At 57.4% G+C, this 115,343-nt stretch carries 99 protein-coding genes (1 of these 99 running past the window's edge); 67 read left to right on the plus strand and 32 right to left on the minus strand.

Going from position 1 to position 115,343, the window contains the following annotated elements:
- Positions 1-124: 124 nt before the first annotated feature.
- The gene (locus RTX96_RS14875) at positions 125-1,921 is read right to left on the minus strand and encodes a thiamine pyrophosphate-requiring protein (protein WP_312671463.1); all 1,797 of its coding nucleotides are present in this window, start codon (positions 1,919-1,921) and stop codon (positions 125-127) included.
- A 119-nt stretch (positions 1,922-2,040) separates the two neighbouring features.
- Between RTX96_RS14875 and RTX96_RS14880 the strand changes: the two genes are divergently transcribed.
- Entirely contained in the window at positions 2,041-2,493 is a 453-nt protein-coding gene (locus tag RTX96_RS14880; RefSeq protein ID WP_286140672.1) for a DUF4385 domain-containing protein, read from the plus strand.
- Here RTX96_RS14880 and RTX96_RS14885 read toward each other — a convergent pair.
- From RTX96_RS14885 to trxC, 5 genes are all read right to left on the minus strand, one after another.
- On the minus strand, positions 2,490-2,810 hold the full coding sequence (locus RTX96_RS14885; protein ID WP_312671464.1) for a YfiM family lipoprotein: 321 nt from the start codon (positions 2,808-2,810) through the stop codon (positions 2,490-2,492). The two genes, RTX96_RS14880 and RTX96_RS14885, sit on opposite strands and share 4 nt — an antisense overlap.
- A gap of 55 nt (positions 2,811-2,865) precedes the next feature.
- The gene (pssA, locus tag RTX96_RS14890; RefSeq protein ID WP_312671465.1) at positions 2,866-4,221 is read right to left on the minus strand and encodes a CDP-diacylglycerol--serine O-phosphatidyltransferase; all 1,356 of its coding nucleotides are present in this window, start codon (positions 4,219-4,221) and stop codon (positions 2,866-2,868) included.
- Positions 4,222-4,351: 130 nt separating this feature from the next.
- Positions 4,352-7,012 carry a GNAT family N-acetyltransferase gene (locus tag RTX96_RS14895; protein WP_312671466.1) on the minus strand — a complete coding sequence of 887 codons (2,661 nt, stop codon included), beginning with the start codon at positions 7,010-7,012 and terminating at the stop codon, positions 4,352-4,354.
- Between the two features lie 32 nt (positions 7,013-7,044).
- On the minus strand, positions 7,045-7,743 hold the full coding sequence (tapT, locus tag RTX96_RS14900; RefSeq protein ID WP_312269101.1) for a tRNA-uridine aminocarboxypropyltransferase: 699 nt from the start codon (positions 7,741-7,743) through the stop codon (positions 7,045-7,047).
- A gap of 73 nt (positions 7,744-7,816) precedes the next feature.
- Positions 7,817-8,236, minus strand: a complete 420-nt coding sequence (trxC, locus tag RTX96_RS14905; RefSeq protein WP_103818812.1) for a thioredoxin TrxC — start codon at positions 8,234-8,236, stop codon at positions 7,817-7,819.
- A gap of 192 nt (positions 8,237-8,428) precedes the next feature.
- On the opposite strand from trxC, the gene RTX96_RS14910 reads away from it, so the two are divergent.
- Positions 8,429-9,478, plus strand: coding sequence for a tRNA/rRNA methyltransferase (locus tag RTX96_RS14910; RefSeq protein WP_312269094.1), 1,050 nt, complete (start codon positions 8,429-8,431; stop codon positions 9,476-9,478).
- A 48-nt stretch (positions 9,479-9,526) separates the two neighbouring features.
- On the opposite strand, the gene ung is transcribed toward RTX96_RS14910, so the two are convergent.
- A complete protein-coding gene (gene ung / locus RTX96_RS14915; RefSeq protein WP_103818814.1) occupies positions 9,527-10,216 on the minus strand; it encodes a uracil-DNA glycosylase in 690 nt (229 codons plus the stop codon).
- Positions 10,217-10,531: 315 nt separating this feature from the next.
- Between ung and grcA the strand changes: the two genes are divergently transcribed.
- Positions 10,532-10,915, plus strand: coding sequence for an autonomous glycyl radical cofactor GrcA (gene grcA / locus RTX96_RS14920; protein WP_103818815.1), 384 nt, complete (start codon positions 10,532-10,534; stop codon positions 10,913-10,915).
- A 42-nt stretch (positions 10,916-10,957) separates the two neighbouring features.
- On the opposite strand, the gene srmB is transcribed toward grcA, so the two are convergent.
- On the minus strand, positions 10,958-12,280 hold the full coding sequence (gene srmB / locus RTX96_RS14925) for an ATP-dependent RNA helicase SrmB (protein ID WP_268107051.1): 1,323 nt from the start codon (positions 12,278-12,280) through the stop codon (positions 10,958-10,960).
- A 131-nt stretch (positions 12,281-12,411) separates the two neighbouring features.
- Here srmB and trmN point away from each other — a divergent pair, with 131 nt between their 5' ends.
- A complete protein-coding gene (gene trmN / locus RTX96_RS14930) occupies positions 12,412-13,149 on the plus strand; it encodes a tRNA(1)(Val) (adenine(37)-N(6))-methyltransferase TrmN (protein ID WP_312671467.1) in 738 nt (245 codons plus the stop codon).
- On the opposite strand, the gene nadB is transcribed toward trmN, so the two are convergent.
- Positions 13,142-14,767, minus strand: a complete 1,626-nt coding sequence (gene nadB / locus RTX96_RS14935) for an L-aspartate oxidase (RefSeq protein ID WP_312671468.1) — start codon at positions 14,765-14,767, stop codon at positions 13,142-13,144. The genes trmN and nadB overlap by 8 nt on opposite strands.
- Before the next feature lie 307 nt (positions 14,768-15,074).
- Here nadB and rseD point away from each other — a divergent pair, with 307 nt between their 5' ends.
- The 14 genes from rseD to acpS all read left to right on the plus strand — a co-directional run bounded on the left by rseD (position 15,075) and on the right by acpS (position 25,439).
- A complete protein-coding gene (rseD, locus tag RTX96_RS14940) occupies positions 15,075-15,155 on the plus strand; it encodes a rpoE leader peptide RseD (protein WP_243731523.1) in 81 nt (26 codons plus the stop codon).
- A complete protein-coding gene (rpoE, locus tag RTX96_RS14945; protein WP_042395496.1) occupies positions 15,152-15,727 on the plus strand; it encodes an RNA polymerase sigma factor RpoE in 576 nt (191 codons plus the stop codon). The genes rseD and rpoE overlap by 4 nt, the downstream gene beginning before the upstream one ends.
- A gap of 31 nt (positions 15,728-15,758) precedes the next feature.
- Positions 15,759-16,409, plus strand: coding sequence for an anti-sigma-E factor RseA (gene rseA, locus RTX96_RS14950; protein ID WP_103818819.1), 651 nt, complete (start codon positions 15,759-15,761; stop codon positions 16,407-16,409).
- On the plus strand, positions 16,409-17,362 hold the full coding sequence (gene rseB, locus RTX96_RS14955; protein WP_312671469.1) for a sigma-E factor regulatory protein RseB: 954 nt from the start codon (positions 16,409-16,411) through the stop codon (positions 17,360-17,362). The genes rseA and rseB overlap by 1 nt, the downstream gene beginning before the upstream one ends.
- Positions 17,359-17,847: a SoxR-reducing system protein RseC gene (rseC, locus tag RTX96_RS14960; protein WP_312269087.1), complete on the plus strand. Its 489-nt coding sequence runs from the start codon at positions 17,359-17,361 to the stop codon at positions 17,845-17,847. The genes rseB and rseC overlap by 4 nt, the downstream gene beginning before the upstream one ends.
- Before the next feature lie 109 nt (positions 17,848-17,956).
- Complete coding sequence (locus RTX96_RS14965) at positions 17,957-18,322, plus strand: DUF6516 family protein (protein WP_312671470.1); 366 nt, start codon at positions 17,957-17,959, stop codon at positions 18,320-18,322.
- 3 nt (positions 18,323-18,325) lie between these two features.
- Positions 18,326-18,709 (plus strand): MarR family transcriptional regulator, encoded by a 384-nt coding sequence (locus RTX96_RS14970; RefSeq protein ID WP_312671471.1) that lies wholly within the window; start codon positions 18,326-18,328, stop codon positions 18,707-18,709.
- Between the two features lie 209 nt (positions 18,710-18,918).
- Complete coding sequence (gene lepA, locus RTX96_RS14975; RefSeq protein WP_103818822.1) at positions 18,919-20,718, plus strand: translation elongation factor 4; 1,800 nt, start codon at positions 18,919-18,921, stop codon at positions 20,716-20,718.
- A gap of 17 nt (positions 20,719-20,735) precedes the next feature.
- Complete coding sequence (lepB, locus tag RTX96_RS14980) at positions 20,736-21,710, plus strand: signal peptidase I (protein WP_103818823.1); 975 nt, start codon at positions 20,736-20,738, stop codon at positions 21,708-21,710.
- 211 nt (positions 21,711-21,921) lie between these two features.
- Positions 21,922-22,602, plus strand: a complete 681-nt coding sequence (gene rnc / locus RTX96_RS14985) for a ribonuclease III (protein ID WP_103818824.1) — start codon at positions 21,922-21,924, stop codon at positions 22,600-22,602.
- Positions 22,599-23,507, plus strand: coding sequence for a GTPase Era (era, locus tag RTX96_RS14990; RefSeq protein ID WP_268107059.1), 909 nt, complete (start codon positions 22,599-22,601; stop codon positions 23,505-23,507). The genes rnc and era overlap by 4 nt, the downstream gene beginning before the upstream one ends.
- A 65-nt stretch (positions 23,508-23,572) precedes the next feature.
- Positions 23,573-24,298 carry a DNA repair protein RecO gene (gene recO, locus RTX96_RS14995; protein WP_103818826.1) on the plus strand — a complete coding sequence of 242 codons (726 nt, stop codon included), beginning with the start codon at positions 23,573-23,575 and terminating at the stop codon, positions 24,296-24,298.
- 29 nt (positions 24,299-24,327) lie between these two features.
- On the plus strand, positions 24,328-25,059 hold the full coding sequence (pdxJ, locus tag RTX96_RS15000; RefSeq protein WP_312269086.1) for a pyridoxine 5'-phosphate synthase: 732 nt from the start codon (positions 24,328-24,330) through the stop codon (positions 25,057-25,059).
- Positions 25,059-25,439, plus strand: coding sequence for a holo-ACP synthase (gene acpS / locus RTX96_RS15005; protein WP_103818828.1), 381 nt, complete (start codon positions 25,059-25,061; stop codon positions 25,437-25,439). The genes pdxJ and acpS overlap by 1 nt, the downstream gene beginning before the upstream one ends.
- Here the strand turns inward: acpS and RTX96_RS15010 are convergent.
- Together RTX96_RS15010 and RTX96_RS15015 are read right to left on the minus strand one after the other, a co-directional pair.
- Positions 25,436-25,696 carry a YfhL family 4Fe-4S dicluster ferredoxin gene (locus RTX96_RS15010; RefSeq protein WP_312671472.1) on the minus strand — a complete coding sequence of 87 codons (261 nt, stop codon included), beginning with the start codon at positions 25,694-25,696 and terminating at the stop codon, positions 25,436-25,438. The two genes, acpS and RTX96_RS15010, sit on opposite strands and share 4 nt — an antisense overlap.
- A gap of 55 nt (positions 25,697-25,751) precedes the next feature.
- Positions 25,752-26,600 (minus strand): MurR/RpiR family transcriptional regulator, encoded by an 849-nt coding sequence (locus tag RTX96_RS15015; protein WP_103818830.1) that lies wholly within the window; start codon positions 26,598-26,600, stop codon positions 25,752-25,754.
- Positions 26,601-26,716: 116 nt separating this feature from the next.
- Between RTX96_RS15015 and murQ the strand changes: the two genes are divergently transcribed.
- Genes murQ through tadA form a run of 4 tightly spaced genes read left to right on the plus strand, consistent with a single transcriptional unit; the run spans position 26,717 to position 30,178 of the window.
- Complete coding sequence (gene murQ / locus RTX96_RS15020; protein WP_286140682.1) at positions 26,717-27,613, plus strand: N-acetylmuramic acid 6-phosphate etherase; 897 nt, start codon at positions 26,717-26,719, stop codon at positions 27,611-27,613.
- Positions 27,614-27,622: 9 nt separating this feature from the next.
- Entirely contained in the window at positions 27,623-28,987 is a 1,365-nt protein-coding gene (locus RTX96_RS15025; protein ID WP_312671473.1) for a PTS transporter subunit EIIC, read from the plus strand.
- Between the two features lie 3 nt (positions 28,988-28,990).
- A complete protein-coding gene (yfhb, locus tag RTX96_RS15030) occupies positions 28,991-29,626 on the plus strand; it encodes a phosphatidylglycerophosphatase C (protein ID WP_103818833.1) in 636 nt (211 codons plus the stop codon).
- Positions 29,627-29,686: 60 nt separating this feature from the next.
- Entirely contained in the window at positions 29,687-30,178 is a 492-nt protein-coding gene (gene tadA, locus RTX96_RS15035) for a tRNA adenosine(34) deaminase TadA (protein WP_103818834.1), read from the plus strand.
- On the opposite strand, the gene mltF is transcribed toward tadA, so the two are convergent.
- The gene (gene mltF / locus RTX96_RS15040; RefSeq protein WP_103819457.1) at positions 30,175-31,749 is read right to left on the minus strand and encodes a membrane-bound lytic murein transglycosylase MltF; all 1,575 of its coding nucleotides are present in this window, start codon (positions 31,747-31,749) and stop codon (positions 30,175-30,177) included. The genes tadA and mltF overlap by 4 nt on opposite strands.
- Before the next feature lie 266 nt (positions 31,750-32,015).
- Here mltF and purL point away from each other — a divergent pair, with 266 nt between their 5' ends.
- The 5 genes from purL (at position 32,016) to glnB (ending at position 40,320) form a co-directional block, all read left to right on the plus strand.
- Positions 32,016-35,903: a phosphoribosylformylglycinamidine synthase gene (gene purL / locus RTX96_RS15045; protein ID WP_312671474.1), complete on the plus strand. Its 3,888-nt coding sequence runs from the start codon at positions 32,016-32,018 to the stop codon at positions 35,901-35,903.
- Positions 35,904-36,402: 499 nt separating this feature from the next.
- On the plus strand, positions 36,403-37,833 hold the full coding sequence (gene qseE, locus RTX96_RS15050) for a two component system sensor histidine kinase QseE/GlrK (RefSeq protein ID WP_312671475.1): 1,431 nt from the start codon (positions 36,403-36,405) through the stop codon (positions 37,831-37,833).
- Positions 37,834-38,568: a two-component system QseEF-associated lipoprotein QseG gene (gene qseG / locus RTX96_RS15055; protein ID WP_103818837.1), complete on the plus strand. Its 735-nt coding sequence runs from the start codon at positions 37,834-37,836 to the stop codon at positions 38,566-38,568. It abuts the gene before it with no gap.
- Positions 38,565-39,902, plus strand: coding sequence for a two-component system response regulator GlrR (gene glrR / locus RTX96_RS15060; RefSeq protein WP_103818838.1), 1,338 nt, complete (start codon positions 38,565-38,567; stop codon positions 39,900-39,902). The genes qseG and glrR overlap by 4 nt, the downstream gene beginning before the upstream one ends.
- Before the next feature lie 79 nt (positions 39,903-39,981).
- Positions 39,982-40,320 (plus strand): nitrogen regulatory protein P-II, encoded by a 339-nt coding sequence (gene glnB, locus RTX96_RS15065; RefSeq protein ID WP_002438074.1) that lies wholly within the window; start codon positions 39,982-39,984, stop codon positions 40,318-40,320.
- A 53-nt stretch (positions 40,321-40,373) separates the two neighbouring features.
- Here the strand turns inward: glnB and hmpA are convergent, their stop codons facing one another.
- A complete protein-coding gene (gene hmpA, locus RTX96_RS15070; protein ID WP_312671476.1) occupies positions 40,374-41,564 on the minus strand; it encodes an NO-inducible flavohemoprotein in 1,191 nt (396 codons plus the stop codon).
- Between the two features lie 313 nt (positions 41,565-41,877).
- On the opposite strand from hmpA, the gene glyA reads away from it, so the two are divergent.
- Complete coding sequence (gene glyA, locus RTX96_RS15075) at positions 41,878-43,131, plus strand: serine hydroxymethyltransferase (protein WP_312671477.1); 1,254 nt, start codon at positions 41,878-41,880, stop codon at positions 43,129-43,131.
- A gap of 151 nt (positions 43,132-43,282) precedes the next feature.
- Here the strand turns inward: glyA and RTX96_RS15080 are convergent, their stop codons facing one another.
- The 6 genes from RTX96_RS15080 to RTX96_RS15105 all read right to left on the minus strand — a co-directional run bounded on the left by RTX96_RS15080 (position 43,283) and on the right by RTX96_RS15105 (position 50,063).
- On the minus strand, positions 43,283-43,882 hold the full coding sequence (locus RTX96_RS15080) for an SIS domain-containing protein (RefSeq protein WP_312671478.1): 600 nt from the start codon (positions 43,880-43,882) through the stop codon (positions 43,283-43,285).
- A complete protein-coding gene (locus RTX96_RS15085) occupies positions 43,879-45,516 on the minus strand; it encodes an FGGY-family carbohydrate kinase (RefSeq protein ID WP_312671479.1) in 1,638 nt (545 codons plus the stop codon). Before RTX96_RS15085 ends, RTX96_RS15080 begins: the two co-directional genes overlap by 4 nt.
- Before the next feature lie 17 nt (positions 45,517-45,533).
- Positions 45,534-46,487: an ABC transporter permease gene (locus RTX96_RS15090; protein WP_103818843.1), complete on the minus strand. Its 954-nt coding sequence runs from the start codon at positions 46,485-46,487 to the stop codon at positions 45,534-45,536.
- 1 nt (position 46,488) lies between these two features.
- Complete coding sequence (locus RTX96_RS15095; RefSeq protein WP_103818844.1) at positions 46,489-47,475, minus strand: ABC transporter permease; 987 nt, start codon at positions 47,473-47,475, stop codon at positions 46,489-46,491.
- Entirely contained in the window at positions 47,468-48,976 is a 1,509-nt protein-coding gene (locus tag RTX96_RS15100) for a sugar ABC transporter ATP-binding protein (RefSeq protein WP_103818845.1), read from the minus strand. Before RTX96_RS15100 ends, RTX96_RS15095 begins: the two co-directional genes overlap by 8 nt.
- Positions 48,977-49,079: 103 nt before the next feature.
- Positions 49,080-50,063, minus strand: a complete 984-nt coding sequence (locus RTX96_RS15105) for an autoinducer 2 ABC transporter substrate-binding protein (RefSeq protein WP_042389020.1) — start codon at positions 50,061-50,063, stop codon at positions 49,080-49,082.
- Positions 50,064-50,439: 376 nt separating this feature from the next.
- Here RTX96_RS15105 and RTX96_RS15110 point away from each other — a divergent pair, with 376 nt between their 5' ends.
- Positions 50,440-51,579: a 3-phenylpropionate MFS transporter gene (locus RTX96_RS15110; RefSeq protein WP_312671480.1), complete on the plus strand. Its 1,140-nt coding sequence runs from the start codon at positions 50,440-50,442 to the stop codon at positions 51,577-51,579.
- On the opposite strand, the gene csiE is transcribed toward RTX96_RS15110, so the two are convergent.
- Positions 51,576-52,853, minus strand: coding sequence for a stationary phase inducible protein CsiE (gene csiE / locus RTX96_RS15115; protein WP_312671481.1), 1,278 nt, complete (start codon positions 52,851-52,853; stop codon positions 51,576-51,578). The genes RTX96_RS15110 and csiE overlap by 4 nt on opposite strands.
- Positions 52,854-52,977: 124 nt before the next feature.
- Here csiE and RTX96_RS15120 point away from each other — a divergent pair, with 124 nt between their 5' ends.
- Positions 52,978-53,619: a DUF1007 family protein gene (locus RTX96_RS15120; RefSeq protein WP_312671482.1), complete on the plus strand. Its 642-nt coding sequence runs from the start codon at positions 52,978-52,980 to the stop codon at positions 53,617-53,619.
- Positions 53,619-54,590 carry a nickel/cobalt transporter gene (locus RTX96_RS15125; protein WP_312671514.1) on the plus strand — a complete coding sequence of 324 codons (972 nt, stop codon included), beginning with the start codon at positions 53,619-53,621 and terminating at the stop codon, positions 54,588-54,590. The genes RTX96_RS15120 and RTX96_RS15125 overlap by 1 nt, the downstream gene beginning before the upstream one ends.
- An 85-nt stretch (positions 54,591-54,675) precedes the next feature.
- Here the strand turns inward: RTX96_RS15125 and suhB are convergent, their stop codons facing one another.
- A complete protein-coding gene (gene suhB / locus RTX96_RS15130) occupies positions 54,676-55,479 on the minus strand; it encodes an inositol-1-monophosphatase (protein WP_103818850.1) in 804 nt (267 codons plus the stop codon).
- A 118-nt stretch (positions 55,480-55,597) separates the two neighbouring features.
- Between suhB and trmJ the strand changes: the two genes are divergently transcribed.
- The 11 genes from trmJ (at position 55,598) to sseB (ending at position 64,433) form a co-directional block, all read left to right on the plus strand.
- Positions 55,598-56,329: a tRNA (cytosine(32)/uridine(32)-2'-O)-methyltransferase TrmJ gene (gene trmJ, locus RTX96_RS15135; RefSeq protein ID WP_103818851.1), complete on the plus strand. Its 732-nt coding sequence runs from the start codon at positions 55,598-55,600 to the stop codon at positions 56,327-56,329.
- 272 nt (positions 56,330-56,601) lie between these two features.
- Positions 56,602-57,093: a Fe-S cluster assembly transcriptional regulator IscR gene (gene iscR, locus RTX96_RS15140; protein ID WP_103818852.1), complete on the plus strand. Its 492-nt coding sequence runs from the start codon at positions 56,602-56,604 to the stop codon at positions 57,091-57,093.
- A 139-nt stretch (positions 57,094-57,232) separates the two neighbouring features.
- Complete coding sequence (gene iscS, locus RTX96_RS15145; protein ID WP_103818853.1) at positions 57,233-58,447, plus strand: cysteine desulfurase; 1,215 nt, start codon at positions 57,233-57,235, stop codon at positions 58,445-58,447.
- A gap of 27 nt (positions 58,448-58,474) precedes the next feature.
- Positions 58,475-58,861: a Fe-S cluster assembly scaffold IscU gene (gene iscU, locus RTX96_RS15150; RefSeq protein ID WP_042389043.1), complete on the plus strand. Its 387-nt coding sequence runs from the start codon at positions 58,475-58,477 to the stop codon at positions 58,859-58,861.
- A gap of 15 nt (positions 58,862-58,876) precedes the next feature.
- Positions 58,877-59,200: an iron-sulfur cluster assembly protein IscA gene (gene iscA, locus RTX96_RS15155; RefSeq protein WP_103818854.1), complete on the plus strand. Its 324-nt coding sequence runs from the start codon at positions 58,877-58,879 to the stop codon at positions 59,198-59,200.
- A 72-nt stretch (positions 59,201-59,272) separates the two neighbouring features.
- Entirely contained in the window at positions 59,273-59,788 is a 516-nt protein-coding gene (gene hscB / locus RTX96_RS15160) for a co-chaperone HscB (RefSeq protein WP_103818855.1), read from the plus strand.
- A 15-nt stretch (positions 59,789-59,803) separates the two neighbouring features.
- Positions 59,804-61,654 carry a Fe-S protein assembly chaperone HscA gene (gene hscA / locus RTX96_RS15165; protein ID WP_312671483.1) on the plus strand — a complete coding sequence of 617 codons (1,851 nt, stop codon included), beginning with the start codon at positions 59,804-59,806 and terminating at the stop codon, positions 61,652-61,654.
- 1 nt (position 61,655) lies between these two features.
- Positions 61,656-61,991, plus strand: coding sequence for an ISC system 2Fe-2S type ferredoxin (fdx, locus tag RTX96_RS15170; RefSeq protein WP_034459208.1), 336 nt, complete (start codon positions 61,656-61,658; stop codon positions 61,989-61,991).
- A 1-nt stretch (position 61,992) separates the two neighbouring features.
- Positions 61,993-62,193 carry a Fe-S cluster assembly protein IscX gene (gene iscX / locus RTX96_RS15175; RefSeq protein ID WP_042389051.1) on the plus strand — a complete coding sequence of 67 codons (201 nt, stop codon included), beginning with the start codon at positions 61,993-61,995 and terminating at the stop codon, positions 62,191-62,193.
- 65 nt (positions 62,194-62,258) lie between these two features.
- Complete coding sequence (pepB, locus tag RTX96_RS15180) at positions 62,259-63,548, plus strand: aminopeptidase PepB (RefSeq protein ID WP_312671484.1); 1,290 nt, start codon at positions 62,259-62,261, stop codon at positions 63,546-63,548.
- Positions 63,549-63,650: 102 nt separating this feature from the next.
- Positions 63,651-64,433: an enhanced serine sensitivity protein SseB gene (sseB, locus tag RTX96_RS15185; protein ID WP_312671485.1), complete on the plus strand. Its 783-nt coding sequence runs from the start codon at positions 63,651-63,653 to the stop codon at positions 64,431-64,433.
- A gap of 21 nt (positions 64,434-64,454) precedes the next feature.
- Here the strand turns inward: sseB and RTX96_RS15190 are convergent, their stop codons facing one another.
- The 4 genes from RTX96_RS15190 to RTX96_RS15205 form a co-directional block, all read right to left on the minus strand.
- Positions 64,455-65,225 carry a MurR/RpiR family transcriptional regulator gene (locus RTX96_RS15190; RefSeq protein ID WP_312671486.1) on the minus strand — a complete coding sequence of 257 codons (771 nt, stop codon included), beginning with the start codon at positions 65,223-65,225 and terminating at the stop codon, positions 64,455-64,457.
- 2 nt (positions 65,226-65,227) lie between these two features.
- Entirely contained in the window at positions 65,228-66,070 is an 843-nt protein-coding gene (gene sseA, locus RTX96_RS15195; RefSeq protein WP_103818860.1) for a 3-mercaptopyruvate sulfurtransferase, read from the minus strand.
- A 101-nt stretch (positions 66,071-66,171) separates the two neighbouring features.
- Entirely contained in the window at positions 66,172-67,533 is a 1,362-nt protein-coding gene (locus RTX96_RS15200; protein ID WP_103818861.1) for a 6-phospho-alpha-glucosidase, read from the minus strand.
- A gap of 11 nt (positions 67,534-67,544) precedes the next feature.
- Positions 67,545-69,089 (minus strand): PTS transporter subunit EIIC, encoded by a 1,545-nt coding sequence (locus RTX96_RS15205; RefSeq protein WP_103818862.1) that lies wholly within the window; start codon positions 69,087-69,089, stop codon positions 67,545-67,547.
- A 270-nt stretch (positions 69,090-69,359) separates the two neighbouring features.
- Here RTX96_RS15205 and RTX96_RS15210 point away from each other — a divergent pair, with 270 nt between their 5' ends.
- The 15 genes from RTX96_RS15210 (at position 69,360) to RTX96_RS15280 (ending at position 90,099) form a co-directional block, all read left to right on the plus strand.
- The gene (locus tag RTX96_RS15210) at positions 69,360-74,309 is read left to right on the plus strand and encodes an alpha-2-macroglobulin (RefSeq protein ID WP_312671487.1); all 4,950 of its coding nucleotides are present in this window, start codon (positions 69,360-69,362) and stop codon (positions 74,307-74,309) included.
- Between the two features lies 1 nt (position 74,310).
- Positions 74,311-76,635: a peptidoglycan glycosyltransferase PbpC gene (gene pbpC / locus RTX96_RS15215; protein ID WP_312671488.1), complete on the plus strand. Its 2,325-nt coding sequence runs from the start codon at positions 74,311-74,313 to the stop codon at positions 76,633-76,635.
- 149 nt (positions 76,636-76,784) lie between these two features.
- On the plus strand, positions 76,785-77,216 hold the full coding sequence (gene ndk / locus RTX96_RS15220) for a nucleoside-diphosphate kinase (protein WP_103818864.1): 432 nt from the start codon (positions 76,785-76,787) through the stop codon (positions 77,214-77,216).
- Between the two features lie 148 nt (positions 77,217-77,364).
- Positions 77,365-78,531, plus strand: coding sequence for a bifunctional tRNA (adenosine(37)-C2)-methyltransferase TrmG/ribosomal RNA large subunit methyltransferase RlmN (locus RTX96_RS15225; RefSeq protein ID WP_103818865.1), 1,167 nt, complete (start codon positions 77,365-77,367; stop codon positions 78,529-78,531).
- Between the two features lie 294 nt (positions 78,532-78,825).
- The gene (gene rodZ, locus RTX96_RS15230) at positions 78,826-79,860 is read left to right on the plus strand and encodes a cytoskeleton protein RodZ (protein ID WP_312671489.1); all 1,035 of its coding nucleotides are present in this window, start codon (positions 78,826-78,828) and stop codon (positions 79,858-79,860) included.
- 27 nt (positions 79,861-79,887) lie between these two features.
- Positions 79,888-81,006, plus strand: a complete 1,119-nt coding sequence (ispG, locus tag RTX96_RS15235) for a flavodoxin-dependent (E)-4-hydroxy-3-methylbut-2-enyl-diphosphate synthase (protein WP_103818867.1) — start codon at positions 79,888-79,890, stop codon at positions 81,004-81,006.
- Between the two features lie 105 nt (positions 81,007-81,111).
- Positions 81,112-82,386, plus strand: a complete 1,275-nt coding sequence (hisS, locus tag RTX96_RS15240; protein WP_103818868.1) for a histidine--tRNA ligase — start codon at positions 81,112-81,114, stop codon at positions 82,384-82,386.
- A 36-nt stretch (positions 82,387-82,422) separates the two neighbouring features.
- Positions 82,423-83,043, plus strand: coding sequence for a YfgM family protein (locus RTX96_RS15245; RefSeq protein ID WP_103818869.1), 621 nt, complete (start codon positions 82,423-82,425; stop codon positions 83,041-83,043).
- 10 nt (positions 83,044-83,053) lie between these two features.
- Entirely contained in the window at positions 83,054-84,232 is a 1,179-nt protein-coding gene (gene bamB, locus RTX96_RS15250; RefSeq protein ID WP_312671490.1) for an outer membrane protein assembly factor BamB, read from the plus strand.
- 130 nt (positions 84,233-84,362) lie between these two features.
- A complete protein-coding gene (gene der, locus RTX96_RS15255; RefSeq protein WP_312671491.1) occupies positions 84,363-85,847 on the plus strand; it encodes a ribosome biogenesis GTPase Der in 1,485 nt (494 codons plus the stop codon).
- Positions 85,848-86,146: 299 nt separating this feature from the next.
- Positions 86,147-87,691, plus strand: coding sequence for a peptide MFS transporter (locus RTX96_RS15260; protein WP_312671492.1), 1,545 nt, complete (start codon positions 86,147-86,149; stop codon positions 87,689-87,691).
- Positions 87,692-87,845: 154 nt separating this feature from the next.
- Positions 87,846-88,268: a hypothetical protein gene (locus RTX96_RS15265; protein WP_312671493.1), complete on the plus strand. Its 423-nt coding sequence runs from the start codon at positions 87,846-87,848 to the stop codon at positions 88,266-88,268.
- Positions 88,265-88,654, plus strand: coding sequence for a hypothetical protein (locus tag RTX96_RS15270; protein ID WP_103818874.1), 390 nt, complete (start codon positions 88,265-88,267; stop codon positions 88,652-88,654). Before RTX96_RS15265 ends, RTX96_RS15270 begins: the two co-directional genes overlap by 4 nt.
- Before the next feature lie 14 nt (positions 88,655-88,668).
- On the plus strand, positions 88,669-88,890 hold the full coding sequence (locus RTX96_RS15275) for a zinc ribbon domain-containing protein (RefSeq protein ID WP_103818875.1): 222 nt from the start codon (positions 88,669-88,671) through the stop codon (positions 88,888-88,890).
- Between the two features lie 66 nt (positions 88,891-88,956).
- Positions 88,957-90,099 (plus strand): MFS transporter, encoded by a 1,143-nt coding sequence (locus RTX96_RS15280; protein ID WP_312671494.1) that lies wholly within the window; start codon positions 88,957-88,959, stop codon positions 90,097-90,099.
- Between the two features lie 7 nt (positions 90,100-90,106).
- Here RTX96_RS15280 and xseA read toward each other — a convergent pair whose 3' ends face one another.
- The gene (gene xseA, locus RTX96_RS15285; protein ID WP_312671495.1) at positions 90,107-91,480 is read right to left on the minus strand and encodes an exodeoxyribonuclease VII large subunit; all 1,374 of its coding nucleotides are present in this window, start codon (positions 91,478-91,480) and stop codon (positions 90,107-90,109) included.
- A 157-nt stretch (positions 91,481-91,637) separates the two neighbouring features.
- Between xseA and guaB the strand changes: the two genes are divergently transcribed.
- The 6 genes from guaB (at position 91,638) to RTX96_RS15315 (ending at position 103,237) form a co-directional block, all read left to right on the plus strand.
- Entirely contained in the window at positions 91,638-93,104 is a 1,467-nt protein-coding gene (guaB, locus tag RTX96_RS15290; RefSeq protein ID WP_103818878.1) for an IMP dehydrogenase, read from the plus strand.
- 79 nt (positions 93,105-93,183) lie between these two features.
- Complete coding sequence (gene guaA / locus RTX96_RS15295; RefSeq protein WP_312671496.1) at positions 93,184-94,761, plus strand: glutamine-hydrolyzing GMP synthase; 1,578 nt, start codon at positions 93,184-93,186, stop codon at positions 94,759-94,761.
- A 243-nt stretch (positions 94,762-95,004) separates the two neighbouring features.
- A complete protein-coding gene (locus tag RTX96_RS15300; protein ID WP_312671497.1) occupies positions 95,005-95,883 on the plus strand; it encodes a transposase in 879 nt (292 codons plus the stop codon).
- A 265-nt stretch (positions 95,884-96,148) separates the two neighbouring features.
- Positions 96,149-97,051 carry a hypothetical protein gene (locus RTX96_RS15305; protein WP_312671498.1) on the plus strand — a complete coding sequence of 301 codons (903 nt, stop codon included), beginning with the start codon at positions 96,149-96,151 and terminating at the stop codon, positions 97,049-97,051.
- 916 nt (positions 97,052-97,967) lie between these two features.
- On the plus strand, positions 97,968-100,811 hold the full coding sequence (locus RTX96_RS15310) for an archaeal ATPase (protein ID WP_312671499.1): 2,844 nt from the start codon (positions 97,968-97,970) through the stop codon (positions 100,809-100,811).
- Between the two features lie 26 nt (positions 100,812-100,837).
- Positions 100,838-103,237 carry an adenosine deaminase gene (locus RTX96_RS15315; RefSeq protein WP_312671500.1) on the plus strand — a complete coding sequence of 800 codons (2,400 nt, stop codon included), beginning with the start codon at positions 100,838-100,840 and terminating at the stop codon, positions 103,235-103,237.
- Between the two features lie 671 nt (positions 103,238-103,908).
- Here the strand turns inward: RTX96_RS15315 and RTX96_RS15320 are convergent.
- Entirely contained in the window at positions 103,909-104,103 is a 195-nt protein-coding gene (locus RTX96_RS15320) for a YfgG family protein (RefSeq protein ID WP_103818881.1), read from the minus strand.
- Positions 104,104-104,453: 350 nt separating this feature from the next.
- Here RTX96_RS15320 and RTX96_RS15325 point away from each other — a divergent pair, with 350 nt between their 5' ends.
- Positions 104,454-106,793, plus strand: a complete 2,340-nt coding sequence (locus tag RTX96_RS15325; RefSeq protein WP_312671501.1) for an EAL domain-containing protein — start codon at positions 104,454-104,456, stop codon at positions 106,791-106,793.
- On the opposite strand, the gene ppx is transcribed toward RTX96_RS15325, so the two are convergent.
- The 4 genes from ppx to purM all read right to left on the minus strand — a co-directional run bounded on the left by ppx (position 106,724) and on the right by purM (position 112,167).
- Entirely contained in the window at positions 106,724-108,265 is a 1,542-nt protein-coding gene (ppx, locus tag RTX96_RS15330; RefSeq protein WP_312269042.1) for an exopolyphosphatase, read from the minus strand. The two genes, RTX96_RS15325 and ppx, sit on opposite strands and share 70 nt — an antisense overlap.
- 3 nt (positions 108,266-108,268) lie before the next feature.
- Positions 108,269-110,329 carry a polyphosphate kinase 1 gene (ppk1, locus tag RTX96_RS15335; protein WP_103818884.1) on the minus strand — a complete coding sequence of 687 codons (2,061 nt, stop codon included), beginning with the start codon at positions 110,327-110,329 and terminating at the stop codon, positions 108,269-108,271.
- Between the two features lie 165 nt (positions 110,330-110,494).
- Positions 110,495-111,133, minus strand: coding sequence for a phosphoribosylglycinamide formyltransferase (purN, locus tag RTX96_RS15340; RefSeq protein ID WP_312269041.1), 639 nt, complete (start codon positions 111,131-111,133; stop codon positions 110,495-110,497).
- On the minus strand, positions 111,130-112,167 hold the full coding sequence (purM, locus tag RTX96_RS15345) for a phosphoribosylformylglycinamidine cyclo-ligase (RefSeq protein WP_103818886.1): 1,038 nt from the start codon (positions 112,165-112,167) through the stop codon (positions 111,130-111,132). The genes purN and purM overlap by 4 nt, the downstream gene beginning before the upstream one ends.
- A gap of 226 nt (positions 112,168-112,393) precedes the next feature.
- Here purM and upp point away from each other — a divergent pair, with 226 nt between their 5' ends.
- From upp to RTX96_RS15360, 3 genes are all read left to right on the plus strand, one after another.
- A complete protein-coding gene (gene upp, locus RTX96_RS15350; RefSeq protein WP_103818887.1) occupies positions 112,394-113,020 on the plus strand; it encodes a uracil phosphoribosyltransferase in 627 nt (208 codons plus the stop codon).
- A gap of 97 nt (positions 113,021-113,117) precedes the next feature.
- Positions 113,118-114,419, plus strand: a complete 1,302-nt coding sequence (uraA, locus tag RTX96_RS15355) for a uracil permease (RefSeq protein ID WP_312671502.1) — start codon at positions 113,118-113,120, stop codon at positions 114,417-114,419.
- 99 nt (positions 114,420-114,518) lie between these two features.
- The gene (locus RTX96_RS15360; protein WP_103818889.1) at positions 114,519-115,220 is read left to right on the plus strand and encodes a DnaA inactivator Hda; all 702 of its coding nucleotides are present in this window, start codon (positions 114,519-114,521) and stop codon (positions 115,218-115,220) included.
- 39 nt (positions 115,221-115,259) lie between these two features.
- Here RTX96_RS15360 and arsC read toward each other — a convergent pair whose 3' ends face one another.
- Positions 115,260-115,343, minus strand: the 3' end of a protein-coding gene (arsC, locus tag RTX96_RS15365) for an arsenate reductase (glutaredoxin) (protein WP_312671503.1). Its footprint extends 273 nt past the window's final position; only the last 84 of its 357 coding nucleotides appear in the window; the start codon falls outside the window, past its right edge; the stop codon is at positions 115,260-115,262.

Here is a 115,343-nt window from a genome sequence, read left to right on the forward strand (position 1 = left end):
GCCTTTTTGCGTTGCGGCAGACCGGCGCCCGGTGGCGCTGCGCTTACCGGGCCTACAGACGGCACCTGTCCCCCGTAGGCCGGGCAAACAGCGTGCCGCCCGGCGTGGTAATGAGCCTGATGTCTTACGCTTTATGCCCCGGTAGAACCGTATTCATAATTTGACTTGCCGTATCGGCAATCACTTTACCTGCGGAACGGTCGCCTTTGGCCATCGATGACATAAACGCTTTTGCCTGCTCAAGCGTAATGTGCGGCGGCAGAGGCGCGACTTCCGGGTCAGTTTTAACCTCCAGCACTACCGGGCGATCCGCGCTCAACGCCTCGGTCCATGCGTCATGTAACTTATCCGGATCGTCAATGAAGATCCCTTTCAGTCCAATGGATTCTGCAAACTTAGCGTAAGGCACGTCTGGCACATCCTGAGTCGCCTCAAAGCGGGGATTTCCCTCCATGACGCGCTGCTCCCAGGTCACCTGATTAAGATCGCCATTGTTAAATACGCAAACAATGAGGCGTGGATCGGACCAGCCTTGCCAGTACTTCTGAATGGTAATTAACTCAGCCAGGTTATTCATCTGCATAGCACCATCGCCTACCAGCGCAACGACCGGTTTTTCCGGGAAGGCGAACTTAGCGGCAATGGCATAGGGTACCGCTGCGCCCATGCAGGCGAGACCGCCTGACAGGGAAGATCGCTGGCCCTGCTTAATGCGGAAATCACGTGCATACCAGTTTGCACAGGAGCCTGAATCAGACGTCACAATGGCGTTGTCCGGCAGTAGGGGGGACATCTCCCACACCACGCGCTGCGGGTTAACTGGATTGGCTTTCGCCATAGCCCGCTCCTCCATTTTCTCCCACCATGCCTGGACAGAGACCGCGATCTTCTCCTGCCATGCACGATCGTCCTTGTGCTTAAGCAGAGGCAGCAGTGCCTGAAGGGTGCTCACCGCGTCACCGTGCAGATTCACTTCTGTGGGATAACGTAACCCCAGCATAGAAGCATCGATATCGATCTGTACTGCACGTGCCTGACCCTCTTTGGGTAAAAACTCAGTCCACGGAAAACCGGTGCCGATCATCAGCAGCGTGTCACACTCCTGCATCAGATCCCAGGAGGGCTCAGTACCCAGCAAACCGATACAGCCTGTAACAAACGGCGCATCGTCAGGCAGGATATCTTTACCCAGTAGCGCCTTCGCTACCCCAGCGCCCAGCAGGTTAGCTGCCTGAACGACTTCCACTGCGGCATCCCGCGCGCCTGCGCCAATCAGGATCGCTACCTTTTTACCCTCGTTAAGAATGTCAGCGGCACGCTGGAGATCGTACTGGTAGGGAATGATCTGCGGGCGTTGATAGCCGGGGCCTGAGTGGGTAAAGCCGTGGGCATGCTGCGGATCCTGCCACTCTTCATCCTGAATGTCCTTCGGCAGGATCAGCACCGTGACGCCGTTATTGGCCTTGGCGATACGTACGCCGCGATCCACCAGATGACGGACCTGGGAAGGTGTTGCCGCCTCCTGCACAAAGTTTGCTACGTCGCTAAATACGCGATCGAGGTTAATCTCTTGCTGATAATTTGAACCGCGAGCCGTGGCCTCTGCCTGACCAGCAATGGCAATAACGGGCATATGGTCCATGCGGGCGTCATACAGGCCCGTCAGCAGGTGAGTCGCACCTGGCCCGCCGGTAGAGAGGCAAACGCCAGGCTCACCGGTAAACTTGGCATGCGCGCAGGCCATAAAGGCGGCCATCTCTTCATGGCGTACCTGGATAAATTCAATTCCGTTACCTGCTTTCTCAGCATGCTGTAGCGCACCAAGCACGCCGTTAATACCATCTCCCGGGTAGCCATAAATGCGGGTTACGCCCCACGCTTTTAATCGTTCTACAAAGAAGTCGCTGGTCATCTGGGCCATTATTTTTCCTCGTGTCAGGTGTTTGTTCGAGGATAGTTCACTTAAGGCAAATGGGCGAAAAAGGGGGAGTCTTCCGAAGCGTGCTATGGTTACAAGAGCAATCACAAAGGAGAGTGCCGGTGCGCAAAGAATTTGATTATCAGCAGGACTTTACTGAAACCGACTTTCGTCAGCATCCTGAACGTTACCAGGTTGGTAGGGGAGAGCAGGGCGTGTTGCTGGTTGAGCCCTATAAAGGTGAGATCTTGCCCTTCTGGCGCTACAAGGATCCGGCGTCAGCGCAGAAATCAGCGGAACAGATTTACGCCCTGTTTGAGGAGTATCGCAAGAATGATGACTTCGTGGGTATGGATATGGCGCGTAAGTTTATTCAGATGGGTTATACCCGTGCCCGACGTTACGCCAACTACAAGGGCGGCAAAAAGTATGATGAGAATCGTGAGCTAAACCCGCGCGGTAACGATCCGGTTAAAGCGGCGGCGGCGGCGATATTCAAAACCTGGTGGGATCGCATCCGGGCCGATGAAGATTATCTGAAGCGAAAAAAAGCGCACCAGGCAAAGTGGGGCTAGCGTGCCAGCTGCCAGACGGCATAGCCGGTGGTTGCTCCTGCTACATCCCAGGCAAAATCTTTCCAGCTCCAGCCGCTTCCTGCCGGGCGGCTATCCCATAGCTCTTTTGATGCCCCCAGGCTTAATGAAAACATGACGCCAAAAGCTGCGCTGCGATCGGCGCTGATACCCTGGCGCTGGGCATACTCATTGCCAGCGGCAGAGAGCATGGCGGAAGCGAGAAAGTGCTGAGCTTTGTCCTGACCATGCCATTGGTCATCAGCCATATGCGTGCAGCCGGTTAGAACCAACAGGGCAGATAAGATAAGAGTGCGCATCGCCAATCCCAATAAAAAGGCCCCATCGATGACGGGGCCTGACTGTCTGTTCAGGTTAAAGAATACGACTGATCAGCTTGTCGATACGTATCCGGCGCAGGCGGCGGATCAGCTTGCGCACCTTAACCGGGTAATCGGCAATGCTTTGTAGATCGCGATAGTGCTTCACCACGGTGGTATGGGTGCGGATCAGCTCCAGCTCTTTATCACGCTGCGAAGCCAGCTCCTGCTGCGGATCGTGAATAAGGATCGCGTTTTCCAGATCCAGCCGCCATGCGCGTGGATTAAGGTTGTTGCCGGTCAGCAGCAACCACTCGTCATCCACCCACATCCCTTTCAGGTGATAGCTGTTATCCGCATCTTTCCACAGGCGGACAATGAGCTGATCGGTATTCACATAGTACTGCAGGCGGCTCAGGAAGCGGCGCAGGTTGATCTCATAGAGATAAGGCAGCGCACCGATTATCTTAAACGGCTCGTTTTCTGGAATATAGAAGTCGTTTGCGGTCTTATCTCCGACGATAATCTCTACCTTCTTACCTTCGCGCAGCAGCTGAATGATGTTGCGTACCAGCACCGCCGGCAGGTTAAAGTAGGGAGTACAGATCGTCAGCTTGTGCTCGGTGCACGGCATCAGATGGAAGATCGTCTTGTTGAGCAAGCTGGTTTTGCCAAGGCCCACCAGCGGCGTTACCGCCAGCTGCTCGTTATCCGCATCGCCCTGGAAATGGTAGCTGGCGTCACGCAGCTCCTGACGGAACTGACGAATATCGTTCTTGATTTCCGGGCTTTTGGGGCGCTGGTCGCTATCAAGACGATTAACGCCGCACCCCTGAATCAGGTTGCTGTTGACCCACTCCAGCATAATGTCTGCCATCCGCGCATTGCGGATCAGCTGGTAACGGTCGTAGCGATACTTTTCATGCTGATGCAGGTAGACATCGTTCAGGCTGGCACCGCTGTAAAATACGGCATCGTCAATGATGAAGCCTTTATAGTGCAGCACGCCCAGCGCTTCGCGGGTATTCACCGGCACGCCATAAACGGCGATATCAACCCCGGGATTCTTCTGCGCCAGACGGCAGTACCAGTCGGCATTCGTATTGGCCGCTGCGGCGCCGATACGGCCACGCTGGGCACGATGCCAGTCGACCAGGACGCGGACATCCAGCTCCGGACGCTGGCGTTTCGCTTCATAGAGCGCCGCCATAATGCCTTTACCGCCGTCGTCCTGCTCGAGGTACAGGGCGATAATACAGATGCGTTGCGTTGCACTGGCAATCTGTTTAAGCAGCGTCTCCCGAAAGTCGGCGGGAGAGTAGTAAAACGTGACATCATCAACTGACTGAGAGAGCTTAGGTAGTTGAGCAAGGTGTTGTTGATGTTTATTACGCTTAAATTTTGACAACATCACAGTGCGTATCTTCTCTGTTTATTGAAGGGTCCTCTGTATCATGCATCTACAGAAGCATGCAGACCACATAAGCGGACAATGATAACACCAGAGCCAGCGAAAGTGGTCAACATTTCCAGTACCTTACTCAGGTGCCGCCAGGTCCAGCCAGAGGAAGCGTCAGGCTAACAATCCCCTCCTCCAGTTGGATATCGACGGTAAAGCCGAGTTTACGTGCCAGCGTTACCATACCGCGATTATTAGGCATAGTAATACCATTCAGACGCATGAGCCCGTGATCGCGGGTATAGCCAATAAGTTTCTCCAGCAGGCGTCGTCCCAAACCTAAACCCTTGAGATCGGAACGGACCAGCACGGCAAACTCCGCATCAATGTTATCGGGATCGGAGATCGCCCGCGTTACGCCAAGGATCTCTTCGCCATCATCAGTGCGCCGCACGGCAACTATCGCCATCTCCCGATCGTAGTCGATCTGGGTCATATTGGCTAAGTCTTCATGGGTAAATTCATTGATCTCACTGAAGTAACGATAATAGAGATCCTCTTTTGTAACCTTGGCGATAAAGCGCTGCAGAGCAGGCTCATCTTCAGGCAGGATCGGACGGAACAGACAGGCGTCGCCGTTTTTCAGCGTCACGTTCTCCTCGAGATGCTGAGGGTAGGGGCGGATCGCCAACCGGCTTTCGCTGCTGCCGCTAAACGGCGCCAGCGTTAGCGTGACGTCGAGAGCGGTAAACTCTCCGGCGGAGGCCAAAAGCGGATGAATATCCAGCCGCTGGATCTCCGGGCAGTCAACGATCAGGTTTGATACCCGCACCAGAAACTGACTCAGGCCAATCACATCAAGCGGCTGCAGACCGCTGCGTCCGCGGATCTTTTTATTCTTGATGGCCTGGATAACCAAATAGCGGGCAAGGTTCATGTTCAGGGGCGGCAGCGCCACCGCGGCCTGATCCTGCGCTCGCCACTCCACGCCGCCTTCGCCCAGCATAATCAGCGGCCCAAAGACCGGATCCTGCTCTACCACGACCCGCAGCTCCTGGGCACCGGCGCGGTTAGCCATGCTCTGCACCTGCAAACCGTGTACCCGCGCCTGGGGCCAGCGCATCTTAACGCGATCGATAATCGCCTCTGCCGCCTGCTGCACCTCCGCAGCGGTACGCAGATAGAGCATCACCCCCTGAACTTCCGACTTGTGGGGGATATCCGGCGAGCGCAGCTTCAGGGCCACCGGGTAGCCAATCTGACCGGCAATATGTACCGCCTCTGCGCTGTCGCTGGCAATCCAGGTAGGGAGCGTTTGCAGCCCATAGGCGCGAAGCACCGGCTGAACCTCATGCGTATCGAGCGCGGTGGCTCCCTCATCGATAGCCTGCTGCAACAGCTTATGCGCTTCGGCCGTATCGGCGGTCAGGTTACTGGGCAGGGCAGGCGTTTCCCGCAGCTGCTTCTGGTTACGGCGATACTCCACCATATGCATAAAGGCGGTAATCGTCCCCTCCGGCGTCCGGTAAGTCGGCAGTCCCGCTTCGCTAAACAGGCGGCGAGCCTCCTGAGAGGAGAACTCCCCGCACCAGTTGGTCAGTACGGTGACATATTTACCGCGCGGATGCTTCTTCAGGGCGTCAATCAGGGCCAGCGCGCTCTCGCTGCCGGGTGCCACGGCGCTGGGGGAGTGGATCACCAGCAGGGCGTCATAGTCCGCACTGTCGAGCAGGATAGTAAGCGCGGTGATATAGCGCTCGCTGCTGGCATCGTCGCGCAGATCCAGCGGGTTATCCGCCACAACCGAGCCCGGCAGCGCCTCACGCAGGCGGGAGAGCGTCTCTTCACCGAGCGTCGCCAGCTTGCCGTTGCGTAGCCACAGCTCGTCCAGCGCCAGCGCCGCCGGTGCCGCGCCGTTGCTGATAATCATCAGGCGCTCTCCGCGCAGCGGGCGCATATGGCTCAGGGTTTCAACGGCGGAGAAAAGCTCATGGGTATCCTGCACCCGCAGCAGGCCTGCGCGCTGGATGGCCGCATCCCAGGCGGGATCCATCCCGGCGTTAACGTGCAGCAGGCGCTGCGCCGCCGGGCTACGGCCGCTTTTGATCACCAGAATGGGTTTATTACGCGAAGCGCTACGGGCGGCGGAGACAAAGCGCCGGGCGTCGCTCAGGTGCTCCAGATAGAGCAGGATCGCGCTGGTTTTGCTGTCGCGGGCCAGGAAGTCGAGAAGCTCATCAACGTCGATATCCAGACTGTCACCGAGGGCGATAAAATAGGAGAAACCCATCTCGCGCTGCTGGGCCCAGTCGAGAATGGTATTGGACACCGCCGCCGACTGAGAGATAAAGGCCAGCTTGCCGCGGGCGATGGGTACCGGAGAGAAGCTGGCGTTGAGCCCCTGCCAGGGCGCCAGCAGACCGAGACTATTTGGCCCCAGCAGGCGCATCTGAAAACGGCTGGCGCAGGCCAGCAGATCGGCATGCTGTTCTGGTGGCGCAGAGAGGATGATGCAGGTCTTACACCCCTTCTGGCCTAGCGCCTCCAGCAGGCTCAGGTTACGTTTCGCATGGGTACAGAGCACGGCGAGATCCGGCGTAAAGGGCAGGCTGGCGATGTCCGGCCAGGCCAGCACCCCCTGCACCGCCTTCCAGGCCGGGGTTACCGGCAGCACCGGACCGGCGAAGCCGCCGGCCAGCAGGTTACGCATCATCAGGAAACCGGCGCGATCCGGCTTCATTGAGGCACCAATCACCGCAATCGACTTAGGGCGCAGCAGCGCTTCCAGTCCTCGTTGGCTCATACCGGTCTCCAGAAAAGAGTGACCTGATGATTTTAAACGCTTTCTTCGATATCCGCTGTGACGCTGCCCTTATGCTGCGTTTTTCCTGCCAGATAGCGGGTGCGGAAGCAGGAGAAGTGATCCCCCAGCGCCTGGGCGGCAGGCTGATCCGCGGCAAGATCGAGCAGGGCGATCGCCACCTCTGCCGTGCAGTATTGACCCTCAACCTGGGCTTCGCGCAGGCGGTAGGCGGAGACGCGGGAGAGATCGACTGAGATCACCGGCAGTGCGTCAAGATACGGGCTTTTGCGAAACATCTTCCGCGCCTCGGTCCAGGTTCCATCGAGCATAATAAACAGCGGCGGTTTACCGTTGGGCGGCGTGGTGATGACCTGACGCTCGCTGCCCGCATAGGCGGCGGGGAAGACCACCATCGGCTGGTAATTGGGATCGGCGACCAGATCCAACAGCGCCTGCGGCGGCTCGGTGCGCGACCACTGGAACGCGGCGGTATCCGGCAGGATATCGGCAATCAGCCGCCCTGTATTGCTGGGCTTCATCGGCTCGGTATCAAACATCACCAGACAGAAGCGACTGCGGGCGGCGCTGGGCTGCAGCGTGGCGCACAGGCACTGCTTTAGCGGCAACAGGCAGCGCTGACAGCGACGGATACGGTTACCCCGGGCGAGAAAAGGGCGTGTGGCGCGGGCAAGACGTTGCGCCCGAAGTTGCAGTACGGCGTTATTGGTCACGGTCATAGAGGTGGCGCAGAAAAAACGCCATTGTGGCAGAGGGAAAAACGGGGCACAAGCGTGCCCCGGAAGATTAGAGTGATTCGTTCAGCCAGCTATCGAACGGCGCTTTCGGCACCGCGCCGCTCAGCATGTCGACAACCTCACCGTTTTTGAACAGCATGATGGTTGGAATGCTGCGGATACGGAAGCGGGCGCTCAACTCGCGCTCGGCTTCGGTATTCACTTTCACAAAGCGCACTTTGCCGCTGCGCTCTTCGGCGACGTCTTCAAAAATGGGGGCAAAACTGCGGCAGGGGCCACACCACGGCGCCCAAAAATCGACCACGACCGGCAGATCGTCTTTCAGCAGTTTGTCCAATGTCTCGCCGGTGGCGTTAATCACGTCACCATCGAAAAGATCGTGGCCACAGCGTCCACATTTCGCGCCGTCGGTAGCATGGTCATCGGGAATGCGGTTCAGTGCCTGACAGCTTGCACATACGGTATTCATAACTAACCTCTGGGTAGTGCGGTGGGACATAGTATGTTTCCAATATGTTACATATTATCTTTGAGCGGGTGCGAAACAACAACGCGTTTTACTCAATGAGTACAATAGTCGCAGGCTTTTAGATGAAGTAATGGCTATGCGCCTGCACATCGGGTAATCTGCGCGCTTCGCGCAGCGCTGGTGGAGAAAAGCATGAACGACGAACTTAAAAACAAAAGCGGCAAGGTCAAAGTGATGTATGTCCGCAGTGATGATGATTCCGATAAACGTACCCATAACCCGCGTACCGGGAAGGGGGGCGGACGTCCGGGATCGTCTCGTGCAGACGGTGGCCGTCGCCCCGCCCGCGATGAGAGAAAACCTTTTGGTCGCGATCGTGACCGTGACAACGACCGTGACGGCGGCTCGCCGTGGCGCACCGTCTCCCGTCCGCCCGTTGCCGATTCGGTACGGGACGAGGAGGAGTCAGCCAGCGGCAAGCCGGTTATCGATCCCGAAGTGATCCGCCGCCAGCGCGCTGAAGAGACGCGCGTTTACGGTGAGAACGCCTGCCAGGCGCTGTTCCAGAGCCGCCCGGATTGCATTGTTCGCGCCTGGTTTGTCCAGAGCGTGACGCCGCGCTTTAAAGAGGCGCTGCGCTGGATGGCCGCTAACCGCAAGGCTTACCACGTGGTTGACGAAGCCGAGCTGGCAAAAGCATCCGGTACCGAACATCACGGTGGCGTCTGCTTTATCATTAAAAAGCGTAGCGGTATCTCCGTACAGCAGTGGGTGAGCCAGGCCGGCGAGCAGGATTGTGTCCTGGCGCTGGAGGATGTAGGTAATCCGCATAACCTCGGCGCGATGATGCGCAGCTGCGCGCACTTCGGCGTGAAGGGCGTGGTGCTGCAGGACGCAGGGATTATCGAGTCTGGCGCAGCGGTGCGTACCGCTGAGGGCGGGGCTGAACATGTGCAGGCGATCACCGGGGAGAGCGTGCTTGATGCGCTGGATGCCTTCCGCAAGGCGGGCTACACCATTGTGACAACCTCCAGCCATGAAGGTACGCCGCTCTACAAAGCCGAGCTACCGAAGAAGATGGTGTTGGTGTTAGGCCAGGAGCGTGACGGCCTCTCCGATGCGGCGCTGGCGAGCGCCGATCTGAGTCTCGCTATTCCGGGCACGGGCAACGTTGAAAGTCTTAACGTCTCCGTGGCGACCGGCGTTCTGCTCGCCGAGTGGTGGCGTCAGAACAAAGCGTAATGCTTTGCAGGCCCAGCAGATCTTACCCCGCCGGGCCTGAACGCTTTGCTATTCGCTCTCTGCCGGCAGAACCGGCATCCAGTCAATCGGCTTCTCGCCGTGCTGCTCCAGCCATTCATTAGCCAGCACAAAGTGGTTACAGCCAAAAAAGCCCCGGTGCGCCGACAGCGGTGAAGGGTGGGGCGCTTTCAGAACATGGTGGCGCTGACCGTCAATAATCGCCCCTTTCTTCTGCGCATGGGATCCCCACAGTAAAAACACCACGTTCTCGCGGTGCTCGTTAATCAAAGCAATCACCTTATCGGTAAAGGTCTCCCAGCCGAGGCTGGCATGAGAGTGCGCCTGGCCTGCGCGGACGGTTAACACCGTGTTGAGCAGCAGCACCCCCTGACGCGCCCAGCTCTCCAGATAGCCATGCGTTGGGCGGCTAAACCCTGGAATTGAGTTCTCCAGCTCTTTATACATATTGAGCAGCGACGGGGGCGTGGCGACGCCGGGGCGGACGGAGAAAGCCAGGCCGTGCGCCTGTCCCGGCCCGTGGTAGGGATCCTGGCCCAGGATCACCACCTTTACATCTCCCAGTTCGGTGAAGCGAAAGGCGTTAAACACATCCTTCTGCGGCGGGTAAACCGTTACGCCAGCCTCGCGTTCGGCGGCTACTGCGTTAAGCGTATTGGTAAAGTAGGGCTGCTTTTTCTCTTCAGCCAGCACGTCGTGCCATGTTTGCGAAGTGGTCATTCCGATCTCCTGCCTCTTTTGATGATCCTAAGCTTAACCGCTTCTTTCGCGGGAATAAAATGCGCAGGTCAAAACGGCGAAGAAAGCCTAAAAAAATTTGAAAATTTACAGAACATTTTTAGACTCGCGGAATAGGTAACTTGATATAAAACAACTATTTCCCTTGATGTCCACTTTCTGGGTAGGGTTTTTGTTGATGTAAGTCAAAGAATAGGGGCGATTTGGCTGGTATATAGACACTCAGGCAACAATGGTTTTACCAATTGGCCGGGAATAAGGCCGACAAAATAGAGTAATACGCCGAGGAGGCATCATATGATTACAGGTATCCAAATCACCAAAGCGGCAAACGACGATCTGTTGAACTCTTTCTGGCTGCTCGACAGCGATAAAGGCGAAGCGCGCTGCGTATGTGCCAAAGGCGGTTTTGCCGAAGATGACGTGGTGGCGATTGACCAGCTGGGCAGCATTGAGTATCGCGAAGTGCCGATGGAAGTTCAGCCGCAGGTTCGCGTTGAAGGCGGCCAGCACCTGAACGTTAACGTGCTGCGTCGTGAAACCCTGCTTGATGCGGTTGAGCACCCGGAGAAATATCCGCAGCTGACCATCCGCGTGTCAGGCTATGCGGTGCGTTTTAACTCCCTGACCCCGGAGCAGCAGCGCGACGTTATCGCCCGTACTTTCACAGAAAGCCTGTAACGGGCCTGATAAAAAAAGCCGGGCTTATCACCCGGCTTTTTATTACTCGTTTGAGGACTCCGGAGAGCCGCTTGGCTTACGACGCTTACCAATGTTTTTGGTATCGCGATGGCGCTGCTTCACGCGCGGCTTCTCTTTCTCTTTCTCTTTCCTCTCGGCGCGCTTGGCCAGCGCCTTCTTGGACGGTTTCCCCGTCATCTTCTCGCTCGGCGCACGGGTAGTGGGGCGCAGCTCGTCAATGACGCGTGCCTTCAACGGCTCGTCAACGTAGCGGCCAATTTTCTGCAGCAGCAGGTGATCGTGAGCCTCGACCAGCGAAATGGCGGTGCCCTTGCGCCCGGCGCGGCCGGTACGGCCAATACGGTGCAGGTAGATATCACCGCTGCGCGGCATATCGAAGTTGATGACGTGGCTCACGTCCGGAATATCGATCCCGCGCGCGGCAACGTCGGTGGCGATCAGCACATTCACCCGGCCTTCGGTCAGACGTTTAATACCTTCGGTACGCTTCACCTGAGCCATCTCGCCTTCAAGATAGCAGTTGTTGATGCCAGCGTTACGCAGCAGCTCTGCCAGCTCGTGCACGCGCTCGCGCTTGCGGACAAACACGATGGTGCGGGTCGCGTCGTCCTGCTTGAGCAGGTGCTGCAGCAGGGCGGTTTTATGCTCAAAGTTATCCGCGCGGTAGTACCACTGGTGGATCTTTTTACGCTCGCGGGTCGACGGCGTTGCAGAGACCTCGACCGGATCTTCCAGCAGGCGCTCGGCAAAGTCCTTAACGGCGTTGCCTTCCAGGGTGGCGGAGAAGAGCATTGTCTGTTTACGCCAGCGTGTCTCTCCGGCAATGTGCTCGATATCCTGGGCGAAACCCAGCTCCAGCATGCGGTCCGCTTCATCGAGGATCAGCGTCTCTACGGCGCGGCAGTCAAAGTTCTCTTCTTTGATGTACTGCATCAGGCGGCCAGTCGTCGCGACCACGATATCCTGGTTTTCGCTGAACACTTCGGCGTGGTTCATATAGGCGACGCCGCCGGTAATGGTAGCGATATCCAGATGGGTATTTGCCGACAGCTCCCGCGCGTGCTCGGCGACCTGCATCGCCAGTTCACGGGTCGGCGTCAGGATAAGAATACGCGGCGGGCCGGATTTCTTACGCGGAAAATCGATCAGGTGCTGCAACGCAGGCAGCAGGTACGCCGCCGTTTTACCCGTGCCGGTAGGCGCGGAACCGAGTACATCGCGGCCCTCCAGCGCAGGCGGAATAGCAGCCGCCTGAATGGCAGTTGGGCGTGTGAAGCCTTTCTCCTGGAGCGCGTCCAGCAGGCTTTCATCAAGTTCGAGTTCGGAAAAAGTCGTTACAGTCATGTTCTACCTCTGTGTGGGGCGCTGATTATAGACGTTATGGCTGCAATCTTCATCTGTTTGTGTGGATAACGCTTCCCCGCCTGGCGGCTTTCCCCTATCCTACATCGGTTTCGTTAGTTGGATTGTTAATAATGCCCCACAGCAAAGCGCAGCTGCGTCGTAATGGATTCACATTTAAACAATTTTTTATTGCCCACGACAGATGTGCCATGAAGGTCGGCACCGACGGCATTCTGCTTGGAGCATGGTCGCCGGTCGCCGGGGTTAAGCGCATCCTCGACATCGGCACCGGCAGCGGTTTAGTGGCGTTGATGCTGGCCCAGCGTACCGGCGGGGCAGTGAGCATTGACGCCGTGGAGCTGGACGCCGATGCTGCACAGCAGGCGCAGGAGAACGTAAGCGAGTCGCCGTGGGCGGATCGCATTCAGATCCATACTGCCGATATTCAGCAGTGGGTCAACGAGCGCACCAGCCGCTACGATCTGATCGTCAGCAACCCTCCCTACTATGAAAAAGGGGTCGAGTGCGGCACGCCGCAGCGGGCGCAGGCGCGCTATACCGTCTCCCTCGATCACGGCACGCTGCTGGCCTGCGCCGCCGAGTGCATCACGGAAGAGGGATTTTTTTGCGTGGTGCTGCCGGAAGGGCTGGGAAATGGCTTTACGCAGAAGGCGCTGGAGTCAGGCTGGCATCTGCGCCTGCGCACCGACGTTGCCGATAACGAAAGCCGTCTGCCACATCGCGTACTGCTGGCTTTCTCACCGACGCAGGGAGAGTGCTTTAGCGATCGCATGACCATCCGTGGGGCGGATCAGCGCTACTCTGACGACTATACGGCGCTGACCCAGGCTTTCTATCTCTTTATGTAGTTCTCTTTATGTAGTTGCGTGGAGCGAGGATCGACGGCCCGGATTCAGCCAGTGGTTCCGGGTAGTCGAGCGTGTAGTGCAGACCCCGGCTCTCCTTACGCGCCATAGCGCAGCGGACAATCAGCTCCGCAACCTGCACCAGATTGCGCAGCTCCAGCAGGTTATTGGAGACGCGGAAGTTGGCATAGTACTCGTCGATCTCCTGCTGCAGCATCTGGATCCGCCGGAGGGCGCGCTCCAGCCGCTTGCTGGTGCGCACGATCCCCACGTAGTCCCACATCAGCAGGCGCAGCTCGTGCCAGTTATGCTGAATGATGACCCGCTCATCCGGATCCTCTACCTGGCTCTCATCCCACGCGGGGAGCATTGTGACCTCTGGCACCGCAGAGAGCCGCCCGGAAATATCTTCCGCCGCTGACCAGCCGTAGACCAGACACTCCAGCAGCGAGTTAGAGGCCATACGGTTCGCGCCGTGCAGGCCGGTATAGCTCACTTCGCCGATGGCATACAGTCCGTCAACGTCGGTGCGGCCCGCGTCATCTACCATCACGCCGCCGCAGGTGTAGTGTGCCGCCGGCACGATGGGCACCGGCTCTTTCGTCAGGTCGATACCCAGGCCGAGCAGCTTCTCGTAGATCATTGGGAAGTGCTGGCGAATAAAGGCCGCTGGCTTGTGGCTGATATCCAGGTACATGCAGTCCGCCCCGAGACGCTTCATCTCATGGTCAATCGCTCTGGCGACCACGTCGCGCGGGGCCAGCTCGCCGCGGGGATCGAAGTCGGGCATAAACCGCGTGCCGTCCGGGCGTTTGAGATAGGCGCCTTCACCACGCAGCGCCTCGGTGAGCAGGAAATTACGCGCCTGGGGATGGAAGAGGGCAGTGGGGTGAAACTGATTAAATTCGAGGTTGGCAACCCGGCAGCCTGCACGCCAGGCCATAGCGATGCCGTCTCCGGAGGCGATATCCGGGTTGGTGGTATACTGGTAGACCTTTGACGCCCCCCCGGTGGCCAGCACCACCGCTTTTGCGCGGCTGGTCTCTACCGCTTCGCGATTGCGGTTCCATACCCATGCGCCAACCGCCCGGCGCGGGCCGGAGAGGCCCACACGGTCAGAGACGATCAGATCGACGGCGTTGCTGCGCTCCAGCACGCGAATATTAGGATGGCTCAGCGCCTGGCTTACCAGCGTCGTCTCGACCGCTTTGCCGGTAGCATCGGCGGCGTGCAGGATCCGGCGATGGCTATGCCCGCCCTCGCGGGTAAGGTGATAGCCCTCTTCACCGTTGGGCTGGACGTGGGTATCAAACAGCACGCCCTGATCGATTAGCCACTGCACGCAGGGGCGGGCGTTGCTGGCCACAAACTCAGCCGCATGGCGATCGACGATGCCCGCGCCAGCGATAAGCGTATCTTCCACGTGAGAGCTGATGCTATCCGTTTGATCAAACACGGCGGCAATCCCACCCTGCGCATAGAGGGTTGACCCCTCGCTAATCGGGCCTTTACTCAGAACAATCACGCTATGGTTTCGCGCCAGACGCAGCGCCAGGGAGAGGCCCGCAGCGCCGCTACCAATAACCAGCACATCGCAGAAGAGATCGGGAGGTGTATTCATGATAGTGTGTTTAATTTACTAAACAGGATTGGCCCAGCATAGATCTAAAAGCGGTATAAAGCACCTGTTTTTTTAAATTGAGTTGTAGCGGCTAAACAGCGAGGCGGTAAGCGAGCTAAATCAGTTTTGTGGTGAAAAAAAAGCGGGGTTGCGTTACTCTGCTGGCGGTATTAAAGGCTTTTCTTCTATGCAATGTGCATAGTTTAGCGTCAGTAGACTTATAATGAGTCATAACGAGCGGTCTGCGAAACGATACACAAAAACAAAGGCGTAACGGAACTTTTGCCGAAAAAGTCTCTCTAACCACATGCTTGCTCAGAGTGCTGTGTGGGAGTGGCGTTTCGATTACGCGTGGATATTAGGTTTGGGGAGACATTACCTCGGATGAGCGAGCAGTTAACGGATCAGGTCCTCGTCGAACGGGTCCAGAAGGGAGATCAGAAAGCCTTTAACTTACTGGTGGTCCGCTACCAGCATAAAGTAGCGAGCCTGGTTTCCCGTTATGTGCCGTCGGGCGATGTTCCCGATGTGGCACAAGAGTCTTTCATTAAGGCCTATCGCGCGCTGGATTCATTCCGGGGAGATAGTGCTTTTTACACCTGGCTCTATCGAATTGCGGTCAATACCGCCAAGAATTACCTGGTCGCTCAGGGTCGTCGTCCACCGTCCAGCGATGTTGATGCTATAGAAGCAGAAAACTACGAAAACGGCGGGGCGCTGAAAGAAATTTCGAACCCTGAGAACTTAATGTTGTCAGAAGAACTGAGACAGATCGTTTTCCGAACCATTGAATCGCTTCCGGAAGATTTACGTATGGCAATTACCTTACGGGAGCTGGATGGCCTTAGCTATGAAGAGATAGCCGCCATTATGGACTGTCCGGTGGGTACGGTACGTTCACGTATCTTCCGCGCTCGGGAAGCCATTGATAATAAAGTTCAACCGCTTATCAGGCGTTGACGATAGCGGGATACTGGAAAAGGTATTAGGCATGCAGAAAGAAAAGCTTTCCGCTTTAATGGATGGTGAGACGCTGGATACCGAGCTGCTCAAGGAGCTGTCTCGCGATCCGGAAATGCAGGAAACCTGGGAGCGTTATCACCTGGTGCGTGACGCTTTACGCGGAGACACTGCCGACGTCATCCATTTCGATATCTCAAGCCGCGTCATGGCCGCCATTGCCGACGAACCGGTACGGCAGACCACGCCATTGATCCCGGAATCCCAGCCTGCGCCGCAGCAGTGGCAGAAGATGCCGTTCTGGCAAAAAGTGCGTCCCTGGGCAAGCCAGCTTACCCAAATGGGTGTGGCTGCCTGCGTTTCGCTTGCCGTTATTGTCGGCGTGCAGCACTATAACAGCCAGTCAGACACAGCCCAGCAGCCTGAAGCGCCGGTATTTAATACGCTTCCTATGATGGGTAAAGCCAGTCCGGTCAGCCTGGGCGTGCCGTCGGATGCGACCGCTGATGCTGGCCAGCAGCAGCAGGTTCAGGAGCAGCGCCGCCGTATTAACGCGATGCTGCAGGACTATGAGCTGCAACGCCGCCTGCACTCCGAACAGCTTCAGTTTGAACAGGCGCAAACCCAGCAGGCCGCTGTACAGGTGCCAGGAATCCAAACCTTAGGAACGCAATCGCAGTAATGAAGCAACTTTGGTATGCCATGTCTCTCATGGCCGGTAGTCTGTTGTTTTCTGCTAACGCCTCGGCTGATGTTACCTCCGGGGCGTTGTTGCAGCAGATGAACCTGGCCAGCCAGTCTCTTAATTATGAGCTCTCTTTTGTCAGCATTAACAAGCAGGGCGTCGAGTCGTTACGCTATCGGCATGCCCGGCTGGCAAACCAGCCGCTCGCCCAGCTGTTGCAGATGGATGGCCCGCGCCGCGAGGTCGTTCAGCGCGGCAGTGAAATAAGCTATTTCGAGCCGGGCCTTGAGCCGTTTACGCTGACCGGCGACTACATTGTCGATTCGCTGCCCTCCCTGGTTTATACCGATTTCAAACGGCTGGCGGCCTTCTACGATTTTATCTCGGTAGGCCGTACCCGGATTGCCGATCGCCTGTGCGAAGTGATCCGCGTTGTAGCCCGCGACGGCACCCGCTACAGCTACATTGTCTGGCTGGATGCAGAAACCAAGCTCCCTATGCGGGTCGATCTGCTCGATCGCGACGGGGAGACGCTGGAGCAGTTTCGCGTAGTGGCCTTCACCGTTAACGATCGGGTGGGGAGCAATATGGAGAACCTCGCCAAAGCCAACCTGCCGCCGCTGCTCTCGGTGCCAGCCGGTGAAAAGATCGACTTTAACTGGTCACCTACCTGGCTGCCGCAGGGCTTTAGCGAAGTCTCCAGCAGCCGTCGCAAGCTACCGACTATCGATATGCCGGTGGAGTCCCGCCTCTTCTCTGATGGACTGTTTAGCTTCTCGATCAACGTTAATCGTGCCAGCCAGAACAGCAGCGATCAGATGCTGCGTACCGGGCGTCGTACCGTCAGCACCACCGTGCGGGATAACGCAGAAATTACCGTGGTCGGCGAGCTTCCGCCGCAGACCGCAAAACGTATTGCAGACAGTCTTAAATTCAGGGCAGCACAATGATCAAAGAGTGGGCAACCGTCGTCTCGTGGCACAATGGCGAAGCCGTTGTCAGCTGTGACGTAAAAGCATCCTGTAACAGCTGCGCCTCACGCGCAGGGTGCGGCAGCCGGGTCCTGAACAAGCTGGGACCGCAGATGGTCCACACCATTTCCGTACCCAGCGAACAGCCGCTGGTGGCCGGGCAGAAGGTCGAGCTGGGCATTGCCGAAGGCAGCCTGCTCAGCTCCGCGCTGCTGGTCTATATGTCGCCGCTGGTGGGGCTGTTTGTCATGGCCGCGCTGTTCCAGACGCTGTTTGGTTATGACCTGGCGGCAATGGGCGGCGCGGTGCTGGGCGGCGTCGGTGGCTTTCTGCTGGCCCGCGCGTTTTCGCCCAAGCTGGCCGCTCGGCAGGCCTGGCAGCCGGTGATCCTAAGCGTTGCCCTGCCGCCTGATCTGCTGCGGGTCGATGCCACCCCGGCAGACGCCAATTCTCAGTCGCGTTAATCCTTCTGCAATCGTAATGCGCTTTATCTAGTTAACCTTCCTGTTTACGACCGTTTGACTTCCCTGCATTTGCGGTTATGATCCGATCATAACCGTAGTGGGGAACTCTATGGAAAGAGATAATGGTTTAGACTATCTACTATCTTTGCATGGCTCGACGGTCTATCGGGATGATGGATACTGGTGGAAAATTGAAGTATGGGAAGTGAAGCCTTCAACGTTTATCCCTCACGGTATCCGGTACAGTTTAACGCTCCACGATAAGTACAATACACGAGTCTTTGGGATGGATAATGCGCATGGCATAAAGCTATCAAAAAAAGGCTGCTATTCCGGAAGAATAGTATATGACCATCTGCATCGCACACCGCATGATAAAGGCCACCCATATGAATATGTATCGGCAGGCCAACTTATCGAAGATTTTTTCAACCGCGTGGATGAAGTCATCGCAATACGAGAAAACAGAGGTTAACACATGAAAGCGTTAATTGGTGTTATGCCTGAAGAGCACATCCGTTTCAGGATGCTTGCTATAGCCAAAGGTGAGTATAAGCCAGAACCCGATGAGCCCAGGGTATGGTTTACATCAATGAATGCTCTGGCACAGGTGCTGAGTAATGAGAATATTGCACTCTTAAGACTCATTGAAGAGCATAAGCCAGAGAGCATTACTGAGCTCGCTGAGATGTCGGGCAGAAAAAAAAGCAATCTGTCGGTTACGCTAAAAACGCTTAGTTCACGAGGTTTTGTTCGTTTAGAAAAACAGGGTAACGGCGTGAAGCCGATAGCACTGTTTACTGATTTCGATATTCAAGTTAATCAGCAGCTTATAGTAAAATTTTCGCCCAAAGCCGCCTGATATCAAATCTGACTGGCATAAAACCCGCTTCAGCGGGTTTTATGCCTCTGTTGTAAGGTTTTATGTTAATAAATGGATCCTTACTGACTGCCATGTCGCTACAGTGTAAGATGCTCGGCAATGTACGGAACGGTAGGCTGGGGTGTGGGTCCTCTGCCGTGTCCATCAAATGAATTACGATAAAAACGCGAGTTAAAACATCCTTACATATGAAGAATATACGTAACTTCTCCATCATTGCGCACATCGACCACGGTAAATCGACGCTGTCTGACCGTATCATCCAGCTTTGCGGCGGCCTCTCCGATCGCGAAATGGAAGCCCAGGTGCTTGACTCAATGGATCTTGAGCGCGAGCGCGGGATCACCATCAAAGCCCAGAGCGTAACCCTGGACTATAAAGCCGCCGACGGCGAAACCTATCAGCTGAACTTTATCGACACCCCAGGGCACGTTGACTTCTCGTATGAGGTCTCCCGTTCTCTTGCGGCGTGCGAAGGCGCACTGCTGGTGGTCGATGCAGGTCAGGGCGTAGAAGCGCAGACGCTGGCTAACTGCTACACGGCGATGGAAATGGATCTGGAAGTCGTCCCGGTCCTGAACAAAATTGACCTGCCGGCGGCCGATCCGGAGCGCGTGGCGGAAGAGATTGAAGATATTGTCGGCATCGACGCGGCCGACGCCGTGCGCTGCTCTGCGAAAACCGGCGTGGGCGTAGGCGACGTCCTGGAGCGTCTGGTACGCGATATTCCCCCGCCGCAGGGCGATCCCGACGCGCCGCTGCAGGCGCTGATTATCGACTCCTGGTTCGATAACTACCTGGGCGTTGTCTCCCTGGTCCGTATCAACAACGGTACCATGCGCAAGGGTGACAAGATCAAAGTGATGAGCACCGGGCAGGTCTATAATGCCGATCGCCTGGGCATCTTTACGCCGAAGCAGGTTGACCGTACCGAACTGAAGTGCGGTGAGGTAGGCTGGCTGGTGTGTGCTATCAAGGACATCCTTGGCGCGCCGGTGGGCGATACCCTGACCACCGCCCGTAATCCGGCGGACAAAGCGCTGCCAGGCTTTAAGAAGGTGAAACCGCAGGTTTACGCGGGTCTGTTCCCGGTCAGCTCTGACGACTATGAGAACTTCCGCGACGCGCTGGGCAAACTGAGCCTTAACGACGCCTCCCTGTTCTACGAGCCGGAGAGCTCCACCGCGCTGGGCTTCGGCTTCCGCTGCGGCTTCCTCGGCCTGCTGCACATGGAGATCATTCAGGAGCGTCTGGAGCGTGAATACGATCTGGATCTGATCACCACCGCGCCGACCGTAGTCTATGAAGTCGTGACCACCTCGAAAGAGACGGTCTATGTCGATAGCCCATCCAAGCTGCCGCCGCTGAATAACATTCAGGAGCTGCGCGAGCCTATCGCCGAGTGCCATATGCTGCTGCCGCAGGAGTATCTGGGCAACGTCATTACCCTCTGCGTTGAGAAGCGCGGCGTGCAGACCAACATGGTTTACCACGGTAAACAGGTGGCGCTGACCTATGAGATCCCGATGGCGGAAGTGGTGCTCGACTTCTTCGATCGCCTGAAATCCACCTCGCGCGGCTACGCGTCGCTGGATTACAACTTCAAGCGCTTCCAGGCCTCCAACATGGTGCGCGTTGACGTCCTGATCAACGGCGAGCGTGTTGATGCCCTGGCGCTGATCACCCACAACGATAACGCGCCATACCGCGGTCGCGAGCTGGTTGAGAAGATGAAAGATCTGATCCCGCGCCAGCAGTTTGATATTGCCATTCAGGCCGCGATCGGTAACCACATTATTGCCCGCTCGACTGTGAAGCAGCTGCGTAAAAACGTTCTGGCCAAGTGCTACGGCGGCGACGTCAGCCGTAAGAAAAAGCTGCTGCAGAAGCAGAAAGAGGGTAAGAAGCGTATGAAGCAGGTCGGTAACGTTGAGCTGCCGCAGGAAGCGTTCCTCGCCATTCTGCACGTAGGTAAAGACGGCAAATAAACCATTAAGGAGTTGGTATGGCGAACATGTTTGCCCTGATCCTGGTGATTGCAACCCTGGTTACAGGGTTGCTCTGGTGCCTGGACAAGGCCGTATTTGCACCCAAGCGTCGGGAGCGGCAGGCCGCAGCCCAGGCCGCGGCGGGCGATACGCTGGATCAAAAAACGCTGAAAAAAGTGGGCCCGAAACCGGGCTGGCTGGAGACCGGAGCCTCCGTGTTCCCGGTGCTGGCGATTGTGTTGGTGGTACGCTCGTTCATCTACGAGCCGTTTCAGATCCCGTCGGGTTCGATGATGCCAACTCTGCTGATCGGCGACTTTATTCTGGTGGAGAAGTTTGCCTATGGTATTAAGGATCCGATCTACCAGAAAACGCTAATCGAAACCGGCCATCCGAAACGCGGCGACATCGCGGTGTTTAAGTATCCGGACGATCCGCGCCTGGACTACATCAAGCGCGTCGTGGGCCTGCCGGGTGATAAGGTCAGCTACGATCCGGTGACTAAGCAGGTCACGGTACAGCCGGGATGCAGCTCCGGCCAGGCGTGCGCCAGCGCGCTGCCGATCACCTACTCTAACGTCGAGCCCAGCGATTTTGTGCAGACCTTTAGCCGCCGCAACGGTGGCGAGGCCACCAGCGGCTTTTTCCAGCTGCCGCCGGGTGAAACCAAAGAAAACAGCGTCCGCCTTGCCGAGCGTAAAGAGACGCTGGGTAACGTGACACACCGCATTCTGACCGTGCCAATTGCGCAGGACCAGCTGGGACTCTATCACCAGCAGCCGGGCCAGCCGCTGGCGACGTGGATCGTGCCGCCAGGCCACTACTTCATGATGGGTGATAACCGCGATAACAGCGCGGACAGCCGTTACTGGGGCTTTGTGCCGGAGGCGAATCTGGTGGGCCGGGCAACGGCAATCTGGATGAGCTTCGAGAAACAAGAGGGCGAGTGGCCAACCGGCGTGCGCTTAAACCGCATCGGCGGCATCCACTAATCCGTCGGGTTGCAGCTAATCTGGCTGCAACCCAAATTATTTCCGCTATAAATCAGTTACGGCTAACGACATCCCCCGCCGTTGTGTATAGAATATTCCCCCGAAGTTTAAGGCTGGTTCCGCAGGGAGCCACGGCACACGAAACCGCGTTGTTCTCTTCAGGTCGGTTTCGTGTGCTGCATTTTTGACGCATTCATTCTATTGGTATCGCATGAACCCCATCGTAATTAATCGGCTTCAACGGAAGCTGGGCTACACTTTTCAACATCAGGAGTTGTTGCAGCAGGCGTTAACCCATCGCAGCGCCAGCAGCAAACACAATGAGCGTCTGGAGTTTTTGGGTGACTCCATTTTAAGTTTTGTTATCGCCAACGCGCTCTACCACCGTTTTCCTCGCGTAGACGAGGGCGACATGAGCCGGATGCGCGCCACGCTGGTGCGCGGCAACACGCTGGCTGAGATTGCCCGCGAGTTTGAGCTGGGCGAGTGCCTGCGCTTAGGGCCGGGCGAGCTTAAAAGCGGCGGTTTCCGCCGGGAGTCGATTCTGGCCGATACCGTAGAAGCGTTGATTGGCGGCGTGTTTCTCGATAGCGATATTCAGACCGTCGAAAAGCTGATCCTCTACTGGTATCAAACCCGCCTGGACGAGATCAGCCCAGGGGATAAACAAAAAGATCCGAAGACGCGTTTACAGGAATTTTTGCAGGGTCGTCACCTGCCGCTGCCAACCTATCTGGTTGTGCAGGTGCGTGGCGAAGCCCACGATCAGGAATTTACTATCCACTGCCAGGTAAGCGGCCTGAGTGAACCGGTAGTCGGCACAGGTTCCAGTCGCCGCAAGGCGGAGCAGGCAGCCGCCGAACAGGCGTTGAAAAAACTGGAGCTGGAATGAGCAACGAAAAAACATACTGCGGATTTATTGCCATCGTTGGGCGTCCCAACGTCGGCAAATCTACGCTGCTGAACAATCTGCTGGGGCAGAAGATCTCTATTACCTCCCGTAAAGCGCAGACCACGCGTCACCGCATCACGGGGATCCATACCGAAGGCGCTTACCAGGCCATCTACGTGGACACCCCGGGCCTGCATATGGAAGAGAAGCGCGCCATCAACCGCCTGATGAACAGGGCGGCAAGCAGCTCTATCGGCGACGTTGAGCTGGTGATCTTTGTCGTGGAAGGCACCCGCTGGACGGCAGACGACGAGATGGTGCTTAACAAACTGCGCGACGGCAAAGCGCCGGTGATCCTGGCCGTTAACAAAGTCGATAACGTGCAGGAGAAGGCGGATCTGTTGCCGCACCTGCAGTTCCTCGCCAGCCAGATGAACTTCCTCGATATCGTGCCGCTCTCTGCCGAGACCGGAATGAACGTGGATACCATCGCCAGCATCGTGCGTAAGCATCTGCCGGAAGCGATCCACCACTTCCCGGAAGATTACATCACCGACCGTTCCCAGCGCTTTATGGCCTCGGAGATCATCCGTGAAAAGCTGATGCGTTTCCTTGGCGAAGAGCTGCCCTACTCGGTGACCGTCGAGATCGAACAGTTTGTCAGCAACGATCGCGGCGGCTACGACGTCAACGGCCTGATCCTGGTTGAGCGTGAAGGCCAGAAGAAGATGGTGATTGGCAACAAAGGCGCCAAGATCAAAACCATCGGCATTGAAGCCCGCAAAGATATGCAGGAGATGTTCGAAGCCCCGGTGCACCTTGAGCTGTGGGTGAAGGTCAAATCCGGCTGGGCCGACGATGAGCGCGCCCTGCGTAGCCTCGGCTACGTTGACGACCTCAAGTAATTGACCGAAACGAACGGGTACGGCCAACGTACCTGCGGCATGAAAGACGACGAGTATAGAGGCTAATGGAAGGGTGGCAGCGCGCTTTTGTTCTCCATAGTCGTCCCTGGAGCGAAACCAGCCTGATGCTGGACGTCTTCACGGAAGAGTCGGGCCGCGTGCGCCTTGTTGCTAAAGGCGCACGGGCAAAACGATCTAACCTGAAGGGGGCTCTCCAGCCCTTTACCCCTCTGCTGGTACGCTTCGGCGGCCGCGGTGAAGTCAAAACCCTGCGCAGCGCGGAAGCGGTGTCGCTGGCGCTTCCCCTAAGCGGCATCACCCTCTACAGCGGCCTCTACGTCAACGAGCTTATCTCTCGCGTGCTTGAACATGAGACGCGCTTCTCTGAACTTTTTTTCGATTACCTGCACTGTATCCAGGCGCTGGCAGGCCTGAGCGGCTCGCCCGAACCGGTCCTCCGGCGCTTTGAACTGGCGCTGCTGGGGCACCTGGGATACGGCATCGATTTTATGCACTGCGCCGGGACCGGCGAAGCGGTGGAGGACACCATGACCTACCGCTACCGGGAGGAGAAAGGGTTTATCGCCAGCGTGGTGATCGATAACCGCACTTTCACCGGCCGCCAGCTGCGGGCGCTCGCCGAGCGTGAGTTTCCCGACGGTGATACCCTGAAAGCAGCGAAACGCTTTACCCGCATGGCCCTGAAGCCGTATCTTGGCGGAAAACCGTTAAAAAGCCGGGAGCTGTTTCGCCTGTTCGTGCCGAAACGGCCAGCGCCGGATGCACCGTAAAATAAAGGATATTTGAGGATTGTATTGTCATGGCTGAACTACTGTTAGGCGTTAATATCGATCACATTGCCACCCTGCGTAACGCGCGTGGCACGGCATACCCGGATCCGGTCCAGGCGGCGTTTATTGCCGAGCAGGCGGGGGCGGACGGTATTACGATCCATCTGCGTGAGGATCGTCGCCACATCACCGACCGCGACGTGAAGGTGCTGCGCCAGACCCTGGATACGCGTATGAACCTGGAGATGGCGGTCACCGAAGAGATGCTGGCTATCGCCTGTGAGACTAAACCTCACTTCTGCTGTCTGGTACCGGAAAAGCGTCAGGAAGTGACCACCGAAGGCGGACTGGACGTCGCCGGGCAGCGGGATAAGATGCGCGACGCCTGCACGCGTCTGGCGGAAGCCGGGATCCTGGTCTCGCTGTTTATTGATGCCGATGCCGAGCAGATTAAAGCCGCGGCCGAGGTGGGTGCGCCCTACATCGAAATTCACACCGGCTGCTATGCGGACGCGGAAGACGACGCTACCCAGGCCAAAGAGCTGGAGCGCATCGCCAACGCCGCCACCTATGCGGCAAGCCTCGGCCTGAAGGTTAACGCTGGCCACGGTCTGACCTATCACAACGTGAAACCTATTGCCCGCATCCCGGAGATGCATGAGCTGAACATCGGCCACGCCATTATTGGCCGGGCGGTGATGAGCGGCCTGAAAGAGGCGGTTTCTGAGATGAAGCGCCTGATGCTGGAAGCGCGTGCCTGATGGCTATTCTGGGCCTGGGCACGGATATTGTGGAGATCGACCGCATTGAAGCGGTGATCTCCCGCTCCGGCGACCGGCTGGCAAAAAAGGTGCTGAGCGCCAACGAGTGGGCTATCTATCAGGCGCATCAGCAGCCGGTGCGCTTTCTTGCCAAGCGCTTTGCGGTAAAAGAGGCAGCGGCGAAAGCTTTCGGGACCGGCATTCGCAACGGCCTGGCGTTCAACCAGTTTGAAGTGTTTAACGACGAGCTGGGCAAGCCGCGCCTGCGCCTGTGGGGCGAAGCGCTGAAGCTGGCGGAGCGGCTGGGCGTGGCGCATATGCACGTCACCCTGGCGGATGAGCGGCGCTACGCCTGCGCGACGGTAATTATCGAGAGCTAAATCTTATCCGCATGGTGCAGCAGGACAAACTTGTCCCACAGCTGCTCCTGGTTCTCACTGTGCGCCGGATCCTTGAGGATCGTATTGGGGATAGGGCAGACCTTCTGACACGTCGGCGTCTCGTAGTGGCCGACGCACTCCGTACAGCGATCGCTGTCGATCTCATAAACGCTCGCACCCATCGAAATGGCCTCGTTCGGGCATTCGGGTTCGCACATATCGCAGTTTATGCATTTTTTAGTGATCAACAGCGCCATTGGGAAATCTCAGAAGCTACACAAGCAGGGCGGGTATTATACGCCCGATTTCTGCTCAGACCAGTTTTTTCACCAGCGCCTCGCTTTGGCGGATGCGCTCCGGGGCGTGCTCCAGATCCTGCTGCACCAGCGCCATAAACAGCAGGTCGGTGAGCAGCATCTGGGCGCTGGTGGAGGAGATGGCGGCGCTGCGGGTAGCCTGCTCTTCAGCAATAGTGTAAAGGCAGCGGGTCGAGCGCTGCTGTAAGGCGTTAGGGGAGAAGCCGGTAATGGCAAGGATCTTTGCCCCAACGCGAAAGGCCTCATCCGCCGCCATGTTGATCTCTCGCCGTTCACCGGTATAGGAGATAGCCAGCAGCAGGTCGCTGCTCTCCATCGCCTGCGCTGTCGCCAGCAGAGCATGCATATCCTGCTCGACCACGGCGTGCAAACCAATCTTCATTAGCTTCCAGCCAAAGTTTCGCGCCACCAGCCCGGAGGCGCCGATGCCGGTCAACACGATACGCCGCGCATCGCGCAGCATGATCACGCTCTCCTGCAGCTTATCCTCGGTATTCACATCAAGGGTGGCGTTCATGGCGCTGACCTTCTCGTGGATCAGCTTCTCGCCTACCACGCGCAGGGGATCGTCGCCGCGGATCTGGTTATGCACCGGAACAGAGTGGGGCGTTGGCGTACTGACCAGCGCTTCGCTAATGGCCAGCTTCAGCGCCGGAAACCCTTTAAACCCTAGCTTCTGAGCGAACTTCACCACGCTAGACTGGCTGATCCCCGCCTCGGCGGCCAGCTGCTGTGAACTGAGGTGGCGGGCGCGATCGGGCTGGGCGAGGAGAAAATCCGCCAGCTTTTTATCGCTCTGCGCCAGGCTCGCATAGCGCTGACGGATATGAATCAAACAGTTCATGACAACTCCAGGGGCAAAACGTGACAACGGCAACAAACATCCTGTTCGCAGGCATCAATGAATTATATATTCCATTATACTGCGCGGGACACGAATTAAATATTCAAAAGGTACTGATAATGAATCTTGGCTCACTGGTATCAGAAACGCGAAATTCTGAGACGATGGATCTGGACGCACTTTCGACTATCGAGTTAGTAACCCGTTTTAATCAACAGGATACGCTGGTCGCGCTGGCAGTGAAAGAGACATTGCCAGATGTTGCACGGGCGGTGGATGCTGCCGCGACGGCGCTGAAAGCAGGCGGACGCATCATCTATATGGGCGCAGGCACCAGCGGTCGGCTCGGCGTGTTGGACGCCTCGGAGTGTCCGCCGACCTTTGGCGTCCCGCACGGCCTGGTGATTGGGCTGATCGCCGGTGGTCCAGGCGCGTTGCTGAAAGCGGTGGAGGGAGCTGAAGATAACCCGCAGCTGGGGGAAGAGGACCTGCGCGCGCTGACGCTCGCCCCCCGAGATCTGGTAGTGGGCCTGGCGGCATCCGGACGCACGCCCTACGTTATCGGCGGGCTTAAGTATGCCCATGCGACTGGCTGCACCACGGTAGCTATCTCCTGTAACCCCGGTTCGCCGATAGCTCAGGAGGCGGATATTGCCATCTCGCCGGTCGTGGGGCCAGAAGCATTGACCGGCTCTACCCGCCTCAAGTCCGGCACGGCGCAGAAGCTGGTGCTGAACATGATCTCTACCGGAGCGATGGTTAAGTTTGGCAAGGTCTACCAAAACCTGATGGTCGATATGAAGGCGAGCAATATCAAGCTCATCGACCGTGCCTGCCGGATGGTGGTTGAGGCAACGGGCGTCACGCTGGAGCAGGCGCGCAGCGTACTGGAGCAGACCGGATATGACGTGAAGCCCGCTATTTTGATGGTGCTGACCGGCCTGGACGTGGAGGCTGCCCGCGCCCGGCTCGAGGCGCATCAGGGGTTCTTACGCGCCGCCCTTAATGACTAAGAGGTTCATATGGATAAGTCACTGACGCTGGCAGGCGAGATTTTGCAGGGCATCGGCGGGCAGGGCAACATCCTGCGGCTGGAAAACTGTATGACCCGGGTACGCTTTGAGGTACAGGATGAGGGGCTGCTCAATATCGGCAGGCTGAAAGCGCTCCCGGGGGTTAGCGGCTACGTTAAGCAGGGCGAGCAGCATCAGCTGATCGTCGGGCCAGGAAGAGCGGGACAGGTGGTGGATGCCATGCGTACGCTGGTCAACGGAGAAGAGGCAGCGCCAATCCCGGATGAGATCGCCCGTAATAAGGCCCAGGCGAAAGCGCACTATAAAGCGCCGATGAGCGATGCCCTGCGCATGCTGGCGAACGTTTTTATTCCGCTGATCCCGGCGTTTATCGCCTCCGGCCTGATCACCGGCATTATCAATATCCTCAAGCGACCGGATATTGCGGGTGATATCGCGCTTCACTACCCCAACCTGCTGGGGCTGCTCGGCATCTTTGGCAGCGCCGTGTTTGCGATTATGAACATTCTCGTGGGGGTCAATGCGGCAAAGGTGTTCGGCGGCTCACAGGCGTTAGGCGGGGTGATGGCAGGTATTCTCTCCAGCCCACAGCTGGCGCAGATTACCTTGTTTGGCGAAGCCTTGCAGCCAGGGCGCGGCGGGGTGATCGCCGTGCTGCTGGTGGTTGCCCTGATGTGCTGGTTTGAAAAGCGATTTCGCGAACGGCTGCCGGGGTCGCTGGAGCTCATTCTTAACCCGCTGCTGACCACGCTCATTACCGGCGCGATTGCGATCGTGGCGCTGCAGCCGCTGGGGGGCTGGATTTCTGACTCCATTGCGCACGGGGCGGGCTGGGCTATCGATCGCGGCGGTCTGCTGGTAGGCGCGGTGCTGGCTGGCACCTTTCTGCCGCTGGTGCTGACCGGCCTGCATCAGGGGCTGGTACCGATCCACGTAGAGCTGGTTCAGGCGCACGGCTTCAACGCCCTGCTGCCCATTCTCTCGATGGCGGGCGTTGGTCAGATCGGGGCGGCGCTCGCCGTGCTGTTGAAAACGCGCAACGCCCGGCTAAAAACGGTAATAAAAGGTGCGCTGCCGGTGGGGCTGTTGGGTATTGGCGAGCCGCTGATTTTTGGTGTTACGCTGCCGCTGGGTAAGCCGTTCATCGGCGCCTGCCTGGGCGGTGCGGTGGGCGGAGCGCTTATCTGCTACTGGAAAGTGGCGACGGTCATCACCTTCGGCATTTCCGGTCTACCGCTGGCTTTAACGATTGTTACCGGAAAAGTCACGATCTATCTGTTAGGCTATTTATTGGCTGTCCTCGCCGGGTTCCTCTTTACCTGGCTGTTAGGTTTTAACGATCCAAAGGAGTAGGGTTTGGCAAATAGCGAGCGTCGTGTTGTGTTTTTCGATCTGGATGGAACGCTGCACCAGCAGGATATGTTCGGGACATTTCTGCGGTATCTGCTGCGGCATCAGCCACTCAATGCGCTGCTCGTTCTGCCGCTGCTGCCGGTTATCGGCATTGCGTTACTGGTAAAAGGACGGGCCGCCCGCTGGCCGATGAGCCTGCTGCTATGGGGATGCACCTTTGGCCATAGCGAGGCGCGGCTCAAGGCGCTGGAAAAGTCGTTTGTAACCTGGTTTCGCGGGCGCGTCACCGCCTTCCCGGTGGTGCAGGATCGGCTGACCCACTATCTCGATGCCTCGGATGCCGATATCTGGCTGATCACCGGCTCGCCGCAGCCGCTGGTGGAGCAGGTCTATTTTGATACCCCCTGGCTACCCCGCGTCAACCTGATCGCCAGCCAGATCCGCCGCAGCCACGGCGGCTGGGTGCTCTCTATGCGCTGTCTCGGGCATGAGAAGGTGGTGCAGCTGGAGCGGAAAATCGGTACGCCGCTGCGGCTCTACAGCGGCTACAGCGACAGCAAGCAGGATAACCCGCTGCTCTACTTCTGCGAACATCGCTGGCGCGTTACGCCCCACGGTGAGCTTCAGCAACTCGAATAGTGTGTGCGTACTTACACCTGTGTATAATGCGCCCCGTTTTGATTACTGGAGTGCTGAGCCGTGTCCGATACTGAATTTACCCACGAATACTGGATGCGCCACGCGCTCTTACTTGCGCAGCGCGCCTGGGATGAAGGGGAAGTTCCGGTGGGGGCGGTGCTGGTGCACAATAACCGCGTTATCGGCGAGGGCTGGAACCGGCCCATTGGCCGCCACGATCCCACCGCCCATGCCGAGATCATGGCCCTGCGTCAGGGGGGGCTGGTGCTGCAAAACTACCGTCTGCTCGATACCACCCTCTACGTCACCCTGGAGCCCTGCGTCATGTGTGCGGGGGCGATGGTTCACGGTCGTATTGGCACCCTGGTGTTTGGCGCGCGGGATCTGAAAACCGGCGCGGCAGGCTCCCTGATGGATGTCCTGCACCATCCTGGGATGAACCACCGGGTAGAGATCGTCGAGGGAGCGCTGCGTGAGGAGTGCTCGGCAATGCTCAGCGACTTTTTCCGCCAGCGTCGGCTGGCGATCAAAGCACAAAAGCAGGCGCGTTAATGCGGCTCAGCGCCCGCTGACGCCTGGTTCAATATCCCCGGCAGCGTAAAGCTCGACTGGCCAAAGGCCTCGGCGGGGGAGAAGGCGCTCAGCGGCATCACGCCATAGCGCGTCTCTGCCAGCTCCTCCTGTGCGACTACCGGATAACTTTGCGCCATCCGCTGCTCGTGAGCGAGCTGCTGCTCCTGCTGTCGGGCTCTCTCCTGCAGATAACCCACCAGGCTAATCTGATACTTGCGGATGTTTTCCACGTAGGCGTAGGCCTCATGTCCGCGGGCGTAGCCGTAGGTCAGCCTGCTGTACCACGCCTTCTGGCTAAGCAGCGGCAGGCGCTGCTTTACGTCAGACCAGCTATCCGGGTTGCCTTTGGTCTTCGCCGTCAGGGCGCGGGCATCAAGCATATGGGCATAGCCCATGTTGTAGGCCGCCAGCGCAAACCAGATCCGCTCCTCCTCGGGCACCGTTGCCGGGACGTGAGCCATCATATCCTGGAGATAGCGCGCCCCGCCGCTGATGCTCTGCTCGGCGTCGGTGCGATCGGTCAGGCCCAGGCTCTGGGCGGTATTTTTGGTCAGCATCATCAGGCCACGCACGCCGGTGGGGGAGGTGGCCTGGGTGTCCCAGTGGGACTCCTGATAAGAGATAGCTGCCAGCAGACGCCAGTCAATCTTCTGGGCGTATTTTTCAAACAGTGGACGCAGGTCAGGCAAGACGCTGTCGATAGCGCGCAGGAAGGCGCGGGTATCAACGTAGTCAAACCCTTTACCGTGGCCGAGGTACTTCTCCTCCAGGCGTGCCAGAGTGCCGTCCTCATTAATTACGTTGAAGAAGTCCAGCATAGCGGCGGAGAGGGCGTTATCGCTGTCCTTCTGGCTGAACCACGCCACCGGCTGCTCGTCGGTAATATCCAGCGCTACCGCCAGCTCGGGATGCACGCGCTGGAAGAGGCTAATAGCTACGGAGTCGGCGATGGTATAGGCCAGCTTCCCCTGGGCAACCTGCAACAGCAGATCGTTAGTGCCCAGCTTCTCATCCACCTTCCAGCTCAGATCCGGGTACTTCTTCTCCTTCAGCGCCTGCAGATCGCTAATGACAACGTGCCCAGGCGCAACGGTCAGCTGGGCATCAGTCACCGTCGCTAGCGTGCGCGGACGCAGGCTGCCTACGCGATAGACCAGCTGCTGGGAGACGGAATAATAGACCGGCCCGCTTTGATAGTGCTTGATGCGCTCGTTGTTATAAACCAGACCGGCCGCCAGCATATCGGCATTGTCGTTATCGAGATCGTCAAACAGCTGGTTGATGTTTTGCCGCACGATGATGCGCAGCTTCACGCCAAGGTAGCTGGCGAACTGCTCGGCCAGCTCATAGTCGAGGCCGGTGGGTTTATCGCTGGTGGCGTTCCAGGTGAGCGGAGAAACCAGGGTGCTGACGCGCAGCTCGCCGCGCGCCTGGATAGCAGCGATGCGGTTTTCGGCTTTACCCGACCACGGGATTGAGGGCCACAGGGCTGCTGCCAGCAGCAGGGTGACAATGCCGATAAGCAGATAATTAAACTTTAATTTTCTCAATGAGTTAATTCTCTGCGTCACCTGACGCCTCAGTCCGCCGTCATTATTATTGAAAAGCATTTGTCCGGAAGTGAGCGGCATTTTGCTTAAGATTGCGGCACTTAGCAACTTATTAGAGAATTAGGTCACATCTATTGTTAAAAATTGCGGGCAATTTTATTTCCACGCAAACGGTTTCGTCGACGCGCAGGATTCTCTATAATGACGCCCGTTTTCCCCCTGGCGCATTCTTACAGCGTCATCGACGCGCTAAAGACGAGAGACTTATGATGGAAATTCTGCGTGGTTCGCCTGCACTGTCTGCATTCCGTATCAACAAACTGCTGGCACGCTTTCAGGCAGCCGCCCTCCCGGTAAGCAACATTTACGCTGAGTATGTCCATTTCGCTGACCTCAACGCTCCTCTAAATGCCGATGAACACGCCCAGCTCGGCCGCCTGCTGACCTACGGCCCGCGCCTGAGCAGCCACGCCCCCACTGGCAAACTGCTGCTGGTGACGCCGCGTCCGGGGACCATCTCTCCCTGGTCTTCAAAAGCAACGGATATCGCCCACAACTGCGGTCTGACGCAGATTGCCCGCCTTGAGCGCGGCGTCGCCTGGTACGTTGAGGCGTCGACCCTGAGCGCAGCGCAGTGGCAGGCGGTGGCCGCCGAGCTGTATGACCGCATGATGGAGACGACCTTTGATGCGCTGGAAGACGCGGAGAAACTCTTTGCCCACCATCAGCCCGCGCCGGTAGAGAGCGTGGACATGCTGGGGCAGGGGCGTGATGCGTTGGTGGAGGCTAACCAGCGTCTGGGTCTCGCGCTGGCGGAAGACGAAATTGATTACCTGTTCGATGCCTTCACCACCCTCGGGCGTAACCCGAACGACATCGAGCTTTACATGTTCGCCCAGGCGAACTCCGAACACTGTCGGCACAAAATCTTCAACGCCGACTGGGTGATCGACGGCGAGCAGCAGCCGAAATCGCTGTTTAAGATGATTAAAAACACCTTTGAGAAAACCCCGGATCACGTGCTGTCTGCCTATAAAGACAACGCGGCGGTGATGGAAGGCTCAGAGGTCGGGCGCTTCTTCGCCGATAGCGAAGCGGGCCGCTACGATTTCCATCAGGAGCCTACCCATATTCTGATGAAGGTCGAGACCCATAACCACCCGACGGCGATCTCGCCGTGGCCGGGCGCGGCAACCGGCTCCGGCGGTGAGATCCGTGACGAAGGCGCAACCGGACGCGGCGCGAAGCCGAAAGCGGGCCTGGTGGGCTTCTCGGTCTCTAACCTGCGTATTCCGGGTTTTGAACAGCCGTGGGAAGAGGATTTCGGCAAGCCGGATCGTATCGTTACCGCGCTGGATATCATGACCGACGGCCCGCTGGGCGGCGCGGCATTCAACAACGAATTTGGCCGTCCGGCGCTGACCGGCTACTTCCGTACCTACGAAGAGAGGGTCAACAGCCACAACGGCGAAGAGCTGCGCGGCTACCATAAGCCGATCATGCTGGCGGGCGGTATCGGTAACATCCGTGCCGACCACGTGCAGAAGGGCGAAATTACCGTTGGCGCGAAGCTGGTGGTGCTCGGTGGCCCGGCGATGAATATCGGTCTTGGCGGCGGGGCGGCCTCGTCAATGGCGTCCGGCCAGTCCGATGCCGACCTCGACTTTGCCTCCGTCCAGCGCGACAACCCGGAGATGGAGCGCCGTTGCCAGGAGGTGATCGATCGCTGCTGGCAGCTGGGCGATGCCAACCCAATTCTGTTTATCCACGACGTTGGCGCAGGCGGTCTCTCTAACGCCATGCCGGAGCTGGTAAGCGACGGCGGCCGCGGCGGCCGTTTCGACCTGCGCAGCATCCTGAGCGATGAGCCGGGCATGAGCCCGCTGGAGATCTGGTGTAACGAATCGCAAGAGCGCTATGTAATGGCGGTGGCCGCCGATCAGATGGCGCTGTTCGATGCCCTCTGCCGCCGTGAGCGCGCCCCTTACGCCGTTATCGGCGAAGCGACCGAAGAGCGCCACCTGAGCCTCACCGACAGCCACTTCGACAATCAGCCTATCGACCTGCCGCTGGACGTTCTGCTCGGTAAAACGCCGAAGATGACCCGTGACGTCGAATCGCTGAAGGCCGCCGGAGAAGCTTTCGACCTGCAGGGCATTACCGTGGCCGACGCGGTTAACCGCGTGCTGCACCTGCCTGCGGTAGCAGAGAAAACCTTCCTGGTGACCATCGGCGACCGTACCGTCACCGGCATGGTCGCCCGGGATCAGATGGTTGGCCCGTGGCAGATCCCGGTAGCCAACTGCGCGGTGACCACCGCCAGCCTCGACAGCTACTACGGCGAAGCGATGTCCATCGGGGAGCGCTCTCCGGTGGCGCTGCTGGACTTTGCCGCCTCCGCCCGTCTGGCAGTCGGTGAAGCGCTGACCAACGTGGCCGCCACGCAGATTGGCGATATCAAACGTATCAAGCTCTCCGCGAACTGGATGGCCGCAGCGGGTCATCCGGGTGAGGACGCCGGTCTCTATGAGGCGGTGAAAGCGGTGGGCGAAGAGCTGTGTCCGGCCCTCGGTCTGACCATCCCGGTGGGTAAAGACTCGATGTCGATGAAAACCCGCTGGCAGGAGGGGAGCGAGCAGCGCGAAATGACCTCGCCGCTGTCGCTGGTGATCACCGCGTTTGCCCGCGTAGAGGACGTGCGCCACACCGTGACGCCGCAGCTCTCTACCGACGATAACGCCCTGCTGCTGATCGACCTTGGCAAGGGCCATAACGCGCTGGGTGCGACGGCGCTGGCACAGGTCTACCGCCAGCTGGGCGATAAACCGGCCGACGTCCGCGACGTGCATCAGCTGAAGGGCTTCTACGATGCCATACAGGCGTTGGTGGCGGCACGTAAACTGCTGGCCTACCACGACCGCTCTGACGGCGGCCTGCTGGTGACTCTCGCCGAGATGGCCTTCACCGGCCACTGCGGTATCGAAGCCGATATCGCCGCGCTGGGCAGTGACCGTCTGGCCGCGCTGTTTAACGAGGAGCTGGGGGCGGTGATCCAGGTCCGTGCCGAGGATCGTGATGCGGTGGAGAACATCCTCAGCGCCCACGGCCTGGCCGACTGCGTACACTACCTGGGTCGTGCCGTCGCAGGCGATCGCTTCGTGATCACCGCCAACGACCAGGCCGTGTTCAGCGAAAGCCGCACCACGCTGCGTATGTGGTGGGCAGAGACGACCTGGCAGATGCAGCGCCTGCGTGATAACCCGGCCTGTGCCGACCAGGAGCATAACGCCAAGGCGCAGGATAACGATCCGGGCCTCAACGTGAAGCTCTCCTTCGACATCAACGAAGACGTCGCTGCGCCCTATATTGCTACCGGTGCACGACCGAAAGTGGCCGTCCTGCGTGAGCAGGGGGTTAACTCCCATGTGGAGATGGCGGCAGCCTTCCACCGGGCGGGCTTTGACGCCATTGACGTTCACATGAGCGACCTGCTGGCGGGCCGTACCTCGCTGGAGAGCGCCCACGCGCTGGTGGCATGCGGCGGCTTCTCCTACGGGGACGTGTTGGGGGCGGGTGAGGGTTGGGCGAAATCGATCCTCTTCAATGAGCGCGTACGCGACGAGTTCGAAACCTTCTTCCACCGTCCGCAGACCCTGGCCCTGGGCGTCTGTAACGGCTGCCAGATGATGTCCAACCTGCGCGAGCTGATCCCAGGCAGCGAGCTGTGGCCGCGCTTTGTGCGTAACGTCTCCGAGCGCTTCGAAGCACGCTTTAGCCTGGTGGAAGTCACGCAAAGCCCGTCGCTGCTGCTGCAGGGGATGGTTGGCTCGATGATGCCGATTGCGGTTTCCCACGGTGAAGGCCTGGTGGAAGTGCGTGACGATGCGCACCTTGCCCAGCTGGAGAGCAAAGGTCTGGTGGCGCTGCGCTATGTCGATAACTTCGGTAAGGTGACTGAGACCTACCCGGCCAACCCGAACGGCTCGCCGAACGGTATCACTGCGGTGACCAGCGAAAGCGGACGCGTGACCATCATGATGCCGCACCCGGAGCGCGTGTTCCGCACCGTGGCAAACTCCTGGCACCCGGAAAACTGGGGCGAGGATAGCCCGTGGATGCGTATTTTCCGCAATGCGCGTAAGCAGCTGGGTTAATCGCAGCACGCCGCTGTCGCAAAATCACGACAGCGGCAAAATGAGATGTCGTCAATTGGCGACGTATAATTAATTGATTTTAAATGGTTTATTTTTGGTGCTTTTGTGGTGTTGCCAATTGGCGACACATTGCTTAAATAGAGCGCAAAAATGATGCAGTTCACAAAATAATAAATAGCCTTACAAACATAGAGTTACGTAATAATAATATACATTGGCATAACTTGTGCATATAATAGCGCAGTGGCTCATTCACCTTCTTATGTCAGCCCCTTCGGGACGCGCTACATAAACCCTGGAATGACGCACAAACAGGTGCCTGCCGTCTCACTTCTGATCATAGCGTTGCTATTTCAGGCCCGGGGCGAAACGTCGAGTAAGGCACCGCCTATTCCATGATAATGCCGGGTTTTTACCCGGCATTATTGTTTTTAGTCTTCCCCCATCCCTCATCCTCAGCTAGCATTCCGGTAAATCCTTTCTTCACGAGAGTAACGCGTTGAAACGCTGGCCTGCATTTCCCCGCTCCCTGCGACAGCTTGTCATCATGGCGTTTTTGCTGGTTCTGCTGCCGCTGCTGGTGCTGGCCTGGCAGGCGTGGCAAAGCCTGAATACGCTCAGCGCCCAGGCGGCGCGCACCAACCGCACCACGCTTATTGACGCCCGTCGCAGCGAGGCGATGACCAACGCGGCGCTGGAGATGGAGCGCAGCTACCGACAGTACTGCGTGCTTGACGATCCCACCCTGGCGCGGGTCTATCAGAGTCAGCGCAAACGCTACAGCGACATGCTTGATGCCCACGCCGACGTGCTGCCAGACGAGAAGCTCTATCAGGCGCTACGTGACGATCTCAACGCTCTGGCTCAGCTACAGTGCCACAACAGCGGCCCTGCGCAGGCGGCCTCTGCCAGCCTTGAAGCCTTCGCCGCCGCCAATACTGAAATGGTGCAAACCACCCGTAAGGTGGTATTTACCCGCGGGCAGCAGCTCCAGCAAGAGATTGCCGCTCGCGGCCAGTTCTTTGGCTGGCAGGCGCTGCTGCTCTTTCTGGTTAGCCTGGCGCTGGTACTGCTCTTTACCCGCATGATCATCGGCCCGGTGAAGGGCATTGAGCGGATGATCAACCGGCTGGGGGCAGGGCAGTCGTTGAACAGCCGGGTGGCCTTTAAGGGGCCGCGCGAGCTGCGCTCCGTTGGCGAGCGCATCATCTGGCTCAGCGAGCGGCTGGCATGGCTGGAGTCCCAGCGCCATCAGTTTCTGCGCCATATCTCCCATGAGCTGAAAACCCCGCTGGCCAGCATGCGCGAAGGCACCGAGCTGCTGGCCGATGAGGTGGTCGGGCCGCTCACGGCGGAGCAAAAAGAGGTGGTGGAAATTTTGGACGGCAGCAGCCGCAATCTACAAAAGCTGATTGAGCAGCTGCTGGATTATAACCGCAAGCTGGCCGATGGGGCGGTGGAGCTGGAGACGGTCACTATCGCGCCGCTGATCGAGACGGTGATCTCCGCTCACAGTTTACCGGCACGGGCTAAAATGATGCATACGGAGGTCGCGCTGAAGGCGGACAGCTGTCTGGCGGAGCCGGTGCTTTTACTGAGCGTATTGGATAATCTCTACTCTAACGCGGTGCACTATGGCACTGAATCCGGTAACATTCTTATTCACAGCTATCCGCACGGCACGCGTTTGCGTATAGAGGTCACCAATACCGGTACGCCCATTCCGCAGGCCGAGCGGGAGATGATTTTCGAACCTTTCTATCAGGGAAGCCACCAGCGAAAAGGCGCGGTAAAAGGCAGCGGGCTGGGTCTGAGCATCGCCAGGGACTGTATTCTGCGCATGCAGGGTGAACTGCAGCTGGTCACCAGCGATGAATCGGGCGTCTGTTTTCGCATTGAGCTGCCGCTTGCTGGATCGGATAAAAGCTAATTGAATCTATATCAGGTAACTATGTCGCATATTATGAATCGCGTTGTGAAAATGATTTCGCAGCATTCCGCGTTGCCTGTCGGCTTATCATGCCTGCTGCTGGCGGGTTGCGCAGCGGACGCGCCTGTTAAGCCGGTAAATAAAGTTCAGGAAGAGAAGCTTCCCCAGCGCCAGCTGGCCGATTTTCTGTCCACGCCCTGTGATAACGTCTGGTCGCTGACCGGTCAGGCCGTGGAGTCGAATCCGCTCTACTGGCTGCGCGGCATGGACTGTGCGGAGCGCCTCTCGCCGGTGATGGCCCGCGCCGAAGCTAAGCGCTGGCCGGATGATACCTGGCAGGCTACCTTCAAACGCGGCATCCTGCTGGCCAATGCCAAAATCACGCCGATAGAGAGACGCGCTTTTACCACGCGAATGGATACCCTCAGCCCACAGCTACCGATGCAGGTCCGTACCCTGTTCCAGGTGTGGCGCGACGGCCAGGCGACGCAGCTCCAGCTCGCGGAAGAGCGTTCGCGCTATGCCAAGCTCCAGCAGTCGCGGGACAGCGATCTGGAGGCGTTACGCCAGCAGCAACAGCATCTGCGCGAGGAGCTGGAGACCACCTCGCGCAAGCTGGAGAACTTAACCGACATTGAGCGGCGGCTCTCAACACGCAAACCTGGCGGGGCGGAGATCCCCGACAGCACCCGTCCGGCGCAGCCGGATGCCCAACAGGAGGATGTTAAGCCATGACGCCGCGTAAACCTGCCCATCTGCTGCTGGTGGATGACGATCCCGGCCTGCTGAAGCTGCTGGGCCTGCGCCTGACCAGCGAAGGCTACAGCGTGGTGACTGCCGAAAGCGGCCAGGAGGGGCTGCGCGTGCTGGCGCGGGAGAAGGTCGATCTGGTGATCAGCGACCTGCGTATGGATGAGATGGACGGCATGCAGCTGTTTGCCGAGATCCAGCGCGTTCAGCCGGGCATGCCGGTGATCATTCTTACCGCCCACGGCTCTATTCCCGACGCCGTTGCCGCTACCCAGCGGGGCGTGTTTGGCTTTCTTACCAAGCCGGTGGACAAAGATGCGCTCTATAAAGCCATCGACGATGCGCTGGAGCATGCGGCACCCGCCAGCGACGAGGCGTGGCGGGAGAATATTATTACCCGTAGCCCGGTAATGCTGCGCCTGCTGGAGCAGGCCCACATGGTGGCCCAGTCCGACGTTAGCGTGCTGATCAGTGGCCAGAGCGGAACCGGCAAGGAGATCCTTGCCCAGGCGATCCACAATGCCAGCCCGCGGGGCAAAAATGCCTTTATTGCCATCAACTGCGGCGCGCTGCCGGAGCAGCTGCTGGAGTCGGAGCTGTTTGGTCACGCGCGCGGGGCGTTTACCGGCGCGGTCAGCAGCCGGGAGGGGCTGTTCCAGGCGGCGGAGGGCGGTACGCTGTTTCTCGATGAGATTGGCGATATGCCTATCCCGCTGCAGGTCAAACTGCTGCGGGTACTGCAGGAGCGCAAGGTGCGACCGCTGGGCAGCAATCGCGATATCGATATCGACGTGCGCATTATCTCCGCGACCCACCGCGATCTGCCCAAGGCGATGGAGCGGGGCGAGTTCCGCGAAGATCTCTTTTACCGCCTGAATGTGGTCAGCCTGAAGATCCCGGCGCTGGTGGAGCGAGCGGAGGATATCCCCCTGCTGGCCAACCATCTCCTGCGGCTGGCCGCCAGTCGCCATAAGCCGTTTGTGCGGGCCTTCTCTACCGACGCCATGAAGCGGTTGATGACCGCCTCGTGGCCGGGTAACGTGCGCCAGCTGGTGAACGTCATTGAGCAGTGCGTGGCGCTTACCTCCTCGCCGGTGATCAGCGATGCGCTGGTGGAGCAGGCGCTGGAGGGTGAGAACACCGCGCTACCGACCTTTGCCGACGCCCGGAACCAGTTTGAGCTTAACTATCTGCGCAAGCTGCTGCAGATCACCAAGGGCAACGTGACGCACGCGGCGCGCATGGCCGGGCGTAACCGCACCGAGTTTTATAAGCTGCTTTCACGTCACGAGCTGGACGCCAACGACTTTAAAGAGTAGGCCGCACACGCACGTGAAATATGGTAGTGTGAGCAATCGATTACGAGCTGCTGACAGGCAAAAGAATTAGGGGATCACCGTGAAAAAGATTGATGCGATTATTAAACCTTTCAAGCTGGATGATGTGCGTGAAGCGCTGGCGGAAGTCGGCATTACCGGAATGACCGTCACCGAGGTGAAAGGCTTTGGTCGCCAGAAGGGCCACACCGAGCTGTATCGTGGCGCGGAGTACATGGTAGATTTTCTGCCGAAGGTAAAAATTGAGATCGTAGTGACCGACGATATCGTCGATACCTGCGTGGATACCATTATCCGCACAGCGCAGACCGGGAAAATCGGCGACGGTAAGATTTTCGTTTTCGACGTGGCGCGCGTAGTGCGTATCCGTACCGGCGAAGAGGACGACGCGGCTATCTAATCGCCCGCAGGCTTACCCCAGCCCCCATTTTACGGGCCGGGGTAAGCGAGATCTTAGAGAACCTTGTGCGGACCGAAGCACTCGTAGTGGATGCGATCGGCATCAACGCCCAGGGCAATCAACTGCTTCGCCGCGAACTGCATAAAGGCGACCGGGCCGCAGAGATAGCACTGCATCGTCGGGTCGCTAAACGCCCCCTCCAACTTGCTTAAATCCATCAGCCCTTCGCTATTAAAGCGTGCTGCGTTGCGATCTGCCTCAGTGGGAATACGATACCAGGTGTGCGCCTGGAAGTGCGGCAGCGTGCTGCCCAGGGCGGCAACTTCATCTTCAAAGGCGTGTACCTCGCCGCTCTCAGCGGCATGGAACCAATTCACCTGGCCTGGATGCTGCGCGCTGGCAAGGGTGTCCAGCATCGCCAGCATCGGGGTCTGACCCACGCCAGCGGAGATCAGCGTCACCGGAGCGTGCGGAGGCACGTCGAGGAAGAAGTCACCTGCCGGAGAAGCCAGCTGGACCACATCGCCCACGCGCGCTTCGTCGTGCAGCCAGTTGGAAACCTGGCCGCCAGGCTCACGCTTCACGGCGATGCGATACCCTTTACCATCGGCCTTGCGGGTCAGGGAGTACTGGCGGATCTCCTGGTGGGGGAAACCCTCCGGTTTCAGCCAGACGGCGAGATACTGGCCCGGACGGTACTCGGCTACTGGCTGACCGTCGACCGGCTCAAATTCAATGCTGGTGATCAGCGCGCTGCGCGGCGTTTTGGCCACTATGCGGAAGGCGCGGGTGCCCTCCCAGCCGCCGGGCTGCGTAGCATGGGCTTCATACAGCTCGGCTTCACGGTTGATGAACACGCCCGCCAGCACGCCGTAGGCTTTGCCCCACGCCTCCAGCACCTCCTGACCTGGGCTATAAAGCTCATCAAGGGTGGCCAGCAGATGTTCACCGACGATGTTGTACTGGTCAGGTTTGATCTGGAAACTGGTGTGCTTCTGGGCAATCTTCTCCACCGCAGGCAGCAGCGCCGGGAGGTTCTCAAGATTGCTGGCATAGGCGGCAATGGCGTTAAACAGCGCTTCACGCTGGTCACCGTTGCGCTGGTTGCTCATGTTGAAAATCTCTTTCAGCTCCGGGTTGTGCTTAAACATGCGGTCATAGAAATGCGCCGTCAGCTTCGGGCCGGTCTCAACAAGTAGAGGGATAGTGGATTTTACGGTTGCGATAGTTTGAGCGTCGAGCATTGCCTTTTCCTTAATGATTTTTTCTATAAGTTGTATTTTAAATGCATCTTATAAAAGTTCCCCTGTATTGTAAATGGTTAATAGCGTATTTCCGCTGTGTTGTAATGTCATGAAAAATTTGCACGATAAACCTGAAAAGAAATCGTGATTCTTGAGGTGGGTGCATATCCGACAAACCCTTACGCCACGCGGAGCCAATCGTTTGCGTAAAAACCCATGTCAAGACCTGTTATCAGAAAATGGATCGGTTATACTGGTCGCCGTTGCCCCGAGGGCCATTGAAAATTACCGTTAGCTGAGTCAGGAGATGCGGATGTTAAAGCGTGAAATGAACATTGCCGATTATGATGCCGAACTGTGGCAGGCGATGGAGCAAGAGAAAGTACGTCAGGAAGAGCACATTGAGCTGATCGCCTCCGAAAACTACACCAGCCCGCGCGTTATGCAGGCCCAGGGTTCTCAGCTGACTAACAAATATGCCGAAGGCTATCCGGGCAAACGCTACTACGGCGGCTGCGAATACGTTGACGTGGTTGAGCAGCTGGCTATCGACCGTGCAAAAGCGCTGTTTGGCGCTGATTACGCGAACGTGCAGCCGCACTCTGGCTCCCAGGCTAACTTCGCGGTCTACACTGCACTGCTGCAGCCGGGTGATACCGTGCTGGGGATGAACCTGGCGCAGGGCGGCCACCTGACTCACGGCTCCCCGGTTAACTTCTCCGGCAAACTGTACAACATCATCCCTTACGGTATTGATGAGTCCGGTAAAATTGATTACGAAGACATGGCGAAGCAGGCTAAAGAGCACAAGCCGAAGATGATCATCGGTGGTTTCTCTGCTTATTCCGGTATCGTTGACTGGGCAAAAATGCGTGAAATCGCCGACAGCATCGGCGCTTACCTGTTCGTTGATATGGCGCACGTTGCGGGTCTGATTGCCGCTGACGTGTATCCGAACCCGGTTCCGCACGCGCACGTTGTGACCACCACTACCCACAAAACCCTGGCGGGCCCGCGTGGCGGCCTGATCCTTGCTAAAGGCGGTGATGAAGAGCTGTACAAAAAGCTGAACTCCGCTGTCTTCCCAAGCGCGCAGGGCGGCCCGCTGATGCACGTTATCGCGGCAAAAGCGGTTGCGCTGAAAGAAGCGATGGAGCCAGAGTTCAAGGTTTACCAGCAGCAGGTTGCCAAAAACGCTAAAGCGATGGTAGAGGTGTTCCTGAACCGTGGCTACAAAGTGGTGTCTGGCGGTACCGAGAACCACCTGTTCCTGCTGGATCTGGTTGATAAGAACCTGACCGGTAAAGAAGCTGACGCTGCCCTGGGCCGCGCCAACATCACCGTCAACAAAAACAGCGTGCCAAACGATCCGAAGAGCCCGTTTGTGACCTCCGGTATCCGTATCGGTTCTCCGGCTGTGACTCGCCGCGGCTTTAAAGAAGCGGAAGTGAAAGAGCTGGCTGGCTGGATGTGTGACATTCTGGACAACATCAACGACGAAGCGGTCATTGAAAGCACCAAACAGAAAGTGCTGGATGTCTGCGCCCGCTTCCCGGTTTATGCATAATCCTTTATGGATATGAAAAAAGGCCGCTGATGCGGCCTTTTTTTCATCAGGTCATGCACTAGCCTGTAGGCCCGGCAAGCATCGCGCCGCCGGGCGGCGCTTCGCTTGCCCAGCCTACAAAACCCTGCAACAGTACTGGTCTGTAGATATATTACCGCTGGCCGCGCAGCGTAACGCCCACGTCGCCGCCGGGATGCACCGCCAGCAGGCTCTCTTTCGAATAGCCGCTCTCACTCATCAGGCAGGCGCAGGCAGCATCGAAAATCGCCAGCGCCAGCACGATGGAGGTGGTTGCCAGCATATTCAGCGGATCGATCTCGCGCTGCACGCCGGTGGAGATCACCAGCCGGGAGGCGCGAGCAATTGCTGAATCGGCGTTCTCGGTCACGCTGACCAGCGGCACGCTGCGGGCCGCAAGTCCAGGCAGCAGTCGCGTTAGCTCGTCGGAGTTACCGCCGCGGGAGAGCATGATCATCAGGTCGTCGGCGCGTAAAAAGCCCAGATCGCCATGCGCCGCATCGGTGGCGTTCAGGTAGATCGCCGGGCGCTCCACGCAGGCCAGCATATGGGCAATTTTACGCGCCGCAATGCCGGAGGTGCCTACGCCGGTGACCACAATCTTGCCTTTGCAGCCGCGCAGCTCGGCCAGCAGCGCCTCCCACTGCGGCTCGCTAAGGTGCTGACCCAGCCCGGCCAGCGCCTCGCTATAGATACTCCAGGCGGCGGTGGCCTGCTGCCATGATTGACTCATGCTCCCTCCTGCATCAGCTGACGGTACTTCATGTGATCTTCGTACATCGCATGGAACACCTTGTACTTGCGGTCATAGTACTGCTTGATCTTATTGGTCTGTGGCGTGACGGTCTTACCGATCCGGCTCATGGCCGACATCGCCTCCGGGAAGGTCTCGAAAACGCCCGCCGCAAGGGTGCCCATCATCGCGCCGCCGAGCAGCATCGCTTCGCTCTCCTCCGGCAGCAGCATGGCGCAGCCGGTGGCGTTAGCGTGCTCCTGGACAAAGATTGGGTTCTTGGTGCCGCCGCCGCTGGCCATAATGGTATCGATGGTGTAGCCAGTTTGGTTCATGGTCTCAATAATATGCCGGGTACCGAGGGCAATCGCCTGGATGGTCGCCAGGTATTGCAGAGCCATATCCTCCGGCGTGCGGGAGAGTTTCAGGCCGCTAATCACGCCGGTTAAGGTTGGATTCGCCCGCGGTGAGCGGTTGCCGTGGAAGTAAGGGAGAATATGGATATCGCGGGTCAGGAAAGCGATATTCTCCGGCTCGCCCGCCATCTTGCGCAGCAGGGCATTCAGCACTTCATAGATGGTCTGCCCCTGGGTTTTCGCCTGCGCCAGCAGGGTTTCGTAGCAGGGGTGGGACTGAATGATATGGTCGATCAGCGCCCCGGTCGCCGACTGACCGCCCTCGTTGAGCCAATAGTCCGGCAGCACCGCCGAGTAGTAAGGGCCCCAGACGCCGCCGATAAAGCGCGGCTGCTGGGAGATGGCCATATGCCCCGTCGAAGTGCCGCCAATCAGCGCCACGCGGCGATCGAAATCTGCCACTTCGCCAGAGACGCCGCTTGCTCCCAGGATGCCGAGAGTGCCCGCGTGGGCGTCGATGATCGATACGCTCACCGCCGTGCCGGGGATCAGTCCCATCTCGCTGGCGGCGCGCTGCGTCAGGCCGTGACCGAGAGGTTCACCCATCGTTTTAACGTAGCGGCCAATCTTCTCCGCGTCGTGCTCAAGCAGATCCTCCAGCCCAATCTGGCGGAAATAGCTGCCGTCCCACTTATCTTCGTGACCCATATAGGTCCATTTACAGACGGTAGAGCAGAGCGAACGCGTATCGTCGCCCGTGGCACGCCAGGTCAGGAAATCCGGCAGGTCAAAATAGTAGCCCGCATTAGCCCAGGTATTCGGCATGTGCTGCTTCAGCCACAGCAGCTTCGGAGTCTGCATCTCCGGGGAGATGATCCCGCCGACGTAGTCCAGCACCCGGTGGTGCAGGGCGTTGATGCGGTCGGCCTGGGTAATGGCCCGGTGATCCATCCAGACGATAATGTTCTGCTCGCTGCGCCCGGAGGGGCTGATAGTCAGCGGCTTACCCTCTTTATCCAGCACCACCAGCGAGCAGGTCGCGTCGAACCCCAGCCCTTTCACCTGAATGGGATTGATATCCGCCTGGTTGACCGCGTCGCGTACCGCGTTGCACACCATCTGCCAGATATTGTCGGAGGACTGCTCAACGAAATCAGCCTGCGGACGATACATTTCAATGGCCCGGCTGGCCTGGCTGACCATTCTGCCGTTAAGATCAAACACGCCCGCCCGGGCGCTCCCTGTCCCTACATCCACACCAATGAAGTAACTCGCCATAATTTGTTCTCCTGACATCAGGCTTTACGATTCTGTAATGCGATAAAGAGGATCAGCACGGCGCCCCACAGCGCCATCGTCAGATAGCTGCTGATCCCCAGCAGGTTAAAGCCGCTTTCCAGCATCTGCAGCACGACGAGGGCCAGCACCAGGCCGACGATGCGGCCAAATCCGCCGTCGGGGTTAATGCCGCCCAGCACCGAGGCGAGAATGGTCACCAGCAGATAGGATTCGCCATAGCCCGCCTTCGCCGAGTTGAATTTCGCCATCATCAAAATGGCGGCGACCCAGCCGAGCAGGGCGGAGATGACATACACCGCAATCTGCACGCGGACGGTATTCACGCCGCTGTAGCGCGTGGCCTGCTCGTTGGAGCCTACCAGGTAGAGACTACGCCCGAGGGTGGTGTGCTCCAGCAGAACCCACAGCAGCACCGCTACGAGTAAAAAGAGCAGCAGCGCCACGGGGATGCCCACCACGGTGGCATTGCCCAGGAACTGGATCGCTGCCGGGAAGCCGGAGATCACCGTCCCGTTAGAGAGCAGAATATTGAGGCCGGAGATCAGCGTCATGGTGCCGAGCGTGGCGAGGATCGGCGAGACCCCTACCCAGGCGATCAGCGCCCCGTTCAGCGTGCCGATCGCCACCGCGACCGCCGCCCCAGCCAGCAGGGCCAGCGCCAGGAAAAGTGGATTATCAGGATGGCTGACGATCACCGCCGCCATCACCAGCGAGCAGGCGTTAGCCCCGGCGATAATCGACAGATTAATGCCGCCGGTGAGCATGGTAATACCCATCCCCAGCGCCAGCATGCCAAGGATCGGCAGCTGCGAGGTAATGGACTGGAAGTTGGCGACGCTAAAGAAGCGGCTGCCCAGCAGCGCCGAGAAGACCACGGCAACGACGATAATGATCACGCACTGCAGGCGGATGATGGCATCACCGGGTAAGAGTCGTGCGATTGCTTTCATCTCAAAGCTCCCTTGCAAGTTTGCGTTTTTCATTCCAGGCCGTGGCGCTGATGCTGACCAGGATAATGACGCCGCTGAATACGGTGTGCCAGTAAGAGGAGACGCTCAGCAGCGTCAGGCCGTTTTGCAGAAACGCCAGCAGGACCACCCCAAGCAGCGTGCCGGTTAAGGTGCCGCGTCCACCGCTCATGCTGGTGCCGCCCAGCACTACCGCCGCCAGCACCGTTAGCTCATAACCGAGCAGCGAGTTGGGGGCAACGGACTGGGTGATCTGCGCCTGCACCACGGCGGCGACGCCGGCGAGGACGCCCATGTAGCCGTAGACGTAGAAGTGCAGCTTTACCAGATTCAGCCCCAGACGTGAGGCCGCGTCGCGGTTGCCGCCCATAGCGTAAATCTGGCGGCCAAGACGGGTAAAGTTCATCAGCACGGCGGTGAAAATAATGACCGCGACCAGGCAGAGCAGGGGCAGGGTAAGACCGTAGTCATAGCCGTCGGCGGCGGTAAACGACAGCCAGTTGATGCCGTTCATAAACCAGTCCGGGAAGCCGTACAGCCAGGTGCCTTTGGTGGCATAAACCAGCAGACCATAGTAGACGTTGAGCGTGGCGATGGTAATGATAATCGCCGGAACCCGCAGCCAGTAAACCAGAAAACCGTTGATCAGCCCGAGCAGCAGCCCAACGACCATAGCCAGCGCCAGCGCGAGGGCAAAGTTGCCGCCGTGGGCAATCACCCAGCTTGCCATCGCATACTGGGCAATGGCGGTCATGGCCGGGAAAGAGATATCGATCCCGCCGGAGATCAGCACTACGAACAGGCCGCAGGCGAGGATCCCGAGGATCGCGTAGCTGGTGGCGACGTCCGTCAGGTTGCCCAGCGAGAAAAACTCGTCGGTGCTGATGCTCAGGCCGACGGCCAGCGCCACGACCAGCAGCCCGAGCCAGAACTCATGTTGCCCGACTAAGCGGGAAAGTCTGTTATTCATGGATCACCTCGACCACTTCAGCAATCTCCTGTTCCGTACAGCGATGCGGATTAAACTCTGCGACCAGCTTGCCCCGGCGCATGACCAGTACGCGGTGGCTGTTGTAATAGGCTTCCGGGATCTCATCGCAGATCATCAACACCGCCATCCCCTGTTCCGCCAGGTCGCGGGCAATCTGGTAGATACCCTCTTTATTGGCGATATCCACCCCAACGGTGGGCGAGTCGAGGATCAGAATGCGCGGATCCGTCGCGACCCATTTCGCAATGGCGATCCGCTGGGCGTTACCGCCGGAGAGGGTTTTCACCGGCAGATGCGGATCGGAGACCTTGATATTCAGGTTACGGATCAGATCGGCGACCAGCTTTTTCGCTTTGCCATGATCCAGCATGCCGCTACGGGTATGCAGCTTGTCGTACACCGTGACGATGGTATTGTCGTAGATCGACTGCTCCATGATCAGCCCCTGAGTCAGACGATCCTCTGAGACGTAGCCGATCCCATGCTTAATGGCGTCATGGTTATTGCGAAGCCGGACCGGCTTGCCGTTGATGCGCATCTCTCCGCTCTCCGGGTGGGTCATGCCGAACAGGCTTAGACACAGCTCGGTTCGCCCGGCACCCAGCAGCCCGACGATGGAGACAATCTCGCCGCTGCGCAGCGACAGGTTGATGTTCTGGTATTTACCCCGGCGGCTTAAGTTACGCAGCTCCAGCATCGGCTCCTGATCGGCAGAGGGTTTTTCCGGCAGCGGGCTGTAGTGGAAACGCTGGCCGGTCATCAGGAACGCCAGCTCGTGGCTGTCGAGCTGGCTGGCCGGGTAGGTACCCACCAGCTTGCCGTCGCGCATAACGCTGATGCGATCCGCTACTTCCATCACTTCGTCGAGACGGTGACTAACAAATACCACGCAGATCCCGGCGGCTTTCAGTTCGTTGACTACCCGCAGCAGGCCGTTTACCTCCTGGCGGGTGAGGGAGGCGGTTGGCTCATCCATAATCACCAGCCGGGCGTCGGCGGCGATAGCGCGGCAAATCGCCACCAGCTGGCGGTCTGCAATGGAGAGTTTTTCGACCTTTTTATCGGGATCGATGCTGACGCCGATACGCTGCATGGCGGCCAGCGCCTGCTTGCGCATCGCACCGCGCTTCACCCAGACATCGCCCCCCGGCAGATAGCGATTAACGGCGATGTTCTCGGCTACGCTGAAGTTGGGAAACAGGGAGAGATCCTGATAGATAACCTGAATACCATAGTGAGCGGAGAGCTGCGGCGTCAGGTGGTGGAATAGCTTGCCGTCGAGCTGGATCTGCGCCCCTTTTTCCGGGTGATAAACGCCGGAGATCACTTTAATAATGGTGCTCTTACCGCAGCCGTTCTGCCCTGCCAGACAGTGAACTTCGCCTTTTTTAAGCGTCAGATTCACGTTATCCAGCGCCAGCACGCCCGGGAATTGCTTGCTGATATTCTCAAGAGTGATAAATGCGGTGGTGTCGGCCATAGACAATACCCCTGCGAGCGCCCGTTTGGGCGCTTAAGTCATTCTGTACGAGTGTGCCGGCCAGACGGCCGGCGTTGAGGTTCCCTGGTGTAGGCGGAGAGCCTTAGAAACCGAGCGACTGTGCGTTATCTTTGGTGACTTCGAGGATCTTGTTAAAGCGGATCACTTTCTTCTCCATGTCGACATCGGCTTTCCCTAAACCGTCAATGGTCAGATCGGACGTCACTTCTTTACCCTTCAGCAGCTGGTCGGCAACGGTCACCAGCGCATAGCCCGCATCTTTCGGATCCCACAGCAGCGCTTTTTTGATATCGCCGCGCATCAGGTAAGGTGCCGCCTGGGCTGGCATGGCAATACCCACCACCGCCACTTTCTCTTTCGCCCGTTTCTTCTGCACCGCCTGACCAGCACCGATAGGGCCGAGGGAGCCGAAGCCGATCACCCCTTTCATCTGCGGATAGGTTTTCATCAGGTCCAGAGTCGTGGAGTAGGATTTATCGATGCTCTCCGCCACCGGCAGGCGTGAGGTCACCTCAAACATATCCGGGTATTTCTCTTTCTGGTATTTGATCGCGTAATCGGCCCAGGCGTTATGCAGCGGCACCGTCAGGGAGCCAACGTAAATGGCGTAGCCGCCTTTGCCGCCCATATCTTTTGCCAGCTCGTCAACGTTGGCCTGCGCATACTTCTCGCTATCGATGGTTTCGATATCCCACTGACCGATCTGCTGATCCGGCGACTCATGGGTCAGCACCACGATGCCTTTATCACGGGCTTTTTTCAGTACCGGCTCCAGTACTTTTGCATCGTTTGGCACCACAATGATGGCGTTAACGTTTTTGGCGATCAGATCCTCAATCACCTTCACCTGCTGAGCCGGGTCCGGCGTAGAAGGGCCGGTCTGGTAGGCGTTAACGTCGAGCTTTTTCGCTGCCTCGTTGACGCCGGTTTCCATACGGTTAAACCACGGAATGCCGGTCACCTTCGCAACCACGGCAATTTCATACTTCTCCGCTGCAACCGAGGTACCGGACACCATGCATGCAGAAATCAGGGCGGCGCTGAGTAATGCGAGTTTGAATTTCATAGTTATACCTTTTGTAGGGGCCGAGGCATGTTACGGAGAGAAGATTAGCAACGAAGGGAAGGGGAAATGTATCGCAGAATTTTTAAATGTGACCGACGCCCATTAATGTAAGATTTGAGATCTTCTTTGGTTAAGTTTTTGTTAATTTTGGTGCTTTTACTTAACTATTATAGGGTTATTAGTGTTAATAAAAGCATTTTATTTAACTAATTATTAACATTTATTTATCATTTGCATCAGGGAGAACCCTGTTTTGCCTCTTATTTTGCCCAGGCGGAAGAGAGAAGGTTGCAGATTTGTGAGCTGAACCGTGACAAGCAAATTGCACCTGTCTGCTTTTACCGCCAGACTAACGCCTCCAAAACGGGAGGGATTCATGGTTTTGCATTCCACGCGCTGGCTGGCGCTGAGCTACTTCACCTACTTTTTCAGCTACGGCATCTTTTTACCTTTCTGGAGCGTCTGGCTCAAGGGCACCGGCCTGACGCCGGAAACCATCGGCTTACTGCTTGGGGCAGGGCTGGTGGCGCGTTTTCTCGGCAGCCTGATCATTGCGCCTCGGGTCACCGATCCCTCCCGGCTGGTGTTTGCCCTGCGCGTATTGGCTCTGCTGACGCTGCTGTTTGCGCTGGCCTTCTGGGCCGGGAACCACGTTGGCTGGCTGATGGCGATTATTATTGGCTTTAATCTCTTCTTCTCGCCGCTGGTGCCGCTCACCGATGCGCTGGCCAATACCTGGCAAAAGCAGATCGTCATGGACTATGGCCGGGTGCGCCTGTGGGGATCGGTCGCCTTTGTTATCGGCTCGGCGCTGACCGGCAAGCTGGTCAGCCTCTTTGACTATCGGGCGATCCTGGCGATGCTCACCCTCGGAACACTCTCCATGCTGCTCGGGATGCTGCTGCGCCCGTCGGTCATGCCGCTCGGGGAGAGCCGGGCGCAGACCACCGCAGGATGGCCCGCCTGGCGCAGCCTGATCGGACAGAACGGACGCTTTCTGGCCTGCGTCTCGCTGCTGCAGGGGGCGCACGCTGCCTACTACGGTTTCAGCGCTATCTACTGGCAGGAGGCGGGTTACTCCGCCTCCACGGTGGGCTACCTCTGGTCGCTGGGCGTAGTGGCGGAAGTGATCATCTTTGCGCTCAGCAATCGCCTGTTTCGCCGCTGGGGCGCCCGCGATCTGCTCTTGCTCTCGGCGGTATGCGGCGTGGTGCGCTGGGCGCTGATGGGCTGGACCACGGCGCTGCCGTGGCTGCTGCTGGTGCAGGTGCTGCACTGCGGAACCTTTACCGTCTGTCACCTGGCGGCAATGCGCTATATTGCTGCCCGTCAGGGAAGCGAGGTGATCCGCCTGCAGGCCGTCTACTCGGCGGTGGCAATGGGGGGCAGCATCGCGGTGATGACCATCTTTGCCGGCTTCCTGTTCCAGCATCTGCACCAGGGCGTATTCTGGGTGATGGCGCTGGTGGCGCTGCCCGCTCTGTTTGTCCGGCCCGGCGTTGCCGCCCGGGCCTAAGACTCCAGCATGTCGCGAATGTGGCGCTGCTGCTGCTCGCTCAGGGTTATCACCGCATGGATCAGCGGGGCGGAGAAGAGCGGTAGCGGCGTCACGTAAGGGGTCACAATCAGGGCCGCCTCACGCGGAGCACCCTCCTGCTGGAAGGTGGCGAGAGGCAGGTACTTGATATTCAGCGGCAGCAGCGTCAGCTCGCGCAGCTGCTCCTCAATGGCCCGCTCCCGCTCGGGGGCGTCATCGGTCAGCAGGACGACCTGCTTCTCGTGCAGATCGCTCTCCTGCATCAGCCACGCGCCAAAGATCACCGCCACCAGCCCCGCCTCCTCATGAGTAAAGCAGAGGCTGTACTCCTCTTCGAGACAGATCAGCGCCTCACGGGTGGTACGCATCAGCCGGGGGTAGAGCAGGGTAATCTCCTCCGGCAGGGTGTTATCAATCCCGATCCCGAACAGGCTGCGGTTCAGCGCCTGCGCCAGGTGAATATAGAGCTGATCGGTCAGCCCCTGCTCATCGCTAAAGTCCATCCCCGAGAGGGCGCGAAAACGCTCGATGGTCCGGTGGATAGCCTCCCGCAGCCGGGTATCCTGCTGGTGGCTGTCGCGGATCGGATCCGGTGTACGCAGCAGCATAAACAGCACCGCCAGGAAGAGATGCTCACTCACGTGCGGGATCGGAACGACCCGACGCTGCCAGTGACGAATGATCTCATGGGCAACCAGATACTCTGCCCGCGCCTCGGCCCAGGCCTGCTGCAGTGGCGCAAATGCCGGTGTAAAGCCAAGCTGGTGCGCAAGCAGACAATATTGTAAATAGAGGCGTAGAAACTGAATATCCCGCTGCTCAAACTGCCGCTGGAGGCGACGGGAGCAGAGATTAATCAGCGCGTGCAGGTTAGTATCGTCATACAATGTTCTGGCGATACCCTGCTGCTTAAGGGCGTTTTTTAGCGCCGGAGTAAAGTGAGCGCTAACAAAATTGGGGCAGAGGCGAATGGCGCGCTTGAGCCAGTGAATAAGGCAGAGACGCTGGTCGAGGGGCGAACCTTCGATGCGGTAGCTGCCATCCTGCTGCGCGGCAATGCTCAGCCGATGGTAGCGCTGGATCTCATGACCCGTGTCGGCAATATCTTGCCGGGTGATTGTGCCGTCCACGTTGTTCAGCTTGCCGAGCATATCTGGTGTCACCGTTTGTCCTGGCAGGGCGAGCATTAGGAGTACATGACAGCGGCGTTGTGAACTGGAGAGCACAGATGGCGGTATCGTTACGGTTGTCATCTGCTGGATTCCAGTTAGGGGTTTCGATAAGAATAGCTAAAGGATACGGCGGCGAAAGCCCCCCTGCCGGGCTTTCCCTCAGGAATGCCGGAGGGCGTCACAGAATTTTTCTCGTAAGGAACACATGCAAACAGTTAAACCGTACGCTGGCGCGCTGGTTTTCGCGTTTTTATCGCTCCCGGCGCAGGCCCATCCCCATAGCTTTATTCGTCTGCAAACCGAGCCGGTGGTCGAGGGGGGGCAGCTCGTTGCCCTCGATATGCGCTGGACGATGGATGAGCTCACCTCAGCCGATCTGCTCTACGACGCCGGTGAAGCCAAACCGGAGTCGCCGGTTTGGAAAAAGCTGGCGGCGGAGGTGATGGCCAACGTGCTGGGGCAGCACTACTTCACCGAGATCTGGCATAACGGACAGCGGGTAAAGTTTCTCAATCGACCCACCCACTACGGTATGTCGCGGGTCGATCACCAGGCGGTGCTGACCTTTACCCTGCCGCTGGCCACGCCGCAGCCGCTGGCTGGGCAGCGCTACACCTTCTCCACCTTCGATCCCACCTACTATGTCGATATGACCTACCAGGATAAGAGTGACGTTACGCTCTCCCCTGAGCTGCGAAAAATGTGTCAAACCACCGTGCACACGCCAACGCCGGGAGAAGAGACCTTAGCCTTTGCCCAGTCGCTGGATAAAGAGGACGCCCCGCCGGAGGATATGGATCTCGGCAAACAGTTTGCCCAGACCGTGACCCTGGAGTGTAAAGAGTGATGTTGAGTCTGGTGACAAGCAGGCCCCGCTGGCGTTCGTTCTGGCCGCTGGCCCTGCTGCTGCTCCTTGCGGTAGTCGGTGGGATAGCGCTGTGGCACGCCTGGCCAAAGATTATGCTGGAGAGCGCGGGCTGGCAGCGGGCGGTCAATCAGCAGATGAGCGCCCTGTTAAAAGGCGTGGCGGCGGATCCGACCCGGGCGGGGGGAGCGCTGCTGCTGTTTAGCTTTCTCTATGGGGTGCTGCATGCCCTCGGGCCGGGCCACGGTAAAGTGGTGATAACGACCTGGCTTGCTACCCACCCCTCTAAGCTGAGGTCGAGCATTGGCCTGACCCTGGCCTCGTCGCTGCTACAGGGGCTGGTGGCCATTGTGCTGGTCGTGGTGGTGCTGACTCTGCTCCAGCTGCCCGCTCGTCAGCTGCATCTGAGCAGCTACTGGCTGGAGAAGGGGAGTTACGCCCTGGTCGGCGTGCTGGGGCTGCTGCTCTGCTGGCGGGCGCTGAAGAGGCTGCGTCTTCTCCTGCGCAGGCCGCAGTTTAGATCCTTTACGCCTCATCATGTGCATGATGCCCACTGCGGCTGCGGCCATCAGCACCTGCCCACGCCGGAGCAGCTGACGCGCAGCGATGACTGGCGCGCACGGCTGATGATTATTCTGTCGATGGGGATGCGGCCCTGCTCCGGGGCGATCATGGTTCTGCTGTTCAGTAAGGTGATCGGCGTATTTAGCTGGGGTATGGCGTCGGCAATGGCGATGGCGGCAGGCACCTCGCTGACCATCTCGACCCTGGCCTTGCTGGTGCATAGCTTTCGGCAGCTGGCGGTCAGGCTGAGCGGTAATAAAACGCCGGTGCTGTGGCAGCAGGTGGGCTGGTTAACGCTGGCCCTGGCCGGAGGCGTGGTTTTGATAACGGCGGCGGCGGTGATGTGGCTGAGTGCGGTGCCGGTAGGAAGGGGATTGAGGCCATTTTAATTCGCCGGATGGCGCTACGCTTATCCGGCCTACGGGTACGATGTAGGCCGGATAAGGTGAAACCGCCATCCGGCGTTAGCGATGCTTAACGCTTCAGCGCTTCGCTCAGTTCGTCACGCATATTCGCCAGCATGGCTCTAACCACGCGCGGGTTACCGGCGACAATGTTACCACTCATCATGTAGTTGTGGTTACCGGTGAAGTCACACACCAGGCCACCCGCCTCACGTACCAGCAGCTCGCCTGCGGCGAAATCCCACGGCTTCAGGCCGATCTCAAAGAAACCGTCCACGCGGCCAGCGGCAACGTAGGCCAGATCCAGCGCGGCAGAGCCGGTGCGGCGGAAGTCAGCGCACTCGGTGAAGAGTTTACCAACGATGTTGACGTAGGCTTTAGCGTGCTGTTTCGCCTTGAACGGGAAACCGGTCGCCAGAACGGTGCCATCCAGATCGCGAGCGATGCTGCCGCGCAGGCGGTAGCCGTTGAGCTGTGCGCCCTGGCCGCGAGTCGCGGTGAAGAGTTCGTTACGCATTGGATCGTAAACGACGGCAACTTCGGTGCGGCCTTTAATGCGCACGGCGATAGAGACCGAGAAGTGTGGCAGGCGTTTAATAAAGTTGGTGGTGCCATCCAGTGGATCGATAACCCATTGTACATCCTGATCTGCGCCTGCATGTTCACCGGACTCTTCGGTGATAATGGTGTGTTGCGGGTAAGATTTGCGGATAGTGTCGATAATCACGGCCTCGGCGGCTTTATCAACGTTGGTCACGAAATCATTGCTGCCTTTCTGATTAGTTTCTACAGCGTCTGGGGTTTCGTAGTGTTTGGCAATTACATTACCCGCCTTGCGCGCTGCGCGCACGGCGATGGTCAGCATCGGATGCATCGGTCTCTCTCACTGGATGTTAAAGAACGGGAAAACGGCGCAGAGTATAGCAGCGAGTTCGGAATATGTCTTTGCTTTATGCTAATATGCGCGAATATTCTTAAGACGCTGAAAAACTATGCTGCAAAATATACGAATCGTGCTGGTTGAAACCTCTCACACCGGCAACATGGGCTCCGTTGCCCGCGCTATGAAAACAATGGGCTTAACGAATCTTTGGCTGGTCAACCCGCTGGTGAAGCCGGACTCTCAGGCCATCGCCCTGGCGGCCGGGGCCAGCGACGTTATCGGTAACGCGCAGATCGTCGATACGCTCGACGACGCGCTGGCCGGTTGTAGCCTGGTGGTCGGCACCAGCGCGCGCTCCCGTACGCTGCCGTGGCCGATGCTCGATCCGCGCGAGTGCGGACTGAAGAGCGTAAGCGAAGGTCAGCACGCCCCGGTGGCGCTGGTCTTTGGCCGCGAGCGCGTGGGTTTGACCAACGAAGAGTTACAGAAATGCCACTACCACGTCGCCATTGCCGCGAACCCGGAGTACAGCTCGCTGAACCTGGCGATGGCGGTACAGGTTATCGCCTATGAAGTGCGCATGGCCTGGCTGGCGTCGCAGGAAGAGGGCGCTGAGCCAGCAGCGGAAGAGACGGCCTACCCGCTGGTGGACGATCTGGAGCGCTTCTACGGCCACCTTGAGCAGACCCTGCTGGCAACCGGCTTTATCCGCCCTGAACATCCGGGGCAGGTGATGAACAAGCTGCGCCGACTCTTTACCCGCGCGCGACCAGAGAGCCAGGAGCTGAACATCCTGCGCGGAATTCTGGCGTCGATTGAGCAGAAGAATAAAGAGCAATAGCGTCTATTTGCCCGGCGGCGCTTCGCTGGCACGGGCCTACGGTTTTGTAGGCCGGGTAAGCGCAGCGCCACCCGGCGTGAAGGAAACGGCACTAACAGCCAAATACCTGACTAAAACAGTCAAGTAAATAGTTGACCAATTTAGTCGGGAATGTCACACTTGCGCCTGCTATGTAACAGACCATCTATATACCTGTTTTTATAACTACGTTTTATAACTATCTATATATAACGACAACCCCGGGCAGGGGCGAGTTTGAGGTTAAGTAAGACATGAGACTGACATCTAAAGGGCGTTATGCCGTTACTGCAATGCTGGACGTTGCGCTCAACTCTGAATCGGGCCCGGTTCCGTTGGCTGATATCTCCGAGCGTCAGGGTATCTCCCTCTCCTATCTGGAGCAGCTCTTCTCCCGCCTGCGTAAAAATGGCCTGGTTGCCAGCGTACGCGGTCCGGGCGGCGGTTATCTGTTAGGTAAAGATGCCAACAGCATCGCCGTTGGTGAAGTGATCAGCGCCGTTGATGAATCGGTAGACGCGACCCGCTGTCAGGGTAAAGGCGGCTGCCAGGGTGGCGATAAGTGCCTGACCCACGCGCTGTGGCGCGACCTGAGCGATCGTCTCACCGGCTTCCTGAACAATATCACCCTTGGTGAATTGGTTAATAACCAGGAAGTGATGGACGTATCCGATCGCCAGCACAGCCAGGAAACACAGCGTACGACCCGCGCGCAGGACGCCATTGACGTTAAACTGCGCGCCTGATTTACCCGTTCATACGGGTAACACACTATAAAAAAGTTTTATGAATTAGGCCGGGGCGTAGAGCCCCGTCATGTCGGCCGTACATCCAGCCGTCTGCCTGGTTCCTTGCATTGAAGCGATGTACGGAGTTTATAGAGCAATGAAATTACCGATCTATCTCGACTACTCCGCAACCACGCCGGTGGATCCGCGTGTTGCCGAGAAAATGATGCAGTGTCTGACCCTGGACGGAAACTTTGGTAACCCAGCTTCCCGTTCACACCGTTTTGGCTGGCATGCTGAAGAGGCGGTAGATATCGCCCGTAATCAGATTGCTGAGCTGGTTGGCGCTGACCCGCGTGAAATTGTTTTCACCTCCGGTGCAACCGAATCTGACAACCTGGCGATCAAGGGTGCTGCTAATTTCTATCAGAAAAAAGGCAAGCACATCATCACCAGCAAAACCGAACACAAAGCCGTGCTGGATACCTGCCGTCAGCTGGAGCGTGAAGGGTTTGAAGTGACCTATCTCGCGCCGCAGAGCAACGGCATTATTGACCTGAAAGAGCTGGAAGCCGCTATGCGCGACGACACCATTCTGGTCTCCATCATGCACGTGAACAATGAAATCGGCGTTGTACAGGATATCGCGACCATCGGCGAACTCTGCCGTGCGCGCGGCATCATCTACCACGTTGATGCAACCCAGAGCGTGGGCAAACTGCCTATCGATCTGAGCCAGCTGAAAGTCGATCTGATGTCCTTCTCCGGCCACAAAATCTATGGCCCGAAAGGCATTGGTGCGCTGTACGTGCGTCGTAAGCCGCGTATCCGCATCGAAGCGCAGATGCACGGCGGCGGTCACGAGCGCGGCATGCGTTCCGGTACCCTGCCTGTACACCAGATCGTCGGCATGGGCGAAGCCTACCGCATCGCCAAAGAAGAGATGGAAACCGAGATGGCGCGCCTGCGCACGCTGCGTAACCGTCTGTGGGACGGCGTGAAAGATATGGAAGAAGTGTATCTGAACGGCGATCTTGAGCAGGGCGCACCGAACATCCTCAACGTCAGCTTTAACTACGTTGAAGGCGAGTCACTGATCATGGCTCTGAAAGATCTCGCAGTCTCTTCCGGTTCCGCCTGTACCTCTGCAAGCCTCGAGCCATCCTACGTGCTGCGCGCGCTGGGCATGACCGACGAGCTGGCACATAGCTCTATTCGTTTCTCTTTAGGTCGTTTCACTACCGAAGAAGAGATTGACTACACCATCAATCTGGTTCGCAACTCCATCGGCCGTCTGCGCGACCTCTCTCCGCTGTGGGAGATGTTCAAACAGGGCGTGGATCTGAACAGCATTGAATGGTCTCATCATTAATCGGTAGCGGCATCAGGAGAATTTAAAATGGCTTATAGCGAAAAAGTAATCGATCACTACGAAAACCCGCGCAACGTTGGCTCCTTCGACAACAGCGATGCAAGCGTTGGCAGCGGCATGGTGGGTGCTCCGGCCTGTGGCGACGTCATGAAGCTGCAGATCAAAGTCAACAACGACGGCATCATCGAAGACGCGCGTTTTAAAACCTACGGCTGCGGCTCGGCGATCGCCTCCAGCTCCCTCGTTACCGAGTGGGTGAAAGGTAAATCTCTGGACGAAGCCCAGGCGATTAAAAACACCGACATCGCCGATGAGCTGGAGTTGCCGCCGGTTAAGATCCACTGTTCTATCCTGGCGGAAGATGCAATCAAAGCTGCGATTGCGGACTACAAAAGCAAACGTGACGCGAAATAACGAGCAGAGGTTTGTATGTCGATTACCCTTAGCGACAGTGCTGCCGCGCGAGTAAATAGCTTCCTGGCCAACCGGGGTAAAGGGTTTGGCCTGCGCCTGGGGGTGAGAACCTCCGGCTGTTCGGGTATGGCCTACGTGCTGGAGTTTGTTGACGAGCCTGCGGCAGAAGATACCGTGTTCGAAGACAAAGGCGTTAAGGTCGTGGTCGATGGCAAAAGCCTGCAGTTCCTGAACGGCACTCAGCTGGACTTCGTAAAAGAGGGCCTCAACGAAGGGTTTAAGTTTACCAACCCGAACGTTAAAGATGAGTGCGGCTGCGGCGAAAGCTTCCACGTTTAACCGCGCCTGAACGACTCAACCCCACTGCTCTGCGGTGGGGTTTGCTTTAACCCGCCTAACCCCGAGACTGTTATGGATTACTTTACCCTCTTTGGGTTGCCCGCCAGCTATCATCTGGATACCCAGGCGCTGGCTACCCGCTTTCAGGATCTGCAACGTCAATACCACCCTGACCGGTTTGCCAGCGGCACCTCCGCTGAGCAGCTTGCCGCCGTCCAACACTCTGCGACCATCAACCAGGCCTGGCAGACGCTGCGCCATCCGCTGCTGCGCGCCGAGTATCTGCTCTCCCTGCACGGCTTCGACCTCGCCAGCGAACAGCATACCGTCCGCGACACTGCCTTTCTGATGGAGCAGCTTGAGCTGCGCGAAGAGCTGGATGAGATTGAGCAGGCCCGCGATACCGATCGGCTGGAAGCATTCCTGAAGCGCGTTGCGGTGATGTATACCTCGCGCCACCAGACTATGGTCGAGCAGCTTGATGGCGAGTCGTGGAGCGACGCCGCAGAGACGGTGCGTAAACTTCGTTTTCTCGATAAACTACGCAGCACAGCAGAACAACTCGAAGAAAAGCTGCTCGATTTTTAAATTTCGGAAGCAAACATGGCCTTATTACAAATTAGTGAGCCGGGCATGAGTGCCGCGCCGCACCAGCGTCGTCTGGCGGCGGGCATTGATCTGGGTACAACACACTCCCTGGTGGCTACCGTGCGTAGCGGCCAGGCACAAACGCTGCCGGACAACGACGGGCGTCATCTGTTGCCGTCCGTGGTGCACTATCAGCCGCAGGGCCACCGGGTGGGCTTTGAGGCGCGCAGCAATGCGGTCAACGATCCGGCGAACACCATCAGCTCGGTCAAACGCATGATGGGCCGCTCGCTGGCCGACATCCAGGCGCGCTACCCGCATCTGCCGTATCAGCTGCAGGCGAGCGAAAACGGCCTGCCGATGATCGCCACCGCGGCAGGCCTGCTGAACCCGGTACGCATCTCTGCCGATATCCTCAAGGCGCTGGCCGCTCGCGCTACTGAAGCGCTAGCGGGCGAGCTGGACGGCGTGGTCATCACCGTCCCGGCCTACTTTGATGATGCCCAGCGTCAGGGCACCAAAGACGCCGCCCGACTGGCGGGCCTGCACGTGCTGCGCCTGCTTAACGAGCCGACGGCGGCGGCGATCGCCTACGGCCTCGACTCCGGCAAAGAGGGCGTGATTGCGGTCTACGATCTCGGCGGCGGCACCTTTGATATCTCTATCCTGCGCCTGAGCCGCGGGGTATTTGAAGTCCTGGCCACCGGCGGCGACTCCGCGCTGGGCGGAGACGACTTCGACCACCTGCTGGCGGATCGTATCCGCGAGCTGGCGGGCATTACCGACCGTGAAGATCCGCGCCTGCAGCGACAGCTGCTGGACGCTGCCATCGCCGCAAAAATCGCCCTCAGCGATGCCGAAAGCGTCGACGTTGATGTGGCGGGCTGGCAGGGCAGCATCACTCGCACCGAGTTCAACGATCTCATCTCCTCCCTGGTTAAACGCACGCTGCTCTCCTGCCGCCGCGCGTTAAAAGATGCAGGCGTAGAGGCCGACGAGGTGCTGGAAGTGGTGATGGTGGGCGGCTCCACCCGCGTGCCGCTGGTGCGCGATCGCGTAGGCGAGTTCTTTGGCCGCCAGCCGCTGACCACCATCGATCCCGATAAGGTTGTTGCCATCGGCGCGGCCATCCAGGCCGATATTCTGGTCGGCAACAAGCCGGACAGCGAAATGCTGCTGCTGGACGTTATCCCGCTGTCGCTGGGTCTGGAGACGATGGGCGGGCTGGTTGAGAAGGTGATCCCGCGCAACACCACCATCCCGGTGGCGCGTGCCCAGGAGTTCACCACCTTTAAAGACGGCCAGACCGCCATGTCGATCCACGTGATGCAGGGCGAGCGTGAGCTGGTCGCGGATTGTCGCTCGCTGGGTCGCTTTACCCTGCGCGGCATTCCGGCGCTGCCTGCCGGCGGGGCGCACATTCGCGTTACCTTCCAGGTAGATGCCGACGGCCTGCTGAGCGTCACCGCGATGGAGAAATCCACCGGCGTGGCCGCCTCCATTCAGGTCAAGCCCTCCTACGGGCTGACCGACGGCGAAATCGCCACCATGATCCAGGATTCCATGAGCTTTGCTGGCGAAGACGTGAAAGCGCGAATGCTGGCGGAGCAGAAAGTGGAGGCCGCGCGCGTGCTGGAGAGTCTGCAAAGCGCGCTCGGCAGCGATGCCGCGCTGTTAAGCGCCGCAGAACGTCAGGTTATTGACGAGGCCGCTGCGCATCTGCGTGTAGCCGCCGAGGGCGATGACGCTGACGCCATAGAGCAAGCCATTAAAAATATAGACAAACAAACCCAGGAGTTTGCCGCACGCCGCATGGACCAGTCGGTTCGTAAAGCGCTGAAGGGCCACTCTGTGGACGAGGTTTAATATGCCAAAGATTGTATTTTTGCCCCATCAGGATCTCTGTCCAGATGGCGCTGTTCTGGAAGCGAATGTCGGCGAGACCATTCTTGACGTTGCCCTGCGTAACGGCATTGAGATTGAACACGCCTGCGAAAAATCCTGCGCCTGCACCACCTGTCACTGCGTCGTGCGTGAAGGCTTTGACTCGCTGGCGGAGAGCACCGAAGACGAAGACGACATGCTGGATAAAGCCTGGGGTCTGGAGCCGGAGAGCCGTCTGAGCTGTCAGGCTCGCGTCACCGACGAAGACCTGGTGGTCGAGATGCCGCGTTATACTATTAACCACGCGCGGGAGCATTGATATGGGCCTGAAGTGGAGTGACAGCCGTGAAATCGGCGAGGCGCTGTATGACGCTTACCCGGATCTCGATCCGAAAACCGTGCGCTTTACCGATATGCACCAGTGGATTTGTGAACTGGACGACTTTGATGACGAACCAAACGCATCCAATGAAAAGATTCTGGAAGCGATTCTGTTAGTCTGGTTAGACGAAGCGTCATAATGCACAGCGGGCTGCCTTCGGGTAGCCCGTTTTCACATCGCAGGCTTGATCATAAGGACAGAACAATGACAACTGAAGCCATGAAAATCACCCTGACGACTCAGCCCGCCGATGCGCGCTGGGGCGAGAAAGCAGCTTACAGCATCAACAGCGACGGCGTTGCGCTACACCTTACCGGCGCAGACGATCTGGGCCTGATCCAGCGCGCGGCGCGTAAAATTGACGGCATGGGCATCAAGCACGTTCAGCTGGCGGGCGAGGGCTGGGACGTTGATCGCAGCTGGGCATTCTGGCAGGGCTACAGAGGGCCGAAAGGCAGCCGCAAAATTGAGTGGCCTGCGCTGGATGACGCCCAGCAGAAAGAGCTGGAGAGTCGCCGCAACATTATCGACTGGGTGCGCGACGCCATCAACGCCTCCCCCGAGGAGCTGGGACCGGAGCAGCTGGCCCAGCGCGCGGTCGATCTGCTGAGCGGCGTGGGTGGGGAGAACATCTCCTACCGCATCACCAAAGGCGAAGATCTGCGCGAGCAGAACTACATGGGGATCTACACCGTTGGCCGCGGCTCCGAACGGACGCCGGTTCTGCTGGCGCTGGACTACAACCCCACCGGCGATAAAAACGCGCCGGTCTATGCCTGCCTGGTCGGTAAAGGCGTGACCTTTGACTCCGGCGGCTACAGCATCAAGCAGAGTGCCTTTATGGACTCTATGAAGTCCGATATGGGCGGCGCGGCGCTGGTTACCGGCGCGCTGGCGTTTGCGATTACCCGCGGCCTGAACAAGCGCGTGAAGCTCTACCTCTGCTGCGCGGACAACCTGATCAGCGGCAACGCCTTCAAGCTTGGCGACATCATTCGCTACCGCAACGGCAAAACCGTTGAGATCATGAATACCGACGCCGAAGGCCGCCTGGTGCTGGCTGATGGCCTGATCGACGCGGTGAAGCAAAATCCGACGCTTATCATCGACGCGGCAACCCTGACCGGCGCGGCGAAAACCGCCCTGGGCAACGACTACCACGCGCTGCTGAGCTTTGATGATAAGCTGGCAAACCGCCTGCTCTCTAGCGCCAGCGCGGAGAACGAGCCGTTCTGGCGCCTGCCGCTGGCGGAGTTCCACCGCAGCCAGCTGCCGTCTAACTTTGCCGAGCTGAACAACACCGCCAGCGCCGCCTTCCCGGCGGGGGCCAGCACCGCCGCCGGTTTCCTCTCCCACTTTGTGGAGAACTACCGTGAAGGCTGGCTGCATATTGACTGCTCCGCCACCTACCGTAAAGCGGCCGTGGATCAGTGGGCTGCCGGGGCGACCGGTCTGGGCGTGCGTACCATCGCCCATTTATTAACGGCAGAATAGATCGTTTTGTAGGCCGGGTAAGCGTAGCGCCACCCGGCGAGACAATGGCGGGTGGCGCGATGCTTACCCGCCCTACGTGACCCGATTCAATCTGTGGTAAATATGTCTGAGACGAAAAACGAATTAGAGACCCTGCTTGAGCAGGCGGCGACCGAGCCGGGTCACCGTCCTGCGTTCTTCCGCACGCTGATGGCCTCCACCGTCTGGGTTCCCGGCACGGCGGCAGAGGGCCAGACGGTGGTTGAAGATAGCGCCCTGGATATTCAGCACTGGGAGAAAGACGACGGCACCTCGGTGATCCCGTTCTTCACCTCCCTTGAGGCGTTGCAGCAGGCGGTAGAGGATGAGCAGGCGTTCGTGGTGATGCCGGTGCGCACCCTGTTTGAGATGACCCTCGGCGAGACGCTGTTCCTCAATGCGAAGCTGCCAACGGGCAAAGAGTTTACGCCGCGTGAGATCGCCCACCTGGTAGGCAAAGAGGAGGGTAGCCCCCTCAGCCAGCAGGAGGTGTTAGAGGGTGGCAGCGCGCTGCTGCTCTCTGAGGTGGCCGAGCCGCCTGCGCAGATGATTGACTCCCTGACGACGCTGTTTAAGACCATGAAAACGGTCAAGCGGGCATTTCTCTGCTCTATCAAAGAGGAGGCTGACGCCCAGCCTAACCTGCTCATTGGCATTGAAACCGAGGCCGACTGCGATATTGACGCCATTATTCAGTCGACCGGCAGCGTTGCCACCGACACGCTGCCCGGCGATGAGCCTGTCGACATCTGCCTGGTTGCCGAAGGCGAGAAGGGGATCAGCCACTTTATGCTGGCGCACATTACGCCCTTCTACGAGCGGCGCTGGGGTAGCTTCCTGCGCGACTTCAAGCAGCGCATCATCTAGTCCCTCCGACGGGGTGAGCGTTCACCCCGTCGCTTCCAGCAGCAGCAGGTCCATCAGCAGCACCAGGTTCGACTCGAACGAGGTCACGCCCGCGGCTTCGGCGGCGAAGTGTACTGCCTCGTCATACAGCCCGAAATGGAGATCGGCCATGCCAGCCAGGGTATTGGCCGAGGCACGGGTAAAGGCTACGATGATCATGCCGACGTTTTTCGCTATTCGCGCTTTATCCAGCACCTGCTCCGTCTCACCGCTGCGGGAGACGGCAATAAACACCTCATAGCGGGCGGCGTTGCTGAGGAAAATATTGCGGCTGTCCCCCGGCCCGGAGATAAACGCCGTCTTGCCCAGTACCTGTAACTTCTTGGTGAGATACTCCGCAAAGAGATAGGAGAAGCCCGCGCCGTAGAGAAAAAAGCTCTCTTTCTCACGCAGCAGAGTGGCGAAGTAGCGCCGCTTCTCCTCTGTCGCCCAACGAAAGGTCTGCTGATAGTTAGCGATAAACTGGTTAAACCGCAGCGAGAGATCGGCGGCTTCACCCGCTGGCACCGCGATATGCGGCATATCGGCAAGCAGCTGTTTACAGTACCAGATCAGCTCGCTGTAGCCGCTAAAGCCCAGCTTCTGACACAGGCGCATGATGGTGGCGGTAGAGACGAAGGTCTCCTGCGCCAGCTCGCGCACCGTGATGTTGCCCACCAGAAGCGGGTGAGCGGTCAGATGGGCCAGCACACGGTACTCCGCGCGGGTCAGCGACTCGCCGCGCGACAGCAGCGGCGCAAGGCAGTTGTCCATGCTCAGGATGGTTCAACGGGCAGATCGGCCCGCGCGCCCCATTCACTCCATGAGCCGTCGTACAGTTTGACGCCCTCCACCCCCAGCGTCTCCAGCGCCAGCGCTACCACGGCAGCGGTAACCCCGGAGCCGCAGCTCACCACGATAGGCTTGTTGAGATCGACCCCCCGGCGGGCAAAAACAGCGCTCAGCTCGTCGGTGGTCTTCAGCTCGCCCTCAAACACCAGCTCGCCCCACGGCACGTTCAGCGCCCCAGGGATATGTCCGCGCTTCAGTCCTGGGCGCGGCTCATCTGCTTCGGCATTAAAGCGCGGAGCAGGGCGGGCATCCACCAGCTGGGCGGTTTTCTCATGGCTAATCAGCAGCACGTCGGTCAGGCGTTTCACGCGGTCGGCGTCAAAGTGGGCTTCGAATTCAGCTTCGGGTAGGGTCACGTCGCCCTGCTGGAGCGGCAGCGCATCGCGCTGCCAGCCTGCCAGGCCGCCCGCCAGAATAGACACCTGCTCAACGCCAAAGGTTTTAAGCATCCACCACGCCCGCGGTGCGGAGAAGAGGTCGCCTTCGTCGTAGATGACCAGATGCTTATCGCTGCCGATCCCCAGTTCACGCATGGCCACGGCGAAGGCCTCCGGACGCGGCATCATATGGGGCAGGGGAGAGGTGTGATCGGAAAGTGCTTCGATATCAAAGAAGACCGCGCCCGGAAGATGCCCGGCGCGATACTCGGCGCGCATATCACGGTGCTCTTGCCCAGGGGGAGCCATGCGCGCATCAATAATTTGTACGTCAGGGGAGTCGCCGTGTTCAATCAGCCAGTCGGCAGCAACGAAGAATGAGGTAGTCATAGCGGGTGGGCCTCCTTTAATGTATTGACTAAAGGATTGTCGGTGTTTTTTCCCACACCGACAAGTTTACCCTCTCAACGCCGCGAGCAGGCTTCAGAAATTTATACAGATTCTCCGTCCTGCCAGGCTTTTTGCAGCTGCGGCCAGTAGTCGCGATTGGCCTCGATCATATCGTCGAGGATCGCCTTCGCATGCTGCATCGTCGGCACGGTGCGGTTCAGCGTGAAGGCCTGGAGCGCTTTCTCATAGCTGCCCTCAATGGTTGCCTCCACCAGCAGCTGTTCAGAGGCCAGCTGCTGCATCAGCAGGGTCTGGTGAAACAGCGGCACCGCGCCCATGCGCACCGGCTCCGGCCCGTTGGCGGTAATGTAGGCCGGTACCTCGACCATAGCATCATAGGGCAGGTTAGCGATTGCTCCCTTGTTTTCGACAATCACCAGGTGACGCTGGCGCAGGTCGAAGGCCAGCGAGCAGGCAACGTCAACGATAAACGCCCCGTGAACGCCGACGTGGAAGGCATCCGGCAGGATCCCGGTACGCTGGTACTCTTCGGCAGCGGCAAACAGTTTCTTCTCGCGGCCGTTCATCACCTCGTTGGCGCGAGTCAGGTGCGGATCCTGATGCTCAACGATCTGGTTCGGCATCAGGTAGTACTGCAGATAGGGGTTCGGCAGATAGTCTGGGAAGTGATCCATGATCGGTTTGATATTGCGCCAGGTCTTCACCCAGGAGGGATCGGCATGCTGCGGATCGGTTTTCGAGGCATCTTCCGTCAGCAGGCCAAACTGCGCCACGTGACGACGCACTTCGGGCAGGCGATCTTCGCCGTCTACCAGGATACGGGTAAACCAGCCGAAGTGGTTCAGGCCAAAGTAGTCCACCTGTAATTTGTGACGGTCCACTCCCAGAATGGCCCCAATGTTACGCATTGCCGCCACCGGCATATCGCAGATATTAAGCACCCGGGCGTTAGGACGCAGACGACGTACCCCTTCAGCCACAATTGCCGCCGGGTTAGAGTAGTTCACGATCCACGCCTTTTTATCCGCGTACTGCTCTACCAGGTCGATAAGCTCCACCATCGGCAGAATGGTGCGCAGGCCGTAGGCCAGGCCGCCTGGCCCGCAGGTCTCCTGACCCACCACGCCGTGGCGCAGCGGGATCTTCTCATCCTGCTCGCGCATTTTATACTGGCCGACGCGCATCTGGGCGAAGATAAAGTGCGCTCCGCTGAAGGCGGTTTCGGCATCGCTGGTGACGGTAAATTTGATCGTGTCGCTGTGGTCGCGGATCACTTTCTCCACCACCGGCGCCAGCGTGCGCTGGCGCGTCTCGTCGATATCATAGAGACGGATCTCCGCCAGCGGGAAATCCTCCAGCCGCACCATCAGACTTTTGACGATGCCCGGCGTATAGGTGCTGCCGCCGCCGGCGATGGACAGGATAAATGGGGGGGTAAGCATGTGTGCCTCCTTCAAAGATACGCCTCAACGGCCTCTCGCATTTTTTTGACGTGCAGCCCGTAGACCACCTGAACGTTATTGCCTTGTTTGATCACCCCCTTCGCGCCGGTCGCCTTCAGGCGTGGCTCGTCGATAATCGCCACGTCTTTCACCGTGACGCGCAGGCGGGTATAGCAGTTATCCACCACCTCAACGTTGTCGCGCCCGCCCAGTCCGGCGACGATCGCCTCGCCCAGGCCGTCATTAGCGCCTTTCGCCTGGTACTCCTGCTTGCTATAGAGGCGGGTCTCCTGATCTTCCTCCTCGCGCCCCGGCGTCTTCATATCGAAGCGCAGGATCAGGAAGCGGAAGATGACAAAGTAGAGGGTGAACATAATCAGGCCGACCACGATATACATCGGCCAGTTGGATTTTTCGGTGCCGAGCGGCAGGTTATAGATGATGAAATCGACAATGCCGTTCGCGCCGATGGCGTGGACCCCAAGCAGATAGAAGAGCATCATGCCGATGCCGGTCAGCACCGCGTGAACCACAAACAGCAGCGGGGCGACGAAGAGGAATGAGAACTCAATCGGCTCGGTAACGCCTACCAGCAGAGAGGTGAGCGCCGCCGGGATTAGAATTGCCTTGGCCGCCGCTTTGCGCTCGGGTTTTGCGGTCATGTACATCGCCAGCGCGGCGGCGGGCAGGCCAAACATCTTGCTGATACCGCGCGCGTCCCACACCACGGTGCTGCTCAGCTGATGCACGGAGGGGCAGGCCATCTCGGCAAAGTAGATATTGCGCGCGCCCTGGTAGGTCTGGCCGCAGACGTCCGCCGTGCCCCCCAGTTCGGTATAGAGGAACGGGGTATAAACCAGGTGATGCAGGCCGGTGGGAACCAGAATGCGCTCCAGAAAACCGTACACCGCCACGCCAAACGGCCCTGCGCCCTTGATTGCCAGCGCCGCCGCGCTGATCCCTTGCTGGGCAAAGGGCCACAGTTCGCTCATGATCACGCCGAGCAGCATCGAGACCGGCAGCATAATGATCGCCACGAAGCAGTGGCCAGAGTAGACTGCCATCGCGCCGGAGAACTGCACCCCGGAGTATTTGTTATAGAGGTAGCCAGAAAGCGCGCCGGTAAGGATGCCGGCAAAAACGCCCATCTCCAGCACCTGAACGCCTAACACCATGCTCTGCCCGGCAGCTTTCATCTGATCCGCTGCCGCCAGCTCGCCCTGTAGGCTCAGGGTGACGTTCATGGCATTGATAAAAACCACGAAGGTGACGAGACCGATTAGCGCCGCGTAGCCCTTATCGCGCGCGGCCAGACCCACGGGAATACCCACGGCGAAGACCAGCGCCAGGTTGACCAACACTGAAACCGCCGATTTCGCCATCAGCTGGCCGAGACTTTGAATAAAGGGATAGCCGAGGAAGGGGAGGTACTCCGCCAGATTGCCGTTGCCAAGCAAATTACCAAAGGCAATGAACAGGCCGACGATGGGTAAAATCAGCACCGGACCGTAGAGGGACTTACCAAAATTTTGTAGGGCATTAACGGCTCTTTTCATCGTCGTCTCTCATTATGAACCGCGCACGGAGGTGCGATAACAGAGTAACGTTAGCAGCGCTAAGGGGTTTAGTGCCAGCTATCCTGTTGTTTTAAAAACAAATGACGGTTAACGTAACATGTAACGTTATGCGCTGTGATCGCCGTAACAGTCGGGCCAGCCAGCAGGCAAAGATTGCGAGCCGCTTTCCAGAGTTTGTATTCTCTTTTTGCTCCTACGAAAACTGGCGCATACTAAGGCTGACTCTCGAACAACGGCAGGGATAAAGGAATGAAACCGTTACGTTTTACTGCGCTTGCGATGGCGCTAGTAGCCACCACTTTTTTAGCGGGTTGTGATAACAGCGGCGCGCCGCAGGCGGCGGTCACCAAAGCCGCGGAGGCTGACCCAAAGCCGGTGGCTAAAGTTGACAGCGCCCAGCGGGAGAAACTCGCTGCCCAGAGCGCAGGTAAATCCCTGACCCTGCAAGATGCCTCCGAGGTACAGCTTGATGGCGCGGCTACGCTGGTGCTCGCCTTTAACATTCCTCTCGATCCCGATCAGGACTTCTCCCAGACGGTGCACCTTGTCGATAAGAAGAGCGGCAAGCTCGACGGGGCGTGGGAGCTGGCCCCGAATCTAAAAGAGCTGCGTTTTCGTCATCTGGAGCCGAATCGGGAGCTGATTGTCTCCGTTGATAGCGGGCTGGTGGCGCTCAATAAAGCGACCTTCGGCAGCAGTTTTGAAAAAACTATTACTACCCGTGACGTGGAGCCGAGCGTCGGCTTTGCCAGCCGGGGCTCGCTGCTGCCGGGCAAGGTGGTAGAGGGGCTGCCGGTGATGGCGCTCAACGTCAATAACGTCGATGTTAACTTCTACCGCGTGAAGCCCGAGTCGCTGACGGCTTTTGTTAGCCAGTGGGAGTACCGCAACTCGCTCTCTAACTGGGAGTCCGATACGCTGCTGAAGATGGCGGATCTGGTTTACACCGGGCGTTTTGATCTCAACCCGGCGCGCAATACCCGCGAGAAGCTGCTCCTGCCGCTGGCTGAAATCAAACCGCTCCAGCAGGCGGGGGTCTATATCGCCGTCATGAACCAGGCCGGGCACTACAGCTACAGCAACGCCGCCACGCTGTTTACCCTGAGCAATATCGGCCTGTCGGTGCATCGCTATCACAATCAGCTGGATGTCTTTACCCAGGGCCTTGAAAACGGCGCGGCGGGTGAGGGCGTTGAGGTCACCCTGCTTAATGAGAAGGGACAGACCCTGGCCCAGGCCACCAGCGACGCCAAGGGCCATGCGGTGTTGAACACCGATAAAGAGGCCGCCCTGCTGCTGGCGCGTAAGGATGGCGAAACCACGCTGCTCGATTTAACCCTGCCGGCGCTGGATCTGGCTGAGTTTGCCATTGCCGGGGAGCCGGGCTACAGCAAGCAGCTGTTTATGTTTGGACCACGCGATCTCTATCGCCCTGGCGAAACGGTGATCCTTAACGCCCTGCTGCGCGATCGGGACGGCAAGCCGCTTCCTGCCCAGCCGGTGAAGCTGGAGGTGGTGAAGCCGGACGGCCAGGTCGTACGCACGGTAGTCAGCCAGCCGCAGGAGGATGGACTCTACCAGTTTACCTACTCGCTGGATGCCGGGGCGCCAACCGGCATGTGGCACGTTCGCGCCAATACCGGGGATAATCAGAGCCCACAGTGGCGCTTCCAGGTAGAAGATTTTATGCCGGAGCGCATGGCGCTCAATCTCAACGCGCAAAAAGCGCCGCTGGCGATGGCCGACAGCGTCAGCTTCGACGTAACGGGGCGCTACCTCTACGGTGCGCCCGCTAACGGCAACACCCTGCAGGGGCAGCTGTTCCTGCGCCCGCTGCGGGAGGCCGTCCCGGCCCTGCCGGGCTTCCAGTTCGGTAACATTGCCGAGGAGAATCTCTCCCGCAGCCTTGATGAGGTACAGGTTACCCTGGACGAGAAAGGTCACGGCGAGGTGATAACTGAAAGCCAGTGGCAGGAGGCCCATTCGCCGTTGCAGCTGATCCTCCAGGCGAGCCTGCTGGAGTCCGGCGGTCGTCCGGTGACCCGTCGCGCCGAGCAGGCTATCTGGCCCGCCGCCGCGCTGCCGGGCATCCGTCCACAGTTTGCCGCTAAATCCGTCTACGACTACCGCACCGATACTACCGTTGACCGACCTACGGTTGACGAGAACGGCCAGGCCGGGTTTGACATTGTCTACGTTGATGCCAGCGGCGTGAAAAAAGCGGTCAACGATCTGCAGGTGCGGCTGATCCGCGAGCGTCGCGACTACTACTGGAACTGGTCCGAGAGCGACGGCTGGCAGTCCCAGTTCGATCAAAAGGATCTGGTGGAGGGCGAGCAGTCGCTCAACCTGGCCGCGGATGAGACCGGCAAGATCAGCTTCCCCGTAGAGTGGGGCTCCTACCGCCTTGAGGTGAAAGCGCCAGATGAGACCGTCAGCAGCGTACGTTTCTGGGCGGGCTACAGCTGGCAGGATAACAACGAGGGGGCGGATGCGGCGCGTCCTGACCGCGTCACCCTCAAGCTCGACAAACCTGCCTATCAGCCGGGCGATACCATTCAGCTGCATATTGCTGTCCCCGCGGCCGGTAAGGGCTATGCGATGGTGGAGTCCAGCGATGGTCCGCTGTGGTGGCAGGAGATCGACGTCCCGGCCGAGGGGCTGGATCTGGCTATCCCGGTGGATAAAGCCTGGCAGCGCCACGATCTCTACCTCAGCACGCTGGTGGTGCGTCCTGGCGATAAGTCCCGCGCCGCGACGCCGAAGCGCGCGGTTGGCCTGCTGCACCTGCCGCTTGGCGATGAGAGCCGCCGTCTGGCGATAAGCCTCGACGGCCCGCAGAAGATGCGTCCTGACCAGCCGCTGACCGTCAAGGTCAAGGCCAGCGTAAGCGCAGGCGAAATGCCGAAAAAGGTGAACGTGCTGCTCTCGGCGGTCGATAGCGGCGTGCTCAATATTACCGACTACGTCACGCCGGATCCGTGGAAATCCTTCTTTGGTCAGAAGCGCTACGGGGCTGATATCTATGATATCTACGGTCAGGTGATTGAGGGCCAGGGCCGGGCGGCGACGCTGCGCTTTGGTGGTGACGGCGACGAGCTGAACCGGGGCGGGAAGCCGCCGGTTAACCACGTCAATATCATCGCCCAGCAGGCGCAGCCGGTGACGCTGGATGAGCATGGCGAAGGCACGGTGACCCTGCCGATCGGTGATTTCAACGGCGAGCTGCGGGTGATGGCCCAGGCCTGGAGCGAAGATGAGTTCGGCAGCGCCGAAAGCAAGGTGGTTGTCGCCGCGCCGCTGATCGCCGAGCTGAATACGCCGCGCTTCCTTGCCAGCGGAGACAGCACCCGGCTGGCGTTGGATATCACCAACCTGACCGACAGCCCGCAGACGCTGAACGTGGCGCTCACCGCCAGCGGCCTCGTGGAGCTGCAAAGCCAGCAGCCCGCCCCGGTGAGCCTCGCGCCTCAGGCGCGGACCACCATTTTCATACCCATCGCTGCCAAAGATGGCTTTGGTGACGGTGAAATCAGCGCCCAGATTAGCGGCCTGACGCTGCCTAACGAAACCTTCGCCCCGCAGCACAAGCAGTGGAAGATTGGCGTGCGTCCCGCCTGGCCTGCACAGACGGTCAGTGCCGGGACGATGCTGACTCCAGGCCAGAGCTGGACCGCGCCCGCCGATCTTGTGACAGGGTTCGCGCCCGCCACGCTGCAAGGGCAGCTGCTGCTGAGTGGCAAACCGCCGCTGAACCTGGCGCGCTATATTCGCGAGCTGAAAGCCTACCCCTATGGCTGCCTGGAGCAGACCGCCAGCGGGCTCTTCCCGTCGCTCTATACCAACGCCGCGCAGCTCAAATCGCTGGGCATTGCCGGTGACAGCGACGAGAAACGCCGTGCCGCAGTAGAGACGGGCATCTCACGTCTGCTGCAGATGCAGCGCGACGACGGCGGCTTTGCGCTCTGGGATAAGGGCGGGCCGGAAGAGTACTGGCTCACCGCCTACGTTACCGACTTCCTGGTACGTGCCGGGCAGCAGGGTTACAGCGTGCCCGCCGAGGCGCTGACCCAGGCTAACAATCGTCTTCTGCGCTACCTGCAGGATCCGGGCATGATGGCGATCCGCTACAGCGACGACGATCGGGCGAGTAAGTTTGCCGTGCAGGCCTACGCCGGGCTGGTGCTGGCCCAGCAGCAGAAAGCGCCTCTGGGTGCGCTGCGTGAGATCTGGCAGCGCCATGACCAGGCAGCGGCAGGGCTACCTCTGGTGCAGGTAGGTATTGCCCTGAAGCTGATGGGCGACGGCGAGCGAGGCGATCAGGCCCTGGCGCTGGGGTTAAAAACGCCGCGTCAGGACGATACCCGCTGGCTGGCGGACTACGGCAGCGCTATTCGTGATAACGCCCTGATGCTCTCTCTGCTGCAGGAGAATAACCTGCTGCCAAATGAGCAAAGCCGCCTGCTGCACACGCTCTCCGCGCAGGCATTCGGCCAGCGCTGGCTCTCGACCCAGGAGAGCAACGCGCTCTTCCTGGCGGGCAGAACCCTGGCGGCCAATCCGGGCAGCTGGCAGGCCCAGACCTCCCTCGCAGGAGAGGCGCTAAGCGGCGACCGTGCCCGGACGCTGCCGCTGACGGCGGATACGCTTGCAGCGCTCCAGGTGACCAACACCGGCAGCGCGCCGCTCTGGCTGCGTCTCGATACCAGCGGCTATGCACAGTATGCGCCAACGCCGTCATCGAACGTCTTGCAGATCGAGCGGCAGATCCTCGGCACCGACGGCAAGAGCAAATCGCTCTCAGAGCTGAAGAGCGGCGAGCTGGTGCTGGTCTGGCTGGAGGTGAAGGCCAGCCAGAACGTGCCGGATGCGCTGGTGGTTGATCTGCTGCCTGCCGGTCTGGAGCTGGAGAACCAGAATCTGGCCAGCAGCAGCGCCAGCCTGCAGGAGAGCGCCAGCGAGGTGCAGAACCTGCTTAACCAGATGCAGCAGGCGGATATCCAACATATGGAGTTCCGTGACGATCGCTTTGTGGCGGCGGTAGCGGTAAACGAGGGGCAGCCAGTTACGCTGGTCTATCTGGCTCGCGCCGTTACGCCGGGAAGCTATCAGGTACCGATGCCGCAGGTCGAGTCGATGTACGTACCCCAGTGGCGGGCCACGGGCGCGGCAAGCGGCCCGCTGATTGTCCGGCCATAGCGTGAAAGGTGGTCGTGCAGGTCGCTCCCGCTGGCTGCTGCTGCCGGGGGCGCTGGTTGCTCTGCTTATTGCACTGCTGCTTGCGGATCGCATCTGGCCGCTGCCTCTCGCCGAGGTTAATCCGGCGCGGGTCGTGGTGGCGGAAGACGGTACGCCGCTGTGGCGCTTTGCTGACGCTGACGGCATCTGGCGCTATCCGGTGACCATTGAAGAGGTATCGCCGCGCTATTTGCAGGCGCTGATCCAGTATGAGGATCGCTGGTTCTGGTCGCACCCGGGGGTCAACCCGCTGGCGATTGCCCGTGCCGCCTGGCAGGATCTGCGCTCGGCCAGGGTGGTTTCCGGCGGTAGCACCCTCACCATGCAGGTCGCCCGGCTGCTCGATCCCCATCCGCGTACCTTCGGTGGCAAGGTGCGCCAGCTTTGGCGTGCGATGCAGCTGGAGTGGCATCTCTCCAAACGCGAAATCCTGACTCTCTATCTTAATCGCGCCCCCTTCGGCGGCACCTTGCAGGGCGTGGGGGCCGCCAGCTGGGCCTATCTCGGCAAGTCCCCGGCGCAGCTGAGCTATGCCGAGGCCGCGCTGCTGGCGGTGCTGCCCCAGGCCCCGAGCCGCCTCCGTCCGGATCGCTGGCCCGAGCGGGCGCAGGCGGCGCGGGATAAGGTGCTGGAGCGCATGGCATCGCAGCAGGTCTGGTCGGCGCAACAGGTGCGAGAGTCCCGCCAGGAGCCGGTCTGGCTTGCCCCCCGGCAGATGCCGCAGCTTGCCCCGCTGTTTGCCCGGCGTGTAGCGGGCAAAGATAAGCAGAGCAAAATTGTCACTACCCTGGACGCCTCTCTGCAGCGACAGTTGGAGGCGCTGGCCCTTAACGATAAACCGCAGCTGCCACCGCGCAGCTCGCTGGCGATGATCGTTGTCGATCACACCACCATGAAGGTGCGCGGCTGGGTTGGCTCCGTGGATATCAACGACGACAGCCGCTTCAGCCATGTGGATATGGTCACCGCCGTACGATCCCCCGGATCGGTGCTCAAACCTTTCGTCTATGGTCTGGCGATGGACGAGGGGCTGATCCATCCGGCGTCGCTGTTGCAGGACGTACCCCGCCTGGCGGAGGATTACCGTCCCGGCAACTTTGACAGCGGTTTTCACGGCCCGGTGAGCATGAGCGAGGCCCTGGTCCGCTCGCTTAACCTGCCAGCGGTGCAGGTGCTGGAGGCCTATGGTCCGAAGCGGTTTGCCGCCCGCCTGCGCAACGCCGGGCTACCGCTGACCCTGCCTGCCGGCGCCGAGCCGAACCTGTCGCTGATCCTCGGCGGGGCAGGGGCGACGCTGGCCGATATCACCGCCGCCTACAGCGCCTTTGCTCGCCACGGCAAGGCTGGGTTTTTACGCCTGCAGCCGAACGATGCGCTCGTGGAGCGGCCGCTGCTGTCGCCGGGAGCCGCGTGGATTATCCGCCGTATTCTTGCCTCTCAGGCGCAGCCGCTTCCCGATGCCGATCTTGGCCAGGTTGTTCCCCTGGCATGGAAAACCGGCACCAGCTATGGCTATCGTGATGCGTGGGCGGTGGGTATCAATGCCCGCTACGTGATTGGTATCTGGACCGGGCGGCCCGACGGTACCCCGGTCGCCGGACAGTTTGGCTTTGCCAGCGCCGTGCCGCTGCTCAACCAGGTTAACAACCTGCTGCAGGCCCGCTCGGCGCTGGAGGTTGCCCGCCAGCCGCGCGATCCGCGTCCGGAGTCGGTGAGCCGGGGCGTTATCTGCTGGCCCGGCGGTCAGAGCCTGCCAGCCGGGGATAGCAACTGCCGCCGCCGTCTCGCCACCTGGCTGCTGGACAAGAGCGAGCCGCCTACGCTTTTACTGCCGCAGCAGGAGGGGATCCGGGGGATCCGCTTCCCGGTCTGGCTCAATGCGCAGGGCCAGCGCGTGGCGGCGGACTGCCCGGACGCCCGGGAACAAACCCTGGTAGTGTGGCCTCTGCCGCTGGAGCCGTGGCTACCTGCCAGCGAGCGCCGCGCTGCACGCCTGCCTGCGCCTTCCGTTAGCTGCCCGCCGCGTCAGCAGGAGTATCCGCCCCCGCTGCTGCTTACCGGCGTGAAAGAGGGCGCGGTGGTGAAGCGGCTTCCTGGTGAAGCGTACGTCTCCCTGCCGCTCCAGGCGACGGGCGGGGAGGGGGAGCGCTGGTGGTTTATCAACGGTGAGCCGCTGGATAACCACGGACGGGCCTTAAGCCTGCGTCTTGAGCAGCGGGGAGAGTATCAGCTGGTGGTGATGGACGGGGTTGGACAGACCGCAACGGTGCTTTTTCGGGTGCTATAGCACCAGTTTGCCCCGGAAGGTTACTAAAACTCATCTTATTTTAAAAAAATGTTATCTTCATCCATAGGCAAGGCTGGCGTTGCTCTCTATAATTCGCGCCAGGTCATACGGGTGTATGCACGACAACAAAACACATAACAGAGGTTATCATGGCAATTGAACGTACTTTTTCCATCATCAAGCCGAACGCGGTGGCAAAAAACGTTATTGGCAGCATCTTTTCGCGCTTTGAATCCGCTGGGTTCAAAATCGTTGGCACCAAAATGCTGCATCTGACCGTTGAGCAGGCTCGCGGTTTCTACGCTGAGCACGAAGGTCGCCCTTTCTTTGATGGTCTGGTTGAGTTCATGACCTCTGGCCCGATCGTTGTTTCCGTGCTGGAAGGCGAAAACGCCGTGCAGCGTCACCGCGATCTGCTGGGCGCGACCAACCCGGACAACGCACTGGCCGGCACCCTGCGCGCCGACTACGCTGATAGCTTCACCGAGAACGGCACCCACGGCTCTGACTCCGTTGAGTCTGCAACCCGTGAAATCGCTTTCTTCTTCGGTGAGAACGAAGTCTGCCCGCGCACTCGTTAATTATTTCGCTAATGCCGCCGACAGACGTGGCATTGATGCAGTAGAATTTGTACAATGCAGCGCCCCGGACGAGCAGCAGCTTACCGGGGCGCTTCTTTTTTCAACCCTCCAGGGGCCACAACGTGTAACAACGAGGCCGGAATCTATTATGTCAGAACAAACTGTTACGCCTGAAATCGTCGTGTCGACGGTTCCCAACAAAGACGCCAAAATCAACCTGCTGGATCTCAACCGTCAGCAGATGCGCGAGTTTTTCAAAAACCTGGGCGAAAAGCCGTTCCGCGCCGATCAGGTGATGAAGTGGATGTACCACTACTGCAGCGATAACTTTGATGATATGACCGATATCAACAAGGTGCTGCGTAACAAGCTTAAAGAGGTCGCAGAGATCCGCGCGCCGGAAGTGGTTGAAGAGCAGCGCTCTACCGACGGCACCATCAAATGGGCAATCGCGGTGGGCGACCAGCGCGTTGAGACGGTCTACATCCCGGAAGAGGATCGCGCCACGCTGTGCGTCTCTTCCCAGGTCGGCTGCGCTCTGGAGTGTAAATTCTGCTCAACTGCCCAGCAGGGCTTTAACCGTAACCTGCGGGTATCTGAGATCATTGGCCAGGTGTGGCGTGCGGCGAAAATCGTCGGCGCGGCCAAAGTCACCGGCACGCGTCCGATCACTAACGTGGTGATGATGGGCATGGGCGAGCCGCTGCTCAATCTGAACAACGTCGTGCCTGCGATGGAGATCATGCTGGATGACTTCGGCTTTGGCCTCTCCAAGCGCCGCGTAACGCTGTCGACCTCTGGCGTCGTGCCTGCGCTCGACAAGCTGGGCGACATGATCGACGTAGCGCTGGCCATTTCTCTCCACGCGCCAACGGACGAGATCCGTGACGAAATTGTGCCGATTAACAAAAAGTACAATATCGAAACCTTCCTCGATGCCGTGCGCCGTTACATTAGCAAATCCAATGCTAACCAGGGCCGCGTCACCATTGAGTACGTTATGCTGGATCACGTCAACGACGGCACCGAGCATGCGCACCAGCTGGCGGAAGTGCTGAAGAATACGCCGTGCAAGATCAACCTGATCCCCTGGAACCCGTTCCCCGGCGCACCGTATGGCCGTAGCTCAAACAGCCGTATCGACCGTTTCTCTAAAGTGCTGATGGAGTATGGTTTTACCACTATCGTGCGTAAAACCCGCGGTGATGATATCGACGCTGCCTGCGGCCAGCTGGCGGGTGAGGTTATCGACCGTACCAAGCGCACCTTGCGCAAGCGTATGCAGGGCGAGCCCATTTCAGTTAAGGCCGTTTAATTATGCTTTCTGCACGGTCCCAAACCGGGATCGTGCAGCATAATCGCGTGGCGTAAGTAACCTAAATATACAGTTTCGATAAATAATTACGGTGCGTTTGCGTCGTGTTTGAGGCAGTATGTAACGATGGAATAACAGTTTAGCCCTTGAGGTAAAAGCTGTTCTGTTATCCCCGACCTGACAGTCTTATACTGTCGGTCTAAGGTTAACTGACCCAGAAGTTTCGCGGTGCGGGTGGGCATTGTGACTTACCGGCACCTGATTTTACATTTCACGTACCAGCAGCTGTAGCGAATGAATACTGAAGCCACTCAAGACCTAAATGCAACACAAACCACTGGCGTCCGTCTGCGCAACGCCCGTGAACAACTTGGGCTAAGCCAACAAGCGGTCGCTGAACGCCTGTGCCTCAAGGTTTCCACCGTTCGCGATATCGAAGAAGACAAAGCGCCTGCCGATTTGGCTTCTACCTTCCTGCGGGGCTATATCCGCTCCTATGCGCGCCTCGTGCACATCCCGGAAGAAGAGCTGCTGCCCATGATGGAGAAGCAGGCTCCGGTCAGAGCGGCCAAGGTCGCCCCGATGCACTCTTTTTCCCTTGGCAAACGCCGTAAGAAGCGCGATGGCTGGCTGTCGAGCATCACCTGGCTGATTGTCTTTGTCGTGGTTGGCCTGACCGGCGCATGGTGGTGGCAGAACCACAAAGCCCAGCAGGAAGAGATCACCACTATGGCCGATCAATCCTCTGCGGAACTGAACGCCAGCAACAACGAAACGCAAAGCGTCCCTCTGAACACCGACCCGGCCGAGCCTGCCGACGCGCAGACCACCGGTACCGCGCCAGCCGAAGTAGCAACCCAGACCCCACCAGCGGCTACCACCGCTGCGCCGGCACAGACCAACGCGCAAAACGCCGTAGTCTCTCCGTCTCAGGCTAACGTTGACGCCGTCACTGCCCCTGCGGCGACTGCGCCGGCAACCACTGCCCCTGCGGCTGCAACGGCAAATAGCGCACCGGGCGCGGCTCCGCTGCCAACCGATCAGGCGGGCGTGACCAATACCGCCGATGCCAACGCGCTGGCCATGACCTTCACCGCCGACTGCTGGCTGGAAGTGACCGATGCGAACGGTAAGAAGCTGTTCAGCGGTATCCAGCGCAGCGGTGCTAACCTGAACCTGGCCGGACAGACCCCCTATAAATTAAAAATTGGCGCACCGTCAGCCGTGCAGATCCAGTTCCAGGGCAAGCCCGTCGATCTGAGCCGCTTTATCAGAAGTAACCAGGTTGCGCGCCTGACCCTCAATGCCGAACAATCAGCAGCTCAGTAACTGACGGGCAACGCGGGAGAGTTTTCAATGCATAACCAGGCCCCTATTCAACGTAGAAAATCGAAACGTATCTACGTGGGGAATGTACCCATCGGCGATGGTGCCCCTATCGCCGTTCAGTCAATGACCAATACCCGCACCACGGATGTGGAAGCGACGGTTAATCAAATCAAAGCCCTGGAGCGCGTTGGTGCGGATATTGTCCGCGTCTCCGTGCCGACGATGGATGCGGCGGAAGCCTTTAAGCTCATCAAACAGCAGGTCAGCGTTCCGCTGGTCGCGGATATCCACTTTGACTACCGTATTGCGCTGAAGGTGGCGGAGTATGGCGTCGACTGCCTGCGTATCAACCCAGGCAACATCGGTAACGAAGAGCGTATTCGCACCGTTGTTGACTGCGCACGCGACAAAAATATTCCGATCCGCATCGGGGTTAACGCCGGATCGCTGGAGAAGGATCTGCAGGAGAAGTATGGCGAGCCGACGCCGCAGGCGCTGCTGGAGTCCGCCATGCGCCATGTGGATCATCTGGATCGTCTTAACTTCGATCAGTTCAAGGTGAGCGTCAAAGCATCCGATGTCTTCCTGGCCGTTGAGTCCTATCGCCTGCTGGCGAAGCAGATCGATCAGCCGCTGCACCTCGGGATCACCGAAGCCGGTGGCGCACGTGCCGGCGCGGTGAAATCAGCCATCGGCCTCGGACTGCTGCTCTCGGAAGGGATCGGCGATACGCTGCGTATCTCGCTGGCGGCAGATCCGGTCGAAGAGATCAAAGTGGGCTTTGATATCCTCAAATCCCTGCGCATCCGCTCCCGTGGCATTAACTTTATTGCCTGCCCAACCTGCTCCCGTCAGGAGTTTGACGTTATCGGCACGGTTAACGCCCTTGAGCAGCGCCTGGAAGATATCATCACCCCGATGGACGTCTCGATCATCGGCTGCGTGGTGAACGGCCCGGGTGAAGCGCTGGTCTCTACCCTCGGCGTGACCGGCGGCAACAAGAAAAGCGGCCTGTATGAAGATGGCGTGCGTAAGGACCGGCTGGACAACGGCGATATGATCGCCCAGCTGGAAGCCCGCATCCGCGCCAAGGCCTCGATGCTTGATGAAGCCCGCCGCATTGACGTTCAGCAGCTGGAAAAATAACGTAGCTGGGAAGCGGCTGGCTTCCCGTGTATGATTGAACCCGCAGGGCCCGCACGTTCGGGTTTGCCCTGAGGGTTCATTTTTATATTTATAAAGAGAATAAACGTGGCAAAGAATATTCAAGCCATTCGCGGCATGAACGATTACCTGCCAGGCGACACCGCCATCTGGCAGCGCATTGAAGGCACACTTAAGAACGTGCTCGGCAGCTACGGTTACAGTGAAATCCGCTTGCCGATTGTAGAGCAGACCCCGTTATTCAAACGCGCCATCGGTGAAGTGACCGACGTGGTTGAAAAAGAGATGTATACCTTTGACGACCGCAACGGCGATAGCCTGACGCTGCGTCCGGAAGGTACGGCGGGCTGCGTACGCGCCGGCATCGAACATGGTCTCCTGTACAATCAGGAGCAGCGTCTGTGGTACGTCGGGCCGATGTTCCGCTACGAGCGTCCGCAGAAAGGGCGCTATCGCCAGTTCCATCAGCTGGGCTGTGAAGTCTTTGGCCTGCAGGGCCCGGACATCGACGCCGAGCTGATCCTACTCACCGCCCGCTGGTGGCGTGCGCTGGGCATCGCCGATCACGTTAGCCTGGAGCTGAACTCCATCGGCTCGCTGGAGGCGCGTGCCAACTACCGCGATGCGCTGGTCGCCTTCCTTGAGCAGCATAAAGATAAGCTCGACGAAGACTGCAAGCGCCGAATGTACAGCAACCCGCTGCGCGTGCTGGACTCTAAAAACCCGGACGTGCAGGCGCTGTTAAACGATGCGCCGGCGCTGGGCGACTATCTGGACGACGACTCTCGCGAACACTTTGCTGGCCTGTGCAAACTGCTGGAAGCGGCAGGCATCGCCTATACCGTTAACCAGCGTCTGGTACGCGGGCTCGACTACTACAACCGTACCGTCTTTGAGTGGGTTACCAGCAGCCTTGGTTCTCAGGGCACAGTCTGCGCAGGCGGCCGCTATGATGGCCTGGTAGAACAGCTCGGCGGTCGTGCAACGCCGGCGGTAGGTTTTGCGATGGGTCTAGAGCGACTTGTTTTGTTAGTTCAGGCAGTTAATCCGGAATTTAATGCCGATCCCGTTGTCGATATATACCTGGTCGCGTCGGGTACGGATACGCAGGCCGCTGCGCTGCAGCTGGCCGAGCGGGTCCGCGATGCTGTGCCAGAGGTTAAATTGATGACCAACCACGGCGGCGGCAACTTCAAGAAACAGTTTGCCCGTGCCGACAAGTGGGGCGCTCGCGTCGCGCTGGTGCTGGGTGAGTCAGAAGTGGCTGACGGCAACGTGGTAGTAAAAGATTTACGCTCTGGTGAGCAGACGACCGTAGCGCAGGATAGCGTTGCCGCGCATTTGCGCACACTACTGGGTTAATCTCCCCGGGGAACTATCGTTTAGGAGAAGGACTGCGTGGAAATCTACGAGAACGAGCACGACCAGGTTGATGCGATTAAACGCTTCTTTGCCGAGAATGGCAAAGCGCTGGCCGTTGGGGTTATTTTAGGCGTTGGCGCGCTGGTAGGCTGGCGCTACTGGACAAGCCATCAGGATGATTCCGTGCGCGAATCCTCCTGGGCTTATGAAAATGCCGTCTCGGCGCTGCGGGCGGATAAGCCAGAGACGCTGGCGGCGGCAGAGAAGTTTGCTGCTGATACGAAAAACACTTACGGTGCCTTTGCCTCCCTTGAGCTGGCCCAGCAGTTTGTAGAAAGCAACCAGCTTGATAAAGCCGCAGCGCAGCTGCAGCAGGGTCTGGCCGCTGCCAGCGATGAGAACCTCAAAGCGGTAATCAACCTGCGCCTGGCGCGCGTTCAGATACAGCTGAAACAGGCCGATGCGGCGCTGAAAACCCTGGAGTCAATCAAGGGTGAAGGCTGGACGGCCATCGTAGCCGATCTGCGCGGTGAAGCCCTGCTTAGCAAGGGCGATAAGCAAGGTGCGCGCAGCGCCTGGGAAACGGGCGCAAAAAGCGACGCTTCTCCAGCGCTGAGTGAAATGTTGCAGATGAAAATCAATAATTTGTCCATCTGAGAGGGACCCGATGCAATTGCGTAAATTACTTCTGCCAGGGCTGCTTTCGGTCACCTTGCTGAGTGGCTGTTCTCTGTTTAATGGCGAAGAGGACGTTGTCAAAATGTCCCCGCTGCCGACGGTAGAGAACCAGTTTAATCCGTCCACCGCGTGGAGCACCTCTGTCGGCAACGGCATTGGCGACTTCTACTCCAACCTGCATCCGGCGTTTGCCGACAGCGTGGTTTACGCTGCCGATCGTCATGGGACTGTGAAAGCCGTCAATGCAGACGATGGTAAAGAGGTGTGGTCTGTCAGCCTGGCCGAGAAGAGCGGCTGGTTCTCCACCCGTCCGGCACTGCTCTCCGGCGGCCTGACGGTGGCTGGCGGCCACGTCTACGTTGGCAGTGAAAAGGCGCAGGTCTATGCCCTGAACACTAATGATGGCTCCCAGGCCTGGCAGACCACCGCCGCCGGGGAAGTGCTCTCCCGTCCGGTCGTGAGCGACGGTCTGGTGCTGATCCATACCAGCAACGGCCAGCTGCAGGCGCTGAACGAGAGCGATGGCGCAGTGAAGTGGACCGTTAACCTCGATATGCCAGCCCTGTCGCTGCGCGGTGAATCCGCTCCGGCTCCGGCCTTTGGCGCGGCGATTGTCGGCGGCGATAACGGCCGCGTCAGCGCGATAATGCTGAAAGAGGGGCAGATGATCTGGCAGCAGCGTATCTCCCAGGCCACCGGCGCAACGGAGATCGATCGTCTGAGCGACGTCGATACGACGCCGGTTGTTGTGAACGGCGTGGTCTATACGCTGGCCTACAACGGCAACCTGACCGCGCTGGATCTGCGCAGCGGCCAGATTATGTGGAAACGCGAGCTGGGCTCGGTGAACGATTTCATCGTTGACGGCAACCGCATCTACCTGGTTGACCAGAACGATCGCGTGCTGGCCCTGACGACTGACGGTGGCGTCACGCTCTGGACACAAAGCGATCTGTTGCACCGTAACCTGACCTCTCCGGCGTTGTATAATGGATCTATCGTAGTGGGTGATAGCGAAGGCTATATGCACTGGATCAATCCGGAAGACGGACGTTTCGTGGCGCAGCAGAAAGTTGACAGCTCTGGTCTGCTGACCGAACCGGTTGTCGCCGATGGCAAACTGCTGATCCAGGCGAAAGACGGTACGCTCTACGCGATTACGCGTTAAATACGGCGGTCGTTAGCATTGAAAAACGGCTCCTGTTTCAGGGGCCGTTTTACTGTTTTTAATTTTTACTGATTTACCAGCGGCGCGAATCGGCGACGTTGACAATGATTTTTTGAATGAGGCTTTAAACATGATTCCTGTGGTCGCGCTTGTCGGACGCCCGAACGTTGGCAAATCCACCCTTTTTAACCGCTTAACGCGTACTCGTGATGCGCTGGTAGCGGACTTCCCGGGGCTGACGCGCGACCGTAAGTACGGTCGGGCCGAGGTTGAAGGCCGCGAGTTTATCTGTATCGATACCGGCGGTATTGACGGTACGGAAGACGGTGTAGAAACCCGTATGGCCGAGCAGTCCCTGCTGGCAATTGAAGAGGCGGATGTGGTGCTGTTTATGGTGGATGCCCGCGCAGGCCTGATGCCTGCCGACGAGGCCATTGCCAAACATCTACGCTCGCGTGAAAAACCGACCTTCCTGGTTGCCAACAAAACCGACGGCCTCGATCCCGATCAGGCAGTCCTTGACTTCTACTCCCTCGGTCTGGGCGAGATCCACCCGATTGCCGCTTCGCACGGACGTGGTGTGACCAGCCTGCTGGAACACGTGCTGGTGCCGTGGATGCAGGAAATCGATCCGCGTGAAGAGGAAGAGGCGGATGAGGACGCGGCCTACTGGGCACAGTTCGAAGCCGAGCAGAACGGTGAAGAAGTTGAAGAGCCGGAAGATGACTTCAACCCGCTGGATCTGCCGATCAAGCTGGCTATCGTTGGTCGTCCGAACGTCGGTAAATCCACCCTGACCAACCGCATCCTCGGCGAGGATCGCGTGGTGGTGTACGATATGCCGGGTACCACCCGCGACAGTATCTACATCCCGATGCAGCGCGACGAGCGTGAATACGTGCTGATCGATACCGCAGGCGTACGTAAGCGCGGCAAGATCACCGATACCGTAGAGAAGTTTTCGGTAATCAAAACCCTGCAGGCGATTGAAGACGCCAACGTGGTGATGCTGGTGATCGACGCCCGGGAAGGCATCTCCGATCAGGATCTCTCCCTGCTGGGCTTTATCCTCAACAGCGGCCGCTCGCTGGTCATCGTCGTCAACAAGTGGGACGGCCTGAGCAATGAAGTGAGAGAGCAGGTTAAAGAGACCCTCGACTTCCGTCTGGGCTTTATCGACTTTGCGCGCGTGCACTTTATCTCTGCCCTGCACGGCAGCGGCGTCGGCAACCTGTTTGAATCCGTGCGTGAAGCCTATGACAGCTCGACCCGCCGCCAGAGCACCGCGATGCTGACCCGCATCATGAACATGGCTGCAGAAGATCACCAGCCGCCGCTGGTGCGCGGTCGCCGCGTGAAGCTGAAATACGCTCACGCCGGTGGTTACAACCCGCCGATCGTGGTCATCCACGGCAACCAGGTGAAAGACCTGCCGGATTCCTACAAGCGCTACCTGATGAACTACTTCCGCAAATCGCTGGACGTCATGGGTACACCGATCCGTATCCAGTTCAAAGAGGGGGATAACCCGTTCGCTAACAAGCGTAACACCCTGACCCCGAACCAGATGCGTAAGCGTAAGCGTTTGATCAAGCATATTAAGAAAGGCAAGTAATCCCTGCCAAATTCGATAAAACCCGCGCCTGTCGCGGGTTTTTTTCGTCTGTTGAAAGCGTAAATTTTCCTGCGCTATGTCAAACACTATTCGTTATTAGCCAACTTTAAAACTAAGAAAGTAGACAAACGTCGAGTTTTCGTCTTAAAGTCCCGGGGTTGGGGCTAGACAAAACTAGCGCCAGATTATCAAATGGTTAGATAACCCTTCGCCGTATGTAAAAAAATCGGTCAGATACGTAACTGGCCGGCGTACATCGCGGTGTTCACCTGCACAACGACATACCTTTCGGGAGAAATATGCAATCCTCTGTTAATCACCAAGAGAGCCGAACGTTCTTCGGCCATCCCTGGCCGCTCGGCTCGCTGTTCTTCACCGAGATGTGGGAGCGTTTCTCGTTTTACGGCATCCGTCCGCTGCTGATCCTGTTTATGGCGGCCACCGTGTATGACGGCGGGATGGGGCTGGCGCGTGAGAATGCCTCTGCCATTGTCGGCATTTTTGCCGGTACTATGTATCTTGCTGCTCTACCGGGTGGCTGGCTGGCGGATAACTGGCTCGGCCAGCAGCGCGCAGTCTGGTACGGCTCAATCCTGATTGCCCTCGGCCACCTGTCGATTGCACTCTCTGCCTTTATGGGCGACAACCTGTTCTTTATCGGCCTGATGTTCATCGTGCTCGGCTCTGGCCTGTTCAAGACCTGTATCTCGGTCATGGTCGGCACGCTGTATAAAAAAGGGGATGCGCGTCGCGACGGCGGTTTCTCGCTGTTCTATATGGGCATCAATATGGGCTCCTTTATTGCGCCGCTGATCTCCGGCTGGCTGATTAAAAGCCACGGCTGGCACTGGGGCTTTGGTATCGGCGGCATCGGGATGCTGGTGGCGCTGATTATCTTCCGCGTGTTTGCCGTTCCAGCCATGAAACGCTACGACAGCGAAGTGGGGCTGGACTCTACCTGGAACAACCCGGTGGTGAAGAGAAACGGCGTGGGCATGTGGCTGCTGGCGCTGGCGGTTGGCGTGGCGGTGGTCGTTACGCTGATCGCGCAGGGCGTGATTGTCATCAACCCGGTCGCGGTCGCCAGCATGCTGGTCTATGTGATTGCTGCATCGGTGGCGCTCTACTTTATCTACCTGTTTATCTTTGCGGGCCTGACCCGTAAAGAGCGGGCCCGACTGCTGGTCTGCTTTATCCTGCTAGTCTCCGCGGCGTTCTTCTGGTCTGCGTTTGAGCAGAAGCCGACCTCGTTCAACCTGTTCGCCAATGACTATACAAACCGCATGATCGGTAATTTTGAAATCCCTGCCGTGTGGTTCCAGTCAATCAACGCGCTGTTCATCATTCTGCTGGCCCCGGTATTTAGCTGGGCGTGGCCGAAGCTGGCGAGCATGAACATTCGCCCGAGCAGCATCACCAAGTTCGTGATCGGTATTCTCTTTGCGGCGGCAGGCTTCGGCTTGATGATGCTGGCGGCACAGAACGTGCTGAACAACGGCGGGGCAGGGGTTTCTCCCTTCTGGCTGGTGGGCAGCATCCTGATGCTGACGCTTGGCGAGCTGTGTCTCAGCCCGATTGGTCTGGCGACCATGACCCTGCTGGCTCCGGAAAGAATGCGCGGGCAGATGATGGGGCTGTGGTTCTGCGCAAGCGCGCTGGGTAACCTGGCGGCAGGCCTGATTGGCGGTCACGTGAAGGCCGACCAGCTTGATATGCTGCCAGATCTCTTCGCCCGTTGTTCCGTTGCCCTGCTGATCTGTGCCGCGGTGCTGATTGTCCTGATTATTCCGGTCCGCCGCATGCTGGAAAATGCGCAGGCTAAACCGGCCGTTAACGCCGGGTAACATCTCAAATTAAGCCCGCTTCCCGCGGGCTTTTTTATATCCATAAAGCACATAACGAAGCATTAAAGCGCAAGTTATCGGTATCTCTAAAGTCGTACCCTATGTGAACTCTTGGTCTTGAGGATGGTACAAGTTCATTCCGGTAAGGGCAGTCATGCAAAGAGAACGGGCTTTTAAAAAGCGATACATCTTCGCTCTTGTCGTCATTTTACTGGCATGGATAGCGTATATGCTGCCCAGCTGGCTTTTCCCTGTGGGATATACGCTCTATAAAAAAGTTCCTGTAAGCGAGAAGGCGAATATCTATGTAGTACAGACCGATGCGGGAGCGACGACAGCGTATTCGTACCGTTATTACGTGGTGGATGCAAAAGTAAGCGATGATGATTTCATGACTAATATTGCTGACGCTGCGCCTTTCCTAAACACGAAGGATGAAAAAGCCGTACTGAACGTGAAGGATAGCCAAATCTACCTCCGCGTTCACGGTGAAATTTACTCTTTTGATAGCCCTGCTTTGTATCGAAGTGGTGCTGATATCCATAGCGTTGCTATTCATCTTGATGCTGCGCCATGAAGAGAGGGTTTAACTGGCGTACTGGGGCTGTTTTTGTTTTGCTTATCTTTGGGTTCTGGGCGTACCAGTTCCGTGATCTGTTTACCGTATATGAACAGCTGAAGGGTAGTATGAGTGTAAACGATGAGCTAACTCTGTATATCACCCAGGCGGCGTCTAGTTCACTTTCAAAGGATACATATCGTTACTATCTCTATGATGCCAAGAAAAGTCCTGATGATTTCATGGCGCATGTAAAAGATGTGGAACCTATTATGATCACTGACGACTATAAGGCTAATGCAGAAGTGAAAGACGGGCAGATTTATTTACACGTTCGCGGAAATGTCTATTCCTTCAAGAACGCAGGCTACAGTGTTAGAGTCCATCTCGATGCTGCACCTTAACACCTGGAGGCGTTATGCAACTGACCTGTCCTAACTGTGATAAGCCGATGGAGCTTGTTGGCACCCATGCGCATTGTGAAAATTGTAACCTCGATGTGGCGTTAGAAGCACGCTGCCCCGATTGCCATCAGCCATTAGAGGTGCTCAAGGCCTGCGGCGCGGTAGATTACTTCTGCCAGCACGGCCACGGGCTGATCTCGAAAAAGCGCGTCGAGTTCGTCATGCCTGACGCCTAATCACAAAATTTGCGCAATCATCTCTTAGCACTTACGTTTTTAACTGCTCATAAAAAGAGAAACGTAATGAAAAGAGACGTAGCGTTGGGAGTCACCGGCTTTGCCTTGATCGCCGTAACCTATGGGATGGCGAGATTTTCATGGGGGCTCATGCTGCCCGATATTCGGCAGGAGATCCCTTTCACGCCAGAAGTCGCTGGCTTAATTGCCGCCTGCAGCTACGTAGCCTACTGCTTATCCGTCTTCATCGCGTCCTTTTTGACCAGCCGCTTCGGCCCACGCGTCACGGCAATATTGGCTGCCGTTGTGGCCGCCGTCGGGTTGCTTATCCTGGCTTTTGCGGCTGCGCCGCTCTATCTGGCGCTCGGCCTGTTTGTTGCAGGTACAAGCTCTGGACTGGCCTCTCCCGCCTTGGCGGGGGCCGTGAACGACGCCGTCCCTGATGAACGCCAGACGCAGGTGAATACGACCATTAACGCCGGAACAAGCGGGGGCATCATTCTGTCCGTCCCCATTCTTTTTTTCATGCCGGGCGGGTGGCGTGTCTCCTGCATGGTTTTCGCTTTACTGGCGCTGGTATGCCTGCTCGCTGCGTGGCGTACTCTGCCTAAAAGTGCGTCTAAATCGACAGAGGGATCGCCGCACTGGCGCGCCCTTTTTCGCAAGCCGGGCATGTTTCGGCTGTTAGTTATTGCTTTTGTCAGCGGTATTGCCAGCGCGGCATGGTGGAGCTTTGGGCCTGAGTTACTTCAGCAGCACACCAACGTGGATAGCGCGATGACAAATATCCTGTGGCTGGTAAGCGGCGGAGCAGGCGTCATCGCCGTGTTTACCGGCACCGTGGCGCGATGTATCGGCATGCGGGGCGTTTACTGGGGATCGCAGTTCTTTATGGCAGCGTCTTTAGCTGCGCTGGCTGTGAGCCACGGTTTTAACAGGTGGCTTTTTCCGGTGGTGGCGATGAGTGGCGCAGGATATGTCATTTTGTCCGGCGTGCTGCTGGTACAGGGCGCGGCGATTGCTCAACCTTCACCAGCGGCCGGCGTCAGTATGGCTTTTCTGATGCTGGCCGCTGGGCAGGTAGCAGGCTCGATTCTCTTTGGACAGCTCTATGGCACTATCGGCGCGGTTGGCGCATTGGCTGTTTTTTCTGGCCTGTCCTGGATAATGCTTGCCGTTACGCCTGATAAACATCATCAGGCGAGCTAGCGTCAGGTCAGGTTTTTTTGCGTGCCCGTGTTTTTTTAGCAACGGTCACGCCTTTCACTTCACTTTCCACCCAGCCATCCGCCAGGCGGGTGGTGAGCATATCTCCGGCTTTCACCTGTTTGGTTTGCTTCAGCACGTTGCCATCTGTTGCAGTGGTTACGCTGTAGCCGCGTGCCAGCGTGGAGAGGGGGCTGACGGCTTCCAGGTGCGTAACCGTATTGCCGAAGCGTTCGCGGGTGGCGCTGAGCCTGGCGCTTATCAGTTGGGCCAGACGGTACTCCAGCTGCTGCACCCGATTCTGGGCGCGATGAATACGCGGCTGCGGTGAATGCTGGTTAAGACGCTGGGCCATCCGCTGCTGACGCTGACCTGAACGCTTAAGCTGGTTATCCATCGCGTAGGTCATCCGCTGGCGCAGCCGCTCAAGCACGGTTTGCTGACGCGCCAGCCGCAGCTGCGGGTGCTGCTGTTGTAGCCGATGCTCCAGCTGGGTAAAGCGACGGGTGCGGTTAGCGAGGTAGTAATCCATCGCCATCTCCAGTCGCTGCTGGCCGCTTTGCAGCTGACGCAGCAGCTCAAGCTGGTTGCGGCTGACCATCTCTGCGGCGGCGGACGGCGTCGGCGCACGCAGGTCGGCCACAAAATCGGCGATGGTGACGTCGGTTTCATGGCCGACGGCGCTGACGATGGGGATCTGGCTGGCGAAAATCGCCCGCGCCACCCGCTCGTCGTTGAAGCTCCAGAGATCCTCCAGCGAGCCGCCGCCGCGCCCGACGATCAGCACATCACACTCCCGGCGGCTGTTCGCCAGCTCAATAGCGCGAACGATCTGTCCCGGCGCGTCTTCGCCCTGTACGGCGGTAGGGTAAATCACCACCGGCAGGGAGGGATCGCGGCGTTTAAGCACGTGCAGGATATCGTGTAGCGCGGCCCCGGTTTTCGAGGTGATCACCCCCACGCAGTGAGCGGGGGAGGGGAGTGGCTGCTTGCTCTGCTGATCGAACAGTCCCTCTGCTGCCAGCTTCGCCTTTAGCTGCTCATACTTCTGCTGTAACAGGCCTTCGCCTGCCGGCTGCATGCTTTCGACGATGATTTGGTACTCGCCGCGCGGCTCGTAGAGCGTAATGCTGGCGCGGACCAGGATCTGCTGTCCGTGCTGGGGGCGGAAGGTGACCCGACGGTTGCTGTTGCGGAACATCGCGCAGCGTACCTGGGCAGTATCATCCTTGAGCGTGAAGTACCAGTGACCGGAGGCAGGCTGGGTAAAGTTTGAGATCTCACCGCTGATCCAGACCTGGCCAACTTCTCTTTCCAGCAGCAGGCGCACCGTCTGATTCAGGCGGCTAACGGTAAAAATTGCGGGGGATTGCATCGATGACATGTGAGCCAGATCAAATTTTAAATCAGAAGGTTAATTAATCGATAGTAACCCGATGGGCCGCAATCGCAACTATTTTTCCAAAAAAGTGTAGATGCAATCGGTTACGCTCTGTATAATGCCACGGCAATATTTAACCACCCGGTCAGAGATATTGCCCATGCTACGTATCGCTAAAGAAGCCCTGACGTTTGACGACGTCCTCCTCGTTCCCGCTCATTCTACCGTTCTGCCGAATACTGCCGACCTCAGCACCCAGCTTACCAAAACCATTCGCCTGAACATTCCTATGCTCTCCGCAGCAATGGACACCGTGACGGAAGCACGCCTGGCTATCGCCCTGGCGCAGGAAGGGGGCATCGGTTTTATCCATAAAAACATGTCCATCGAGCGCCAGGCAGAAGAAGTTCGCCGCGTGAAAAAACATGAGTCCGGCGTGGTAACCGATCCGCAGACCGTACTGCCGACCACCACCCTGCGTGAAGTGAAAGAGCTGACCGAGCGTAACGGTTTCGCCGGTTACCCGGTGGTGACCGCTGACTACGAGCTGGTGGGCATCATCACCGGTCGTGACGTGCGCTTTGTTACCGACCTGAGCCAGCCGGTAAGCGTATACATGACGCCGAAAGAGCGTCTGGTTACCGTGCGTGAAGGCGAAGCCCGCGACGCCGTATTCGCTAAAATGCATGAAAAACGCGTTGAGAAGGCGCTGGTCGTTGACGAAAACTTCCACCTGCGCGGCATGATCACCGTAAAAGATTTCCAGAAAGCTGAACGTAAACCGAACGCCTGTAAAGACGAGCATGGCCGTCTGCGCGTAGGCGCTGCGGTAGGCGCGGGCGCGGGCAACGAAGAGCGCGTTGATGCGCTGGTTGCCGCTGGCGTTGACGTCCTGCTGATCGACTCCTCCCACGGCCACTCTGAAGGCGTGCTGCAGCGTATTCGTGAGACCCGTGCTAAATACCCTGACCTGCAGATCATCGGCGGCAACGTGGCTACCGGCGCAGGCGCGCGCGCGCTGGCCGACGCTGGCGTCAGCGCGGTGAAAGTGGGTATCGGTCCAGGCTCTATCTGTACTACCCGTATCGTCACCGGCGTGGGTGTTCCGCAGATCACCGCGGTTTCCGACGCGGTTGAAGCGCTGGAAGGCACCGGCATTCCGGTTATCGCTGACGGCGGCATCCGCTTCTCCGGCGATATCGCTAAAGCAATCGCCGCAGGCGCGGCGGCGGTAATGGTTGGCTCCATGCTGGCCGGTACCGAAGAGTCCCCAGGCGAGATCGAACTTTTCCAGGGCCGCTCTTACAAATCCTACCGCGGCATGGGCTCGCTGGGTGCGATGTCTAAAGGCTCCTCCGATCGCTACTTCCAGACCGATAACGCCGCTGACAAGCTGGTGCCGGAAGGTATCGAAGGCCGCGTGGCGTACAAAGGCTACCTGAAAGAGATCATTCACCAGCAGATGGGCGGCCTGCGCTCCTGTATGGGTCTGACCGGCTGTGGTACTATCGACGCGCTGCGTACGCAGGCTGAATTTGTACGCATCAGCGGAGCGGGCATTCAGGAGAGCCACGTTCACGACGTGACCATCACTAAAGAGTCCCCGAACTACCGCATGGGTTCCTGATTTAATTTATAGGCCGGGTGGGCGTAACGCTGCCCGGCACTTATTTTCTCTATCTGCTTCTGCCTCGGAACAATCGTCAATGACCGACAATATTCATAAGCATCGCATTCTTATCCTCGACTTTGGTTCGCAGTACACCCAGCTTGTTGCCCGCCGCGTGCGTGAGCTGGGCGTCTACTGTGAGCTGTGGGCCTGGGACGTCACCGAAGCCCAAATCCGTGAGTTCAACCCGAACGGGATCATCCTGTCCGGCGGCCCGGAGAGCACCACTGAACACAACAGCCCGCGCGCGCCGCAGTATGTATTTGAGGCAGGCGTACCGGTATTCGGCGTTTGCTACGGTATGCAAACGATGGCGATGCAGCTTGGTGGCCACGTTGAAGGCTCTAACGAGCGTGAGTTTGGCTATGCTCAGGTTGAAGTGAAAACTCAGAGCGCGCTGGTGCGCGGTATTGAGGACTCCCTGAGCGCAGAGGGCAATCCGCTGCTGGACGTGTGGATGAGCCACGGCGACAAAGTTACCGCTATCCCGGAAGACTTTGTGACCGTTGCCAGCACCGAGACCTGTCCGTTCGCCATTATGGCTAACGAAGAGAAGCGTTTCTACGGCGTGCAGTTCCACCCGGAAGTGACCCACACCCGTCAGGGCCTGCGTATGCTGGAGCGCTTTGTGCGCGACATCTGCGAGTGCGAAGCGCTGTGGACCCCGGCTAAAATCATCGACGATGCCGTTGAGCGTATCCGCAAGCAGGTTGGCAATGACAAGGTGATCCTTGGCCTCTCCGGCGGCGTGGACTCCTCCGTGACCGCGATGCTGCTGCACCGCGCCATTGGCGATCGCCTGACCTGTGTATTCGTGGACAACGGCCTGCTGCGCCTGAACGAAGCCGAGCAGGTGATGGATATGTTTGGCGACCACTTCGGCCTGAACATCGTTCACGTTGAAGGCGAGCAGCGCTTCCTCGACGCGCTGGCCGGTGAGAACGATCCGGAAGCGAAACGTAAAATCATCGGCCGCGTATTCGTTGAAGTATTTGACGAAGAGGCGCTGAAGCTGGAAGACGTTAAGTGGCTGGCGCAGGGGACTATCTACCCTGACGTTATCGAGTCCGCTGCATCCGCGACCGGTAAAGCACACGTTATCAAATCCCACCACAACGTGGGCGGCCTGCCGAAAGAGATGAAGATGGGCCTCGTTGAACCGCTGCGTGAGCTGTTCAAAGACGAAGTGCGTAAGATTGGTCTCGAGCTGGGCCTGCCGTACGACATGCTCTACCGTCACCCGTTCCCGGGTCCGGGTCTGGGCGTGCGCGTGCTGGGCGAAGTGAAGAAAGAGTTCTGCGACCTGCTGCGTCGCGCTGACGCTATCTTCATTGAAGAGCTGCGTAAAGCTGACCTCTATAACAAAGTGAGCCAGGCGTTCACCGTGTTCCTGCCGGTACGCTCCGTAGGTGTGATGGGCGACGGCCGTAAGTACGACTGGGTTGTCTCCCTGCGTGCAGTTGAGACCATCGACTTTATGACCGCACACTGGGCGCACCTGCCGTACGATTTCCTGGGGCGCGTCTCTAACCGCATCATCAATGAAGTTAATGGTATTTCGCGCGTGGTCTATGACATCAGCGGGAAGCCACCGGCTACGATTGAGTGGGAATGATGGGTAGCTAGGGTATAGCGGTTCGTGCCACATGCAAGATATTAACCCTCTGCTTTTACAGAGGGTTTTTTATGGGTTGCATATTTATATACTTGCTCTTCCGGACTTGTCTGGGACCATTGTAATAGGAAATTGAAGGTCAGCTTTGTGCCAGAAGCGGACGTATTCACTCTACACTAAGTTAATCAACGGGGAGCAGGTCAATGGTATAATGATAAATTGCTTATTTAAACAGGAGGTTTAATGCGCCTATCAAGATCATTATGTAAAGCCGTAGGCGACACGTTAGCTAACACGGCGTCACATTCAGCACTTGAAAATCTTTTTATAACAGCAGGAGCACCGGGCAACCCTGAGGGTACTCATAGTGTCAGATGGAAGAACTGGCTCTACATAGCCGGACAAGATCCTGAGACGGATAGCTTGGCGGTCTTGGGAAGCGTCATTGAAGAATTCATGGATTCACCACCTTCAGAAAATAGCGACAAATATAGTGAGTGGCAAGATAAGAAAGCCAACCTTGAAGCCGTATTACATGATAACGGCCTTAGATATTACCGCTTTGGGAGAGTGTTGCCTTTAGGTCAAATCCCCTCCACTGATATCCCCAATGAGGAAACTATTCAAGCGCTACAACAACCCGTAATGCCTACAAAAGTTGAGGTACTGATTGAAAGGTTAGTTAAAGGGTTGCATCGAGCTATGCATCCTCTTACGCATAGAAGAAGAGGTAGCCAGCCTCTTACGTTTGACAGTGAGTATGACGTGCAAGATTTACTCCACTCTCTGTTGAGACCCTGGATTCAGGATATACGACCCGAAGAGTATACCCCTAGCTATGCGGGCTCCAGTACCAGAATGGATTTCCTTCTTCCAGTGCATGAATTGGTGCTGGAAACAAAAATTGTACGAGATCGCTCACATGCTAAAAAAGTAGGTGATGAGCTTATCATCGATATTGAACATTACAGGCGACACAGCCGCTGTAAGAACCTATGGTGCGTAATATACGATCCTAATCATTACATAACTAATGCACCAGGCCTGATAGCAGATTTGGAGGGAGTGAGAAACTCAAAAGATGGTGAGGTAACTGTAAAAGTCTATGTTATATGTAGTTAAGGATTATCTAATTTAACAACTTTTTTAATCCTAACCAGTTATACCGCCAGTACTGAGGCCAAATTTAGTTGACCAAGACACTGTCGCATTCGCTTTTACGTCTTTTCAGGTATTTATTGTGGCTTGCAGTTGGGTGCTCCAATTGGCCATTCACTGGCACTAAATGCACGATGACTAAGGACGAAGAGCGCGGCTTTACCACGTTTAATCACCTCAAAGCCTTTCGTATAATGAGGTGTGACGCCTTCTGCAAAAGGATTTCTTCGTGGATCTTTTTCCTGATATTGAACAGGCTGTACCTTTACCCCATGAAGAAGTGCTTCGCTACATGGTATGTAAAATCCGTGATAACCGGTCGGAAGAATGGCTTACAGAGATGTGCAGGAAAAATAACCTTTCTGATGTCTGTCAGGATTATCTTCAAAAGGGAGTGCTGAAGGCTCTGGAGGGTGAACCTGATGTGAGCTTTTACCCACCAAGACTGACGATTGAGCTGGTGCCCCGAACATGCTGGTTCGATAACGTCAGAAGTGCGGTATCTTCAACGGACTGGAAACGGTTACGGCAACAAACGGCCAGAACAGCAGGGTGGAAATGCCAGGTCTGCGGCGGAAAGGGGCCCCGATGGCCTGTAGAGTGCCATGAAATCTGGCATTACGATGATGACCATCAGTATCAGACCCTCAAAGGGCTCATCGCGTTATGCCCTTCATGCCATGAAGTCAAACATATGGGGTTCAGCGAGCTCCGGGGTAAAAAGGACGAAGCGGTGGCTCATCTGGCTCTGGTCAACGGCTGGTCTCTTCAGGGCGCATTTGACTATGTGGATGAAGCTTTTGACGTATGGCGGGCACGATCTCGTCATGCCTGGCAACTGGATATCTCGTGGCTCGAAACGCAGGGGATTAAACTCAAGGATGAGACAGCAGCAGAGGGCGACAACATTCCTGCTGAAAATCAGCCTTCACTGGAGCTTGAGGTTCCGCCTGTCGCGATGGAGAGCACTGCAGTGTCCGCCGTCGTGGAACAAGAAAGCAATTCTGGCGAGATGGGGCAAATCCTGAAGGACAAAACTGTATCCCGCTCATCGTCCGCATGGCCAGCGTTCTGGTCAGTCTGCCAGCGGGTGTTCTACCAGGTGAAAAAGGTGATACGGGAGCAGTGGTGAATAAACCCGTGGCGATGCATTCCCGGTGAGAGAGGCGAATGAGTTCAGAGCCGGATCAAAACGCATCGCTGTTTTCATGATGTTATTTCGATCTGACTGGCGATAAGCGTATCCACTTAACTCTGTACCGGCGTCAACAGATCGACACCGGTCTCCGTTACATGGATAGAGATGATGAGACTGTAGCGAGCTTCAGAATCATAGCGGGTCAGAGCACGCCGTAATTTCCACCAGCGCTGCCTCCGGGCAAACGGTTTGGTTGTTGGCAATGGAAGGGCAAAGCTTGTACAGGAGATATGTCATTGATTTTTGTATGTGGGAATGAGTGTCCGCTTTGTGCCAGAAGCGGACATTTGTTGTTCATATGGATTAATACTAATAGTTGTTAATTTTCGCCATAAAACAGACTTGCGTTGAGCAAATAAACAGGCAACACTTTTTTGTTGCTGAAGAAGGTAAAGCTAGCTAATTTACGCACTTAGCCTAGATCAAACTAAAATAAATGGCTAGAAAAAGTAATAATATACCAGCACGCTTATGGTAACAGGAGCAGTAACTGGCTGTTGCCAATATTTATCAATAAGTTAACGCTAGTATATTATCTGTTAGATCTAGTGAAGGTGTGTCGACACAATATGAGCATGTTATGCGTTATCCTCGGTCCCACACTCCGTGCAGTAATGTCTGCGCGACAAAGCGAACCGTTCAGTCGCGAGGATGGGGGCAGTGAATGAGGTGGTCAGTTTTACCAGCGCTCCAGGTAGCTTTGTAGGATGGATTGTGGCGAAGTGCCCTCCAACGAACTGATTGAAGCTAAGGGCATTGAGCATTCCATGAATCAACTCAGTGGAAATTTAAAGCACCAGTCTGATGCTCAGGCTGGCAAAAAAATAAAAATAAATGGATTGATACGGACATGACAGACAGCGTACAGACTGAAACAACCGAGGGAAAAATCATCATCAACTTGTTTGCTCCCAATCTTCCCGGAAGTACCAAAGAAGATGATCTCATTCAGAAATCTCTGCGTGATCAGTTGGTCGAAAGTATCCGAAACTCGGTTACTCTTCCTGACACCGATAAGCCTGCTGGGCTAACACAGTTTATTGATGAGTCCGGTCGTAATGTATTTTTTGTGGATGGTACTCGCGGTGCGGGTAAAACCACTTTTATCAATAGCGTGGTCAAATCTCTGAACAATGACCAAGGTGATGTAAAAGTTAGCATCAAGTGTTTGCCGACCATCGACCCTACCAAGTTGCCGCGTCATGAACCAATTTTGGTCACTGTGACTGCCCGTCTGAATAAAATGGTGTCCGACAAGTTAAAAGGATGCTGGGCGTCGAATGACTATAAAAAACAAAAAGAACAATGGCAGAATCACCTTGCGCAGCTCCAGCGTGGTTTACATCTGCTCACAGACAAGGAATATAAGCCGGAATATTTCAGTGATGCTTTGAAGCTGGATGCCCAGCTTGATTATTCCATTGGTGGCCAGGATTTGTCAGAAATCTTTGAGGAACTGGTTAAACGAGCGTGTGAAATTCTCGGCTGCAAGGCCATTTTGATCACCTTTGATGATATTGATACTCAGTTTGACGCGGGTTGGGATGTACTTGAATCTATTCGTAAATTCTTTAATAGTCGGAAATTGGTGGTGGTGGCGACAGGTGACTTGCGCCTATATTCCCAATTGATTCGCGGTAAGCAATACGAAAATTACAGCAAAACTTTACTCGATCAGGAAAAAGAGAGCGCCCGCTTAGCAGAGCGAGGCTATATGGTTGAACACCTTGAACAGCAATATTTATTAAAAATTTTTCCGGTACAAAAGCGTATTCAACTGAAAACCATGTTACAACTGGTCGGCGAAAAAGGAAAAGTCGGTAAAGAGAAGATCAAGGTTAAAACCGAGCCTGGCATGCAGGATAATGATGCCATAGATGTTCGGCAAGCGATTGGCGATGCTGTTAGGGAAGGCCTTAATTTGAGAGAGGGCTCTGATGCTGACATGTATGTGAATGAACTGCTGAAGCAGCCAGTGCGGTTGTTGATGCAGGTGCTTCAGGATTTCTATACCAAAAAATATCATGCTACATCGGTAAAGCTTAGTGGTAAACAAAGCAGAAATGAAAGGCCTGATGAGTTATCAGTTCCGAATTTACTTAGAAATGCCTTATATGGTTCGATGCTAAGCAGCATTTATCGCGCAGGGTTAAATTATGAACAGCATCGGTTTGGTATGGATTCGCTCTGTAAGGACATTTTTACCTATGTGAAGCAGGATCGTGATTTTAATACAGGATTTTATTTGCGGCCTCAGTCTGAAAGTGAAGCATTACGAAATTGCTCTATTTACTTAGCAGCTCAGGTAAGTGAAAACTGTCAGGGCAGTCTGTCAAAGTTCCTACAGATGCTTTTGGTTGGTTGTGGTTCTGTCAGTATATTCAACCAATTTGTGACCGAGTTAGCACAGGCTGAAAATGATAGAGAAAAATTCGAACAGCTTGTTATTGAATATGTAGCTTATATGTCTGTTGGCAGAATTGAAAGTGCCTCACATTGGGCTAATCGGTGTTGTGCGGTGGTTGCAAACAACCCTAATGATGAAAAGATTGGTGTTTTTCTTGGCATGGTGCAGTTAAATCGTAAATCACGCCAAAACATGCCTGAGGGTTACAAAAAATTTAACATTGATACTGAGAATGGCTTGGCAAAAGCCGCAATGGCGGCTTCCTTGAGTACGGTAGCTTCAAATAACCTTATGGATTTCAGTAGTGTTTTTAATCTGATTGGTGCTATTGCAGATATCTCTGCATGCCGTAGTGAAAGGTCTGCCATTACTAATGCTTTTAATAAAGTTATAGCTCAGTCAACATGTATTGTTCCCCCATGGAGCGAGGCTGCTGCTCGTGCAGAAATGAAAGTCTCAAGTAAAAGTGTGGATAACGATGCTGCTGTTTTGGATGTTGACCTTGATCCCAAGGATGATGGTGTAACTGATGAAAGTCAGCAGGATGACGCAACGGAATTTTCTGATGCCATTACTAAAGTTGAGCAATGGCTTAAAAAAGTAAACAAAATTGAGATTGAAATTCGTCCGTCGGCACTTTTGATTGGTAAAGTATGGAGTCGATTCTATTTCAACCTTAATAATGTGGCTGATCAGCATAAAACCAGACTCTTTAATGATGCAGAGTATGGACGAATGGCCAGTCAATCAAATGCTGCGAAAATTATGCGTTTTAATGTTTTAGCTTTTCTTCATGCGGTATTGGTTGAAGAGAGCTTATATCATTCGGTTAGTGATAGGGAATATCTCGGTGAGGGGTTGAGACTAAATCCAGTTACTTCGGTTGATACGTTTGAGAAAAAGATAAAAGTAATTAGTGATGAATTGAAAGCGGGTAAAAAAACATGGAAAGATACCCATCCATTGTTTTTCTTATTAATTAGCTGTCCAATTCTACATCCGTTCATTTTTCCTGTTGGAGGGATTAATTGTTCAGCCAAAGCACTGAGCAAGGAAGTAAGTTTCTATGAATTGATTGGTGAAATTGTTGGCGAAAAATTACTTCCTGATGGGGAATGGGACTATTTGTCTAAAAATGGTAATCGAGAAATAAACATTAAACAACAGATGTCTCAAAACACTATAACATCGCTGAATTCCTCCACAATCGTCGGAGCATCATACGATAAGCCTACGCCAGCTAGGAAAACCAAGTCGCCTTCATTAAGTGGCGGCGAAGAAAAATGATAATGGCCTTCGTATAAGGATTGGGTATGGAAAGGTTTCTTCTTAACTCAACAGTACTGTTGCATAGGCTGAGCACAGTCTCTTTGGATGAGGTATCACTTGAGGAGAGGGTGGAGTCATCTGTGTTCCTTGCTCAATACGAACAGGTGCGTAGTTTGCCTGATCATGTAGCTAAATCGGCTTGGTCATCTTTAGTGCAGCAAATCAAACAGCAGAATATGAAACTCGGCCCAGTAGCAGCCTTACGCCAGATAGCTGAAAAGTTTATCAAAAACGAGAAAGGTGGCCCCAAAATCGATCTACCTATGTTCTCGGAATGGCAAACGCTGATGAGCCGAGTGTCGTGCCTACCAATTATGGCGTGTCATCAGATATTTAACCCTGGGTCTGCCAGTCAGGAATATAGCTTTCGCTGGCCTTTATACCCATATCACCCGACGGTTGAAGACTACATTACCCGTGAATGCCTACACGAAACTCACCAACATCTGAATGGCAGTACTAGTGCGGAAGAGTGTTGGCTGGATGCACTCAAGCACCCGGAAGCGAGCGTTAGAGATTTCGAGAAGGGCTGGGCATCTCAAGAGATGAAACAACTCTGCGCCCAGATTGACCCCTCTCTGACGCCTGAAATCTTCAAGGATCGTTTGCAAATCGCCTGTAATATTCGCGAAATTCTTTGTCGGGTTGCTCAGGGCGTGGAGTTGCCAGAATGGATAGCATCAATGCAGTATCCGCAGCAGTTGGCGGATAGCACAATTCTGCATAATGGCCAGGAGTATGGGTTTGCGACGGTTTGGCCAACTGACGACAAATACAGTCAGGAGTCTGAATTTTGCTGGCTAACCGGGTTGTTGGAAAAATGGCGGTATAATGCGCCCGAAGGGTTAGAACGACTGCTTTGGATTTACCTGCTGATTCAAAATCAGTACTTGACCTTACTGGTTCAGCGAGACGATTTTTTCGGTTTTGATCAGTTCCAGAATTACACCATGACGGAGTTGAGGGAGGAAACAGAGAAATCTTATTTGTCTCGTTTTAAACATGCCCATGGTGCTGGTGTGTATTCTCAGGTGCGTTATCTGGAAGGACGTTTTGCTCCGAAGAGCGACCCAAGCAAAATGCAAAAACTGCTCTTCAGTGTGTTAAGAGGATATTGGGAATACCTGGGTGCTCATATGTCTCTGGAATGGGTGCATGAGAAGCCGCTGACTATGTCGCAAGTGCTCGATAACCTCGAACTGGTTGAACCTCATGGCAAGTGTGCAGAACTGGCGCTAGTGCCGCACTTTATCAAAAGAAAGCCAAAAAATGGTGAGGTCTATCCTTACGCATTACTATTCAAAGACCTGAAAAATCAGGCAGCTATTCTGATGGACATGCTGAAGTCTGAACCGCGCCTGACAGGCTGGATTCGAGGAGTGGATGCCGCAGCTAATGAGATGCACGCGCCACCGGAGTTGTTTGGCCCCTTGTTCCGGGTGCTAGCCAAATCAGGTATTGCTCATTTTACCTATCATGTTGGCGAGGACTTTCCGCATCTGATCAGTGGTATTCGATCCATTGATGATGCCTTGAGATTTTTGCCATTGCGTAATGGCGACCGTCTTGGTCACTGCACGGCGATTGGCATCACACCTAACATCTGGAAACGCTCTTTGCCATTGTCTTTGTCCATGACCAAAGAGACGAGATTGCTCGATTTGGTGTTTATCTGGCGGGAACTTCGAAGTCATCCAGAACTGCTGCGTTACGCCAGTGATGCAGCGATTGAAGCAGTTCGCTTGGCCCATAAAGTGTTTTCGCTGGAAGAAGAAGTCTCGATTACCACCCTTGATCAGGTATTTGAAATGCGAGGGCTGTTGGCGGAATCGGAAGGTCTACTAGGTGAACTAAATGGGCCATTAAAACCCAAATCCCTCTGGTTGGAAGAGTACGAGCGCGCCAGAGAGTTGGTTAAAACGACGGGTATGAAAAGGCCGCTGAAGTTGTATAAGCAATGGCTTACATCTGACAATGTGCGAAAGCAGCGTGCTGAATATGTTGAAGTTGCCTTGGAATATTTGCCGGATGAAGCGGTTGTTGCATTACAACAAGCTGTAATGGCAAAAATGGCAGACCGAAACATTGCGATAGAATGCCCTCCGACCAGCAATACCCGTATCAGTCAGTATCGAGATGTCAGCGAGCATCATATCTTTCGCTGGATGGGCTTGCCGGGTGAGGCGATTGAAGGTGATGTTCCTATGTCTATTTGTCTTGGATCTGATGATCCGGGGATCTTCGCCGCAGATTTGAAATCCGAGTTCTATCATCTGTTCATTGTGTTAACCCGAAATTTCGGTTTGTCGCCAGCGGAGGCTTTGGGAAAGGTGGCAGAGGTGAATGAGAATGGGCGGATTTATCGCTTTCATGAAGTCAGCTAGCCTGTATACATCGAGGATTCTGTGATTGTTTAAGACCCACAGGGCTCATTGTTGGCCCTCTATACGATACTGTCGCGGAGCTCGGGAAATATGTTTATTGGTCGGCCGTTAACTCCCGATTAGTATTTTGCTTGTTAGCCTAGGGGGAGAGTCTTGTCGTCAATGCATATGACCTTTCATTGTAATCTATATCAAAGAAGCTATTGATATCGCACGCAAATGGTCTTGGACTTACAGTGCCACGCAGACAAGCCCCCCTAAATTAGGATATTTATCAATTCTATATGTTAATGGGTTACAATATTTAGCGAACAATTAGACGGTCAAGCCGGATACTCATAGCGCACAATGAGTTCGGCACATAACAAAATAAGACAATTGTGCTGCTTTGCCGCTCGCTGCTTTAAACTTTAACGTCCGCAAATCGCTTTTAGCGGACCTTCAGTTTTACAATGCTAAGTCCGATTCAGCAGTGAAATCGAAGAGTGGTCATTGCAAATGCAATGAGCAGATCTAAAGAATTTACGTAGGTCCTAACCATAGCCAAACCAAACCACCCATGCAGCTCACAACTCATCCTGCACAAACCTACCAACGCGCACCCAACTTCCCCAGCAACTGGAACCGTGATCCCTTCTGGAACTAATTCACCACTTAACGATCAAACCCCGTCAGCGTTGTGATGCTGTCGTGTCGACTGGCTGGCTAATCTGCTGTGACTGGGCTTTGTCCTGATGATGGTACCAGGCACCGATAGAGGAGTAGACGAAGCGTCCAAAGAAGAAGAAAAAGCTGATAAGCAATACGATACGAGTCAGGCGACTGTCAAGTCGCTGTCGTTTTCGCATACTGTGTGACTGGCTCACTAGAGGTTCCTACGGGTTAACCCGACGGGCGGGCGATTGGTGTATTAATGCACAGAGCGAAGCGCAGATCAATCAGCCGTTATGTAAAATTTCGTCAAAGAAAGCCTGTACTAAAACCATAATAATGAAATAATAACAAAGCGCATGAATTCTCAGAAAAAATTGCGCAAAGAAGAGAGAGCGGTGTTTTGCAAGGCGTACGGTCACTTGATCCAGGTCAATCGCAACCGTTTTTGCCGCACTAAACTCTTCACAAATATCACAGTCTGACCGACTCTATAATCTTCATGGTTAGCCTGGAACCCTGCCTGACACCGACTTCAGAACGCTGGGTTTTAAACTGAACATCGATGAGCTACGCGAAAATTTATAATCTCTATAAAGCTAAATGGTGGGCGCTGCCGCTCATCTTGCCCTTCCTGCTGCTGCCCCTCGCCCGCATGGTCAATACCTTTACCTGGGTCGCTGATGGCAGCGTGGTGCTCTATTATCTGCCGCTGTCGCTTTTTCTAAGCCTGATGCTCTTCTATGGCTGGGCGGCGCTGCCAGGCATTGTTCTCTCTCTGGCCTGGCACTACTATCCCCAGACCAGCGCCCCTGAGACGTTGCTTAAAATCCTCCATTTTATGGTGCCCATCGTGGTGAGCAGGGGCGGCTATCGCGTCTTCGTCACCCGACGGCACAATATCTCCTATGGCAATGCAGAGCTCACCGCGCAGCGTATGTTCTGGCAGGTCCTGTGCCCGGCGACCCTGTTCCTGCTGATTTTTCATACCGTCACCTGGCTTGGCCTGTATGACAAATACCAGGCCCTGACCGGTGTGACGCCGTTCAGCCTGCGCACGCTCATTAACTACCAGGCGCTGCTGGTCAGCGGCCTGACAGGAACGCCGTTCTGCTATCTGCTGCTCAGGGTGATCCACCATCCGCGTCACCTGAAGGGGTATCTCTCCCGCCTGCGACAGGATTTTGATCCAAAGGCGACCCGGTTGGAGGTCGTCGCCTGGTTTGCCGTCATTGCGCTGCTGATGGTGCTGATGCTCTCTCCGTGGAATGAGAGTGCCAGCATCTTCAGCACCAACTATACGCTGTCGCTGCTGCTTCCGGTGATGCTGTGGGGATCGATGCGCTATGGCTATCGCCTTATGTCTATCGTCTGGACACCGTTCATGATGGTGAGCATTCACTACTTCTACCGCTATACGCCGCTATCGCCGCACTACGATATTCAGCTGACAATCCTCTCGTCCAGCTACCTGGTGTTCTCATTTATCATCACCTGGATGTCGATGCTGGCCACGCGTCAGCGGGTAATGCACGAGCGGGTTAGCCGTCTGGCATGGCTTGACCCGGTGCTTAATATGCCGAACCTGCGGGCGCTCAACCGCGCCCTCGCAGATACCCCCTGGTCGGTGCTCTGCTTTTTACGCATCCCCGATCTGGAGCTGCTGGGGCGGCACTACGGTATAATGCTGCGCATTCAGTACAAGCAGATGCTGTCAGAATGGTTGCAGAAGAGCTTGCAAAGCAGTGAGTGCGTCTATCACCTGTCGGGGTATGACATTGTGCTCCGGCTCAATACTGAATCGCACGCGCTACGTATCGCGGAGCTGGATACGCTGATCAAGCAGTTCCGCTTCGCCTGGGATGGCATGCCGCTCCAGCCGCAGGTAGGGATGAGCTACTGCTACGTGCGTTCGCCGGTGTCGCATCTCTATTTGCTGCTGGGGGAGTTGAGCACCACGGCGGATCTCTCCCTGGAGACCCAACGGCCGGAAAGCCTTCAGCATCGCGGGGCGGTGAATTTGCAACGCAGCCTGAAGGGTAAGGTGGAGATGATGAATCGCCTGCAACGGGCGCTGGAAGCGGATCGCTTCTGCCTGATGGCTCAACCGATTGCTGGCGTACGCGGTGATGATTACCACGAGATATTGCTGCGGATGCCTGGCGACGATAACGAACTTATTGGCCCGGATGCGTTCCTGCCGGTAGCCCATGAGTTTGGTCTCGCCTCGCGCATCGACCTGTGGGTGATTGAACACACGCTACGTTTTATGGCGCACTACCGTGAAACAGAGCCGGGGGCGCGCTTCTCCATCAACCTGTCGCCTACCTCCGTCTGCCGGAGCAATTTTGCCCGTGAAGTCGCCGTGCTGCTTGAGCGCTACAACGTTGAGGCCTGGCAACTTATTTTTGAGGTCACCGAGAGTAACTCCTTGACCAATATTAATCAGGCAAACCAGACCCTGGGCCAGCTTCAGCAGCTGGGCTGCCGGGTCGCCATCGACGATTTCGGTACGGGCTATGCCAGCTATGCACGATTGAAAAACGTTAACGCCGATATTCTGAAGATCGACGGCAGCTTTATCCGCAACCTGACGTCCAACAGTCTCGACTACCAGATTGTGGCTTCTATCTGTCATTTGGCACGCATGAAAAAGATGCGGGTGGTAGCGGAGTACGTCGAGAGCGAAGAGGTACGCAGCGCTGCCGTTTCGCTGGGGATCGACTATCTGCAGGGGTATTTGATTGGCAAACCGGCCCCGCTTGAAACGCTGGGTGGCGATGCCCAGGCACTGTCAAAGCGCGCCTGGGCAGTAGAGGAGCAGGGCAGTGCGGATCAGGCCGCGACGCCTGAGGAGTGCTCCTCTTCGATCTTCAGCAGCCAGCCGGTGACCGCGCCCCAGTAATCCTGCTCTTTCTCCAGGTCCAGCAGCACCAGCGCGTTCTGGGTGAACCAGTCGCGCGGGAAGCTGAGGGTCCAGTGGTTATCGTCGGTAGTCAGACGCAGGGTCGGCGGGGTAGTGGTGGCCTGGCGCTGGTTGTTCAGCAGCACGCCGAGGCGCAGAAGCTGGATCAGCGGTAAGAACTGCTTCTTCTTGAACAGGGTAAAACGCGGCAGGTCGTCGAGCTTTATCCCTTTGCGGTGGAAGCGCACCAGGGTAGCCATCATCGACTGCTGCTCCTGATTAAAGCCCGGCAGGTCGCTGTTCTGCAGGATATAGGCCGAGTGACGGTGCATCCCGCTGTGGTTGATGTTCAGCCCAACCTCGTGCAGCATCGCCGCCCACTTCAGTAGCGCTGTGAGCTGTGGATTCGCCAGCTTCGGGTTCTGCGCTTCCCACTGTTCGTACATGTGGGTCGTCGTCTCCAGCACACGGCGGGCCTGCTCTCGATCGATGTTGTACTGGTTGGCAAGGCTCTGGGCCGTGCGGCTGCGGATATCCTGATGGCGGAAACGGCCCTCCATCTCATACAGCACCCCTTCACGCAGCGCGCCGTCGGAGAGACGCAGCTCGCGAATGGCCAGCGCGTCAAACACGCCGCAGAGAATAGCCAGCCCCGGCACGAAGACCGCCTTGCGCTCGTCGGAAAGCCCCGGCAGGTTAAGGGTGTCAAAGCTGGTGTGTTTCAGCACCTCGGCGACCAGCTTATCCAGCCGCTCGGGGGTGATGAAACCATCTTTCTCGCCCATTGCCAGCAGCACTTCATGAGCCGCCTTGATGCTGCCCGACGCGCCCAGCGCCACGTTCCAGCCCTGAATACGATATTGCCAGGTCAGGCTCTCCAGCTTCTGCACCGCTGCCATGCGTGCACGGTGGAAGTTTTCCCGATTAATGGTGCGGCCTGGGAAATAGGTTTGCGCGAAGCTGACGCAGCCCATGCGGCGGCTCTCAACCAGGATAGGTTGAAAATCTTCGCCGATCACCAGTTCCGTGGAGCCACCGCCGATATCAATAACCAGCTTGCGGCCTTTTTCCGGCTGCGTGTGCTCAACGCCCATAAAGATCAGTCGGGCCTCTTCGTTGCCGGAGATGATCTCAATCGGATAGGGGATGACCTGCTCTGCGCGCTTAAGGAAGTCAGCGGCGTTGGTAGCCTGGCGCAGGGTGTGCGTCCCAACAATGCAGACGTTGGCCGGGTCGAAGCCCTGCAGCCGCTCGGCAAACAGCGACAGGCAGCTCAGGCCGCGCTCAATCGCCTCTTCGCTCAGGACGCTGTTCTCATCCAGGCCGTCGGCCAGATGCACGCGCTGCTTGAGACGGCCAATGATCTGCATAGCGCCATCCACCACGCGGGCGATGACCATGTGGAAACTGTTCGAACCGAGATCGACTGCAGCAAACTCCTGCGGCCGTGGGGTATTGTCATTTATCGGCATAGATTAGTCTGGTTGTTCGAGTGATTTGATATAGTCGTAAATCGCCAGCTGCGCGCGAACCTTGCGGCGGTTGCCCCGTTGCACATAGCGATTACTCAATTCCTTGTCGATATACCGCGCCTTCACGGTATCGCTGAACAGAAGCTCAATGATGTCCAGCACGCGTTGCTTAAGGCGCGGATCGAGCAGCGGGGCCGCAACCTCAATGCGATAATCAATATTACGCGTCATCCAGTCGGCAGACGAGAGATAAACCTGCTTATCGCCACCGTTTTCGAAAATATAGATGCGATCGTGCTCCAGATAGCGGTCCACGATGCTGATCACCCGGATATTGTCGCTCAGACCTTCCAGCTCTGGGATCAGCGAACACATGCCGCGCACCAGCAGATTAACCGGCACGCCAGAGCCAGATGCAGCATACAGCCGATCCACCAGGCCTTTATCAACCAGGTTGTTAAGCTTCAGGGTGATCCCCGACGGCTGACCGTTTTGCGCATTGGCAATTTCACGGTCGATCATGTCATACAGCAGGCGGCGCGAGTTTTGCGGCGATACCAGCAGGTACTCGAAGTGTACCGGTCGGTAAGGGTTCTCGATAAAGTTAAACACCCGACGTACCTCGTTGGTAATACGTGCGTCGGCGGTCAGCAGAGAGTAGTCGGTGTAGAGCCGGGCCGTCTTCTCGTTAAAGTTACCGGTACCGATATGGGCGTAGCGCACTACCTCTTCCCCCTCTTTACGCGAGATGAGGAACAGCTTGGCGTGAATTTTCAGCCCCGGCGCGGAGAAGATCACGTGCGCCCCGGCCTCCGTCAGACGTTTCGCCCAGTGGATGTTGGCCTCTTCATCGAAGCGCGCCTGTAGCTCCACCACCACGGTCACTTTCTTGCCGTTGTGCGCGGCGTGGATCATCGCGTCGATGATGCGTGAATCTTTCGCCACGCGGTAGATGTTGATCTTGATCGCCAGCACGTTAGGATCGAACGAGGCCTGACGCAGCAGCTCCAGCACGTGCTCAAAGGTGTGGTACGGGTAGTAGAGCAGCACGTCCCGCTCGCGAATGGCGTCAAAACCGTTGCGGAAGTTATCGAACCAGATATGGCGCAGGCGCGGCAGCGGCTTGTTGACCAGGTTAGCTTTGCCCACGTTAGGGAAGCTAATGAAGTCTTTGAAGTTGTGGTAGCGGCCGCCCGGTACGATGGAGTCATAGCGCGAGATGGTCAGCTTCTCGCGTAGCATCTCAACCATTGCGTCAGGCATATCGCGCTGGTAGACAAAACGCACCGGCTCGGCGGTAAGGCGCTGCTTCAGGCTGGAGGACATCAGCTCCATCAGGCTCGACTCCATCTCGTGCACCAGGTCGTACTCGGCGTCACGGGTCATCTTCATCGAATAGGCATTCAGCGCATCGTAGTCAAAGAAGCCATAGAAGATGTCATCCAGGCAGTAGCGCAGAATGTTATCCAGCAGGATCATCGGCTTACGGCGGCGCGGCGTCTCCGGCGGCAGGTTGACGAAGCGTGGCACCTTGTCCGACGGGATCTCCAGCAGCGCATAGCGAATGGTTTCTCCGCGAATAATTTCTACCGCCAGATAGGTGTAGTCATCCTTCAGGAACTGCACCAGGTCGGTTTCGCGGTTGATCAGGATCGGCGTGATGTGCTGGCGCAGGTAGTGTTTGAAGTAGTGACGCAGCCAGGTTTGCTGATTTTCGGAGAGCTGGCGTTCGTTGATCAAGAAGATCTGGTTGCGGGCCATCTCCAGCAGCAGGTCGTTATACAGGCCGTTAAACTCCTGATCGGCTTTCAGTACGCGGGTCTGGATCTTACCGAGCAGGTGTCGGGAGTGGGCGTTGGAGCCTTGCTCTTCGCTGATGATGATCCGGCGCTTCAGCTCAGCAAAGCGCACCTTGTAGAACTCATCAAGGTTGTTGGAGTAGATGCCCAGGAAACGCATTCGCTCAATAAGAGGGTTGCTCTTGTCAGCGGCTTCCTGAAGCACGCGTTCGTTGAACGCTAACCAGCTTAATTCTTTTTCGATGTATAGCTTTTCCTGACCCATTACAACTCACACTCCGGTTCAATCTCGGGACGTGGCAAATCCATCTCAGCCTTTATTATGGTGAGAATTACCACAGCTTGTCCAATTGTGACAGATAAGTATGACAGTAATCTGATAATGCGGAGGTTATTGCCGGACGGTGCAGGCTGTCCGGCAAGAGAGGCTCTACTCTGCGGCGTGTCCTTGCGGGGGGAGCTGGACGCCATCAAGCCATGCGGCACCCTCGCGCATCGCCAGACGGCCATCAATAAACCAGCTCACCACCAGCGGATAGATGGCGTGCTCCTGGGTCTGGACGCGATCGGTCACGTCCTCCTCGCTGTCGCCGGGGAATACCGGGACTTTGGCTTGCAGGATCACCGGTCCGCCGTCCAGCTCGTCGGTCACGAAATGCACGGAGGTGCCGTGCTCTTCGTCGCCGTTAGCCAGCGCCTGACGGTGGGTATGCAGACCGGGATATTTTGGCAGCAGGGAGGGGTGAATGTTCAGCAGGCGGCCCTGATAGTGGGCGACAAACGCCGGGCTGAGAATGCGCATATAGCCTGCCAGGACTACCAGATCCGGGGCGTAGGCGTCGATCTCCATCATCAGCTCACGGTCAAACGCCTCACGGCTGGCAAACTGGTCAGCCGTGATGGCGTGGGCCGCAATGTCGGCCTCACGCGCGCGTTGCAGGCCGAACGCGTCGGCCTTGTTACTGAATACCGCACGGATAGTGGCGTTAATTCTCTTCTGCGCGCAGGCGTCGATAATTGCCTGCAGATTGCTTCCGTTACCGGAAATGAGCACCACTATGTTTTTCATTCGATGACCACGCGCTCGCTGGAATCAGAGGCTTTAATCATACCGATTTTCCAGGCCTTTTCACCTTTCGCGTTCATCAGTTCAATCGCCTTATCCGCATCCTGAGCAGAAAGCGCGATGACCATGCCAACGCCGCAGTTAAAGGTGCGGTACATCTCGTGCTGGCTCACGTTGCCCGCCTGCTGCAGCCAGTTGAATACGGAGGGCCACTGCCAGCTGGACTCGTCAATTACTGCCTGGGTGTTGTCCGGCAGCACGCGCGGAATGTTCTCCCAGAAGCCGCCGCCGGTGAGGTGGGCGATGGCGTGAACGTCAACGTTGGCAATCAGCTCAAGAATGTTCTTCACGTAGATGCGGGTGGGGGCCAGGAGGTGATCCGCCAGCGATTTACCGTCGAGCTGGGTGGTTTCCGGATCGCAACCGCTGACCTCTACGATTTTGCGCACCAGCGAGTAGCCGTTAGAGTGCGGGCCGCTGGAGCCAAGGGCGATCAGCACGTCGCCGTCGGTGACCTTAGAGCCGTCGATGATTTCCGCTTTCTCAACCACGCCGACGCAGAAGCCCGCAACGTCATAATCTTCGCCGTGGTACATGCCCGGCATCTCCGCGGTTTCGCCGCCGACCAGCGCACAGCCGGACTGCAGGCAGCCTTCCGCGATGCCGTTGATGACGCTGGCAGCGGTGTCGACGTCCAGCTTACCGGTGGCGTAGTAGTCGAGGAAGAAGAGCGGCTCAGCACCCTGAACCACCAGGTCGTTAACGCACATGGCTACCAGGTCGATGCCGATAGTGTCATGACGCTTGAGATCCATCGCCAGGCGCAGCTTTGTACCCACGCCGTCAGTACCGGAAACCAGCACCGGCTCACGATATTTTTGCGGCAGCGCGCACAGCGCACCGAAGCCACCCAGTCCACCCATCACTTCCGGGCGGCGAGTTTTCTTCACTACGCCTTTGATTCGGTCAACCAGTGCATTACCTGCGTCAATATCAACACCGGCATCTTTGTAGCTGAGAGAGGTTTTATCGGTCACTGCTTGGATCCCCACATGGCGATAGAAATAAAATTCGGCGCAATTCTAACAGTCAAGGCAAACGTTTGCGAGTCCATTATTCATGGCTCTCCGAGATCGTTGCGATATACTGATTTTCAATCTGATTGATCGGGATCAACCCTCTACCTATAGCGCAACGGAAAAAAAGCGGTATAATCCGGCGATTTTTTTTGTGGCTGCCAACTGTCTGGGGAAGGAGAAGAGTATGAAGATCGTGGAAGTAAAACACCCACTCGTCAAACACAAGCTGGGACTGATGCGTGAGCATGACATCAGCACCAAACGCTTTCGTGAACTCGCCTCTGAAGTAGGCAGCCTGCTGACCTATGAAGCGACCGCCGATTTGGAAACCGAGAAGGTGACCATTGAAGGCTGGAACGGTCCGGTAGAAGTAGAGCAGATCAAAGGTAAAAAAATTACCGTGGTGCCGATCCTGCGTGCCGGTCTGGGGATGATGGAAGGGGTGCTGGAGCACGTTCCGAGCGCCCGCATCAGCGTAGTCGGCGTCTACCGCGACGAAACTACCCTCGAGCCGGTGCCTTACTTCCAGAAACTGGTATCCAACATCGACGAGCGCATGGCGCTTGTGGTTGACCCGATGCTGGCGACCGGTGGCTCAATGATCGCCACCATCGACCTGCTGAAAAAAGCGGGCTGCACCAGCATTAAGGTGCTGGTGCTGGTTGCCGCCCCGGAAGGCGTGGCCGCGCTGGAGAAGGCGCATCCGGATATTGAACTCTATACCGCATCGGTCGATCAGGGCCTTAACGAGCACGGGTACATTATTCCTGGGCTCGGCGATGCCGGCGACAAGATTTTTGGTACCAAGTAATTGAATAAATGAAAAAGAGCCGACTTTGATAGTCGGCTTTTTTTTGAATAAAAGACGCAGTTCGCCTTATACAAAACATAACTCAGAGGAAAACACTATGACGCGCCGTGCTATCGGGGTGAGTGAAAGACCGCCGCTTTTACAGACAATCCCGCTTAGTTTGCAGCACCTGTTCGCCATGTTTGGCGCAACCGTGCTGGTGCCAATCCTGTTTCACATTAACCCGGCTACCGTACTGCTGTTCAACGGTGTCGGCACGCTGCTCTATCTCTTTATCTGTAAAGGTAAGATTCCTGCCTATCTGGGTTCCAGCTTCGCATTTATCTCCCCGGTGCTGCTCCTGCTGCCGCTCGGTTATGAGGTTGCGCTCGGCGGGTTTATTATGTGCGGCGTGCTGTTCTGCCTGGTGTCGTTTATCGTCAAGCAAGCGGGCACCGGCTGGCTGGACGTGATGTTCCCTCCGGCGGCGATGGGTGCGATCGTGGCCGTTATCGGCCTTGAGCTGGCGGGCGTTGCCGCCAACATGGCGGGCCTGCTGCCAGCAGAAGGGCAGTCAGCAGACAGCAAAACGGTGATCATCTCTCTGGTGACGCTGGGCGTAACCGTGTTTGGCTCAGTGCTCTTCCGCGGTTTCCTTGCCATTATCCCGATCCTGATCGGCGTGCTGGCAGGCTATGCGCTGTCGTTCGCGATGGGCGTGGTGGATACTACCCCGATCGCCCAGGCGCACTGGTTTGCTCTGCCTACCTTCTACACCCCGCGTTTTGAGTGGTTCGCCATCTTCACCATCCTACCTGCGGCGCTGGTGGTGATTGCCGAGCATGTCGGTCACCTGGTGGTCACGGCCAACATCGTCAAGCGCGACCTGATCCGCGACCCGGGCCTGCACCGCTCAATGTTTGCCAACGGCTTCTCCACCATTATCTCCGGCTTCTTCGGCTCCACGCCGAACACCACCTACGGCGAGAACATCGGCGTGATGGCGATTACCCGCGTCTACAGCACCTGGGTCATCGGCGGGGCGGCGATCATTGCCATTCTGCTCTCCTGCGTCGGCAAGCTGGCGGCGGCTATCCAGATCATACCGGTTCCGGTGATGGGGGGCGTCTCGCTGCTGCTCTACGGGGTGATCGGCGCATCCGGTATTCGCGTGCTGATTGAGTCCAGGGTGGACTACAGCAAAGCGCAGAACCTGATCCTCACCTCGGTGATCCTGATCATCGGCGTCAGCGGCGCGAAGGTGCACATCGGCGCGGCAGAGTTAAAAGGCATGGCGCTGGCGACCATCGTCGGCATCGGCCTGGCGCTGATCTTCAAGCTGATCAGCGTCCTGCGCCCGGAAGAAGAGGTGATTGACGTCAAAGAGGACGACGTTACCCCGCACTCATCTGGAAATTAAACCGATCTGGAAAGTGAACCGGGCATCGCGCCCGGTTCAAACCGCGCATCGTTTTGTGGTAAACTCGCTGCGTTTTCCGTAAGCCCTGTTGAGGTATCTCTGAACGCACCGGCGCAGCTCTCTCTGCCACTCTATCTTCCCGACGATGAAACCTTTGCCAGTTTCTGGCCGGGTGATAACCCCTCTCTGTTGGCGGCTGTGCAAAACGTGCTGCGTCAGGATCATAGCGGATACATCTACTTCTGGTCGCGGGAAGGTGCGGGGCGCAGCCATCTGCTGCATGCGGCCTGTGCCGAGCTCTCCGCGCGCGGCGATGCCGTCGGCTATGTGCCACTCGATAAGCGCACCTGGTTCGTACCGGAGGTGTTGGACGGTATGGAGCAGCTCTCGTTGGTCTGTATCGATAATATTGAGTGTATCGCCGGGGACGATCCCTGGGAGATGGCCATCTTCAATCTCTACAACCGCATTCTGGAATCAGGCCGCACGCGCCTGCTGATCACCGGCGATCGGCCGCCGCGCCAGCTCAATTTACACCTCGCGGATCTCGCTTCGCGCCTCGACTGGGGGCAGATCTACCGGCTTCAGCCGCTGTCGGATGAGGATAAGCTGCTGGCGTTGCAGCTGCGTGCCCGCCAGCGCGGCTTCGAGCTGCCGGAGGACGTATGTCGTTTTCTGCTGAAAAGGCTGGATCGCGAGATGCGTACGCTATTTGAGACGCTCGATCAGCTTGATCGCGCCTCGATTACCGCCCAGCGCAAGCTGACGATCCCGTTTGTGAAAGAAATTTTGAAGCTGTGATATCGCCGGGCGGCACTGCGTTTGCCCGGCCTACAGCGCCTACAGAAGCTCTAACACCTGTTCCGGCGGTCGGCCAATGCGTGCCTGGCCGCGCTTCACCACAATCGGGCGCTCGATAAGCTT

The organism is Pseudescherichia sp. (assembly GCF_032052675.1).
Classification (GTDB): Bacteria; Pseudomonadota; Gammaproteobacteria; order Enterobacterales; family Enterobacteriaceae; genus Pseudescherichia.

Excerpts from the sequence above, each read along its gene's own strand:
- RTX96_RS15310 (WP_312671499.1), top strand. The coding sequence starts at position 97,968 with ATGACAGACAGCGTACAGACTGAAACAACCGAGGGAAAAATCATCATC.
- RTX96_RS15080 (WP_312671478.1), bottom strand. The coding sequence starts at position 43,882 with ATGAGTCAATCATGGCAGCAGGCCACCGCCGCCTGGAGTATCTATAGC.
- rseD (WP_243731523.1), top strand. The coding sequence starts at position 15,075 with ATGCTTGCTCAGAGTGCTGTGTGGGAGTGGCGTTTCGATTACGCGTGG.
- suhB (WP_103818850.1), bottom strand. The coding sequence starts at position 55,479 with ATGCATCCGATGCTGACCATCGCCGTGCGCGCAGCGCGCAAGGCGGGT.
- rseB (WP_312671469.1), top strand. The coding sequence starts at position 16,409 with ATGAAGCAACTTTGGTATGCCATGTCTCTCATGGCCGGTAGTCTGTTG.
- RTX96_RS15125 (WP_312671514.1), top strand. The coding sequence starts at position 53,619 with ATGTTGAGTCTGGTGACAAGCAGGCCCCGCTGGCGTTCGTTCTGGCCG.
- RTX96_RS15090 (WP_103818843.1), bottom strand. The coding sequence starts at position 46,487 with ATGAAAGCAATCGCACGACTCTTACCCGGTGATGCCATCATCCGCCTG.
- csiE (WP_312671481.1), bottom strand. The coding sequence starts at position 52,853 with ATGACAACCGTAACGATACCGCCATCTGTGCTCTCCAGTTCACAACGC.
- RTX96_RS15200 (WP_103818861.1), bottom strand. The coding sequence starts at position 67,533 with ATGCTTACCCCCCCATTTATCCTGTCCATCGCCGGCGGCGGCAGCACC.
- ispG (WP_103818867.1), top strand. The coding sequence starts at position 79,888 with ATGCATAACCAGGCCCCTATTCAACGTAGAAAATCGAAACGTATCTAC.
- nadB (WP_312671468.1), bottom strand. The coding sequence starts at position 14,767 with ATGAATACACCTCCCGATCTCTTCTGCGATGTGCTGGTTATTGGTAGC.
- trmJ (WP_103818851.1), top strand. The coding sequence starts at position 55,598 with ATGCTGCAAAATATACGAATCGTGCTGGTTGAAACCTCTCACACCGGC.
- hscB (WP_103818855.1), top strand. The coding sequence starts at position 59,273 with ATGGATTACTTTACCCTCTTTGGGTTGCCCGCCAGCTATCATCTGGAT.
- pepB (WP_312671484.1), top strand. The coding sequence starts at position 62,259 with ATGACAACTGAAGCCATGAAAATCACCCTGACGACTCAGCCCGCCGAT.
- recO (WP_103818826.1), top strand. The coding sequence starts at position 23,573 with ATGGAAGGGTGGCAGCGCGCTTTTGTTCTCCATAGTCGTCCCTGGAGC.
- RTX96_RS14895 (WP_312671466.1), bottom strand. The coding sequence starts at position 7,012 with ATGAGCCAACGAGGACTGGAAGCGCTGCTGCGCCCTAAGTCGATTGCG.
- rseA (WP_103818819.1), top strand. The coding sequence starts at position 15,759 with ATGCAGAAAGAAAAGCTTTCCGCTTTAATGGATGGTGAGACGCTGGAT.
- RTX96_RS15265 (WP_312671493.1), top strand. The coding sequence starts at position 87,846 with ATGCAAAGAGAACGGGCTTTTAAAAAGCGATACATCTTCGCTCTTGTC.
- sseA (WP_103818860.1), bottom strand. The coding sequence starts at position 66,070 with ATGACTACCTCATTCTTCGTTGCTGCCGACTGGCTGATTGAACACGGC.
- pssA (WP_312671465.1), bottom strand. The coding sequence starts at position 4,221 with ATGTTGTCAAAATTTAAGCGTAATAAACATCAACAACACCTTGCTCAA.
- RTX96_RS15120 (WP_312671482.1), top strand. The coding sequence starts at position 52,978 with ATGCAAACAGTTAAACCGTACGCTGGCGCGCTGGTTTTCGCGTTTTTA.
- RTX96_RS15010 (WP_312671472.1), bottom strand. The coding sequence starts at position 25,696 with ATGGCGCTGTTGATCACTAAAAAATGCATAAACTGCGATATGTGCGAA.
- iscS (WP_103818853.1), top strand. The coding sequence starts at position 57,233 with ATGAAATTACCGATCTATCTCGACTACTCCGCAACCACGCCGGTGGAT.
- glyA (WP_312671477.1), top strand. The coding sequence starts at position 41,878 with ATGTTAAAGCGTGAAATGAACATTGCCGATTATGATGCCGAACTGTGG.
- RTX96_RS15025 (WP_312671473.1), top strand. The coding sequence starts at position 27,623 with ATGGATAAGTCACTGACGCTGGCAGGCGAGATTTTGCAGGGCATCGGC.
- iscU (WP_042389043.1), top strand. The coding sequence starts at position 58,475 with ATGGCTTATAGCGAAAAAGTAATCGATCACTACGAAAACCCGCGCAAC.
- sseB (WP_312671485.1), top strand. The coding sequence starts at position 63,651 with ATGTCTGAGACGAAAAACGAATTAGAGACCCTGCTTGAGCAGGCGGCG.
- der (WP_312671491.1), top strand. The coding sequence starts at position 84,363 with ATGATTCCTGTGGTCGCGCTTGTCGGACGCCCGAACGTTGGCAAATCC.
- RTX96_RS15085 (WP_312671479.1), bottom strand. The coding sequence starts at position 45,516 with ATGGCGAGTTACTTCATTGGTGTGGATGTAGGGACAGGGAGCGCCCGG.
- iscR (WP_103818852.1), top strand. The coding sequence starts at position 56,602 with ATGAGACTGACATCTAAAGGGCGTTATGCCGTTACTGCAATGCTGGAC.
- RTX96_RS14875 (WP_312671463.1), bottom strand. The coding sequence starts at position 1,921 with ATGGCCCAGATGACCAGCGACTTCTTTGTAGAACGATTAAAAGCGTGG.
- ndk (WP_103818864.1), top strand. The coding sequence starts at position 76,785 with ATGGCAATTGAACGTACTTTTTCCATCATCAAGCCGAACGCGGTGGCA.
- era (WP_268107059.1), top strand. The coding sequence starts at position 22,599 with ATGAGCAACGAAAAAACATACTGCGGATTTATTGCCATCGTTGGGCGT.
- RTX96_RS15270 (WP_103818874.1), top strand. The coding sequence starts at position 88,265 with ATGAAGAGAGGGTTTAACTGGCGTACTGGGGCTGTTTTTGTTTTGCTT.
- ppx (WP_312269042.1), bottom strand. The coding sequence starts at position 108,265 with ATGCCGATAAATGACAATACCCCACGGCCGCAGGAGTTTGCTGCAGTC.
- ung (WP_103818814.1), bottom strand. The coding sequence starts at position 10,216 with ATGACCACTTCGCAAACATGGCACGACGTGCTGGCTGAAGAGAAAAAG.
- RTX96_RS15095 (WP_103818844.1), bottom strand. The coding sequence starts at position 47,475 with ATGAATAACAGACTTTCCCGCTTAGTCGGGCAACATGAGTTCTGGCTC.
- ppk1 (WP_103818884.1), bottom strand. The coding sequence starts at position 110,329 with ATGGGTCAGGAAAAGCTATACATCGAAAAAGAATTAAGCTGGTTAGCG.
- RTX96_RS15100 (WP_103818845.1), bottom strand. The coding sequence starts at position 48,976 with ATGGCCGACACCACCGCATTTATCACTCTTGAGAATATCAGCAAGCAA.
- pdxJ (WP_312269086.1), top strand. The coding sequence starts at position 24,328 with ATGGCTGAACTACTGTTAGGCGTTAATATCGATCACATTGCCACCCTG.
- RTX96_RS15105 (WP_042389020.1), bottom strand. The coding sequence starts at position 50,063 with ATGAAATTCAAACTCGCATTACTCAGCGCCGCCCTGATTTCTGCATGC.
- RTX96_RS15210 (WP_312671487.1), top strand. The coding sequence starts at position 69,360 with ATGAAACCGTTACGTTTTACTGCGCTTGCGATGGCGCTAGTAGCCACC.
- iscA (WP_103818854.1), top strand. The coding sequence starts at position 58,877 with ATGTCGATTACCCTTAGCGACAGTGCTGCCGCGCGAGTAAATAGCTTC.
- rseC (WP_312269087.1), top strand. The coding sequence starts at position 17,359 with ATGATCAAAGAGTGGGCAACCGTCGTCTCGTGGCACAATGGCGAAGCC.
- xseA (WP_312671495.1), bottom strand. The coding sequence starts at position 91,480 with ATGTCATCGATGCAATCCCCCGCAATTTTTACCGTTAGCCGCCTGAAT.
- trxC (WP_103818812.1), bottom strand. The coding sequence starts at position 8,236 with ATGAATACCGTATGTGCAAGCTGTCAGGCACTGAACCGCATTCCCGAT.
- RTX96_RS14970 (WP_312671471.1), top strand. The coding sequence starts at position 18,326 with ATGAAAGCGTTAATTGGTGTTATGCCTGAAGAGCACATCCGTTTCAGG.
- RTX96_RS15315 (WP_312671500.1), top strand. The coding sequence starts at position 100,838 with ATGGAAAGGTTTCTTCTTAACTCAACAGTACTGTTGCATAGGCTGAGC.
- RTX96_RS15205 (WP_103818862.1), bottom strand. The coding sequence starts at position 69,089 with ATGAAAAGAGCCGTTAATGCCCTACAAAATTTTGGTAAGTCCCTCTAC.
- srmB (WP_268107051.1), bottom strand. The coding sequence starts at position 12,280 with ATGACTGTAACGACTTTTTCCGAACTCGAACTTGATGAAAGCCTGCTG.
- RTX96_RS15015 (WP_103818830.1), bottom strand. The coding sequence starts at position 26,600 with ATGAACTGTTTGATTCATATCCGTCAGCGCTATGCGAGCCTGGCGCAG.
- hmpA (WP_312671476.1), bottom strand. The coding sequence starts at position 41,564 with ATGCTCGACGCTCAAACTATCGCAACCGTAAAATCCACTATCCCTCTA.
- purL (WP_312671474.1), top strand. The coding sequence starts at position 32,016 with ATGATGGAAATTCTGCGTGGTTCGCCTGCACTGTCTGCATTCCGTATC.
- guaB (WP_103818878.1), top strand. The coding sequence starts at position 91,638 with ATGCTACGTATCGCTAAAGAAGCCCTGACGTTTGACGACGTCCTCCTC.
- RTX96_RS15325 (WP_312671501.1), top strand. The coding sequence starts at position 104,454 with ATGAGCTACGCGAAAATTTATAATCTCTATAAAGCTAAATGGTGGGCG.
- guaA (WP_312671496.1), top strand. The coding sequence starts at position 93,184 with ATGACCGACAATATTCATAAGCATCGCATTCTTATCCTCGACTTTGGT.
- fdx (WP_034459208.1), top strand. The coding sequence starts at position 61,656 with ATGCCAAAGATTGTATTTTTGCCCCATCAGGATCTCTGTCCAGATGGC.
- RTX96_RS14965 (WP_312671470.1), top strand. The coding sequence starts at position 17,957 with ATGGAAAGAGATAATGGTTTAGACTATCTACTATCTTTGCATGGCTCG.
- RTX96_RS14885 (WP_312671464.1), bottom strand. The coding sequence starts at position 2,810 with ATGCGCACTCTTATCTTATCTGCCCTGTTGGTTCTAACCGGCTGCACG.
- RTX96_RS15275 (WP_103818875.1), top strand. The coding sequence starts at position 88,669 with ATGCAACTGACCTGTCCTAACTGTGATAAGCCGATGGAGCTTGTTGGC.
- rpoE (WP_042395496.1), top strand. The coding sequence starts at position 15,152 with ATGAGCGAGCAGTTAACGGATCAGGTCCTCGTCGAACGGGTCCAGAAG.
- rodZ (WP_312671489.1), top strand. The coding sequence starts at position 78,826 with ATGAATACTGAAGCCACTCAAGACCTAAATGCAACACAAACCACTGGC.
- uraA (WP_312671502.1), top strand. The coding sequence starts at position 113,118 with ATGACGCGCCGTGCTATCGGGGTGAGTGAAAGACCGCCGCTTTTACAG.
- trmN (WP_312671467.1), top strand. The coding sequence starts at position 12,412 with ATGCCCCACAGCAAAGCGCAGCTGCGTCGTAATGGATTCACATTTAAA.
- lepB (WP_103818823.1), top strand. The coding sequence starts at position 20,736 with ATGGCGAACATGTTTGCCCTGATCCTGGTGATTGCAACCCTGGTTACA.
- RTX96_RS15190 (WP_312671486.1), bottom strand. The coding sequence starts at position 65,225 with ATGGACAACTGCCTTGCGCCGCTGCTGTCGCGCGGCGAGTCGCTGACC.
- acpS (WP_103818828.1), top strand. The coding sequence starts at position 25,059 with ATGGCTATTCTGGGCCTGGGCACGGATATTGTGGAGATCGACCGCATT.
- glrR (WP_103818838.1), top strand. The coding sequence starts at position 38,565 with ATGACGCCGCGTAAACCTGCCCATCTGCTGCTGGTGGATGACGATCCC.
- grcA (WP_103818815.1), top strand. The coding sequence starts at position 10,532 with ATGATTACAGGTATCCAAATCACCAAAGCGGCAAACGACGATCTGTTG.
- iscX (WP_042389051.1), top strand. The coding sequence starts at position 61,993 with ATGGGCCTGAAGTGGAGTGACAGCCGTGAAATCGGCGAGGCGCTGTAT.
- bamB (WP_312671490.1), top strand. The coding sequence starts at position 83,054 with ATGCAATTGCGTAAATTACTTCTGCCAGGGCTGCTTTCGGTCACCTTG.
- RTX96_RS15300 (WP_312671497.1), top strand. The coding sequence starts at position 95,005 with ATGCGCCTATCAAGATCATTATGTAAAGCCGTAGGCGACACGTTAGCT.
- RTX96_RS14910 (WP_312269094.1), top strand. The coding sequence starts at position 8,429 with ATGAACGACGAACTTAAAAACAAAAGCGGCAAGGTCAAAGTGATGTAT.
- lepA (WP_103818822.1), top strand. The coding sequence starts at position 18,919 with ATGAAGAATATACGTAACTTCTCCATCATTGCGCACATCGACCACGGT.
- rnc (WP_103818824.1), top strand. The coding sequence starts at position 21,922 with ATGAACCCCATCGTAATTAATCGGCTTCAACGGAAGCTGGGCTACACT.
- upp (WP_103818887.1), top strand. The coding sequence starts at position 112,394 with ATGAAGATCGTGGAAGTAAAACACCCACTCGTCAAACACAAGCTGGGA.
- hscA (WP_312671483.1), top strand. The coding sequence starts at position 59,804 with ATGGCCTTATTACAAATTAGTGAGCCGGGCATGAGTGCCGCGCCGCAC.
- RTX96_RS15280 (WP_312671494.1), top strand. The coding sequence starts at position 88,957 with ATGAAAAGAGACGTAGCGTTGGGAGTCACCGGCTTTGCCTTGATCGCC.
- purN (WP_312269041.1), bottom strand. The coding sequence starts at position 111,133 with ATGAAAAACATAGTGGTGCTCATTTCCGGTAACGGAAGCAATCTGCAG.
- RTX96_RS15110 (WP_312671480.1), top strand. The coding sequence starts at position 50,440 with ATGGTTTTGCATTCCACGCGCTGGCTGGCGCTGAGCTACTTCACCTAC.
- RTX96_RS15260 (WP_312671492.1), top strand. The coding sequence starts at position 86,147 with ATGCAATCCTCTGTTAATCACCAAGAGAGCCGAACGTTCTTCGGCCAT.
- RTX96_RS15225 (WP_103818865.1), top strand. The coding sequence starts at position 77,365 with ATGTCAGAACAAACTGTTACGCCTGAAATCGTCGTGTCGACGGTTCCC.